The organism is Paraburkholderia sp. AV2, from assembly GCF_054968425.1.
Genome location: NZ_JBANLK010000017.1, coordinates 1 through 113,607, shown reverse-complemented (window position 1 = coordinate 113,607; position 113,607 = coordinate 1). Strand labels below are relative to the sequence as shown.

General features: G+C 66.1%; 103 protein-coding genes and 1 pseudogene. 51 read left to right on the top strand and 53 right to left on the bottom strand.

The window, feature by feature from the left end; genetic code table 11:
- Positions 1-148: 148 nt before the first annotated feature.
- On the bottom strand, positions 149-817 hold the full coding sequence (locus V8683_RS14645) for a DUF3455 domain-containing protein (RefSeq protein WP_411191590.1): 669 nt from the start codon (positions 815-817) through the stop codon (positions 149-151).
- Between the two features lie 279 nt (positions 818-1,096).
- On the opposite strand from V8683_RS14645, the gene V8683_RS14640 reads away from it, so the two are divergent.
- Together V8683_RS14640 and V8683_RS14635 are read left to right on the top strand one after the other, a co-directional pair.
- Positions 1,097-2,290 (top strand): cupin-like domain-containing protein, encoded by a 1,194-nt coding sequence (locus V8683_RS14640; RefSeq protein ID WP_411191589.1) that lies wholly within the window; start codon positions 1,097-1,099, stop codon positions 2,288-2,290.
- Positions 2,291-2,294: 4 nt separating this feature from the next.
- Complete coding sequence (locus V8683_RS14635; RefSeq protein WP_411191588.1) at positions 2,295-2,765, top strand: hypothetical protein; 471 nt, start codon at positions 2,295-2,297, stop codon at positions 2,763-2,765.
- 37 nt (positions 2,766-2,802) lie between these two features.
- Here V8683_RS14635 and V8683_RS14630 read toward each other — a convergent pair whose 3' ends face one another.
- Positions 2,803-3,858 (bottom strand): response regulator transcription factor, encoded by a 1,056-nt coding sequence (locus tag V8683_RS14630; protein ID WP_411191587.1) that lies wholly within the window; start codon positions 3,856-3,858, stop codon positions 2,803-2,805.
- Positions 3,859-4,444: 586 nt separating this feature from the next.
- Here V8683_RS14630 and V8683_RS14625 point away from each other — a divergent pair.
- From V8683_RS14625 to V8683_RS14615, 3 genes are read left to right on the top strand one after another with little or no spacing between them, the layout of a single operon-like run.
- On the top strand, positions 4,445-5,524 hold the full coding sequence (locus V8683_RS14625) for an aromatic ring-hydroxylating dioxygenase subunit alpha (RefSeq protein WP_411191586.1): 1,080 nt from the start codon (positions 4,445-4,447) through the stop codon (positions 5,522-5,524).
- Complete coding sequence (locus tag V8683_RS14620; RefSeq protein ID WP_411191585.1) at positions 5,521-7,518, top strand: thiamine pyrophosphate-binding protein; 1,998 nt, start codon at positions 5,521-5,523, stop codon at positions 7,516-7,518. Before V8683_RS14625 ends, V8683_RS14620 begins: the two co-directional genes overlap by 4 nt.
- An 11-nt stretch (positions 7,519-7,529) precedes the next feature.
- Positions 7,530-8,897 (top strand): polysaccharide pyruvyl transferase family protein, encoded by a 1,368-nt coding sequence (locus V8683_RS14615; protein WP_411191584.1) that lies wholly within the window; start codon positions 7,530-7,532, stop codon positions 8,895-8,897.
- 50 nt (positions 8,898-8,947) lie between these two features.
- On the opposite strand, the gene V8683_RS14610 is transcribed toward V8683_RS14615, so the two are convergent.
- Positions 8,948-9,613 (bottom strand): DUF3455 domain-containing protein, encoded by a 666-nt coding sequence (locus tag V8683_RS14610; protein ID WP_411191583.1) that lies wholly within the window; start codon positions 9,611-9,613, stop codon positions 8,948-8,950.
- A gap of 216 nt (positions 9,614-9,829) precedes the next feature.
- Positions 9,830-10,792, bottom strand: a complete 963-nt coding sequence (locus V8683_RS14605; protein ID WP_411191582.1) for a LysR substrate-binding domain-containing protein — start codon at positions 10,790-10,792, stop codon at positions 9,830-9,832.
- A gap of 416 nt (positions 10,793-11,208) precedes the next feature.
- Between V8683_RS14605 and V8683_RS14600 the strand changes: the two genes are divergently transcribed.
- The 14 genes from V8683_RS14600 (at position 11,209) to V8683_RS14535 (ending at position 29,234) form a co-directional block, all read left to right on the top strand.
- Positions 11,209-12,144, top strand: a complete 936-nt coding sequence (locus tag V8683_RS14600) for an ABC transporter substrate-binding protein (RefSeq protein WP_411192520.1) — start codon at positions 11,209-11,211, stop codon at positions 12,142-12,144.
- Between the two features lie 120 nt (positions 12,145-12,264).
- Positions 12,265-13,779 (top strand): sugar ABC transporter ATP-binding protein, encoded by a 1,515-nt coding sequence (locus tag V8683_RS14595; protein WP_411191581.1) that lies wholly within the window; start codon positions 12,265-12,267, stop codon positions 13,777-13,779.
- A complete protein-coding gene (locus V8683_RS14590; RefSeq protein ID WP_411191580.1) occupies positions 13,776-14,816 on the top strand; it encodes an ABC transporter permease in 1,041 nt (346 codons plus the stop codon). Before V8683_RS14595 ends, V8683_RS14590 begins: the two co-directional genes overlap by 4 nt.
- On the top strand, positions 14,813-15,892 hold the full coding sequence (gene yjfF, locus V8683_RS14585) for a galactofuranose ABC transporter, permease protein YjfF (protein ID WP_411191579.1): 1,080 nt from the start codon (positions 14,813-14,815) through the stop codon (positions 15,890-15,892). The genes V8683_RS14590 and yjfF overlap by 4 nt, the downstream gene beginning before the upstream one ends.
- A gap of 47 nt (positions 15,893-15,939) precedes the next feature.
- The gene (locus tag V8683_RS14580; RefSeq protein ID WP_411191578.1) at positions 15,940-16,932 is read left to right on the top strand and encodes an aldose epimerase family protein; all 993 of its coding nucleotides are present in this window, start codon (positions 15,940-15,942) and stop codon (positions 16,930-16,932) included.
- A gap of 48 nt (positions 16,933-16,980) precedes the next feature.
- Positions 16,981-18,054 carry an aldose epimerase family protein gene (locus V8683_RS14575; protein WP_411191577.1) on the top strand — a complete coding sequence of 358 codons (1,074 nt, stop codon included), beginning with the start codon at positions 16,981-16,983 and terminating at the stop codon, positions 18,052-18,054.
- Between the two features lie 46 nt (positions 18,055-18,100).
- Positions 18,101-19,033 (top strand): SMP-30/gluconolactonase/LRE family protein, encoded by a 933-nt coding sequence (locus tag V8683_RS14570; protein WP_411192519.1) that lies wholly within the window; start codon positions 18,101-18,103, stop codon positions 19,031-19,033.
- Positions 19,034-19,084: 51 nt separating this feature from the next.
- Positions 19,085-20,659: a methyl-accepting chemotaxis protein gene (locus V8683_RS14565; RefSeq protein ID WP_411191576.1), complete on the top strand. Its 1,575-nt coding sequence runs from the start codon at positions 19,085-19,087 to the stop codon at positions 20,657-20,659.
- A gap of 404 nt (positions 20,660-21,063) precedes the next feature.
- A complete protein-coding gene (locus V8683_RS14560) occupies positions 21,064-23,463 on the top strand; it encodes a Tar ligand binding domain-containing protein (protein WP_411191575.1) in 2,400 nt (799 codons plus the stop codon).
- An 18-nt stretch (positions 23,464-23,481) separates the two neighbouring features.
- Positions 23,482-24,216: a methyl-accepting chemotaxis protein gene (locus V8683_RS14555; protein ID WP_411191574.1), complete on the top strand. Its 735-nt coding sequence runs from the start codon at positions 23,482-23,484 to the stop codon at positions 24,214-24,216.
- The gene (locus tag V8683_RS14550) at positions 24,213-24,752 is read left to right on the top strand and encodes a hypothetical protein (protein WP_411191573.1); all 540 of its coding nucleotides are present in this window, start codon (positions 24,213-24,215) and stop codon (positions 24,750-24,752) included. Before V8683_RS14555 ends, V8683_RS14550 begins: the two co-directional genes overlap by 4 nt.
- 28 nt (positions 24,753-24,780) lie before the next feature.
- The gene (locus V8683_RS14545) at positions 24,781-25,146 is read left to right on the top strand and encodes a response regulator (protein ID WP_411192518.1); all 366 of its coding nucleotides are present in this window, start codon (positions 24,781-24,783) and stop codon (positions 25,144-25,146) included.
- Between the two features lie 112 nt (positions 25,147-25,258).
- Complete coding sequence (locus V8683_RS14540) at positions 25,259-27,598, top strand: putative bifunctional diguanylate cyclase/phosphodiesterase (RefSeq protein ID WP_411191572.1); 2,340 nt, start codon at positions 25,259-25,261, stop codon at positions 27,596-27,598.
- Positions 27,599-27,704: 106 nt separating this feature from the next.
- Positions 27,705-29,234 carry a diguanylate cyclase domain-containing protein gene (locus V8683_RS14535; protein ID WP_411192517.1) on the top strand — a complete coding sequence of 510 codons (1,530 nt, stop codon included), beginning with the start codon at positions 27,705-27,707 and terminating at the stop codon, positions 29,232-29,234.
- A 132-nt stretch (positions 29,235-29,366) separates the two neighbouring features.
- Here the strand turns inward: V8683_RS14535 and V8683_RS14530 are convergent, their stop codons facing one another.
- Positions 29,367-31,271 (bottom strand): putative bifunctional diguanylate cyclase/phosphodiesterase, encoded by a 1,905-nt coding sequence (locus V8683_RS14530; protein WP_411191571.1) that lies wholly within the window; start codon positions 31,269-31,271, stop codon positions 29,367-29,369.
- Positions 31,272-31,481: 210 nt separating this feature from the next.
- Here V8683_RS14530 and V8683_RS14525 point away from each other — a divergent pair, with 210 nt between their 5' ends.
- From V8683_RS14525 to V8683_RS14490, 8 genes and pseudogenes are all read left to right on the top strand, one after another.
- A complete protein-coding gene (locus V8683_RS14525; protein WP_411191570.1) occupies positions 31,482-32,486 on the top strand; it encodes an ABC transporter ATP-binding protein in 1,005 nt (334 codons plus the stop codon).
- The gene (locus V8683_RS14520; RefSeq protein WP_411191568.1) at positions 32,483-33,244 is read left to right on the top strand and encodes an ABC transporter permease; all 762 of its coding nucleotides are present in this window, start codon (positions 32,483-32,485) and stop codon (positions 33,242-33,244) included. Before V8683_RS14525 ends, V8683_RS14520 begins: the two co-directional genes overlap by 4 nt.
- A 27-nt stretch (positions 33,245-33,271) precedes the next feature.
- Positions 33,272-33,394: pseudogene (locus tag V8683_RS14515) on the top strand (hypothetical protein); the annotation flags it as partial.
- A gap of 82 nt (positions 33,395-33,476) precedes the next feature.
- Positions 33,477-34,226, top strand: coding sequence for an FkbM family methyltransferase (locus tag V8683_RS14510; RefSeq protein WP_411191567.1), 750 nt, complete (start codon positions 33,477-33,479; stop codon positions 34,224-34,226).
- Positions 34,227-35,237: a phosphotransferase enzyme family protein gene (locus V8683_RS14505; RefSeq protein ID WP_411191565.1), complete on the top strand. Its 1,011-nt coding sequence runs from the start codon at positions 34,227-34,229 to the stop codon at positions 35,235-35,237.
- Positions 35,227-36,111, top strand: coding sequence for a radical SAM protein (locus V8683_RS14500; RefSeq protein WP_411191563.1), 885 nt, complete (start codon positions 35,227-35,229; stop codon positions 36,109-36,111). Before V8683_RS14505 ends, V8683_RS14500 begins: the two co-directional genes overlap by 11 nt.
- Positions 36,108-37,160, top strand: a complete 1,053-nt coding sequence (locus V8683_RS14495; protein ID WP_411191562.1) for an asparagine synthase-related protein — start codon at positions 36,108-36,110, stop codon at positions 37,158-37,160. Before V8683_RS14500 ends, V8683_RS14495 begins: the two co-directional genes overlap by 4 nt.
- A gap of 7 nt (positions 37,161-37,167) precedes the next feature.
- Complete coding sequence (locus tag V8683_RS14490; protein ID WP_411191560.1) at positions 37,168-38,373, top strand: glycosyltransferase; 1,206 nt, start codon at positions 37,168-37,170, stop codon at positions 38,371-38,373.
- Here V8683_RS14490 and V8683_RS14485 read toward each other — a convergent pair.
- On the bottom strand, positions 38,330-39,019 hold the full coding sequence (locus V8683_RS14485; protein WP_411191559.1) for a cephalosporin hydroxylase family protein: 690 nt from the start codon (positions 39,017-39,019) through the stop codon (positions 38,330-38,332). The genes V8683_RS14490 and V8683_RS14485 overlap by 44 nt on opposite strands.
- A gap of 10 nt (positions 39,020-39,029) precedes the next feature.
- Here V8683_RS14485 and V8683_RS14480 point away from each other — a divergent pair, with 10 nt between their 5' ends.
- A complete protein-coding gene (locus V8683_RS14480; RefSeq protein WP_411191557.1) occupies positions 39,030-40,010 on the top strand; it encodes a phosphotransferase enzyme family protein in 981 nt (326 codons plus the stop codon).
- On the opposite strand, the gene V8683_RS14475 is transcribed toward V8683_RS14480, so the two are convergent.
- Together V8683_RS14475 and V8683_RS14470 are read right to left on the bottom strand one after the other, a co-directional pair.
- Positions 39,981-40,637: a polysaccharide deacetylase family protein gene (locus V8683_RS14475; protein WP_411191556.1), complete on the bottom strand. Its 657-nt coding sequence runs from the start codon at positions 40,635-40,637 to the stop codon at positions 39,981-39,983. The genes V8683_RS14480 and V8683_RS14475 overlap by 30 nt on opposite strands.
- A gap of 242 nt (positions 40,638-40,879) precedes the next feature.
- Positions 40,880-41,062, bottom strand: a complete 183-nt coding sequence (locus V8683_RS14470; RefSeq protein ID WP_411191555.1) for a hypothetical protein — start codon at positions 41,060-41,062, stop codon at positions 40,880-40,882.
- Between the two features lie 190 nt (positions 41,063-41,252).
- Here V8683_RS14470 and V8683_RS14465 point away from each other — a divergent pair, with 190 nt between their 5' ends.
- From V8683_RS14465 to V8683_RS14450, 4 genes are all read left to right on the top strand, one after another.
- Positions 41,253-42,011 carry a hypothetical protein gene (locus V8683_RS14465; RefSeq protein WP_411191554.1) on the top strand — a complete coding sequence of 253 codons (759 nt, stop codon included), beginning with the start codon at positions 41,253-41,255 and terminating at the stop codon, positions 42,009-42,011.
- 31 nt (positions 42,012-42,042) lie between these two features.
- Complete coding sequence (locus V8683_RS14460; protein ID WP_411191552.1) at positions 42,043-43,188, top strand: transporter substrate-binding and LysM peptidoglycan-binding domain-containing protein; 1,146 nt, start codon at positions 42,043-42,045, stop codon at positions 43,186-43,188.
- A 27-nt stretch (positions 43,189-43,215) separates the two neighbouring features.
- Entirely contained in the window at positions 43,216-44,412 is a 1,197-nt protein-coding gene (locus V8683_RS14455) for a hypothetical protein (protein WP_411191551.1), read from the top strand.
- A gap of 427 nt (positions 44,413-44,839) precedes the next feature.
- A complete protein-coding gene (locus V8683_RS14450) occupies positions 44,840-46,357 on the top strand; it encodes an SH3 domain-containing protein (protein WP_411191549.1) in 1,518 nt (505 codons plus the stop codon).
- A gap of 41 nt (positions 46,358-46,398) precedes the next feature.
- Here V8683_RS14450 and V8683_RS14445 read toward each other — a convergent pair whose 3' ends face one another.
- The 5 genes from V8683_RS14445 to V8683_RS14425 all read right to left on the bottom strand — a co-directional run bounded on the left by V8683_RS14445 (position 46,399) and on the right by V8683_RS14425 (position 51,648).
- Positions 46,399-47,355, bottom strand: coding sequence for a substrate-binding domain-containing protein (locus V8683_RS14445; protein WP_411191547.1), 957 nt, complete (start codon positions 47,353-47,355; stop codon positions 46,399-46,401).
- 126 nt (positions 47,356-47,481) lie between these two features.
- A complete protein-coding gene (locus V8683_RS14440) occupies positions 47,482-48,243 on the bottom strand; it encodes an energy transducer TonB (protein WP_411191546.1) in 762 nt (253 codons plus the stop codon).
- A complete protein-coding gene (locus tag V8683_RS14435) occupies positions 48,236-48,634 on the bottom strand; it encodes an ExbD/TolR family protein (protein WP_411191545.1) in 399 nt (132 codons plus the stop codon). The genes V8683_RS14440 and V8683_RS14435 overlap by 8 nt, the downstream gene beginning before the upstream one ends.
- Entirely contained in the window at positions 48,631-49,278 is a 648-nt protein-coding gene (locus V8683_RS14430) for a MotA/TolQ/ExbB proton channel family protein (RefSeq protein ID WP_411191544.1), read from the bottom strand. Before V8683_RS14430 ends, V8683_RS14435 begins: the two co-directional genes overlap by 4 nt.
- Before the next feature lie 24 nt (positions 49,279-49,302).
- Positions 49,303-51,648, bottom strand: a complete 2,346-nt coding sequence (locus V8683_RS14425) for a TonB-dependent receptor (RefSeq protein WP_411191543.1) — start codon at positions 51,646-51,648, stop codon at positions 49,303-49,305.
- A gap of 407 nt (positions 51,649-52,055) precedes the next feature.
- On the opposite strand from V8683_RS14425, the gene V8683_RS14420 reads away from it, so the two are divergent.
- The 4 genes from V8683_RS14420 (at position 52,056) to V8683_RS14405 (ending at position 55,259) form a co-directional block, all read left to right on the top strand.
- Positions 52,056-53,183: a TIGR03364 family FAD-dependent oxidoreductase gene (locus tag V8683_RS14420; RefSeq protein WP_411191541.1), complete on the top strand. Its 1,128-nt coding sequence runs from the start codon at positions 52,056-52,058 to the stop codon at positions 53,181-53,183.
- 284 nt (positions 53,184-53,467) lie between these two features.
- On the top strand, positions 53,468-53,800 hold the full coding sequence (locus tag V8683_RS14415) for a hypothetical protein (protein ID WP_411191539.1): 333 nt from the start codon (positions 53,468-53,470) through the stop codon (positions 53,798-53,800).
- 418 nt (positions 53,801-54,218) lie between these two features.
- Positions 54,219-54,542 (top strand): hypothetical protein, encoded by a 324-nt coding sequence (locus V8683_RS14410; RefSeq protein ID WP_411191537.1) that lies wholly within the window; start codon positions 54,219-54,221, stop codon positions 54,540-54,542.
- A 114-nt stretch (positions 54,543-54,656) separates the two neighbouring features.
- Positions 54,657-55,259, top strand: a complete 603-nt coding sequence (locus tag V8683_RS14405) for an alpha-ketoglutarate-dependent dioxygenase AlkB family protein (protein WP_411191535.1) — start codon at positions 54,657-54,659, stop codon at positions 55,257-55,259.
- A 135-nt stretch (positions 55,260-55,394) separates the two neighbouring features.
- On the opposite strand, the gene mdcH is transcribed toward V8683_RS14405, so the two are convergent.
- From mdcH to V8683_RS14365, 8 genes are read right to left on the bottom strand one after another with little or no spacing between them, the layout of a single operon-like run.
- A complete protein-coding gene (gene mdcH / locus V8683_RS14400) occupies positions 55,395-56,333 on the bottom strand; it encodes a malonate decarboxylase subunit epsilon (RefSeq protein ID WP_411191533.1) in 939 nt (312 codons plus the stop codon).
- Positions 56,330-57,007, bottom strand: a complete 678-nt coding sequence (locus V8683_RS14395) for a malonate decarboxylase holo-ACP synthase (protein ID WP_411191531.1) — start codon at positions 57,005-57,007, stop codon at positions 56,330-56,332. Before V8683_RS14395 ends, mdcH begins: the two co-directional genes overlap by 4 nt.
- A complete protein-coding gene (gene mdcE / locus V8683_RS14390) occupies positions 57,007-57,831 on the bottom strand; it encodes a biotin-independent malonate decarboxylase subunit gamma (RefSeq protein ID WP_411191530.1) in 825 nt (274 codons plus the stop codon). Before mdcE ends, V8683_RS14395 begins: the two co-directional genes overlap by 1 nt.
- Entirely contained in the window at positions 57,828-58,709 is an 882-nt protein-coding gene (locus V8683_RS14385; protein WP_411191528.1) for a biotin-independent malonate decarboxylase subunit beta, read from the bottom strand. The genes mdcE and V8683_RS14385 overlap by 4 nt, the downstream gene beginning before the upstream one ends.
- The gene (locus V8683_RS14380) at positions 58,706-59,020 is read right to left on the bottom strand and encodes a malonate decarboxylase subunit delta (RefSeq protein WP_027796194.1); all 315 of its coding nucleotides are present in this window, start codon (positions 59,018-59,020) and stop codon (positions 58,706-58,708) included. The genes V8683_RS14385 and V8683_RS14380 overlap by 4 nt, the downstream gene beginning before the upstream one ends.
- Positions 59,008-59,994: a triphosphoribosyl-dephospho-CoA synthase gene (locus V8683_RS14375; protein ID WP_411191526.1), complete on the bottom strand. Its 987-nt coding sequence runs from the start codon at positions 59,992-59,994 to the stop codon at positions 59,008-59,010. The genes V8683_RS14380 and V8683_RS14375 overlap by 13 nt, the downstream gene beginning before the upstream one ends.
- A 5-nt stretch (positions 59,995-59,999) precedes the next feature.
- Entirely contained in the window at positions 60,000-61,679 is a 1,680-nt protein-coding gene (gene mdcA / locus V8683_RS14370) for a malonate decarboxylase subunit alpha (protein ID WP_411191524.1), read from the bottom strand.
- Positions 61,680-61,686: 7 nt separating this feature from the next.
- Entirely contained in the window at positions 61,687-62,448 is a 762-nt protein-coding gene (locus V8683_RS14365) for a GntR family transcriptional regulator (RefSeq protein ID WP_411191522.1), read from the bottom strand.
- Between the two features lie 151 nt (positions 62,449-62,599).
- Here V8683_RS14365 and V8683_RS14360 point away from each other — a divergent pair, with 151 nt between their 5' ends.
- From V8683_RS14360 to V8683_RS14350, 3 genes are all read left to right on the top strand, one after another.
- The gene (locus V8683_RS14360) at positions 62,600-63,901 is read left to right on the top strand and encodes an MFS transporter (protein ID WP_411191521.1); all 1,302 of its coding nucleotides are present in this window, start codon (positions 62,600-62,602) and stop codon (positions 63,899-63,901) included.
- Positions 63,902-63,978: 77 nt separating this feature from the next.
- Positions 63,979-64,227 (top strand): AbrB/MazE/SpoVT family DNA-binding domain-containing protein, encoded by a 249-nt coding sequence (locus tag V8683_RS14355; RefSeq protein ID WP_411191520.1) that lies wholly within the window; start codon positions 63,979-63,981, stop codon positions 64,225-64,227.
- Complete coding sequence (locus V8683_RS14350) at positions 64,221-64,541, top strand: type II toxin-antitoxin system PemK/MazF family toxin (RefSeq protein ID WP_411191519.1); 321 nt, start codon at positions 64,221-64,223, stop codon at positions 64,539-64,541. Before V8683_RS14355 ends, V8683_RS14350 begins: the two co-directional genes overlap by 7 nt.
- 47 nt (positions 64,542-64,588) lie before the next feature.
- Here V8683_RS14350 and V8683_RS14345 read toward each other — a convergent pair whose 3' ends face one another.
- Positions 64,589-65,515 (bottom strand): DMT family transporter, encoded by a 927-nt coding sequence (locus tag V8683_RS14345; RefSeq protein ID WP_411191517.1) that lies wholly within the window; start codon positions 65,513-65,515, stop codon positions 64,589-64,591.
- 107 nt (positions 65,516-65,622) lie between these two features.
- Between V8683_RS14345 and V8683_RS14340 the strand changes: the two genes are divergently transcribed.
- Positions 65,623-66,492, top strand: a complete 870-nt coding sequence (locus tag V8683_RS14340) for a LysR family transcriptional regulator (protein ID WP_411191515.1) — start codon at positions 65,623-65,625, stop codon at positions 66,490-66,492.
- Here V8683_RS14340 and V8683_RS14335 read toward each other — a convergent pair.
- The 6 genes from V8683_RS14335 to V8683_RS14310 form a co-directional block, all read right to left on the bottom strand.
- Positions 66,480-67,529 (bottom strand): ABC transporter ATP-binding protein, encoded by a 1,050-nt coding sequence (locus tag V8683_RS14335; protein ID WP_411191513.1) that lies wholly within the window; start codon positions 67,527-67,529, stop codon positions 66,480-66,482. The two genes, V8683_RS14340 and V8683_RS14335, sit on opposite strands and share 13 nt — an antisense overlap.
- 20 nt (positions 67,530-67,549) lie before the next feature.
- Positions 67,550-69,181: an ABC transporter permease gene (locus V8683_RS14330; protein ID WP_411191512.1), complete on the bottom strand. Its 1,632-nt coding sequence runs from the start codon at positions 69,179-69,181 to the stop codon at positions 67,550-67,552.
- A 25-nt stretch (positions 69,182-69,206) separates the two neighbouring features.
- Complete coding sequence (locus tag V8683_RS14325) at positions 69,207-70,232, bottom strand: iron ABC transporter substrate-binding protein (protein WP_411191511.1); 1,026 nt, start codon at positions 70,230-70,232, stop codon at positions 69,207-69,209.
- 73 nt (positions 70,233-70,305) lie between these two features.
- Positions 70,306-71,625, bottom strand: a complete 1,320-nt coding sequence (gene efeB / locus V8683_RS14320) for an iron uptake transporter deferrochelatase/peroxidase subunit (RefSeq protein WP_411191510.1) — start codon at positions 71,623-71,625, stop codon at positions 70,306-70,308.
- 2 nt (positions 71,626-71,627) lie between these two features.
- Entirely contained in the window at positions 71,628-72,788 is a 1,161-nt protein-coding gene (locus tag V8683_RS14315) for an NHL repeat-containing protein (RefSeq protein ID WP_411191508.1), read from the bottom strand.
- Between the two features lie 124 nt (positions 72,789-72,912).
- Positions 72,913-74,349 carry a carbohydrate porin gene (locus V8683_RS14310; protein WP_411191507.1) on the bottom strand — a complete coding sequence of 479 codons (1,437 nt, stop codon included), beginning with the start codon at positions 74,347-74,349 and terminating at the stop codon, positions 72,913-72,915.
- Between the two features lie 321 nt (positions 74,350-74,670).
- Between V8683_RS14310 and V8683_RS14305 the strand changes: the two genes are divergently transcribed.
- Both V8683_RS14305 and V8683_RS14300 read left to right on the top strand, forming a co-directional pair.
- Positions 74,671-75,549, top strand: a complete 879-nt coding sequence (locus V8683_RS14305) for an arylamine N-acetyltransferase family protein (protein WP_411191506.1) — start codon at positions 74,671-74,673, stop codon at positions 75,547-75,549.
- A 40-nt stretch (positions 75,550-75,589) separates the two neighbouring features.
- Positions 75,590-76,267, top strand: coding sequence for a methyltransferase family protein (locus V8683_RS14300; RefSeq protein ID WP_411191505.1), 678 nt, complete (start codon positions 75,590-75,592; stop codon positions 76,265-76,267).
- A 64-nt stretch (positions 76,268-76,331) separates the two neighbouring features.
- Here the strand turns inward: V8683_RS14300 and V8683_RS14295 are convergent, their stop codons facing one another.
- The 11 genes from V8683_RS14295 to V8683_RS14245 form a co-directional block, all read right to left on the bottom strand.
- On the bottom strand, positions 76,332-77,093 hold the full coding sequence (locus V8683_RS14295) for a hypothetical protein (RefSeq protein WP_411191504.1): 762 nt from the start codon (positions 77,091-77,093) through the stop codon (positions 76,332-76,334).
- A 73-nt stretch (positions 77,094-77,166) separates the two neighbouring features.
- The gene (locus tag V8683_RS14290) at positions 77,167-77,316 is read right to left on the bottom strand and encodes a hypothetical protein (protein WP_411191502.1); all 150 of its coding nucleotides are present in this window, start codon (positions 77,314-77,316) and stop codon (positions 77,167-77,169) included.
- Entirely contained in the window at positions 77,291-78,295 is a 1,005-nt protein-coding gene (gene cydB / locus V8683_RS14285) for a cytochrome d ubiquinol oxidase subunit II (RefSeq protein WP_411191501.1), read from the bottom strand. Before cydB ends, V8683_RS14290 begins: the two co-directional genes overlap by 26 nt.
- Positions 78,296-78,345: 50 nt before the next feature.
- On the bottom strand, positions 78,346-79,788 hold the full coding sequence (locus V8683_RS14280; RefSeq protein ID WP_411191500.1) for a cytochrome ubiquinol oxidase subunit I: 1,443 nt from the start codon (positions 79,786-79,788) through the stop codon (positions 78,346-78,348).
- Positions 79,789-80,210: 422 nt separating this feature from the next.
- On the bottom strand, positions 80,211-80,399 hold the full coding sequence (locus tag V8683_RS14275) for a 4-oxalocrotonate tautomerase (RefSeq protein WP_411191499.1): 189 nt from the start codon (positions 80,397-80,399) through the stop codon (positions 80,211-80,213).
- Between the two features lie 33 nt (positions 80,400-80,432).
- On the bottom strand, positions 80,433-81,209 hold the full coding sequence (locus V8683_RS14270; RefSeq protein ID WP_411191497.1) for a class II aldolase/adducin family protein: 777 nt from the start codon (positions 81,207-81,209) through the stop codon (positions 80,433-80,435).
- Between the two features lie 29 nt (positions 81,210-81,238).
- Positions 81,239-82,156 (bottom strand): urea transporter, encoded by a 918-nt coding sequence (locus tag V8683_RS14265; RefSeq protein ID WP_411191496.1) that lies wholly within the window; start codon positions 82,154-82,156, stop codon positions 81,239-81,241.
- A 133-nt stretch (positions 82,157-82,289) separates the two neighbouring features.
- Positions 82,290-83,492, bottom strand: coding sequence for a voltage-gated potassium channel protein (gene kch / locus V8683_RS14260; protein WP_411191494.1), 1,203 nt, complete (start codon positions 83,490-83,492; stop codon positions 82,290-82,292).
- Positions 83,492-84,382 (bottom strand): mechanosensitive ion channel family protein, encoded by an 891-nt coding sequence (locus V8683_RS14255; protein WP_411191492.1) that lies wholly within the window; start codon positions 84,380-84,382, stop codon positions 83,492-83,494. Before V8683_RS14255 ends, kch begins: the two co-directional genes overlap by 1 nt.
- A 156-nt stretch (positions 84,383-84,538) precedes the next feature.
- Complete coding sequence (locus V8683_RS14250) at positions 84,539-85,081, bottom strand: GNAT family N-acetyltransferase (RefSeq protein WP_411191490.1); 543 nt, start codon at positions 85,079-85,081, stop codon at positions 84,539-84,541.
- Positions 85,082-85,219: 138 nt separating this feature from the next.
- Positions 85,220-86,137 carry a DMT family transporter gene (locus tag V8683_RS14245; RefSeq protein ID WP_411191488.1) on the bottom strand — a complete coding sequence of 306 codons (918 nt, stop codon included), beginning with the start codon at positions 86,135-86,137 and terminating at the stop codon, positions 85,220-85,222.
- A gap of 155 nt (positions 86,138-86,292) precedes the next feature.
- Here V8683_RS14245 and V8683_RS14240 point away from each other — a divergent pair, with 155 nt between their 5' ends.
- The gene (locus tag V8683_RS14240) at positions 86,293-87,744 is read left to right on the top strand and encodes an aminotransferase-like domain-containing protein (RefSeq protein WP_411191487.1); all 1,452 of its coding nucleotides are present in this window, start codon (positions 86,293-86,295) and stop codon (positions 87,742-87,744) included.
- A gap of 23 nt (positions 87,745-87,767) precedes the next feature.
- Here V8683_RS14240 and V8683_RS14235 read toward each other — a convergent pair whose 3' ends face one another.
- On the bottom strand, positions 87,768-89,291 hold the full coding sequence (locus V8683_RS14235; RefSeq protein WP_411191486.1) for an MDR family MFS transporter: 1,524 nt from the start codon (positions 89,289-89,291) through the stop codon (positions 87,768-87,770).
- Between the two features lie 101 nt (positions 89,292-89,392).
- Here V8683_RS14235 and V8683_RS14230 point away from each other — a divergent pair, with 101 nt between their 5' ends.
- Together V8683_RS14230 and V8683_RS14225 are read left to right on the top strand one after the other, a co-directional pair.
- A complete protein-coding gene (locus V8683_RS14230; protein ID WP_411191485.1) occupies positions 89,393-90,094 on the top strand; it encodes a TetR/AcrR family transcriptional regulator in 702 nt (233 codons plus the stop codon).
- Between the two features lie 410 nt (positions 90,095-90,504).
- Positions 90,505-90,915, top strand: coding sequence for a response regulator (locus V8683_RS14225; RefSeq protein WP_411191484.1), 411 nt, complete (start codon positions 90,505-90,507; stop codon positions 90,913-90,915).
- 18 nt (positions 90,916-90,933) lie between these two features.
- Here V8683_RS14225 and V8683_RS14220 read toward each other — a convergent pair whose 3' ends face one another.
- Both V8683_RS14220 and V8683_RS14215 read right to left on the bottom strand, forming a co-directional pair.
- The gene (locus V8683_RS14220; protein WP_411191482.1) at positions 90,934-91,527 is read right to left on the bottom strand and encodes a Fur family transcriptional regulator; all 594 of its coding nucleotides are present in this window, start codon (positions 91,525-91,527) and stop codon (positions 90,934-90,936) included.
- Between the two features lie 67 nt (positions 91,528-91,594).
- Positions 91,595-92,221, bottom strand: a complete 627-nt coding sequence (locus V8683_RS14215; protein ID WP_411191481.1) for a glutathione S-transferase family protein — start codon at positions 92,219-92,221, stop codon at positions 91,595-91,597.
- Positions 92,222-92,388: 167 nt separating this feature from the next.
- Here V8683_RS14215 and V8683_RS14210 point away from each other — a divergent pair, with 167 nt between their 5' ends.
- Positions 92,389-94,074 carry an ATP-binding domain-containing protein gene (locus tag V8683_RS14210; RefSeq protein ID WP_411191480.1) on the top strand — a complete coding sequence of 562 codons (1,686 nt, stop codon included), beginning with the start codon at positions 92,389-92,391 and terminating at the stop codon, positions 94,072-94,074.
- A gap of 23 nt (positions 94,075-94,097) precedes the next feature.
- Here V8683_RS14210 and V8683_RS14205 read toward each other — a convergent pair whose 3' ends face one another.
- The gene (locus tag V8683_RS14205; RefSeq protein WP_411191479.1) at positions 94,098-95,045 is read right to left on the bottom strand and encodes a phosphoribosyltransferase; all 948 of its coding nucleotides are present in this window, start codon (positions 95,043-95,045) and stop codon (positions 94,098-94,100) included.
- 180 nt (positions 95,046-95,225) lie between these two features.
- Here V8683_RS14205 and V8683_RS14200 point away from each other — a divergent pair, with 180 nt between their 5' ends.
- Together V8683_RS14200 and V8683_RS14195 are read left to right on the top strand one after the other, a co-directional pair.
- Positions 95,226-95,738 carry a putative pterin-binding protein gene (locus V8683_RS14200; protein ID WP_411191478.1) on the top strand — a complete coding sequence of 171 codons (513 nt, stop codon included), beginning with the start codon at positions 95,226-95,228 and terminating at the stop codon, positions 95,736-95,738.
- 34 nt (positions 95,739-95,772) lie between these two features.
- A complete protein-coding gene (locus V8683_RS14195; RefSeq protein ID WP_411191476.1) occupies positions 95,773-97,557 on the top strand; it encodes an ATP-binding response regulator in 1,785 nt (594 codons plus the stop codon).
- Here V8683_RS14195 and V8683_RS14190 read toward each other — a convergent pair.
- The gene (locus V8683_RS14190) at positions 97,554-98,408 is read right to left on the bottom strand and encodes a helix-turn-helix domain-containing protein (RefSeq protein ID WP_411191474.1); all 855 of its coding nucleotides are present in this window, start codon (positions 98,406-98,408) and stop codon (positions 97,554-97,556) included. The two genes, V8683_RS14195 and V8683_RS14190, sit on opposite strands and share 4 nt — an antisense overlap.
- Before the next feature lie 296 nt (positions 98,409-98,704).
- Between V8683_RS14190 and V8683_RS14185 the strand changes: the two genes are divergently transcribed.
- Positions 98,705-99,319, top strand: a complete 615-nt coding sequence (locus tag V8683_RS14185; RefSeq protein ID WP_411191473.1) for a C39 family peptidase — start codon at positions 98,705-98,707, stop codon at positions 99,317-99,319.
- 53 nt (positions 99,320-99,372) lie between these two features.
- On the opposite strand, the gene V8683_RS14180 is transcribed toward V8683_RS14185, so the two are convergent.
- Positions 99,373-100,329 (bottom strand): LysR family transcriptional regulator, encoded by a 957-nt coding sequence (locus V8683_RS14180; protein ID WP_411191472.1) that lies wholly within the window; start codon positions 100,327-100,329, stop codon positions 99,373-99,375.
- Between the two features lie 230 nt (positions 100,330-100,559).
- Complete coding sequence (locus V8683_RS14175) at positions 100,560-101,621, bottom strand: NAD(P)-dependent alcohol dehydrogenase (RefSeq protein ID WP_411191471.1); 1,062 nt, start codon at positions 101,619-101,621, stop codon at positions 100,560-100,562.
- A gap of 198 nt (positions 101,622-101,819) precedes the next feature.
- Between V8683_RS14175 and V8683_RS14170 the strand changes: the two genes are divergently transcribed.
- On the top strand, positions 101,820-102,827 hold the full coding sequence (locus tag V8683_RS14170; RefSeq protein ID WP_411191470.1) for an AraC family transcriptional regulator: 1,008 nt from the start codon (positions 101,820-101,822) through the stop codon (positions 102,825-102,827).
- Between the two features lie 72 nt (positions 102,828-102,899).
- On the opposite strand, the gene V8683_RS14165 is transcribed toward V8683_RS14170, so the two are convergent.
- Both V8683_RS14165 and V8683_RS14160 read right to left on the bottom strand, forming a co-directional pair.
- Positions 102,900-104,831: an alkyl/aryl-sulfatase gene (locus V8683_RS14165; RefSeq protein WP_411191469.1), complete on the bottom strand. Its 1,932-nt coding sequence runs from the start codon at positions 104,829-104,831 to the stop codon at positions 102,900-102,902.
- A 49-nt stretch (positions 104,832-104,880) separates the two neighbouring features.
- Positions 104,881-106,548: a GMC family oxidoreductase gene (locus V8683_RS14160; protein WP_462848305.1), complete on the bottom strand. Its 1,668-nt coding sequence runs from the start codon at positions 106,546-106,548 to the stop codon at positions 104,881-104,883.
- Positions 106,549-107,002: 454 nt separating this feature from the next.
- Between V8683_RS14160 and V8683_RS14155 the strand changes: the two genes are divergently transcribed.
- Positions 107,003-109,027 (top strand): EAL domain-containing protein, encoded by a 2,025-nt coding sequence (locus V8683_RS14155; protein ID WP_411191465.1) that lies wholly within the window; start codon positions 107,003-107,005, stop codon positions 109,025-109,027.
- A 209-nt stretch (positions 109,028-109,236) separates the two neighbouring features.
- Here V8683_RS14155 and tssG read toward each other — a convergent pair whose 3' ends face one another.
- The 5 genes from tssG to V8683_RS14130 form a co-directional block, all read right to left on the bottom strand.
- The gene (gene tssG, locus V8683_RS14150) at positions 109,237-110,310 is read right to left on the bottom strand and encodes a type VI secretion system baseplate subunit TssG (RefSeq protein WP_411191464.1); all 1,074 of its coding nucleotides are present in this window, start codon (positions 110,308-110,310) and stop codon (positions 109,237-109,239) included.
- 45 nt (positions 110,311-110,355) lie between these two features.
- Complete coding sequence (locus V8683_RS14145) at positions 110,356-110,607, bottom strand: PAAR domain-containing protein (RefSeq protein WP_411191463.1); 252 nt, start codon at positions 110,605-110,607, stop codon at positions 110,356-110,358.
- 11 nt (positions 110,608-110,618) lie between these two features.
- On the bottom strand, positions 110,619-111,302 hold the full coding sequence (locus tag V8683_RS14140; RefSeq protein WP_411191462.1) for a hypothetical protein: 684 nt from the start codon (positions 111,300-111,302) through the stop codon (positions 110,619-110,621).
- Positions 111,289-112,635, bottom strand: coding sequence for an N-acetylmuramidase family protein (locus tag V8683_RS14135; RefSeq protein WP_411191461.1), 1,347 nt, complete (start codon positions 112,633-112,635; stop codon positions 111,289-111,291). Before V8683_RS14135 ends, V8683_RS14140 begins: the two co-directional genes overlap by 14 nt.
- Before the next feature lie 40 nt (positions 112,636-112,675).
- A partial coding sequence (locus V8683_RS14130; protein WP_462880651.1) for a DUF2345 domain-containing protein occupies positions 112,676-113,607 on the bottom strand: 932 nt, incomplete at its 5' end.

The following is a 113,607-nucleotide window of genomic DNA, read 5'->3' as shown; positions in this document are numbered from 1 at the left end:
AAAGTAGGTGCCGCCCCGCACAGGGGCAACCCTGGCATACCACCACGAACACAAGGAAAGGCCAACTAACTAAACCCACGAAAAAAAACCCAGCAATCGAATTTCAAAACACTCCCAGAGAGTGTCCCGGATAGGCCAGCGCCCGCTTTTATTTGGCGGCTGCCTGCACCGCGCCCGCCGCCGCCGCGGCGCTCTCTGTTGCATCGGGCGACGCCAGCCGCTCCCCCGCCGAGCTCGTACGGTACAACAGATAAGTCGCGCTATAGGGCACGAGAAGACGCAGTCCTTCGTGGCGGCAATAGGGTTCCGGCGGCAAGCCGCCCACCGTATCGATACGCTCGATCGACGAGATCCGCGCAAAACGTCCGGAACCAGGCGAGCTCCCGTCGCGCCGCGCGTCGTACCGTGCCCAGGTCAGCGTATTCGCGTCGACTTGGCTTTGGCGCTCCACCTGTACTTTCACGAAGCTGCCGTCGTACGCGACGAAGTAGCCGCCCGGCAGCACGGTGCCGACGTTCTGCCGAGCGCGATCGACGAGCGTGCCCGCCGAGCCTTCCTGGGTCCATCGCAGTCCACCACCGGTTGCCGTCGCGCTGCCCGGTGCGTCGGTGTCGTCGCGTTCGCAGCGCCAGGTCTCGTCGCCGCGGGTGACGAGAACCTGATCGAGCGTCTGGTCCGGATCCGTTCGCAGTTCGCCGGGCAAGGTCGCGTTGGTCAACGCAGGGGTGTGCGCGCTCGTCGCGCAGCCGCCCAGACTGCCCACGCCCAGGACGAAGGCGAGCGGCGCTGCATACACGTAAAAAGGGAGTCGCTTCATCGGAGCGGGGTCGGTCGGGGTGGCGTCGCTCGGGGTGGAGTTGGCTTGTTGGGCACTCCGCATTAAACCGCATCGGTCAGGCAGCGGCGGCGGCGAATGCGAAACGTCGAACGGGCCGGCGCATCGATCGGACCGCGCGTGGCTCCGGTTCGGGGGCGGGTTCCGCTCCTGATACCGGCAACGGCTTCGGGTTCGCGTGCCGCGTTTCGCTAACGCGCCGGTCCGTTCGACATCGGCGCGTCATACTGGCCACTCATTGCGTCGTCTGCCCGAACTCTCATGCGTCACGCTTTAGCCCCGTCCCGCGGCGCTCGATTCCCGACCGTCGCCCCGTTGAGCGGCGCCTCGCCGGAAGGACTCGTCGCGCTTCTCGCCGAACACTACGTGCCCGTCGCGAGACCAGTCTGCGTCGATCTGTGCATTGCCGACCGGCCCGCGGCACGCTGGCGCTTCACGTTGAGCGATACCATCGGCTGCACGCATCCGGATGCCTCCGGCGACGCACCGGCCGCGCGCATCACGATGACGTCCGCTGCGCTGGACAGCATGCTGGCCAATCCGACCCGCTTCGACCCGCGCAGTGCGGAGATCGCGGCGCTCGGCGGCGTGCGCATGGGCGGTTCGCCGCGGCTCGCGGCCTACTGGCTGCAGTTGCTGAAGCGCCCCACGTCCGAAGGTGTGGCGGCGCTTGAGCGGGCGCGTGCGAGAACGCTACCGTCGCTGCACGGTGTGAGTAGCGTGAACGCGCGCGAGACCCGCGAATGGCCGCAACGGATCGTCGCATCGATTCTTGCCGGATTGCCGCTGCGGGTGCGCGCCGCGCTCGACTGGCCGGAAGTGAACTGGACACTCGCGCAATGGCGCGAGCGCGACGGCGCGGTGGTGCTGCGGGACGACCCGCGCACGGGACGCGCGCAAACGCTCCGCGACTTCATGACGGCGCTCGGCGAGACCGGTGCGGCGACGTCGGTCGAGGCGACCTATACCGGCGGCAGTCCGACGCCGCGCGCGTGGGACGCGCGCTTCCGCGTGCCGCGGCTGCCCGCTACGCTGTTCGGCCCGGCGCAGTTGTGGTTCGGCCAGCACGGCGAGGACACGCTCGTCACCCATCTGCATTGCGATCTGGAGAACTCGTTTCTCGCGCAGGTGCATGGCGGCAAGCGCGTGCGGCTCTTTGCGCCGCACGAGGAGCATAACGTGTACGCGCTCGACGCGTTCAACACCTACCGGCCGTGCCGTGTCGACGCCGGCGCCCCCGACCTGAGCCGCTTTCCCCGCTTCGCCAAGGCACGCTTCGTCGAAGTCGTGATCGAGCCGGGCGACCTGCTGGTGATTCCGACCGGCTGGTTCCATTGCGTATGGGCGAAGGGCGCGACACTGTCGATCAGCCGCTTCGCCGGCGATGCGGCGATCGAAAGCCATGCGCACACGGTCGGACTGCCGCATCCGTCCGCCGTTGCGGTCACGGCCTGACGCGATGAACCGGTTCGTCAACCCGCCCCCCGGCGGCCGCTTCCCGCGGCGCAGCGGCTGGTTGCGCCGGCGCTCCGTTTTCGGCGGCCTCCTGATCGCAGCATCGCTGGCTGCCTTCGCCGTTCGACATCACGGCTATCGCGCGGGTATCGATGCCGCCACTCCCACGGCCGCCGATACCAGCGGGCAAGTGACACACCAGGCACCCCATGCGGACGACTGCGCCGCCCGTGCCGCGCGGGCACGGTCCGTCGCGGAGGATCGCGATGCGGGCGTCTCGCGGCAACAGGAACTGACGAGGCTCGAGGAACCCGGGTCCCGGTCGACGGCGGAGCGCGACCGGGCCATATGGTCGGCGACCTTGCTGGTCGACGGCATCTACGGCACGTATGCAACGGTCCCGGCTCAAACGATCTATGCGAAATATATTCAATACTGCGAAACGCACGGATTCGACTACGCCATCGGGCGGTGAAGCTGCCTGCGAGCGCCGCGCCGATGACGGCTGCGCGTCAGTTGCGCTGACGCGAATGGATCAACAACGCCGCAGACACCGGGAACGACGGCACGGCGTTCGTGTCGGCGGACTTGCCGGATGTGGCACAGGTCGCGCCGGCCGGATGCGGGGTGCCGTTGTGCCACAACGTTGCGTAATGCGACCACGGCAACGCGTTGCAGGCCGCTTCGCTGTCTTCGGCGTGCACGCCGCGCGCCCGGCCCGCACGAGGCGCGGGTGCGAGCGTGCTGCCACCCGTCTGATGCGGTTGCGTGTCACGGCCCTTCGCATCGCGCGCCGCGGCGAGCGGACCGCTCGTGAGGTGCAGCGGTACGGCGCGCGGCTGCGCCTGCAGCGAAGGCTCCGCCTGCGTCGGCTGCTCCGCTTCCTGCCGGCCGTCATACTGCTCGATCCGGTAGCCGTGCGCGTACATCGTGCGCAGCTGCACGCCGTTCGCGCCGTTCAGGTTCAGCTTCTTGCGCAGCTTGTAGATGTGCTGTTCGAGCGTGCGGCCGACAATGTCCTCGCTGCTGCTCCAGATCGCGCCCGCGATCGTGCGCCGGCTCACATACTCGCCGGCATGCGAGAACAGCAGCCATGCGATCGCGAACTCGCGCACGGTCAGGCGGATCTCGCGATCGTCGAGCAGCACCGAGCCGGCCCGGCGGTCGAGCCGGTAGGGACCGTACTCGACCCAGTCGTCGGAGCGCGGCGGCGTGGGCAAATGGAAGTGCCGCAGCGCGCGATGGATGCGCACCGCAAGCTCGTTGCGGTCGACGGGCGCGCGCACGACGTCGTCGGCACCCGCGTTGAAGGCCTGCTCGATACCGTCGCGTCCGTCGAACGCGCCGACGACGATCAGCGGCGCGCGCCGGTCGCCATAGCATTCGCGGCGTGCGAACACGGCGCAGTTGGCGTCGATGCCGCTCGCCGCATCGACGATGATCGCGTGATACTCCTCGCGGTAGATTGCGCGTGACAGCGCCACGTCGTCATTGAAGCGGAAGCACTCGATCGTCTCGTCGCTGAAGCACAGGCAAATCAGATTGAACAGGCTGCTGTTGGTAGTCATCACGGCGAATTTCAATTCGTTCTCCAAGGACAACGCCAAAGGTTGCGCGTTAGTTTGCCCAGTGCGGTTGCCAGCCGCGCAATCGAACGCTACGGATGTTCATAAATCAGGGTTGTAACGAATTGTTTCGATGGAAGCGCTGCCAGTCGGCGTCATGGCGACAGGGTGCATCGTTAAAGCGGCATTTTAAAAGCGATACGCGCTGAAATGGCCGCCGTACGGGCGCAAGCGATTATGGGCGCGCAAGTCGGTATTAATTTCGGTGTCATTGAGCATAGACGGTAAGCTTGACTCGCATTCGTCGTAATCACCTGTCTTGCAAGGCATTTCCCGACCTTACGGATCTGCAAGCCAGTTTCAGATTTTTTGAGCATTGCCCGTGCGCTTCAATGGGCGCTTTTTCGCACCGGCATGAGCTTAATTGAAACTCCGTGACGTAGGTCTATTTAGACTCGCTTCAAACGGCGTTCGTCATTCGCGCTTTAACCCCGCTTTAAATACTGGCTCACCGTTGCGAACGGCCGCGCCGATCGGGTGCATTGCCGCGGCTTTCGGCTTTCAATCCGTCCATTGTCCGGGTGTATCGATGTCATTCCTGCTGAACACGTGGTATGTCGCCGCGTTCGCGCATGAGGTCACCGGCGCCGAGCCGCTTGCGCGTACGCTGCTCGGGCGGCCGGTCGTGCTGTACCGCGACGGCGAGGGCCGCGCGCGCGTGCTCGACGACCGCTGTGCGCATCGCTTCGCGCCGCTGTCGCGGGGATGCGTCGTCGACGGCGCGCTCGAATGTCCGTATCACGGCTTGCGTTTTGACGGCGACGGTCGTTGCGTGCACAACCCGCATGGCGACGGGCGCGTGCCGTCGCAGGCGCAGGTGCGCGCGTATCCGGCGCTCGAACGCTTCGGCGCGATCTGGTTCTGGCCGGGCGACCCGGGGCGCGCCGATGCGGCGCTGCTGCCCGCGTTCCCCTTCGTCGAGCCGCGGACGAATCTCACGCATCACGGCTATCTGAAGACCTGTGCCCACTATCAGCTAAGCGCCGACAACCTGCTCGATCTGAGTCACTTCCAGTTCCTGCATCCGGACACGCTCGGCAGCGAAGCGATTGCGCGCGGCGATGTCGAGACGAGCAGTGCCGCCACGACGGTCTGGGTGCGTCGCTCGACGTTCGATGAAACGCTGCAGCCATTCGTTGCCGAAGGCTTCGGCGTGCCGCAGGGCATGCGCGTCGATCGCTGGATGGATGTGCAGTGGGTGCCGCCCGGGCTGCTCACGATCGTGGTTGGCGTGACCGGAGCGGGGATGCCGCGCGAGGCGGGCCGCATCGCACCGTCCGCGCACTGGCTCACGCCCGAGACCGGGCGCACGACGCACTACTTCTTCGCGTTCGGCCTGCCGGACGAGATGGGCGACGCCGGCCGCGAGCTGGTGCGTTACGCGGTGGACGGACTGATGAAGCCGTTCGAGCTCGAAGATCTGCCGATGCTCGAAGCGCAGCAGCGCAATCTGGGCGAACTGGATTTCTGGGCCGCGCAGCCCGCGCTGCTGCCCATCGACCAGGGCGCGATCCGCGCGCGCCGCATCATGGAAAGGCTGCTTGCGCGCGAGCGCGACGCGCGGGAGGCGCGCGCGATCCGGCTGGGGTCCGCCGTCGCGGCGGCATGATGGCGACGCCGCTCGAAGCGCCGGAGGTGCGCGATTCGGCCGCTGCGTCGTTGAACGCGGTGTGGGTGGCGTGCGTCGTCGAGATGCTGGTTGCGGCCGGCGTGCGGCACGCGGTGCTGTGTCCGGGCGGCCGTGCGAGCGCGATGTGTCTCGCGCTCGACGCGCATCCGGGCATTAGCGTCGAGATGGTCAGCACCGACGAGCGCAGCGGCGCGTTCGTCGCGCTCGGTCTGGCGAAGGCGGGCGGCACGCCGGCCGCGGTCGTCACGACGTCGGGCTCCGCGATCGCCAACGTTTTGCCCGCGCTGACCGAAGCCGATGCGAGCGATATCCCGCTCGTCGCGATCAGTTGCGACCGGCCGCGCGTGCTGCGGGGCGCGAGCTTCGGGCAGATGGCCGATCATCTCGGCGCGACCCGCGCGTTCGTGCGCGCGCAGGCGGACCTCGACGATCCGTGCGATTCGGCCGGCGCGGTGCTCGCGATGCGCGCTCAGGTCACGCAGGCGCTCGCGGCGATGCTGGGTCGGGTGCCGGGCGATGCGTTGCCGTTGCCGCGCATCGACGCGTTGCCGTCGCCGCGTCGTGCAACGCGCGGGCCCGTGCATGTGAACGTGCCGCTTACGGGCGTGTACGACGCGGTGGAGACGCACGCCGTGTCGGCCGATACCGTGCGCGCCGCACGCACCTGCGCGGCGCTGCCGGCCGCGCAAGGGGCGTCGTACTCATCGTGCTCGTCGTCTGATACGTCGCGGTGCGATGCCGGCTCAGATCCTGTGCCCGGGATCGTCGCTCGCGTGATGGCGCGGGTGAAGGCCGCGCGCGCCGAGCAGTCACCGCGTGCGGGCATCGACGGTGTCATCGTCGTCGGTCCGGAACCGGCGGTGCCGTTGCGGGCGATATGTGCGCTCGCCCGGCGCACCGGCTTTCCGGTGCTCGCGGACGTGGCGAGCGGCCTGCGCGCGGGACACGATGCGCTGTCGCCCGACGCGGCATTGCGCGGCGAAGCGGGGGCGTTGATCGTCAGTGCGTTCGACGTGCTCGGCGCCGGCCGACTCGCGCGCGCGCATCCCGAGCTTGTGATCCGCTTTGGCCTGGCGCCGGTGCTGCCGACGCTGCACACATGGTTCGAAACGCACGGCGACGCGCCGACGATCCGCATCTCCCCGCAACGCATCGCTTACGACTATCTGCATCGCGGGCTCGATCCGCGCGATGTGCTGGTGGCGCCGGCGGCCGACGCGCTCGGCGTTCTGGCGGACGGCCTTTGCCGCGCCGCGGCCGTCGATGCCGACGCTGACGCCGACGCCGATGTTGCCGCTCACCTTCGCGCCGCGGTGCGCACCGCGTGGCGCGAGCGCTGGGCGAACGTCGCCGCGCAGGCGGCGCGCGAGCGGCGCGCGTGCGTCGCCGCGCTCGGCTGGGGCGAAGTGGTTGCGGTGCATCGCGTGCTCGCGGCGCGCGGCTTTGCGTTCGTGCACATCGGCAACTCGATGCCGATGCGCCACGCGGACATCGGCTACGACCTGCGCGCCGGGCCGCAGGACGTCTACGCGAGCCGCGGCGTGAGCGGCATCGACGGCACGCTGTCGACGTTCGTCGGCGAGGCGCTCGCGCGCCGCGAGCCGGGCCTGCTGGTGCTCGGCGATCAGGCGTTCGTGCACGATCTGTCCGCGCTCGCGGCAGCTCAGCGGGTGACGACGCCCGCGTGCGTCTGCGTGATCGACAACGGCGGCGGCGCGATTTTCGACTTTTTGCCGGTGGCGCGCGAAGCCGGTTTCCGGCGCGCGATCCGCAATCCGTATGCGATGCATCTTGCGGCGCTCGCGCAGGGCTTCGGTCTCGCGCATCGCCGCGCCGACAGCCGCGCGACGCTGGATGCGGCGCTCGACGATGCGCGCCGTCACGCGGGCGTGACGATCGTCGAGATCGTGGTCGACGCCCATTCCGGCATCGCGCAGATCGCGCAGCTCGCTCGCGCGGTCGGAGCCGCATGATGGACCGGCCGATGGATGACGACGACCCGGTGCGCCGCTCGTATCGCGCGCTGCATCGTTATGCGAGCGCCGCGCAGCCGGACGAAGTGTTTCTCGACGACATGCAGGCGCGCATCGACGCCGCGCATCGCGGACGGGCCGGGCACGACGAAGCGCGGCGCGCGAGCGATGGACGCGCGCTGCGTGTGCTGCTGCTCGGCTATACCGGCGCCGGCAACACCGGCGCCGATCTGCGCACGATTGAAACCATCGCGCAGCTGCGCCGCCTGTTCGCGCCGCGCGAGGTCGCGCTGACGCTGTTCGCGCTCGGCAACTGCTTCGACCATCCGCTGCTCGCCGCTACGCCGAAGTTCGTGCCGTCGCTGCCGTATCTGCCCGATGCGCTCGATGCGGCGATTCGCGACGCCGATGTGGTGCTCAACGTCGAAGGGTCCACCTACACGTCGAAGTTCTCGGACTCGCTCGCCGGGGTGCTGGTCGGCGGCATCGCGCTCGCGCGCGCACATGGGCGTCCGGCGCTTGCCTACGGCGTCGACAGTGGAGCGATGAGCGAAGCGCTGACGCGCTTCGTACGGCGCAATGCCTCGCACGGCGCCCGGGTGATCTGCCGCAACGACGCGGCGTGCACGCAGCTCGACGCGCTGGGCGTGAGCACGACACGCGGCAGCGATACCGCGTGGACCTGGCGCGCGCCCGCGCCGCCGCGCGCGGACGGGGCCGCACGCATCGCCGTGCTGTGTCCGAACAACCCGTGCTGGTGGCCGGTGCGAGCCGACGCGGCGCGCGCCCGCGCGCTCGACGCGAGCGGCGGAACGTCGCCGCATCGATACGGGCCGCTGCATTTCCAGAGCTGGGATGCGCAGCGTGCAACGGCGTACGACGCGTATCTCGATCGTTATGCGGCGATCGCGGCTGGCTTGCGGCAGCGTGGCTACACGCCGGTGCTGGTTGGCATGGAGCGACTCGACAGCGCGGCGTGCGCCGACGTTGCCGCACGCGTGCCGTTCGCGATCGATCGGGTCGTGCGCGGCGCACACGCGCTCGACGCGGTGGCCGCGACAGTCGCGCACGCGCACTGCGTCGTCACGACGCGCTATCACGCCGCGGTGCTCGCGATGTCGCACGGCGTGCCGGTATTCGGGCTGTCGATGGATGCGCGCATCGACCGCCTCCTCGATGAGGCCGGCTGCGGCGAATGGCATGCGCGGTGCGATGCGGACGATGCGGTGCGGCGCTGTCTCGCGCGCATCGAAATGCTGGAGCAGGGGACGCTGCGGACGGCGCTGGCCGATGCGCTTGACCGGTACGCACGGGCAGAGCGTATGCGCTTCGACGAGATGGGTGCGCAGGTGGTGGAGGCGGTGTCGGATCTGGCCTGACCGGTTCCATACCACCTTGCCTTGCCGTAGGCGTGCTACGCGACGGCGGCTCAGTGCGTGGGCAGCACGGCGACGGACGAGGGCTGCGGCATCGGGACCGGCTGTACGGCCGCGGCCGGTGCCTGCCCTTTCGTGCGGTAGATCATGTAGGTCGCCTGGTACGGCACGTACAGATGCTCGCCTTCCTGTGTGCATTCGGGCTGCGACGGCAGCCCGCCCGTCGTGTCGATGCGCTGGATCGAGCTCACGTTCGCGAAGCGTCCGTCGCCGCGGCGCGGCGTTGCGACGAACTTCACCGTATAGCGTGTCCAGTTCAACGTGTCCGGCTTCACCTGGCTTTGCGCGAACGGCGTGCCGACCACGTAACTGCCGTCGTACGCGAGGAAGTGGCAGGCGGGCGCCACCGTGCCGATGCCTTCGCCGTCGGCGTCGACTAGCTTTGCCTCGGAGCCGTCTTCCTCCCAGAACAACTGCGTGCCGTCGGCGGCGGCGCCGGGCGGGAGCGGTACCGCGAAACTGGCCGGAGACGGCGGCGTGCGGCGGCAGATGTACCTTTCGTCGCCTTGCGATGTCGTCGCGACTTCCTGCAGCACTTCGTCAGGGCTGGCCTGAAGGTTCGCGGGCAGCGATGCGTTCGCGGTCGGCGGGACGGGCGGCGTGCAGCCGCCGAGCGCGAGCAATGCGCCGAGACTCGACAGCAGTACGCCGGACAACACGGCGGATCGACGGCGGCGGGCGTGTTCGCGAAGGGCTTTCATCGGGCGAGGGACCGGACAGGCGGATCAGGAGTGCCAACAGGCGATGCTGCTATCAGACCCGATCCGGCGCTCCCGCGCCCGCGGTGACACGAAGCGCCGGATAGCGGTGCGCAGGGATCGCGTCCAGAGGCTGCTTTAATCCGCTATGCTCCGGGGCTTCGAGAAGACGCTATTTCACACATGATCGCGGCCGGGAGAGTCATAGGTCTCGCGGCTTGCCTCCCGCAGTGCGTCGATCATCAACACGGCGGCAGGCGAAAGCAACTTGTCCGCGTGGGTGATCAGTCCAAAGTCGTCCATGCTGCACTCCATCCGCAAAGGCAGGATTTCCGCCATGCCGTGATGGGCGTAGTAATGCGCAACGTCTTCCGCGAGCAGCGCGATCATGTCAGTCTTCTCGATCGTGCGCGTAATGAAGAGGAGTGCGGACGTTTCCACAACGTTGGATGGGGGGGCCAGGCTTTCGCGCTGGAACATGAGTTCGAAGCGATGCCGCAGGACACTGCCGGGCGGCGGTACGATCCACGCGCTGCGCTGGACGTCGGGCAGCCCAACCGGTGCCGCGCCCAGCAGTGGATGGCCCCGCCGAACCATCGCGCGAACGGGTTCGCCGGCCAGGGGTTCGTAGCGAAGCTGAAGCTTGTCGTGTTCTGCCGACAGGCGTCCGATCACGATATCGAGTTTGTCTTGCGCCAATCGTTCGAGCAGCGCGTTGCTGGTGTCGATCTCGACCGAGATGCGTACCTTCGCGTGCATACGCTTGACCGCGGCGACGGCATCCGGTAGCAAACGCACGCCGGGCGACGTGATCGCACCCACGGCGACGTGGCCGAGCCGGCCGGCCCTTAACGCACTCAACTCTTCCTGCGCCTGGTCGAGGCTGCCCAGCACCACGCGCGCGTGGCGGATCAGCGCCTCGCCGTATAGCGTGGGCCGCATGCCGCGCGGCAGCCGCTCGAAGAGCACCGCATCGAGCATCTCCTCCAGCTCGCGCAGCAGCTTCGACGCGGCAGGCTGCGTCATGTTCAGCGCAACCGCGGCGCGGTGAACATTGCCTTCGTCAGCCAGGGCGACGACAAGGAGCAATTGCCGCGTTTTCAGCCGGGTCCGAACGTACCAGGGGCTCGTATCTAGCATGTCTTTTCCTGACTCCCGCAACGGTTTCTTAGTATTTACACCAATGCCTGACTTGATATCAGAGGCGGCCGTATTTTCATTGGAAGGGTATCAGAAACCTTCGTAGACTGTCCCGAATCCTGAATCTGATTACCTGACGATGCCGGCATTCAGCGGTTGCTTACCAGCGGATTCGGGAAGGACAAGATCTTCGGTTTGCCGCACAAGACCACGGACGATGAAGGCGGCTTCAACGCGCTGCCGCCGGTGCGAAATACATAGGTATACAAACTATTTTACAGAAAAACCGATAACTGGTAAGGAGGTCGAACGAAAGTAACTCCCGTACGTTCAGGTGATCACGAGAAATAGCAGCTACAAAGTCAAGGCACAGGAGACAGAAATTGAAGCTTGTCAGGAAAATCGCACTCGGCACGATGGTTGGCGCGGCACTCGCACTGGCTGCGGGAACCAGCGCATTTGCGCAGGAAAAACAGATCACGCTCGGGTTCTCCCAGGTGGGAGCCGAAAGTGCATGGCGCACTGCCAACACGGTCTCGGTAAAGACGGCGGCGAAGGACGCCGGCATCAATCTGAAATTCTCGGACGCGCAGCAGAAACAGGAGAATCAGATCAGGGCAATTCGCTCGTTCATCGCGCAGAAGGTGGACGTCATCGCTTTTTCGCCCGTTGTCGAGTCCGGCTGGGAGCCGGTGCTCGAAGAAGCGAAGCGCGCGAAGATTCCTGTGATTCTCACGGATCGCGCCATCGACGTGAAGGATCCTTCGCTGTACACGACGATGATCGGTTCGGACTTCATGGAGGAGGGCCGGCGCGCGGGCCACTGGCTTGAGGACCACTACAAGAACGATCCGGGCCCCGTCAACATTGCCGAACTGCAGGGCACGGTGGGCTCGGCGCCGGCCAACGATCGCCATGCCGGCCTGATGGAAGTGATCAAGAACGATCCGAAGTTCAAGATCATCGCGTCGCAAAGCGGCGACTTTACGCTTGCCGGCGGCAAGCAGGTGATGGAGGCGTTTGCGAAGACGTACGGCAAGCAGATCAACGTGGTTTATGCCCATAACGACGATATGGCGCTTGGCGCGATCCAGGCCATGGAGGAAGCGGGCATCAAGCCGGGCAAGGACGTCACGGTGGTTTCCTTCGACGCGACGAAGGGCGGTTTCCAGGCCATGGTGGACGGAAAGATCAATGTGGATGTCGAATGCAGCCCGCTGCTCGGCCCGCAGTTGATGGCCGCGGTCAAGGATATCGTGGCGGGCAAGCAGGTGCCGCGGCGCATCGTGACCGACGAGGGCATCTTCCCGATGAACGTCGCAGCGGAAGTCATGCCGACCCGCAAGTATTGATCGATTGATCGGCAATTCATACGGTGCCGCCGACCGTCGCGGTCCGGAGCCTCGTTCCGGACCGCGGCGTCGCCGTCCCTGACCATTTTGGCGAGGCTGTCCGATGGCCTCGCGAAGACCATGACCCACGTACCCATTCTCGAAATGACCGGCATCGACAAGACGTTCCCGGGCGTCAAGGCGTTGCAGAAGGTCGATTTTCGGCTGTTTCCCGGCGAGATTCATACGCTGATGGGCCAGAACGGCGCAGGTAAATCCACGCTCATCAACGTGCTCACCGGCGTGTTCGGGCACGATCGCGGCGAGATCAGCCTGGCGGGGCAGGCGGTGCGGTTTGCCGCGCCCCTGGAAGCCGAGGCCGCCGGAATCCAGACGCTTTATCAGGAAGTGAACCTGTGCCCGAACCTCTCCGTGGCCGAAAACATCTTCGCCGGCCGGCAGCCGAAAAAGCGCGGCGTGATCGACTGGGCGGCGATCAACGAACGCGCCCGGGAGGCATTGGCGAGTCTCGATCTCGTCATCGACGTGACGCGTTCGCTCGATTCGTATCCGATCGCAGTCCAGCAAATGGTGGCGATTGCGCGCGCCGTGTCGGTCGATGCGAGGGTTCTCGTTCTCGACGAGCCCACGTCGAGTCTCGATGACGGCGAGGTCGCGCGGCTCTTTGCGGTGCTGCGCAGGCTGAAGGAGTCGGGCATGGCGATTCTGTTCGTCACGCACTTTCTCGAGCAGACCTATGCCGTATCCGATCGCATCACCGTCATGCGCAACGGAGAGCGCGAAGGCGAGTATCTGGCGAAGGACTTGCCCGTCGAGCTGCTGGTCGCGAAGATGACCGGCCGCGAGGGCATGGGCGAAGCCATGAAGGCCGGGCCATCGGGCGCTCCACCCGAAGACGCGGCGGCCATGCCGTTCCTTTCCATGCAGGGTGTGGGCCGCCGGGGGCTGATGAGCCCCGTCGACCTCGACGTGCGCGCCGGGCAGATCGTGGGTCTTGCCGGGCTGCTCGGGTCCGGCCGCACCGAAATCGCACGGCTGGTGTTCGGCGCCGAACGCGCGGATACCGGCGCGATGATCATCAACGGGCGCAGTGCGAAGCTCGCTTCCCCGCGCGACGCGGTTCGCCACGGGATTGCCTATTGTCCGGAGGATCGCAAGAAGGAAGGCATCGTCGCGGCGTTGTCGATTCGCGAAAACATCATTCTTGCGCTGCAGGCCCGACGCGGATGGTGGCGCATGCTCAGCCGCGCCCGTCAACGCGAAATGGCCGAGCACTACATCGCCCAGCTCGGTATCAAGGCGCGCGACGCCGAACAGCCAATCGGGCTGCTCTCGGGGGGCAACCAGCAAAAGGTGCTGCTCGCGCGCTGGCTGGCGACCGATCCGAAACTGCTGATCATGGACGAGCCGACGCGAGGCATCGACGTCGCCGCGAAGTTCGAGATCATGGATCGCGTGCGCGCGCTGTGCGCGAAAGGCCTCTCGATCCTCTTCATCTCGTCGGAGATGAGCGAGGTCGTTCGTATCAGTCACCGGGTCGCCGTCTTGCGCGACCGGCGCAAGGTGGCGGAAATTTCCGGAGAAGCTCTCTCGGAGGATCAGGTGTACCAACTCATTGCCGGAGGCCAGTCATGAAGCGAATCCGCGCCGCGTTCCGGCATCCGCTGATCTGGCCGGTCCTCACGCTCGTCATGCTGATTCTGCTCGATCTCGCCCATCGCGCAAGCTTTCTTTCCATCACGGTACTGGACGGTCATTTGTTCGGCGCGCCCATCGATATCCTGAATCGCGCCGCGCCGCTCGTGATCGTCTCCCTGGGCATGACGCTCGTCATTGCGACATGCGGGATCGACATCTCGGTCGGGGCAACGGTGGCCATCGCCGGCGCGGCCGCCGCGATCATTCTCGCGGCGGCTCCGTCGCACGTCGGCATCGCGCTGGCTGCCGCCCTTGCCGTGGGCTTGCTGGCCGGCATGTGGAATGGCCTGCTCGTCGCGTTCGTGGGCATGCAGCCGATCATCGCAACGCTGATCCTGATGGTCGCCGGCCGCGGCGTCGCCCAATTGCTCACCGGCGGCCAGATCATCCCCATTGGCGCACCGGGCTATCTCCGGCTGGGCGACGGCTATCTGGCCATGGTTCCCTGCTCGGTCTGGATTGCCGTCGTCGTGACGCTCGCGCTCGCGCTTCTGGTCAACCGCACGGCTCTGGGACTCTTCGTTCGTTCGATCGGCATCAATCCCGTCGCTTCGCGCCTGGTCGGGCTGCGTTCGAGTGCGATCGTATTCAGCGTCTATGTGATTTGCGGACTGATGGCCGCGATTGCCGGGATCATCACGAGCTCGAACGTACGGAGTGCAGACGGAAACAACGCCGGGCTGCTGCTGGAACTCGACGCGATTCTCGCGGTGACGCTGGGCGGCACATCGCTGCTGGGCGGCCGTTTCAGTCTCGCCGGCACGGTACTCGGCGCATTGATCATCCAGACGCTGACCTATACGACCTATTCGATCGGCGTGCCGCCGGAGGCCACGCTTGTCGTCAAGGCGGTCGTGGTGATCGTCGTCAGCGTGATCCAGTCGGAGGCTGCGCGCGCCGTGTTGTTCAAACACATGAAACACCTTCTTTCTTCGGCGCCTGCACGCGCATCCTCCGGAACGACCCCATCATGAAGAAGCTGACCGGCCGGCTGGCCGACCCAAGAACCTTGCCCATCGTCGCGACGATCGTGCTGTTTGCCGCGCTGTTCGGATTCGGCTCCGTGATGTATACCGGCTTCTTTTCGATGCAGGTACTCACGGGCCTGTTCGTGGACAACGCCTTCCTGCTGATCGTGGCGATTGGCATGACGTTCGTGATCCTGGCCGGCGGTATCGACCTGTCGGTCGGCGCCGTTGTTGCGCTGACCACGATACTGTGCGCCGTCGGCGCGGAATGGCTGCATTGGCCTATCTGGATCATCGTACCGATCGTGCTGGCGTTCGGCGCGCTTTACGGCGCGGCGATGGGGGCGCTGATCCATTATTTCCGGCTGCAACCGTTCATCATCACGCTCGCCGGGATGTTTCTGGCCCGTGGCGCGTGCTTTCTGATTACGACCGAGTCCATCACGATCAACGAGCCGACCTTCCACGCCGTAGCGGCGTTGAGCATCCCGGTCGGCGGCGGTTCGCTCAATGCGGGTGCGCTTGTCGGCATCGCAGCACTCGTTGCCGCGATTTTCATCGCCCACTTCACCCGCTTCGGACGCAACGTCTATGCCATCGGCGGCAACGAGCGCTCGGCGTTGCTGATGGGTTTGCCCGTCGCGCGCACGAAGGTCGGCGTTTACGCATTGAGCGGTTTTTGTTCGGCGCTGGGAGGGGTCGTGTTTACGTTGTATGTGCTCTCCGGGTACGGGCTGCAGGCGCAGGGGATGGAACTGGACGCCATCGCGGCGACGGTGATCGGGGGAACGCTGTTGACCGGCGGAGTCGGCTACGTAATCGGTTCGCTGTTCGGCGTCGGGATTCTCGGCACCATCCAGACGCTGATCACGTTCGACGGTACGCTGAGCTCGTGGTGGACGCGTATCGTGATTGGAGGGCTGCTCTGCGTGTTTTGCCTCCTGCAGCGAGTTATCGAGCGGCATGCGGGGCGGCGTCGCGCGGGTGGCGCCGGTCTCGACTCGAAGCCGAATGCGCCATCGGCCGGCGGGCAGCGCAGGCCCGATACGGGTGAGCGCGGCGACCTTGCCAGAGCTACGTGACGACGCGCGGTTGAGATGCCATCTGTCTGATCGGGGAGGGAAACGACATGTTCGATACCCGGAAGGCTGATCTGCTACGAGGCAGATCGGCGCAGGTCGAGCGAGTTGCCGGACGTGAGCGCGGTGCGGCGGAAAGAGGGCTTCACCGGCAGACGTTTTCCAACGCGTATCTGAACGTCGAGATCGTGTCGGGGAAGCGCGGCGGGGTGGCACGATTTGACTGGAACGACCGGGGCAGATGGGCGTCCGTGTTCCGGCGGGCGCATGGGCAGGGTGATCGCCCGGGATTCGGCCCATTGTCGTGTTATCCCCTCATCCAGATCGCGGATCCGGGCAACGCGATACGGACCTCGGCGTTGCCCCGCGGCGTCGCATTGCCGGACCGGATGACGAATCCGGTCGAGGGGGCCTGTGCGCTTCCCGGAGAGGACTGGACGGTCGACGTCGTGGAAGAAAAGATGGTCCGTCTGAAAGCGGCATGCACCGATCTTTACCGGGCCAGTCAGACCTACTGGATTGACGGACCCACACTGGAAATGACCGTCGAAGTCGAGAACATGAGTCCCGGTTCGCTGGCGTGCGGAATCGGTATTCATCCGGTCATCGTGCGCGATCCGGATACCTGGCTCAGTGCGCCGGCAAGCGGGCTGTGGATCGAGGGAAGAGCGGGGCAGAGCGCGGGATTCATCCCGACGCCATCCCCATGGCAATTCGGGGTGACCTACCCGTTACCCGCGACGAAGATCGACCACGCATTTACCGGTTGGGGAGGGAAGACGCTGGTCGAATGGCCCGCGCGCCAGTTCTCCCTGGTGATCGAGGCCAATACCGATAGTTATCGCCTGCATGCCGTTCCGGGAGAGGACTCGTTCTCCTTCGAGGTGGCCAATGACCGGGCAGAAAGCTGCCGCGTTCAGGATGCCGGGGATCTGTGCGGGCTGACGGTGCTGGCGGCCCGGGAAACGCTGATGCGCCGGACCCGTTTTGCCGTCGAGCGTCTTGGATCGCTGACCAGAACGGCGCGCAAGCCTTCGAAATAATCCGCGGTCCGGACAAGGGAAAAGAATGATCAAGGTTGCCTTCTGGGAATGCTTCCTGACGGAAGAAGCGTGCGTACCTGGTTCCTCACGAATTCGCAAGGCGGTTGCGTACGCATCAGCGACCTCGGCGCAACACTGGTGTCGTGGATTGCACCGGATAAGCATGGCATGGGTGGGGACATCCTGCTGGGACACGACACGCCGGAGGAGTACCTCAAATCGGGCGCCTATATGGGCGCGCTTGTCGGGCGTTGGGCCAACCGGATTGCCGGTGCGCATTTCACGCTGGATGGCGTCGGATATGCCCTGACGCCGAACGAAGGGGCAAATCTGCTGCACGGCGGACCCGGCGGATTTCACCAGCGGCTATGGAAAGCAGAACAGGACCGCGATTCCGTGGTTATGCGGCTGGAGTCTCCCGATGGAGACGGCGGCTTTCCGGGAAACCTGCAGGTGGAGGTGCGCTATACGCTGAGCGACGATCATGCGCTAACCATTGAATACGCAGCGCAGACCGACCGCCCGACCCCGGTGAACCTGACCAGTCACCCCTATTTCAATTTGTCGGGACAACCGGGTCGCGACATCCTGCAGCATCGCTTGATGATCGATTCCGGCGCGTATTTCGAAATCGACGATGAACTGATTCCGCAGCGGCGCGAGTCGGTGAGCGGCAGTCCGTTCGATTTTCGCGAGGACGCCGTCATCGGTTCCAGGCTTCGCGTTCCGCATCCTCAGTTCGAACTGGCCCAAGGCTTCGACCACTGTTACGTGCTGGATGGCGAGGCGAGCGGGGCCGAAAAGGCGGGAGCGAACGGCACGCCGAAAGTGCGTGGTGTAGCGACGGTCGTAGAGCCCGAAAGCGGGCGTGTGCTGTCTGTCGAGACGGACCAGCGCGGGCTGCAATTCTATAGCGGAAACCGGCTGGAAGGGCTGCGGGGGCGAGGTGGCCTGGCGTACCGGCGGCATTCGGGACTGTGTCTCGAGGCAGGCGGCTTTCCCGACCAGATCAATATGCCGGACAGTCCTGCAACGATTGTGACGGGCGGGAAGCCATACCGGCAGGTGACGGTGTATCGCGCAGGCGTGGCGAAGCCGGGCAGCGAAGCGGGGGGCCAATGAGATGGCGCGCGGCGTTACTGCAGAAGCGACCCGGAAAATCGGCTTGTTGACCTCTTCGCGGTCCCTGGCCGGGTCAAGCGAGGCAGGCGACCCGGCGCGCGTCGAGCTGAAGATCAACAGCCGATGCAGTCTCGGCGAAGCCGCTACCTGGTGCGCCCGAAGCGGACGGTTGTTCTGGGCCGATATCGATGGCGCGGTGCTCTGGATCTACGACTCCAGAAAGGCGTGGAGCACTTCGTTGCAGATGCCCGAGCGCCTTGCCTGCCTGGCCCTATGCAAGGACCCGCGATACCTGCTGCTCGGGCTCGAAACACGTCTTGCCTTGTTCGACATGATTGCAGGGAGCATCACGAGCCTCGTGGAGGTCGAGCCGGATCTGCCCACGCGCCTCAATGACGGTCGCTGCGACCGCCAGGGGCGATTCGTGTTTGGGACGAAGCACGACGTGGATTGTCCCGAGGCCATAGGTGGCTTCTACCGGTTGAATCGCGATTTATCGCTGGAGCGATTACCGTTGCCGGCGTGCGCCATCGCCAACGGCATCGCGTTCAGTCCGGACGGACTCGCCATGTACTACTGCGACTCGCCTTCGCGGGAGATCCGGATTTGCGACTATCCCTCATGTCGGAACGACCGCCTGTTTATCCGGTTGGGGCGCGAAGAAGGGGTTCCGGACGGGGCCGCGGTGGACAGCGAAGGCGGACTCTGGAGTGCGCGATGGGGCGGCTCCTGTGTTGTGCGTCATGCGCCGGACGGCCGCGAAACAAAGCGTATTCATTTGCCCGTCACTCAGCCGACATGCGTCGCATTTGGAGGGCTGGCGCTGAATACGTTGTACGTGACCAGCGCGCACTGCGGCCTTGACGAGGATGACGCCAGCCGCTCGGCCGGTGCCGGCGGCGTGTTCGTTGCTGAGCCGGGTATCTCGGGCATCGCGGAGCCATTGTTCGAATTCCATAAAGATGCTGCCGGAAAATAGTTGGGTTGTACGTATCGAGTCAATTTCAAAAGATAATGTTGCGGGGGTAGTATGCTCAAAGGTCTTACGATCCGAAGCGGGCTGACGGGGGTGATTCTCGTATTTGTCGCGATCCTTGCCGTGGTGAGTGCCGCGGGAATTGTCGCGCTGAAGCTGAACAACGATGCGCTGCGTGCGATGTATGAGGTCGACACCCATGCGCTGGTCGCGCTGAAGACCAGCGACGCCCTCCTTCAGCGTGCCCGCGTTTCGCTCGACAGCTACCTCTCGCTTTACGGGCTGGGCGACCCGGAGCCCGCCTTGCTCGACGGCGCCCGTCGAGATCTGCAGGATTCCGAAACGGAGTTCTCGTCCTATCTTTCGTTGCAGCCGCAGAACGCCGATTCGGCTGCCGTCCGGCAACTGGCCGCGCGCCGCCGGATAGTTCTCGACAAGTCGGTGCTTCCGGCCGCGGTTGCGCTCGGCCATATGGACTTCGGCCGCTTCAAGGAGCTTCAGGGGAAGGCCACGCAGGAAGCGGTGGCGTCTTATCAGAGTTCGATGAAGGAACGCGAGAGCGCCGTTATCGACTCGCAGCGGAAGCGCTATGCCGAAGCACAGTCCCGCTTTCATTCGATGGTGATCGTGCTGGCGGGAATGTCGATAGTCGCGCTTGCCGTGGGGGTGATTGCGAGGCTGATCCTGGTGGGGATCATTGTGCGCCCGATCGTCGAAATCAAGACGCACCTCGCCCGCATTGCCTCGGGCAATCTGCAAGGCGAGGTGCTGGTCGGGTACCGGAACGAAATGGGACTGCTCCTTGCCGACGTGCGGACAATGCAGGAGGCGCTGGTGCGAACGGTTCGCAGCGTTCGCAGCGGTACGGAGACCATCAATCTCGGAGCGCAGGAGATTGCCTCGGGGAGCGCGGATCTGTCCCGGCGAACCGAGCATCAGGCGGCATCGCTCGAATTTGCGGCAGCAAACATGGCGCAACTGACGCGGGTGGTCAAGGAGAACGCGGAGGCAGCCGATACCGCGAGCCGACAAGCGCTGATGGCCTCTCAAACCGCTTCTGCCGGAGGGGATGCGGTTCAGGAGGTCGTCAGGACCATGCAAGGGATCTCTATCCATTCCAGCAAGGTGGCGGAGATCGTGAGCCTGATTGAAAGTATTGCCTTTCAGACCAACATACTCGCGCTGAATGCGGCCGTCGAAGCCGCTCGCGCAGGAGAGCTCGGGCGCGGATTTGCCGTCGTGGCCAGTGAGGTCAGAAGTCTCGCCCAACGAAGCGCTCAGGCCGCAAAGGAGATCAAGCATTTGATCGACGCCACGGTCGGAAAAATGACAGAGGGTTCTTTGCTCGCGGAGAGGGCGGGTAGCATCATGACCGAGGTGGTATCGTCCGTTACCGCGGTAAGCGGCTTGATGGCCGATGTCCATCGGGCCACCGAGGAGCAGAGCCACGAGATCAGGCAGGTGAGCGACGCGGTCGTGCAAATGGACAGAACGACGCAACAAAATGCGGCCCTTGTCGAACAGGCCGCCGCCGCGGCCCAATCGCTCAAGGAGCAGGCAGCACTGCTGGACGACGTCGTTTCGGAATTCAAGATTGCAACGGATCCGGCTATTCCTCATTCATGGTAAGGATTCCGGATGCCGACTGTCATTCGTAACGACCGCTGTACTGCCATTGCTGTCCCCTCCGCCGTCCGTAGAGCACAACGTAGGTGACTCTCGCAGGCGCCTCCATCAGGACCGGCGGAGAGTTCCCTGAGGAACTGCGGGTTTACATGTAAGGATTTCCTTAAATTCGCCGCTCGCACCCGGGGCTTGGGTAGAAACCCTGATCTATACATAGGAAGCCATACCATATCGATGGGGGTAGGGAATACCGTTGTGGCCGGTCGCTAAAGGTTTGCCAAACCAAACCGATATCGTAGAAATGGACAAAAAATTCCGGCAGAGAATCGTCCATGCGCGTATCACCACACCACAACGGAGGGTAGCGAGCCCTGTTCGCACCAATGCGAACTCGCGCGCGCGACGATATGTTCAAACGCTTAACGATACAGAATGGGCTCACGCTCACGATTGCGGGCTATACGCTCGCGTTGATCGCCACGATGCTAGTCGCCGTGCTGGGTCTCAAGCAGAGCAACGATGCACTCAAGCAGTCGTACGCGACCGATACGGTAGCGCTCACCCACCTGAAGACGAGTTCCGAGCTGATGCTGCAAGTGCAGTTGGCGCTCGGCAACTACGAGACACTGTTTTCCATGGGGCGCGCGAGCGACGACCTGCTGCCGAAGGCGCGCGCGGTGCTCAAGGCGAGCGACGACAACTGGGCGGCGTATCTGGCCAAGCCGCGCAACGCCGAGGAGTCCCGCGCCGCCGACGCGGTGCAGGTGGCCCGGGCGGCCCTCATCAAGCAGGCGCTCGAGCCGGAGTTCGCGCAGCTTTCGCAAAACGACTACTACAAATTCCACAACACCCGGGGCGAGGCCGATTCGCTCAACACCCGATATGAGCGGGCGATGAGCGCGCTTGAAGCGTTGCAGGTGGATCACCAGCAGGCGCGCTTCGACAGCGCGCAGGCGCAGTTTCATCGGCTCATGATCGCGGCGGCCGTGATCGCGCTGGCGGCGCTCGGCATTGGTCTCGGCGCGCGCGCCGCGCTGGCGGCGGTGATCGGGCGGCCGCTGGCCCGCATGCAGTCGATGATGAGCGAGATCGCATCGAGCCAGGACTTCACGCGCCGCGTTCCGGTGGGGCGGATGGACGAAATCGGGCGCTCGATCGTCGCGTTCAACGAGATGATCGAGAAGATCCAGCAAAGCTCCGCGCTGCTCAAGCAGAAGACCGCCGACATCCAGGCGATGCTGCAGAACATTCAGCAGGGCATGCTGACGGTGGTCGACGGCGCGCTCGTGCACGCCGAATACTCGGCCTATCTGGAGGCGATCTTCGAGACGAAGGAGATCGCCGGGCGCCCGGTCATGGAGCTCGTGTTCGACCACACGAATCTGAACTCCGACCTGCGCGCGCAGATCGATGCCGCGATTCATGCCTGCATCGGCGAGGACGCGATCAACTTTACGTTCAACCAGCACCTGCTCGTGAACGAGATTGCCCGGACGATGCCCGACGGCCGCGTGAAGACGCTCGACCTGAGCTGGTCGGCGATCAGCGACGAGAACGACACGGTGATGCGCCTCATGCTCTGCGTGCGCGACGTGACCGAGCTGCGGCAGCTTGCCGCCGAGGCGGGCGAGCAGAAGAGCCGGCTGGAGATGATCGGCGAGATTCTCGCGGTCAGCGAAGAGAAGTTCCACCATTTCGTCGACAGCGCAACAGGCTTCGTCAACGAGAATGAGCGGATCATTCGCCAGCACGCGCAGGCCGACAGCGCGGCGATTGCCGAACTGTTCCGCAACGCGCACACCATCAAGGGGAATGCGCGAACCTATAGCCTGCAGCATCTCACGAGCATCGTGCACGAGACCGAGCGGCGCTACGACGCCCTGCGCCGCAACGATGTCAGCGAAGAGTGGAATCAGGAAGTGCTGATTGCGGACCTCGAACGCGTGAAGGCCGCAATCGAGCGCTACAGGACGATCAACGACGTGAGCCTGGGCCGCAAGGAAGCGGGAAGCCACGGCAGCGCCGAACGCTACCTGATGGTCGACCGCGGGCATATCCAGGAGAGCCTGCGCATGCTGGAAGCGGTGGACCCGGTCGACGTTCGCGGCCTGCTGACGATGCGCGACTCGCTGTACCGGAGCTTGCGCATCCTCGGCACCGAAACGATCGAGGACGCCTTGTCGGGCGTGCTCGGGTCGTTGCCGTCGCTGGCGCGGGAGCTGGGCAAGGAGCCGCCCGTCGTGCGCATCGACGACGACGGCTACCGCGTGGACAAGCAGGTGAGCAGCACCCTGAAGAACGTCTTCATGCACCTGATTCGCAACTCGGTCGATCACGGCATCGAGACCGCGGCTGTGCGAGTCGCGCAAGGCAAGCCGGCGGCCGGCACGATCGCCGTTCGGGCCGGCCTCGACAGGGGCGCACTGCAGATCACCCTGAGCGACGACGGTCGCGGCCTCGCGCTCGGGCGTATCCGCAGCATCGCGAGTGCGCGCGGTTGGCTCGATGACGACACGCCATTGAGCGACGAACTGGTCGCCGACTTCATTTTCCACGCCGGCTTCTCGACTGCTGAAAAGGTCACGGAAGTGTCCGGGCGCGGCGTCGGCATGGATGCGGTTCGGGATTTCCTGAAGCGCGAGGACGGCAGCATCCAGTTGCGCTTCACCGACGACCGGCGCGGCGCCGACTACCGTCTGTTCCAGATCGTGGTCTGCCTGCCGGCGCGGTGCGCGGTGCACAGCATGGGCGGCGCGGCGCAGGCGCAGGAAGCGATGCCGTTGCAGGTCGACGCGCTGTCCGATTGAGTCACCGGGAGAAGGGTAGTGGCAGAACGATATGGAATCCTGATTGTGGTGCTTGCGCTCGGCCTTCTGGCTGCGTTCGCGGCGGCGTGGTTCGAGCGGCGCCGCGGCGCGCAGGCGCTCGCGCAGCAGCGCGCCGATGCCGAGGTGCGCCATGGCGCCGCGCTAGCGCAAGCCGATGCCCGGCATCGGGAGCAGATCGAGCAGGAAAGGCGCGAACTCGATTCGCTCGTCGCGAGCCTGCGCGACGACCTGGCCCAGCGCTCGGCGAGCGAGGGCGAAGCCCACGCGGAGCACGCCGCCGTGCTTGAGCTCAAGAGGGAATGCGGGCGGCAGGCGGCATCCATCGCGGACGAAGCGGCCCGGCTCAAGACACTCGCCGTAACGTTCGAGCGCTGGCATGAGCAGATGATCTCGCTGATGGCGCAGAACCAGGAGATGCACAGCAAGAACCAGGAGCTGTCGTCGATTGTCGCGCACGTGCTGATCGTGTCCTTGAACGCGTCGATCGAAGCGGCGCGCGCGGGCGCCGCCGGACGCGGCTTCTCGGTCGTGGCGAGCGAGGTGCGTACGCTCGCGTCGCGCTCGCAGGAACTGTCGAAGAGCTATCGGGACAGCCTGCATCGCAACGACCTGATCACGACTGCGACCTTCCAGGACATTCAGGCAGGCGGCAAGATGATCGTCGCGTCGCTTGGCGGCGTCGCCGCGCTCGCGAACCAGCTTCAATTCAGGCTCGAACAGGCGGCGACGTGATCAGCGAGCCAGCGAAAGACAGCATCGAGCGGATCTTCCGCCAGGCCGCGCGCCTGCGCCTGACGGCCAGCGCAGGCGATTCGTGCGAAGTCGTGCAGGGCGCGCGACATGAGGGCACGTCGGGCGACGAGTTGATCGTGCTGACGATTTCCTCGATCGCTTTCAGGTTGCTGCTGGTCCTGCGTTTCGACAACGACGAGGCCACACGCGCCTACTACCTCGGCAGCGGGGAGGCGACGCTGGAGGAAAGGCTGCTCGAAATCTGCAACCTGTGCTGTGGCGCGATGAACCACCAGCTTGTCGAGTACTTTCCGGATCTCGGGATGTCGACGCCCTACGTGCTCAGCGGCCACTGCGCGTCGTATCTGGCTCAACTGAAGCCCGATTTCCTCGCCTCGTATTGCGTGACGGTTAACGGTACCGTGCAGCTTGGCGCGACGGTATGCGTTTGTGCCGATGCGCCGCTCGATTTCGTGGCGCGCGTCGCCGAGGTCGCCGACGTTGCCGAGGGCGTCGGCGAGCTCGAACTTTTCTGACAACCCGGTAACCCGAGAGGAATGCATGATGGCGAAGATTCTGGTGGTGGACGATTCGAGCACCGTACGCGACGAGGTAGCGGGCTTCCTGAGAAAGAACGGCCTCGACGTGGACACGGCGATCGACGGCAAGGACGGTCTCGCGAAGCTGCGCACGAGCCCGGGCACCCGGCTCGTGATCAGCGACGTGAACATGCCGAACATGGACGGGCTGACCATGGTCGAGAAGATCCGCGGCGAACTTGCGAACCTGAGCGTCAACGTGATCATGCTGACGACGGAAAGCAGCCCGGCGATGAAGGAGCGCGGCAAGGCCGCCGGCGTGAAGGGCTGGATCGTCAAGCCGTTCAAGGGCGAAGCGGTGCTCGAGACGTTCCGCAAGCTCGCGGGCTGAACGGGCGGCGGGGAAACGGCCGGGGCAATCGACAAGAAAACCGGAGGAGACGCGTACTGGAGCCAATCGGACAACGCAACCTGAACAGACGGTTTTCACCGAGTACTGCACCATGACACCGAAACAACGATTGGCGAGCCTGATCCGGCTGATTGCCGTGCCGCCGGAGAATCCGGAGCTGCTCAAGGCGCAACACCAGGCCTTCGCGCGGCAGCTTCCCGTGATGTACGTCATCCTCGTTTCCAGTACCTGGAGCGTGGCCGTCACGCACATGGGGCACGCACCCGGCTGGCTGACCGTCGTCGTACCGGCCCTGCTCACGCTGACGTGCGCGATACGCATCCTCTACTGGTGGAAATCGCGTCATGCGGACACGACCGCACAAGCCGCCGCGCGGGCGCTCATGCGCACGAACCGCCTTGCCGTCGTCATCGCCGTCGCTTTCACCACGTGGGCGCTCCTGCTGTATCCGTACGGGGATGCGTTTGAGAAGGCCCAGGTGGCCTTCTACATGGCGATTACGGTGATCGGGATCATCCTGAGCCTCATGTTCCTGCGCTCCGCCGCCCTCATCGTGACGGTGATCGTGAACGTGCCGTTCATGCTCTTCTTTGTTTCGACGGGGGAACCGACGCTGGTCGCGACCGCCATCAACATGGTCTTCGTGTCGGGCGGGCTGATCGCCATGGTTTTCGTCAATCACGAAGCCTTCGCACGCATGATCGAAGCCCGGAGCGAGTCGCGCAACCGGGAGCAGGCCCAGCAGCGCCTGCTGGACATGATCGACGACATGCCGGTGGCCGTGATGACCGTCGACCTGGACACCTTCAGGATCAACTACGTCAACGAAACGTCGAAGCATACGCTGCACGTCATCGAACATCTGCTGCCGATCCGGGTGGCCGACATCGTGGGTACCTCGATCGACGTGTTTCACCCGCATCCGGAACACCAGCGCCGGCTGCTGTCCGATCCCGCCAATCTCCCGCACCGGACCCGCATCCAGCTTGGACCGGAGGTGCTCGACCTCCAGGTGTCGGCCGTCAACAACGCGAACGGTCACTATATCGGCCCGATGCTCTCCTGGTCGATCGTGACGCAGCAGGCGGAGGCCGAGGAACGGATCCACCGGCTCGCGCACGAGGACTCGCTCACCGGCCTTCCGAACCGGGCCACCTTCCTCGACGAACTGGAGGCGAACCTTGCGCGGCCGGACACGGCCATCGGTCTGCTGTACATCGATCTGGACGGGTTCAAGATCATCAACGACGCGCGCGGACATCGCGCCGGCGACGAACTCCTGAGGCAGGTCGCCAACCGGCTGCGCAGCGAATGTCTGCACGCGCCGAACAGGAAGCTCGGACGCATCGGCGGCGACGAGTTTGCGGTGCTCGTACGCGGTACCTGCGCGGATGCGGTCGCTTCGATTGCCGCGAGGCTGGTGGAGGTACTCATCGCTCCTTATGCCCTCGAGCCCGACCGGCAGGTGCGGATCGGCGCCTCCATTGGATGCGTGCTGGCTCCGCATCGCGACGAGAGCGCGGAGGCGCTGCTCTCGCGTGCAGACATGGCGCTTTACGCAGCCAAGGCCGCCGGCAAGGGAACCTACCGCATGTTCTCGCCGGAGATGGAGGCGCGGGCACAGGAGCGGCTGCAGCTCGAGGCGAAGCTGCGCGTGGCGCTCGAGGAGAATCAGGGCCTCTTCGTGTTTTACCAGCCGATCGTCGACGTTGCGACGACCCGGGTAACGGCGAGAGAGGCGTTGGTGCGTTGGCACAGCCCGAAGCGGGGCTGGATTCCTCCCTCGGAGTTCATCCCCGTGGCCGAAGACAGCGGCCTGATCGACCGGCTCGGGCGCTTCGTGCTGAACCGCGCATGCCGCGACGCGGCGCACTGGCGCGACGGCGCACGCGTGGCCGTGAACGTTTCCGCGGCCCAACTGGGCCGCGCAACGATCGGCCCCGCCATCGCGGCCGCGCTCGCCGATTCCGGACTGCCTCCCGACCGGCTCGAAATCGAAGTGACGGAAACGGCGTTGCTGCATGACGAGGGCGAAGTCGTCGCCGACCTGCGCGCACTCCGCGACATGGGCGTGCGCGTGGCGCTCGACGACTTCGGAACGGGCTTCTCGTCGCTGGTACACGTGCGGGCATTCCCGTTCGACAAGATCAAGATCGACGGTTCGTTCGTCCGTGACGCGGTCACGCGGCCCGACTGCGCGGCCGTGGTCAGGGCCATCGCGGATCTGGGCAAGCGCCTTGGGGTCACGACCGTGGCGGAGGGCGTCGAAACCCGGGAGCAGTTGGCCCGCATCACGGAAGAAGGGTGCACCGAGGTGCAGGGCTATCTCTTTGGCCGCCCTCTGCCTGGCGAAAGCGATGCGCCCCTGGTAGAACAGATCAACCGGCATGCCCCGTCGATAACGCCACTCAGGGACCTGGCGCCGTCTTGACCGGACGTGTTTACACCAATCAACACAACGCCTGCGCGGCCGTTAAACCGGGATCATCGTCTGTCCGCACAATTCAGGAATGCCGAGCCTCGACCACGGCCGCATCATGTTCACGAAATATTCCGCCTTCGACCTGACTCTCTCGACGCCGGCGCTGGAGCGGGAAACGGTTGGCGCATCCATCCGCTCGTCGCTGCTGTCGACGCTGTTCGACAACTTCCGTCCGCTGCTCATGGCGGGCATCGCCAGCGCGTTCGTGGCGGCGACGGCGTTCGTGCGGTTGCACCAATGGTGGGCCGCGCTATGGTTTGCCGCCGATCTGGGCATGACGTCGGCCCGGCTCGGCATGGTGTACGTCTACACGTCCCGCCACCCCGCGGCCGGGGTCGATCCGCACCGGTGGGCTATCTCCTACGTGCCTTTCGCGCTTGCCTCATCGCTGTTGCTGGGTACCGGCACGATGGCGTGCGTGATGTCGGCGGATCCGGAGGTGGCCGCCCTCGCCATCATGGTGACGGCCGGGGTTCTGGGGGGCATCGCGTCACGCAACGCCGCGCTGCCTTACCTCGCGATCGCGCAGATTCTTCTGGGCGCGCTGCCGATCGGCCTGGGTGCGCTGCTCGCGGCACGGAGCGGATTCTGGATTCTCGTGCCTCCCCTGGCGGCTTACGTCACCGCCATGGTCTCGGTTGTCCGTCGCCACTACGAGGGGCTTGTCGCGTTGATGAGCGCGGAACAGAAACATGCGGAAATTGCGGCCCGGTTCGACGCGGCATTGGCCAACATGCCGCACGGCCTGTGTACGACTGACGTTGCGGGAAGGGTCATCATTGCCAACCGCCGGACGGCGGAGCTGTTCGGCGCCGCGGTCGAAATGCTGAAACTCAATGTGCCGCTGCCCGAGTTCATCGGCCACGTCGCGCTCGCGCAGTTCGGCGAGACGCTGCGCTCGCAGATCACGGAGCGATGCGCTGCGTGGCTCCTCGAAGGACGCAGTCCGCTGGACCTCGAACTCCGCGATGGTCGCCAGCTCGAGATGACCTGCAACCCGCTGCCCGACGGCACCGCCGTGATCATCATCGAAGACGTAACGGAACGCCGCCAGAACGAGGCGAGCATTCTTTACCTCGCGAGACACGATTCACTCACCGGTCTTGCCAACCATCGCGAATTCGGCGACCAGCTCGACACGATCCTTGCCCATGCAACGATCACACGCGAAAACGCGCCAGCCGTCATGTATCTGGACCTCGACGGATTCAAGCAGGTCAACGACAAACTCGGCCATGGCGCCGGAGATGAGGTACTGAAGGAAGTCGCGGCGCGCCTGAACCGGGCGCTTCGGCATGACGAACTCGCGGCACGCCTTGGCGGCGACGAATTCGCCATCGTTGTCCAGTACACGGATCTGACCTCTGCCACGGCAACCGCACAACGCCTCATTCGCGAACTGGAGCGCCCCTATCGCCTGTCGGCCGGCAAGACGGTCGCGATCGGCACCAGCATCGGCATTGCCTTCGCTGCCGGGAATGAAGCTTCGGACCAGATCATTCGTCGTGCAGACGAAGCGTTGTACCGCGCCAAACAGGCGGGTAAGGGCACTTATCGCGTTTCCAGGGGCGCAGCTATGCTGTAAAAGCAGCGGACGCGTGCATGCGCGCGCGTCCGCGCGAAACCGCAGCGATAATTGATGCGGCGGACCTGCGCGGCCATCATAAGAATCCGACTCGGCCGCCATTCCTGCCGTCTGCCGCCTGCCGCCTGCCGCTCAGACCACGACCTTGTCGCCGTGTGCCGCGAGCGACGGTTGCGGCAGCGGGCCGCCGTCGGCGAGCACGCGCGTAATGCTCTCGGCGTCGAGCGGCCTGCTGAAACGGTACCCCTGCGCTTCCACGCAACCCAGAGCCAGCAGAAACTCCTGCTGCGCGAGCGTCTCGACGCCTTCCGCGATGACGGACAAGCCCAGCGCTCCGGCAAGCGTGATGATCGCCCTCACGATCGCACCGGTGTCGCTTTCCCCGACGCTATACACGGCGGCGCCCGGCATGAACGCCCGGTCGATCTTGATGCGGTCGACCGGCAGCGTGCGCAATTGACCGAGGCTCGAGTAGCCCATGCCGAAATCGTCGATCGCCACGCTGATACCGGCGCGCCGAAACTCGTGCAGGCGGCGCACGGCGATCTCGGGTTGCTGCATCAGCGCCGTTTCGGTGACTTCGAGTTCGAGGCGGTTCGGATCGACGCCCGTCTCCCGCAAGATGCTCTGGAACGTCTCGACAATATCCGCTCGCTGCAATTGCAGCGGCGACAGATTGATCGAGATGCGCACGGGCGGAATCCCCATGCGCCGCCACAGGGCCGATTGGCGGCAAGCCTCGCGTAGCACCCACTCGCCGAGTCTCGCGACGAATCCCGACGTTTCCGCAATCGGGACGAATTCCGCCGGGGCGATCTCGCCGTAAATCTCGTCGTACCAGCGCACCAGCGCTTCGACGCCAAGCACGCGACCGTTGCGCATGTCGACCTGCGGCTGGTAATGCAGTCGCAGCGCACCGGCGTCGATCGCTTTTCGCAGACGTGCCGACAGGATGAGCTTCGCGTCGGCGTCCGCGCGCATCTCGGGCCGGTAGCGTTCCCAGCAGTTGCGGCCGCGATTCTTGGCCGCGTACATGGCCATGTCGGCGCACGGGATCAGCGTTCCCGCGTCGTTGCCGTCCACGGGATACACGCTGACGCCAACGCTCGCGCTGACGACGAGCTCGTGCCCGCCGACGAGTGCCGGCGTCGCCATCGTCGCAAGCACGGCGTCGGGCAAGTCGAAGCGCACCGTGTCGTCGGGTCCTCCCGCCGCGACGATGACGAATTCGTCGCCGCCGTAGCGGCCGACAAGGTCGCCCGGACGGGCGCAGGCCCGCAGACGCGCGGCGACTTCGACGAGCAGCAGATCGCCGACGCCGTGCCCGAGCGCATCGTTGACGGTCTTGAAGGCATCGAGGTCGAGGAAAACGACATGGACGGATCCGCCTTTCCGGTTAGGGTCGGCGAGCAGCGCCTGCAGTCTCGTGCGGACCGCCGTACGGTTCAGGAGCCCGGTCAGGCTGTCGCATTCGCTCAGTTCGCGCAGGCGGCGCGAGCGATCGAGAAGCTTGACGGAGAAGTCGTGGGTCGTTTTGGCGAACAGGAGCGGATAGACGAAGATGATGGGCAGCCATGCCGGGGCGATCCGTCCATCCAGCGGATATAAGGCGACACCGAAAATGGCGGTCCCGGCCAGCAGACCGGCGGCGCTCGCGCCGATCCCGGCAACGAACAGGGGCCACCCGCCGATCGCCATGGTGTCGAGCGCAAACATCAGCAGGATGACGACCGCCGCGACGGGCTCGAAATGAACGGCCGCGACGAGCCAGCCGCCGAATGCCGAATCGAAGAGCAGGTTCCACCGTTCCCTGCCGGGCGCATGGGCGACGACCGGGTGCACGTGCACATAGGCGACATGCGGCCAGATCAGGCAGACGGCCAGAACGCCGACGAGAAGCAGCGTCGAGGCGTGCTGCAGATGCAGCAGGGACAGTACGGGCACGGAGCCTATCGCGTAGCCGAGGGCTCTGAGCACGTAAATGCGTCGGACAAGGCCGGTGGCCCAGACCTTGTCGCCCCTGACGGACGTGAGCACGGGGTCCCCTCGATCTATTCGTATGATTGAACGAGAGTAGACCAGAACGGTTAATCGTGCGAGTCCAATCCAAAAAAATTAGGGCGTGGTCTGGAAACCTGCCGCGACGCGGCAGGCGGGGGAGGGTACTGGCGGCGCGGCGGGCTTCTGCGCCAGGGTCGGCGGGTCGCGCTGGCACGCGATGGGCCCGCTTTTGGTAATGTCGCATCTATGCAAACGATACTTTCCATCGAGAATCTCTCGAAAGTCTATGCGTCGGGATTCCGCGCACTCGCGAGCGTCAGCCTGGACATCCAGCGCGGCGAGATTTTCGCGCTGCTGGGACCGAACGGCGCCGGCAAGACCACGCTGATCAGCATCGTCTGCGGCATCGTCAAGGCGAGCGACGGCCGCGTACGCGTTGCCGGTCACGATATCGTCACAGACTACCGCCATACGCGCTCCCTGATCGGCCTCGTGCCTCAGGAGCTCACGACAGACGCGTTCGAAACGGTCTGGGGCACCGTATCGTTTAGCCGCGGCCTGTTCGGCAAGCCGCCCAACCCCGCGTATATCGAGCGCGTGCTGCGCGACCTCTCGCTGTGGGAGAAGCGAAACAACAAGATCCTCACGCTGTCGGGCGGTATGAAACGCCGCGTGCTGATCGCGAAGGCGCTTGCGCACGAGCCCCAGGTCCTGTTTCTGGACGAGCCGACCGCGGGCGTGGACGTCGAACTCCGCCGCGACATGTGGGAACTCATGCGCGGGCTCAAGGCAAACGGCGTAACGATTATCCTGACGACCCATTACATCGACGAGGCGGAACAGATGGCCGACCGGATCGGCGTGATCAACGCCGGCGAGATCATGCTGGTCGAACGCAAGGACGTCCTGATGCGCAAGCTGGGCCGCAAACAACTGACGCTGCAGCTCGACGCGCCGTTGACCGACATTCCGGCCGCGCTGGCCAACTGGCGCCTGGAACTGGCCGGCGGCGGCACCGAGCTCATCTATACCTACGACGCAGAAAGCGAACGCAACGACGTTATCGCGCTGCTCAAGAGCCTGAGCGAAGCCGGCATTGGCTTCACGGACCTGAAAACGAGGCAGAGTTCGCTGGAGGACATTTTCGTGAGTCTCGTCAGCAAGGATCCGAAGGCCGCTTTGCTGCCCGCCGCGCTGCCCGCCACATCGTCGGCCGCGGACAACGGCAAAGGGCAGGTGACTTCCCTATGAATCTCTACGCGATTCGCGCCATCTACCGCTTCGAAATGGCACGCACGAGGCGCACGCTGATGCAGAGCATCATCGCGCCGGTGATCTCGACCTCGCTCTACTTCATCGTATTCGGTTCCGCGATCGGTTCGCGCGTGCGCGAGGTGAACGGCATCAGCTACGGCGCGTTCATCGTGCCGGGCCTGATCATGCTGTCGCTGCTTTCCCAGAGCATTTCGAACGCGTCGTTCGGCATCTACTTCCCGCGCTTCACGGGCACGATCTACGAGCTGTTGTCTGCGCCCGTGTCGTATTTCGAAATCGTGATTGGCTATGTCGGCGCGGCGGTGACCAAGTCGACGCTGCTCGGGCTCATCATCCTCGCAACCGCTACGCTCTTCGTGCCGGTCCAGATCCAGCACCCCCTGTGGATGGTGCTGTTCCTGCTGCTGACGGCGGTAACGTTCAGCTTGCTCGGCTTCATCATCGGCATCTGGGCGGACAACTTCGAGAAGCTGCAACTCGTGCCGCTTTTGATCATCACGCCGCTGACTTTCCTCGGCGGCAGTTTCTACTCCGTCGACATGCTGCCGCCGGTGTGGAGGGTGATCACGCTATTCAACCCGATCGTCTATCTCATCAGCGGCTTTCGCTGGAGTTTCTACGGGCTCGCGGACGTCGATGTCGGCGTGAGTCTCGCCATGACGGCGGCCTTTCTCGCGGCGTTTGTCGGGATCACCGCGTGGGTCTTCAAAACCGGCTACCGGCTGAAAAACTGAGTGAAAGGTTGGTCGGGATAGCGAAGAATGATCTTCGTGCCGTGCGTGGAGGGGCCGAGCCACAACGAGGCCGAAGCGATCACGCCCGAATGGGCCGAGGCCGGCGCCAACGCGCGGCTGCACGCGATGCTGGCGAGCGCGCGACAGTGATGCGTGCATTGGCAGGATTTCAGGTAAATTACCGTCCGATGACGCTCCTCCGGCGTCCCTTCGACCTGAATCGCAAACGGCCATGCAGGACACCCCCTCACCGATCGACCTGTCCGGCCTCGCACAAAGCCTGTACGCGCAGGGAAGCGAAGAAGGCATCCTGTCGCGCGTGATGGAGCGCATCGCGCCCGCCCACCGCTTCTGTGTCGACATCGGCGCGAGCGATGGCCTGCGCAACAGCAATACCGCGCTGCTGCTGCGCGAGCGCGGCTGGCAGGGCCTGCTGGTCGAGGCCAGCCGCTACCGCTACGAAAAGCTCGAGGCGAACTACGGCGGCGCGCAATGCGTGCGCCTGCGCCACGAGCGCGTGCAGCCCGATACGGTGGACCAACTGCTCGCCACCGCCGGCGTTCCGCAAGAGCCCGATTTGCTTTCCATCGATATCGACGGGAACGACTACTGGGTCTGGCGCGGCCTGCAAGCCTTCCAGCCCCGGATCGTGGTCATCGAATACAACCCGTACTACACGCCGCCCGAGCGCTGGGTCATGTGTTTCAATCCGGATCACGAATGGGACGGTTCGACCTATTACGGCGCCAGCTTGGCGTCGCTTCATCGTCTCGGCCAGAGCAAGGGTTACGAACTGGTGTGCTGCGACGACATGGGCAACAACGCATTCTTCGTGAGACGGGATCTGTATCCGCTTCTCGGCATCGCGAACAATGACCCTTCCGTCCTGTTCCGTCCGGCGATGTACAAGCTGCGCTACGTGGGCCACAACACGTTCGTGAGCGGACATCCCTATCGCCACGGGCCTGCCGAGCATATCTGAATGGACCACCGGGACGGCACCCTTGCCGCGATCCGCGACGCCTACGCACTCACGCAAAACGGGCCGCCGCGCCAGGTCAGCGAGCGCGTATGGCACCTGCCGACCGATTGCGGCGGCATGGCCGTCAAGCTCTACACGAGCGAACAGCATGAGCGGGCGAACAAGGAAGCCGCCGTGCTCGCGCATCTGCAAGCGCACGGCGATGCGCGCTTTCGCGTCCAGGCGTTGCGGCGGACGGCCGCCGGCGAACTTCTGTGGACGGGCGACGGTGTCTGCGCGATGGCGACCCGCTGGGAAGCCGGACGATGCAGGACCTACGACACCTTTGCTCCGGCCGAATGGGACGCGCTCGGCGCGAGCCTCGCGGCTTTGCATCTGAGCCTGGACGGGCTCCGCATACCGGCCTTCGACACGCTCCGGGCGCGGCTCGCCCTCGTGGACGCGGACCGCGTGCGCCGCAGTCTGATCGAAGCGCCCGGCCGCGCGCCGTCGGCAAGCGACACGTCGTGCCTGCGCGCCTATGTCGATGCCTGCCTGCGCCTGATCGACGAATACTATCCCGGCAGCGTCGAAGCGTTTCCCTCCGACGATCCGCAGCGGCCGATCCACAACGACTACAACCAGTTCAACTACCTGTTCGACGGCAGGCTGCCGCCGCTCATCCTGGATTGGGAGGCGGCGATCGGCGCGCCGCGGGAGTTCGAACTCGTTCGTTGTCTCAATCATCTGCCGCTGGAAGCGCCGGGCCTCGCCGAGGTTTTCGTGCTCGCGTATCTGCGGGTCCGGCCGCTTCGAGCCGGACACATCGCATGGGCGGTCGATGCGGCCTGCCTGCAGCACGCGCTCAAGCTCTGGGTCGTGCAGGGCTGGCTGGACGACCCGCAGCGCTTTGCGTCGCATCTGCATGGGGCGGCGAAGATGGCGTCGACGATGGTCGGGGCGCGTCGGCGCATGATCGACTTTTTTTCCCGCTGCATGGAAGCGGCTGGCCGAGGTGCCTGTGAATCGTGATCCGAACCTGGACGTTCCCTCGAACGCCGCGCCGGCCGGCGAGCGGCGGCATGTGTTCCCGCCGCCGATGGAGCGCAGCTACCGCGTCCATGCCGGACGCGTGCAGACCCGTTCGCTGGAGGCGCATATCGTCGACCACTGCAATCTGACGTGCGCCGAATGCTGTTCGCTGTCGCCGTTGCTGCCCGCGTGGCACGCCAGTCCCGATGCGCTGGCCGCCGATCTGAGCAAGGCCGTCAAGGTCCTGGAACCGCGTATCTTCAAGCTGGTGGGCGGGGAGCCCCTGCTGCATCCCGAACTCGTCGACATCATCGGGTGCGTGCGCGACACCGGCATCGCTCCCATCATCTCCGTCACGACGAACGGACTGAAGCTCGGCGAAATGCCGGACGCGTTCTGGCAAGCCGTCGACGCGCTGACGATTTCGCTCTACCCGAAGCCGCGCCTCGCGCCCGACCTGATCGCCTACGTCGACACGCAGGCGGCGCGCTTCTCGGTGCGCGTGAACTGGAAGGCGCAGGACACGTTCACGGTCATGAACCGCGCGCAGCCCTGTACCGACCTCGACGAGGCGCGGCGGATCTATCAGGACTGCTGGATTCGCGAGCGATGCCACATGATCCGCGACGGCATGTTCTACACTTGCACGCGTCCGGCGCACTTTCATACCTTGTACGGCGGCGACGGGAATTTCCATTCCGACGGACTGCCGCTGCGCGACGACGGCGGCATGCTCGACGCGCTGCTCGCCTACCTGCAGCGGGAAACGCCGCTCGAGGCTTGCCTGCATTGTCACGGCGGCAGCGCGCCGCAGGCGCCGCACCGGATCATGAGGCGCATCGAAGTCGATACCTTGAAGGCACGCTATCCATGATCGTAGGCACACGAGATCTCTTCGGCTTCGAGCGTCTGCACTATCACCCGCGCAGCGGCGCGTGGGCAACCAGCATCCTGTCCGTGCTGAGGGCCGCCGGCCAGGCCGCGGGCGAGGCCGATGCGCAGGCTATCGCCGGCTACCTGAGCGGTGAGCGTCTTGTTGGCCGCACGGTGTTGCGGGAGGTCCGGGCCGTGCCTCCCGGCCATGCGTTGTTCCGCTCGCCGCAGGGCCTGGAGGTCCGGCCCGCGCGCGATCCGCTTGCGGGCAGCGATCTGGAGACCGCGCTGCGCGATGCGCTGCAACGCGCACTCGACAGCGGCAAGCGCGTCGCGCTCGCGCTGAGCGGCGGACTGGATTCCGCACTCCTGCTTGCGCTGTTGCGCGAGCTCGGGGCGCAGCAGCACGTGACCTCGTACATCCTCGCAACCGGAATGCCCGATTACTGCGAGGAGGACGCCGCACTCGAACTGGCGAACCGGATGCAGGCTCGCGTGAAAGTCGTACGCGCGTGCGAAGCCGACTTCGTGGCCGCGCTGCCGAGGACCACGCATGCGGTCGAGGAACCGATGTTCAACCTGCACCCGGTCGCCAAGCTGCTGCTTGCCGAAGCGATGGCCGGGGACGGCATCGAGCTGGCGATCTCGGGGGATGGCGCGGATCAGGTGCTACGCCGCGACCAGTCGGCCAACTACCTGCCGCTGTGCCATGCGTTGTTCGACGCCGCTTCGGTGCGTCTCCATCCGCCGTTCGTCGACGCGGCCGTCGTCGCGCACCTGACGCAGATCGCGCCGGACCCCGACAAGCAGTGCCTGCGGGACCTGGGCGCCCGCCTGAACCTGCCCGACCGGCTCGTGCACGGCCCCAAGCGCGGCCGGCTGGCTCCGGCGATGGACCTCGGCCCGCTGCTGGACCCCGACCGCATCCGCGCGCTGGCCGGCGCGCTGAACCTTCCCGCTCCCGCACTGCAAGCCGACACCGAGCGCGTGCTGTGGACGACCCTGACGCTGATCCTCGACTACCTGGGCGCAACACCTTGCCCGGCATGACCCGACCATGAAACGTATCCTGTTCTGCGTGGTGCCCGAGAAGGGACACGTCAACCCCTGCATCGGCGCCGCGCAGCACCTGCGGGCCGCGGGCTTCGAGATCGCTTTCTACGCGCCCGCCGACATCAGCGCGCAGCTCGACGTAGCCGGCGCTTTCGCATTCGTCGGGCCGCGGGGCACGCCCGAACGCCACGATCTGTCGCGCGGCGCGGCCTTTGCCTCGAACATTCGCGATGCCGCGTGGCTGCGGCGCTGGATCCGCACGCTGCTGATCGACGAGACGCCCGCGCAGGTGGACGGCATTCGCGCCGTGCTGCGCGACTGGCAACCCGCCGTAGTGGTGATCGATCCGCTGCTCTACGCATCGGCCATCGCGGCGGAACTGGAGCAACTGCCGTGGGTCGCGATGTCGAACTCGCTGAATCCGGTGTTGCCGGACGATCTCGACTCGGAACTGCTGCGCACCGTGCGGTGGCTGGCGCCCGAACGCGACCGGCTGTTCGCGCGCTACGGACTCGAGGCGCGCTTTCGCGGCTGTGACATCCTGTCTCCGCATCTGACGCTCGCTTTCGCCACCGAGGATCTCGTCGGCCCGCCGCCGCCGGGCGTCGAGCTGGTCGGTCCCGCGCTGCCGGCAGGCCCTCGCGGCGACGAGACGCCGTTCCCGTGGGAGCGTATCGACGCGGACCGTCCGCTCGTTTACATGTCGCTCGGCAGTCAGCTTTACTACCATCCGGATCTGTTCGCCAAGGTCATCGAGGCCACGCGCGCCACGTCCGCGCAACTGGTGCTCTCGGTGGGCGAACTGGTCGATACGGACCTGCTGCCGGCGACGGACGAGCGTGTCGTCGCGGTGCGCTACGCGCCGCAACTGGCGCTGCTGCGCCGCACGCACGCGTTCATCAGCCACGGCGGAGCGAACTCGGTGATGGAGGCGCTGGCATGCGGCGTGCCGATGCTGCTGTCGCCGTTCTGCAACGACCAGTTTCATTCCGCCCACTTCGTCGAGCGGGCCGGCGCGGGCTATTGCCTGGATCTGCAGCGCGCGTCCGTGCGGGAGATTGCCGATGCGGTGGAGGGATTGCTGCGGCCGGGGCCGCTGCGCGAGCGCGTCGCGCGGATTCGCACGAGCTACGCGCGCGACGGGTCCGCGCAGGCCGCGCGCCGGATCAGCGAGCTCGCTTCAGGAAGCCGCCCGGCGAGAGCGTCATGAGCACGCGGTCCTCGATGTCGCCGTCGACCTCGAAACGGTCGTCGTGAGCGAGGAAAGCCTGCACGGCGGTCGCGGGGTTGTTGCCCCTTCCATAGGGCTTGCCCTCGAACATCCGCGCGGGCAGGTATTCCATGATGGTGTCCATGACGATCACGTAGCTGCCCGGCGTCGCCAGACCGGCATAGCATTCCAGCTCGCGCAGGACGTGGTCGTGGGTATGCGTGAGGTCGAGGATCACCATCACGGGAGCGCGGCCGCGGATTCGCTCCCGGACTGCGGCGAGGGTCGTGTCCGAGCACGAGTCGCCTTCGATCAGCGTCATGCGGTGGCCGAGGCGGTGCGCTTGCAGACGCTGCCGGACCTCGTCGCGCAGACGCGGTTCGATGGCGACGACGCGGCCTTCGCCGCCCGCCAGTTCCAGCATCGACGCACAGAACACGGCGCCGCCGCCTGCCGCGACGCCCGTCTGCACGATACATTCGGGACGCACCCGCCAGACCAGTTCCTGGATCGCGAGCATGTCGCCCGGCAGATGGAAGAACCGCTCGCCCAGCCAGCGCGTTTGAAACAGGTGATCGAATTCGGCCGCGCGGGTCAGCCATTCGATATTGACATCCCGCATGCGGGCTGCGATGCGCTCGGACATGATCGATGCAATGAACAGGAGTAACGTGGAAACGCTCGAACCTCTGCTTCACGAGCACTGGGGCATCCGGCCGACGCGAATCGAGGCGTTGTCGTCGGGCCATACTAACAAAACGTACCTCGTCGAGGACGCTGCGCGCCGCGCGGTGCTGCGCGTATCGTGGCCCGGCAAATCCACCGCGCAAGTTTGGCGCGAGGCCTGGGTGCTGGATGGCCTCGGCGCCACGCCGAACCTTCCCGCGCTGCCGCGACTGCGGCCGACCCTGGCCGCGCAGCCATTCGTTAATACTCCTGAAGGGCGCTGGCTGCATCTGTTCGAGCACATCGACGGCAGCCCCGGCCTGCCTCGCGACGCGGAGTCGGGCGCCGTCGACGCCATGCGCACGCTCGCGTGCCTGCACGCGGCGCTGGCGGTGCTGGCGACGATACCCGCCAGTGCATCCGGCCCGCTCGCCTGGATCGAGCAGCGCTACGCGCGGGTTGCTGCCCGCCCGGCTCCGCCGTTGTCCGCAGGTTTGCGCGAGTGCTACGAACCGCTGCTGCGGCGTATCGGCGAACAGCTCGCGGCGGCCCGTGCGTGGATGACCGGGTCCGCGCGATGGCTGCACGGCGACTACCACGCCGGCAACCTGCTGTTCGTCGGCCGGACGGTGAGCGGCGTGCTGGATTTCGACGACGTCGGGCAGGGCTCGCATGAACTCGAAGCGGCCTTTGCGCTGTTCGCGCTTTCGCGCGACACGACCGTCGAAGATCATTTTGCTTTCGATGTCCGGCTGTGGGACGCGGGGCTGTCCGCGTACGCCGCGCCGGGAACGGGCGACGTGCCCCGATGGATGAGCGCGAACCGCGACGCGTTGAGGGACCTGTTCTGCGCCGAGCAGACGCTGATTCATCTCGAAGCCGCGCAGCGCGGCCTGTGGACGCCAGGCCCGGGGATGGGATTCCTTGCGTGCCTGCGCCAGCTACGGGCGGGCGTTTCGTCCGGCCGCTAGCAGACCGACGCGGCAGTCCGGATCGTTCAGCAGCCGCTGCACCGCGTCGACCGTCGCCGGGTGCGCTTCGGCATGACGCGAACTGTCGTGCAGGCACAGCAGCACGGGTTGTCCTTGCGCGGCCCCGGCGGCCACATGCTTGCGCATGGCCTCGAACAGCGCCTGCGGCGACGGGGCGGGTCGGCGCCAGTCGTCGAACAGGGCAGTCCACCCCGTATGGCGGCGCCCGAGGCGCGCGAGGACGCGCTCGCGGTTATCGTAAGCGCCCAGTCCATACGGAAGGCGCAGGGGAATGGTATCCGGCTCCGGGAAACCGGCGAGCCGGCAGGCGTTGCGGATCAACGCGTCCGTCGCCTCGATTTCGTCGATCAGTTCCTCGCCCGACAACGCGCCCGGCCGTGCGTGCGAGTAGGTGTGATTGCCGAGCACGTGGCCCTCGCGCACCATCCTCGCGGCCATCTCCATCGCCCGTTCCAGATTCTTGCCGAGCAGAAAGAACGTTGCCCGGCACGAGGCGGTATGCAATACGTCCAGCAAGGCCGGCGTCGAGGGGCCGGGGCCGTCGTCGAAAGACAGGCTCGCGGGGGGAATCCGGCTCGCGGTGGAAGGGAAAGGGGCGGGATGCATTTTTTGCGGGTGATTTAAGGGGGATCCGGAGAAACGCGGTTATGCGCCGTTGTCTCTCTCGACTTTCGGTGCGCATGATCCCAGGAGGCCGGTGGCGATCCGATCCAGCATGGAATGACCGATACTAACCATTTTTAATAATTCGAAGGGCAAAGCGATTGCGCTAATGTGCTTATTCCAGGGGGTAATGCGACGCACGAGGTGAGCGGTTTCGTTGTCTTTGCGATTATGTCTGTCGTGTATTACATTTGCGCGGATTCCGCTTCGTTTGCCTCGCGAAGCCTGCCGACATAACACTGCCGCCCGATCCGGACCGGCTCGTCGGCAATCACTTCCCGGATGTAGCCGGCCGCGCCGAAGCTGCTGTAGTCGTGGCGATCGTCGCCTGTCACGCCGGCGGACCAGTTTACCCGACGCCTCGGCATGATATCCTTGGCGGGTTTTCGGGCATGCCCGGATTGGCATAAATAAAATCGTAAAACGGGCTGACAGAATGAGCATTCGCCTGATTCGGCCTGGTCCGATTTTAAGAGACACCGGGCTTCGCATGTTTCGCCGATAATCGCTCCCGTACGAGAGGGGCGAAGTGCAGAATCCACACGGACGAGGTAACAGATGACCTTCCAGAATACCGTTACTCCCAGCGTAAGTCCCGAAACTATTCGAAAAGCGAAGATTGCGAAGTGGCTCGTCATCGCGGCCGGCGTGGCGGTGGCGGCCCCGGCGGCGCTGTTGTTGCTGAAGGGGCTGGTGGCCCTGATCGTGGCGGGCGTGGTCGGCCTCTCCGCCATCTACCTCGGCCCCGTCGTCGAAATGAAGCTGCGCAATGCGAAGGTCAAGCTGATCGTTGCCGAAGCCCAGTCCAACCCCATCGAAACGCTGCTCAATCAACTGGCGGACAAGCGCCGCGCCGCCGCCGATTTTGCCGATCGGATCACGGAGTTCCGCACGGAGGTCAAGAACTTCCAGGATAAGGTTTCGCTGTTCGAGAAGCAATATCCGGACGACGCGCCTCGCTTCCGTTCCCAACTCCAGACCATGCAGCAACTGCTGCATTTCCGCGAGGACCGATACAAGCAGGTGAACGCGGAACTCGAAAATTTCGCGCATGCGATCGATCGCGCGAAGGCGATGTGGGACATGTCGCAAGCCGCGCAGCGCATGAACAAGGTGGCGGGGCAGCAATCGGGAGACACGTTCGAGCAGATCAAGACCGATGCGTCGATCGACTCCGTCATGAAATCGGTGAATATGGCTTTCAGCCAGATGGAAACGGCGCTGCTCGACAACCCCGAGGTCAAGCAGGCGCAGCAGGCCGCCATCGCAGCGGACCCGCGAGTCGGCCTGCCGTCGTCGCCGCGTCAACAGCAGTGAGCCGGTGTCCGGCGAAATAGAGAGGAAAAAATTGAATAACATCGGAAAGCTTCTCGGCGCAGTCGTATTCGTTCTGATCATTGCCGCTGCCTGGGTCTGGCAGCAGGGCGGTTTTTCGAAACTGGGCGGCAACCCGCAAACGGCTGCCGCTTCGGCCGCGAGCGGCTCCACCGGCGTCGATGCGGTGGCGCCGGCTCAGACTCCAACTCCGGCGGTTGCGAGCGATCGCAAGCCCGATGCGGACACGCTCAAGGCGATGCTGGACAACGGCGTCGTGCGGGTGTCGGTCGAAAATCCGAGTGCTCCGTTCTACAGCGACGAGAACGGCGCCCCGCCGCACGGCTTCAACGTCGAGTTCACGAAGCTCCTGTTCGCCGATCCGTCCTTCAACAAGGGCGGCAGGCCGATGACGGTCGACATGCATCACGAGGTCGACACCTACGCGGGCGTACCGAAGCAACTGCTCGCGACGGATTCGGGCGGCAACCCGGTCGTCGACATTGCGATGGATGGGCTCACGTTCCCGGACAACACGCCGTCCGGCGTCGTCTACTCGATTCCCTACGTGGATGATTTCGGCTATGCACTGATCGTGCGAACGGGGTCTCCCATCCGCACCACGGCCGATCTCGCTGGCAAGCGCGTGGGGATTCTCAAGGGCGATCCGGACGTGCGCGCCTTCGTGACGAGCCAGTACCCGAATGCAACCTTCGTGGAAGAGGACGATTCCGATTCGGCCTTTATCCAGAAGAGCATCGATAGCGGCGCGGTGGATGCGTTCATCTACGACTATCCGTTCGCGGTGGACTCGATCAAGGGCACGGATCTGAAGTTTGCCGTCACGAAGCTCGATGGCTCGAACATTGCCTACAAGATCGGCGTACGGGCACAGGATCAAAGCCTGCTGATTTACCTGAACGCAGCTATCGCGAAGGTCAAGGAGTCGCCGGCGTATCTTGATCTGCTGCGCAAGTATTTCATCAGCAATCAGGCCGTGACCCTCACGGCGACCGCCGGCGAGCATACCTACGTCGTGCGTTCGGGGGACACGCTGAATCTGATTGCCGCAAAGCAGCTTGGCAATGGCCAGTTGTTTCGCGAAATCCAGAAGCGAAACAACATTCCGAATCCGAATTTGATACTCGTTGGCCAGACCCTGGTTCTGCCGGTTCATTGATGGATGGTTTGCAGTACTGCACTTACCATGCTTCTCGCCAGCGCGCTTTTCCCCCGCCTGAGGATGACGGTCGGCATCGCCCTGCTGGCCCTGATGCTGCCGCTGTCGGTGCGCGCGGAGGGCGGCGCGGCACCGACACACGTCTACACCGGCACCATCGGCAAGCAGCCGGTCGTCATGAAGCTCACGCACGATGGCGACGCGCCCACGCTGCAGGGACAGTACTTCTATGCGAAGTTTCGGTTCGATCTGCCGCTAAGCGGCCGCGAGGAAAAAAACGGTCACGTGTCGCTCACGGAAGACGACAATCAGGACGGCACGCACCAATCGCAGATCGATCTTGACCGTCAGGGGGACGGCAGCCTGCGCGGTCAATGGACGAGCGGCAACGGCAAGGTCCTGCCCGTCGTGCTGACGCCGGCCACGTTGCCGGGCACCGCGCCCGCCGACGATTATCTCGTGATGCTCGAGCACAAGGATCTCTACGAATACCTGCGCCTTGCCGGCTTGAAGTTGCAGGACGGCAAGCGCGTCGTGTTCATGGGGCACACGCTGCAATGGCGGGTCGAGCCCGTGTCCCATATCACCTTTCCCGTCGTCGAGGACGGCTATCCCGACGCGCAGCGCGAGACGATCAACCGGGTGCTGCGCGCGCGACTCTGGCAGGAGGTCAGCGGCTATTTCGACTGCATGTCGGGGGGCAAGCTCAGCTCCGGTGGCAGCGTCGAGCAAACCGTCACGCCGAGCCTCATGAACGATCGCGTCATCAGCCTCGACATCACGACCGACAGTTTTTGTGGTGGCGCGCATCCGGACGTCGACAGCGCACCGCTTACGCTCGACGTTCGCGACGGTCGTGCGCTGACGCTGGAGGACGTGTTGTGGGTGGGCGCGGGAAAGCCGATGCGCTTCCACTCTGCTGAACCGGGTGGCGACCCGGGCTCGGATTTCGATGCGCTCGACGCCTATCGCCAGCACTATCTCGCGCCGTGGTTGTTGCAGCAATTGACCGCGCTCGATCCCGCCACCTTCAAAAAGACCGACGATGACTGTCCGCTCGCCGAAGCGGATACCTGGACGTTCCCGGTCTGGTTGCTGACGCCCAAAGGAATGAGCGTTACGCCCACGCTGCCGCATGCGATCGAGTCATGCACGAATACGTGGATACTGCCGTGGTCGGTGCTGCGCGCCCACCCCGGCGTGGTGGCGGGGATCGTGCCGTGAATTCGCCGGCTCGCCCGCGGCTACGCATGGTTTTCTGAAGCCCTCGCTGGCCATCCCATATCAAAGAGGGGAGACGTGTCTCGTGCGTTGCCAGTGGGGATGCTGCTTCTGGTTATCGGCGCAGGAATGAGTTCAGTTGCGTTCGGCGAACCGATAGCAGGCGACAGTTCAAACGTCACGAATGCTCGTTGAGCGGACTACAAGAACGAGTATCCGGTCAGCCCGCTTTGCGCATCGGATGAGATCACTTCACGGATACTTTGACTACCCCATCGGAACGGCCGACCGGAGCCTCCTGAAACACCGTACACGATCTCCCACTTAAACTAGCGGTCAGGCACCTCGTCGATACATCCTGTCATTCATGCACGCCGTTTTTCGTTCCTCTGATCGTTCTTCCGGAAATGCCGCGCGCCGCATCTCCTCCTTGCACGCGGGAATCTGGGCACTCGCCGCGGCGCTGGTCATTTTCAGCGCGCTGACCGGCTGCGCCGGAGGTCCCGCTGCCGCGCCGCAAGCGTCGGCGACCCCGCCCGTCGATCCGATCACGCTTTTCCCGCTGGAAAACTACGACCAGAACGTCGACCACTGGATCGATCCGTCGAGCCCCGGTTACGACACGCCGTTCCTGTCGTCCGACGAGCAGCGCGCCCAGTTCGACGCGCTTTACGCCCGCTACTTCGGCAACGGCCCGGACGATCCTTCGCCGTGGAATCCGGCCTATATCCGGAATCGCGTGTACAGCGAGGGAGGCAGCGACATCGCCGCGTTGCAGACACGCCGGCTCGATGCCTACGACAACACCGGCCAGTCGCCACGCCGCATCGGCTACGGCATGAATTTCCGGCCGCATACGAAGGCATGGATCGACGCCATCGCGCAGCAGATCGATCTGGCGCAGTTCGAGCGCGCGGCGGCATACGATGCGTCGAAGCGCGCCATTGCGACGAGCGCGCTGCTCGTGCGCGAGCTGCCGACGCTCGATCCGTCGTTCTATAGCCGTCACCTGGCCGGCGAGGGTTATCCCTTCGACAACCTGCAGGTGAGCGCTACGCGCCCCGGCACACCGCTCTACGTGCTCGGCACGAGCGCGGACGGCAGTTGGTCCTACGTACAGACGCCCGACGTGCAGGGCTGGGTGAAGAGCGACGGCCTCGCTGTTGTCGACGATGCATTCGTCGCACGCTGGCGCGCCATGACGCGGCAGACGCCCGGTGTCGTCATCGCAGCGCTCGCAGGCGTGCGGGATACGGGTGGCGTGTTTCGCTTCGACGCGCCCGCGGGTACGCTGCTGCCGCTGCAAGGCTCGCCCCCGGCCGGCACGCGCATTGCCGCGGTGCCGGTGCGCGATACGGACGGCCGTGCCGCCGTGCGCCTGGCGGCGCTGGCGGATACGGCGATCGCGCCGGCGCCGCTTGCCGCAACACCGCGCCATCTCGCGTGGCTCATCAAGGCGCTGATCGGGCGTCCGTACGGCTGGGGCAACACGAACTTCGACAACGACTGCTCGGCGGAACTGCAAAGCCTCTTCGCGGCCTTCGGCGTGTGGCTGCCGCGCCATTCGTCGACGCAGATGAGCGCCGGCAACATGACGGACCTCTCGTCGCTCACGCCCGCGGCGCGGCTCGACTACCTGGCCCGGCACGGCAAGCCGATGCGCACGCTCATCTACATCGGCGGCCACGTCATGCTCTATGTCGGCAACACGCAGCGCGACGGCCATACCGTACCGCTTGTCTACCAGGACGTCTGGGGGCTGCGCCCTGCGGACAACAGCCGCCGCGCCGTGATCGGCGGGTCGGTGTTCCTGCCGCTGCTGCTTCGGTATCCTGAAGACACGAGCCTCGAATCGCTCGCGGCCACATCGACGTTCCAGATCAGCATTATCGGCATGCCCGCCGGAGGCGCGGCACCGCATCTGGAAGAGGAGAATCCCGCAGGCTGAGAGACCGGTGCTCGCGATGCCTGCGCAGGAAGGCTGTACCGCTATTTCCCGTTGCGCGTGACGAGCGCGGTTGGCGTTTCGAAGAATTCCGGCAGGTCTGCCTGCGTATGCTGTTCTTCGAGCGCCTGCAATACCACGTCTATTCCGTATACGGCCTGCTTTTCCTCGAACTGGTTGACGGTGGCGAGGACGCGTCCGTCGGCGAGCATCGGCTTGATCGCGGCGCTGTCGTTATAGCCGACGACCAGCACGCGGCCTTTCAGATGGGCTGCACGGATCGCGTCGACCGCGCCGCGCGCCATGTTGTCGTTGCCGCAGAGCAGGGCGCGCAGGCGCGGGTATTTCGCGAGGATCGCTGCCGCCGCAAGCCGCCCGGCGCCGTACTCCCAGTCTCCCGGTTCGACCGCCACGATTCGCGCGGAGGCGCTCTGCATGGCGTCGCGAAAGCCCGCGTTGCGTTGCAGCGCATTGCCGTCCGTCGAGACGCCGCCGATGATGGCGACCTCGTCGCCCGGATGCAGGAGGCGGGCGAGATAGTTGCCGGCAAGTCGCGCGCCGCGGCGGTTGTCGGGGCCGATGAACGGCACGATTACGCCGGCGGTGCGTTGCGCATCCGTATCCAGCGGGTTGTCGATCGTCACGACGAGAATGCCGCGCCTGATACACTGGCTGGCCGCGGGCACGAGGGCTCGCGAATCGGTCGGCGCGAGCACGATGGCGTTCACGGCTGCTTTGGCCAGCGCGCCGACGAGCGCGATCTGCCGGTCGACATCGGTTTGTCCTGCGGTCCCGCGCACGACCAGCGTGAACGGGTAGGGCGAGTGAGCCTGAAAGACGTTGGCCGCCGTAATCATCGCGGTCGTGTAGGGGTCGTCGAGCCCCTTGAGCACGAGGCCGATCTTGTAGGTTCGCTCGTCGCCGCGCGCCGCCGGACACGCGGCGGCGACCGCCGCCAGGGCGCTGGCGATCATGAGACGGCGGCGCGTGGGCTGAGGCATGGCGGGGTCGCCCGAAGGGCGCGCGGGGAGAGTCAGGAGAACCAAAAGTGTAAGCGATTACTCCCCGGCACGCGATACCTGCTTGCCCGCTGGCAGACATCGCCGCCAGGGAGGCCATTACGCCGCTCAGCTCACCACGAAGTGCACCCGCACGTCTTGTTCGCTCTCGACCGGATGCCCGTTCTCCATGGCCGGGAAGAAGCGCCAACGGTGCAGGGTTTCGAGCAGGATCTGGTTGAGCCGCGGATTTTGCGTGGGCTTCGCGAGCTCGACGTCGAAGCTGCCGTCCGGATGGATCCTGAAGTGGGCGACGGCCGTGAGCGCATAGCCCTGCTCGCGCAGATCGTCGGGCAGGACCGGCATGGGCTGCGCCAGCACGCGGGCCCGCGCGCTGCCGGCCGGTCCCGGCGACGCGTTGCCGGATACGGTGGCGTTCGACGAAGCCGCGGTGGCCGCTATGGCCGGTGCAGTTTGCGCCGCCGGGGTTGTTGGCGTTGTGCTGGGGGTTGCGGGCGTTTCTTGCGCAGCGGGTGCGTTGGCCGCACGGGTTGCTTCGCGCGCGGTCATGACGGGCGGCGGATTGCCGTGCGGTGCAGCCGCATGCGTTGGTGGGGTTGGTGTAGGGACAGGGATATGCTTCGCCACTACGGCCGCGGGCGGCTCTGCCGCAGGACGCGCTACTGGTGCAGGAGCCGGCGCTGGCGGCGCGATTTCCACGAGGCGCATCTCTATCGCCGGACTCGGCGCGACCCGTTCGCGCACGCTGAGCCAGCCCGCCACATGAGCCAGCAGCGCGAGACACAGCGCTGCGGCAAGCACGACGGCCGCGGCAAGGCGCGCAGCGTCGCGGTCGGCCAGCGCGAACAGCTTGCGGGCACCGCTACTCACGATGCACGGCGACGAGGAAGTGCACGGCGCCCGCCTGGCGCGCGGCCAGCATGGCCTCTATCACGATGCCGTGCGAGGCGTGATCGTCGGCGGCGACGATCACGTTGCCGTCGGGATGCAAACGGCGCGCAATGGCGGGCGCGACTTCGTCGAGCCGTACCGGCTGCCGGTCGACGAAGACCTGGTTGGACCGGTCGACCGAGAGCGTGAGCGGCTCGTCCTGCGTGAGCGCTTCGGCGTGGCCTTGCGGAAGGTCGAGACGTACGGCGTCGAGCCGCTGCATCGCGAGCGAAGCCAGCATGAAGGTGGCCAGCAGAAAGAACATCACGTCGATCATCGGAATGATCTCGATGCGGCCACGCTTCGAGCGGCGCGAACGGCGCAGCTTCATGACGGCAGTCCGGCGCGTTCGGTGGCGAGGCGCAGGTCGCTGAGCGCTTCGTTGGCGAACGACTCGATCTCGTCCATGAGCTGGTCGATGCGCCGCGAGAAGAAGTTGAACGCGAACAGCGCAACGAGTGCGATGACGAGGCCGATCGCCGTGGCGATCAGCGCCTGGGCTACGCCGCCCGTGACGCCCGAGGGATTCACGAGACCGTTGCCGCCAAATAGCCTGAACGAGTGCATCATGCCGGCGATCGTGCCGAGCAGCCCGAGTAACGGCGCCGCGGTGACGATGGTTTCGAGCAGCCACAGGCCGCGGCTCATGTCTCGCTCGATCTGTGCCGCGGCCGCTTCGACGCGCGTTTCGATGCGCCAGAGCGGCCCTTGCGCGTCGGTCAGCAGGCGGCCGATGCGGCCCAGCGCGTGACGGGGCGGCAGCGCGGAGACGAGCTGGGCGACGCGGTTGGTGCGGTCCACGCCTGCCGGCGCTGCGGACGCGTCGTCGGCCCAGCGCGGCATGCGGCCGAAACGCCAGAACGCGTAGGCGCGATCGAGTGTGATGGCGAGAGCCGCGATCGCCAATACGGTGAGCGGGTAGATGGCCCAGCCGCCAAGGCGCGCGGAGTCGGAGAGGGCGGTCCAGTCGTTCATGTCCGGATTCCTTGAGGATCACTATCAAAACAGCTTCGTGATGCCCGCGTAGACCGCGCGTTGCGGCCCGTACTGCGGCGCTTCCACGCCGATGCCCGAACCGTCGCGCAGTTCGTACACGCTGTTGAAGGCGTTGATCAATACGACGCGCGCATCGAACTTGCCGACGATCGGCTCGTTGAAGTGGCGGATGAGCGCCAGGTTGAGCTGGCCGTACCAGGGCAGCTTGTCGGTGTTCGCGAAGCCGCTGCGCAGGCCGCTGCCGACAATCGCATCGGCGGTGACGGTGTTTTGGCCGAAGTCGTAGGCGCCGCCCATCGAGACCGTCACGCGCTGATCGTGGTCCAGATATACCCAGTGGTTCGAAATATAGGCAAGCTCGTCAGCGCCGAAGTTGAACTGCGCGGACGTGACATCTTCGCCCTGGGCCCGGCTCAGCGCGACGTTCAGGTAACCGCTGATGTTGCCCGCCTTGTAGTTGCCGGTGAATTCGATGCCGTAGACGCGGCCGCGTGCGTAGTTGAACGGTGTATAGATCAGCGCCGTGCCGAACTGGCCGAGGTCGAGCAGGTTCGAGGCGATCTTGTAGTAGGCGTCGACGCCCACGGTGAGCGCGGGCGTGAGGCGCTGCGAGATGCCCACGTCGAAGTAGTGGTCGCGCTCGGGCTGGACCGGGCTGTCCGTCGTGACCTCGCTCTGGTTGGTCGTGCCGTTGAAGCGCGTGATCGTGGAGGCGGAGACGAGCTCGAAGTCGGGCGGCGTGAAGTAGCGCGCGTAGCCGGCATGCAGCGTGGTCGCGTTGGTCGGCTGGTACACGAGGCCGACGCGCGGGCTCAACTGGTGGGCGGTCACATACTCGTTCATGCCGTCATAGCGCACGCCGTAGTTCAGCGTGAGCTTCGGCGTGAGCTTCCATTCGTCCTGCACATAGGCGCTGTACAGATAGCCGGTCTGCGACCCCGAGTCGTTGATGGTGAAGGGGACATCGGAAGTCTGGTTGCCGTTCGCGTCCGCCGGGAACACGGCAACGCTGTCGTTGAACACCGCGTGTTCCTGCTGCGCCATCAGGCCGGCGCGCAGCGTGTGCGCGTCGTTGAGCCGCCAGGTCGTATCGACCTGCACGCCTTCCGCCTGGTTGCTGCGGAAGTCGTCCGACGCCACGCCGTTGAACATCAGGTCGCCGACTTCGTCGGGGTTGAACTGCGTTCGCGTATAGCGCGTGAAGAAGGCGACCTGATAGTCGAGCGCGCCGCCGTTCGTGCCCTGCAGCGCGACCACGCCGAAGTTGTTCAGCTCCGACTGCGTTTCGTTCAGGCTCGCGGAATTGAAGGTGGTGTGGCCGGCGAGCGCGTAATTGGTCGGCAGGCCCGGGGTGTCCGGCAGTTCGAACTGGTTCGCCGCCGTGCCGAACATCACGCTCAGGCGCGTGAGCGGATTGATGAGGTACGACAGGTAGCCGAAACCGTTGCCCTGGCGCGTGTGATCGTGCAGCGGATCCGGGTCCGAGGTCGGCGCTTCGATGCCGAGGTTGTTCACGCCGAGCGTACCGGTGAAGAAGTAGCTGAGCGCCCCTTGGGAACCGTAAACGTCGGCGCTCGTCTGCAGCGTCTGGTGACTGCCGCCATAGACGTCGATCGAGCCGCCGTTGCCCAGGTCGCCGGTTTTGGTCGTGATGTCGACGATCCCGGCGGTGCGATAGCCGTACTGGGCCGGCAGTGCGCCCGTGATCAGGCTCACCTGGTCGATGATGCGCGTGTCGAGCGACTGCCCGAAGCCGCTGATCGGCTCGGGGATGATGATGCCGTTGATCCGGTACTGCAGGTCGGCGTGGTCGCCGCGCACGTGCAACTGGCCATACGAGTCGTTGGCCACGCCGGGCGCCTGCAGCAGCACCTGATTGAGTGGTGTATTTTCTCCTTGCGGCAGGTTCTGGATGTCCTCCTGCGTGAAGCGGTAGACGCTTGCCCCGATGTCGGGCTGCAACCCGTTGCGGGCTTCGTTCAGCCGCTGCGCCTGAACGCTCACGTCCATTGTGCTGCCCTTTTCGAGCGTCACCTTCATGGGCGGCGGCACGCTCTTGTCGACGGTGGCGATGCTCGTGTGCGTGCCGAAGCCATTCGCGTCGACCGTGACGGCATAGGTGCCAGGCTGGACATTTTGCACAACGAAGCTACCGTCGTGGCCGGTATGGGTTTGCGCGAGCGTGTGGCCGTCCGCGTCCTGGACCGAAATGGTCGCGTTGTCGAGCGCGTGGCCTTGTGCGTCGGTGACGGTGCCCGTCAGGGAGGAACTCGCAGCCATGGCGGAGAGCGAGAACGCCTCTGCAAACAGCAGCAACGTAGCGCCTGAAATGAGAGTGTGGCGTTTCATGTTCTTGTAATCGGTTGAGAGAGCGTCTTGCCGCCGCCGGTCGAACATCCGCCGTCAAACATGGGAGGCGACTGGCAACCGTCGGTGCTGGGAGAGGTATGTTATAACATAACATTAATATTGCGCAATCTCGTGTAATCGTCTCGTCCATCCCGATCTTCGTTGCCGAGGCAGCGGCCCGACCGGTGTTACGCAGAGGAGCAGGCGCTGGCTCATCGACGGGTTGCCGTGTCTGTCACATGGATGTCTTCTGAATCGGGTAGATTCGCGCGCCCGTTCTTCACGTCCCATCCCGCAACCATGCTCATGTCGATTTCCCGCCGGGTCCTGTGTGTCCCGTTCCGCGGCCCTGCGCGCAGCGGCGCATCCCATCCTGCTTTTTCCGGTCGTCCGGTGGGGAGGCTCGCATGAACGGTCATTTCGACGTCGCCGTGGTCGGCGGCGGCATTGTTGGGCTGGCAGTCGCGCTGGCGGCGGTACGCAAGGGCAAACGCGTCGCGGTGCTCGACCGGAGTGCGCGGGCCACCGGAGCCTCCATTCGCAATTTCGGTTTTGTTACCGTGACGGGCCAGGAAGCCGGCGATCACTGGGCGCGCGCGATGCGCAGCCGCGACGTGTGGATGCAGGTGGCCGAAGAGGCGGGCATAGCCGTCCAGCATCGCGGCGCGGTGATTCCCGCGCGGCGGAAAGAGGCGGCCGACGTGCTGCATGCCTTCCTGGAAACGGAGATGGCGGCCGGCTGCAAACTGATCTCGCGCGACGAGGCGGCAGCCATCGTGCCGGCTCTGCGGCTCGATGCGGTCAGTGAGCTTCTCTACAGCCCGCACGAACTGCGCGTCGAATCATCGGAAGCACTGCCAAAGATTGCCGCGTGGCTCGCGCAACAGCACGGCGTCGTGTTTCACTGGAATACGGCTGTGCTCGCGGTGGACGGCAAGCGCGTCGAAACGAGCCGCGGTTCCATTCATGCGGATGCCGTGGTCGTTTGTCCCGGCGACGATCTCTCCACGCTCTTTCCCGAACGCATTGCGCCATACGGTCTGCGCATCTGCACGCTCCAGATGTTGCGGCTCGTAACCGGCGATGCGCGGACAGCGTTTGGCGCGGCGGTAATGTCCGATCAGAGCCTCGCGCGCTACGAGGGGTTCGCGGCGCTGCCCGAGGCGCAAGCACTGATTCGCAGGCTCGACGAGGAAGAGAGCGAATACCGCGCCGCGGGCATTCACCTGATCGCGGTGCAGTCTGCCGATGGGTCGCTCGTCGTGGGCGACAGCCACGTGTACGGCGACGCGCCGGCACCGTTCGCGCAGGCGCGTTTCGACGAGTTGATCCTCGGCGAGTTCGATCGCGTGTTCGATCTGCCGGCTCGTACGGTGGCGAATCGCTGGACCGGCTGCTATGTGTCGTCGAGCGAACGCCGCGTGCTGGTGGACCGGCCCGACGATCACATTCGCCTCGTCATGGTGACGGGCGGAACAGGGGCCTCCACCGGGTTTGCGCTCGGCGAGCAGGTGATCGACGACCTGGGGCTTTGAGCATCGATGCGCCATCGGCCTGTCGCTGTCGAGCGACAGGCACTCTGTTGACAAAGCAACCCAAGCCGTTGAAACTCGATCCCATGTTGACCTTCAACCTTCTCACTTTCGTCAATCGAGGCCATATGGGCGCCTGCTCGGGCGTGCCAGCGGAGGCCTGTTTGCGTTAGATCCAGGAAGTGAAGCTCAACAGGCCTCGCCGGTGATACGGATGAGGCCTTTTCTTTTTGTGGCGTCTCCGTTTGCCGGCATCCACTACCCGGCATCCCTCAACGGAGACGAACATGAACGCGAAGAAGCCATCGCTTGACCGCCGCGACACCCAGGACGCGGCGCTTTATCCAACCCGGCGCGCGGGCCGGCCCCGAACCGAAACTTCGACGCTGCACGATACGCGCGGGACGTTCTCCGCGCCCCTGTCGCTCGTGCGGATCTTGCATCCTTACGAGTATTGGGCGTATGCGACCCCGGACGACAGCGGGGACGTCGGCTCCGCGCCGCCCCGCGCGGAGCCGGAACCGCCGAAAAGCGGCTGGCCGGCCGCGCCGCCGCTGGCGGTCGCCGGCTGGTGGCGGCGCTGGACGGCGCGCGCACTTTTCCGTTCCGGTGCGCCTTGATGTTCTGATGGCACGGGATTGAACGCCATGGCAAAGCTTCTGCGTGCCGGTGTGTGGCCGGCACGCGGGGGCTCTTGGCCATGCGTGGGATGGGAGAGGGGGCGAGATTGATGTATCGGACTACTTATTATTGATTGCCTGATAAAACCCTTGGCTAATCCGCACATTGGGTTTGTAATTAACGCAACTAACGGTCAATCTCCGCGCCGTCCACGCACTCAAAAGCAGAGTGCAAAGCAGTCATCAAGCCGGTGCGGGTGCGTCCCCTCATTTCAGCGCGGCACAATCTTGTCTCGGTCATTCCCGGCGGCTCGCGCGGGCCCGGTACTGTTAAACGTCCATTGAACACGACCAGCCGGTGGACTATGCTCAAATCAGATCCCGCGCAGTATGTGGGACGCCAAGGGGGAGACAGGTCATGAAAGCCATCAAGCCTGCAGGCCAGGAGCATCATGGCCGCCATGTCGGTTACGAGGGCAGTCACGTCATGCTGCCGCTCGTCGTGCTATCGGTCATGGCGCTGGCACTCTACCTGTTCGTCAGGCACGTCGATATCTCGGAGCTTGGCCGTACCGCGTTGTTCTATGTCGTGATGGTGTTCGTCACGCTGGGCATCGCGGGGCTGTTCGGTGCCGTTGGCGGCTGGCTGCGCTCGCGCACGACCGACGCCGCGTCTGAAGGCTTCTGCTTCATCGGCGCGCTTGTCGGCGCGATCGTTTTCTATATCGCACTCTTTACCTGAGTGCTGCATCCCGAAAGCAGGTAGCGCGTGCGCATGCTTGCGGGTGGCGTCGCACGCGGGCATTCCGTGCAACACTGCACCTATTCGTCTGATTTCGCCCACGCAATCTCTTTCATGTTCGACCTTTTCGACGACGCGCCGCAACCCGATGTGGCGTGGCATCCCGGTTGGCTCGCCCCCGAGCAGGCCACGATCCTGTTCGCGCGCATCGTGGCCGAAACGGACTGGCGTCAGGAACGCATCCGTACGCCGGGCGGCTGGGTGGATCAGCCGCGCCTGACGGCCTGGCTTGGCGAGCCCGACGCCGTCTATATCTATTCGGGCATACGCAACGTGCCCCAGCCCTGGACCCCGGCCGTGGCGGAATTGCGCGACGCCGTATCGGCCTTGTGCGGCGCTCGCTTCAATAGCGTGCTGCTCAACCGTTACCGCAGCGGCGCCGACAGCATGGGCTGGCATGCCGACCATGAGCCGGAACTGGGTCCGGAGCCTGTCATTGCGTCGGTGAGTCTCGGCGCGACGCGACGCTTCGATCTGCGGCACAACGCGACAGGGGTGACGCGCTCGTTCCGCCTGACGGGCGGCAGCCTGCTCGTGATGCGCGGCAAGACCCAGGCACAGTGGCGGCACCGCGTGCCGAAGGAGCCGGCGGTAAGCGGCGAGCGGCTGAACCTCACGTTCCGGGTCGTGATGCCGGAGTTGCGGGGGAGGCGGTAATTGCGCGCAAATGACGGCGGAATGCCTGCCGTATTGGCGAAAATTAACCGGTATGACTTGCTGTGCCTGGCTTCGGCTCCCGGTTGAAGGAAATCGAATACCACTTTATGCGCATAAACAACGTATTCGTCCGATTCACGCGTCCTCGCCCAGACGTCGCCGTACGATCGGGATCAGCCGTTCGAGCGGCAGCGTCGAAGCGCTCAACGCGGTCACGTCCGGGAATTGCTCGCGGGCAATGTCGGTGAGCACCTGCGCCGGCGGCACCTCTACCAGCACTGTTGCGCCCGACTCGACCATCACGGTGAGGGCGTCGAACCAGCGCACGGTGTGGCGCATGTTGGTGGCGAGATCCGCGCGGATCGCGTCGCCAGTGTGGAGCGGGCGGCCGCCCCGGTTGTCGATGTAGACGCTCTGCGGCGCGCGAAAGGGAATGCCGTGCGCCCATGCCGCAAGCTGCTCTGCCGCGTCCGATAATAGTTCGCAGTGCGAAGGAACGGATACCGCGAGGCGCTGCGCCTTCCTCGCGCCTTGGGCGAGCGCGCGAGCGGCGAACGCATCCAGGGCGCTATCGGCGCCGGCCACGACGATCTGGCGCGGCGCGTTCACGTTGCCGACGTACACGGGTTCGCCGCCTGCCTGAAGCTGGGCGCGCGCCAGCGTTTCGACCTGCGTTTCGGTGAGGCCCGAGATGGCGGTCAGGCCATAGCCGCTTGGCCAGGCTGTTTCCATCAGTTCGGCGCGTTTGCGGACCATCCGCAGTGCGTCGCCGAACGAGACCGCGCCGCAGGAGACCGCGGCAGGAAAGGCGCCGACCGAAAGGCCGGCGCTGAACTGCGGCGTGAGCCCTTCGTGCGCGAGCGCGCGGGCACAGGCGACGCCGGCCACCGTGAGGCCGATCTGCACGGCCACGGTGGAGCGCAGGGCATCGGCGCTGTCGAGCGTGAGCACGTCGAGGCCCAGCACCGCCGATGCTTCGTCCAGCGTCGCCGCCACGGCTTCGTGCCACGGCAGCCGGTGAAGAAAGCCGGGGCTTTGCGCGCCTTGGCCGGGGAACATTAGCGCGAGTGTCATGACGCAAACCAGGGATCGGCGACGAAGCGCGGGCCGTCGCTCGCGCGCACGAGCACGCGTGGCTTGCCCGCGGCGAGTTCGGTCAGCGCCACGCCGCCCAGGGGTGTTTCCACCTGCGCATCGACACGCGTACCGGCGCGCGCCGAGGCGTGGGCGAGCACGTCGGCAAGCGTGCGGAGCAGGGCGGCCTCGCTGCGCTCGGGCAACCGGATCAGCAGGTCCAGGTCGCTCGAGGACGATAGCGTGGGTAGGCCGGAGGCCAGCTCGAACCCGGTGCTGCCAGTCGGGCCCCAGGCCAGCGAGTGTAGCGGCGACACCCTTTCGCGCAGCAGCGCCAGGGCCACGAACGCGGGCAGGGTGCTGCGTCCGGCCTGCGGTTCCCTCTGCAACAGGTCTTCCGGCGAGCAAACCGCTTCGATGTCCTGATGATGCAGCCACGTTCCGAATCGTTGGTCGCGCGCCGCCCCGCGCACACCCGCCGCAACGAAGCCCGCCGGCGCTTCTGCGCGTCTGACGACTGCCCACGGCGCGCGTTCCAGCGCCGTATGCACCCATTCGGGCTCGTCATGCGCGCGAGGGATGCGCAACACGCGCAGCAGATCGTGCGCACGCCAGCGCGCATCCGCGACGCGCGGGGCGTCGGCGGCGAACGGTGGCGCGGCGCAGACGCGCATCAGCTCGCATCCCACTGATGCGCGAGGCGCTTGCGCACCTCGATCGACGCCGCGCGCGTGCGCTGCGCGGCATCGCCTTGCAGGCGGTGCGAGAGATCGCGCCGGTCTGCGCGGGCCTCGCCCACCATGCGCGCGAGCACGTCGCGCACGCGGGCAGTCTGCTCCGCGCTCGGTGCGTCCGCATCCACGCCTTCGATCAGTTCGTCGAGCAGCCCGAGCTTGCCGAACGACGCCATCGAGTACGACATCGGCACGATCGTTTCGCCTAGCGCGTCGAGTTCCTCCACGCTGCGCCGCGTGACGCGCGCGGCCGCTTCCTTGCCCATCGCGTGGACCATCGTGCCCTCCGCGTCGAGCGCGACAATGCGATTGGCCTGGTAGCCGTGCGCGAGGAACGCGCCCGACATGGCCGGCCCGACGATGAGTGCGACCACGGGATGGCCCGCGAGCCGCGCGCTCGCGTAGGCGTCGACGGCGGCGGCGCACGCCAGATGAATGCCGAGCATTTCCTCGCGATAGCCATAGGCCTGGCTCTTTACGTCGACCACCGCGACGATGGGCCGGCGGGTCGGGCCGGCGGCATCGGCGGCGATCGCTTCGCGCACGGTCTGCGCGAGGCGCCAGCCTTGTTCGAGGCCCACGACGTTATCGCGCGCGCGCGGAAAGCGGTTGTCGGGATCGGGCACGACCGCGATGAAGCGAGCGGTTTCGTCGCCGAGCGGGGCATCGGCGTAGTGCACCGCGCCGCCGTTGGCCCGGGCGGCACTGTCGCCTGCGAGGGCGCGCAGCCACTGCGCGCCGCGGCTCGAAATCGTATCGCTCATGCCGTTTCTCCACCGGAGCTGAGGGGTGTCGCGCCGAACACGGCGCGCATCGTTTCGGGCGCCACCGTAGTGGGGTCGATCGCCGCGAGCTTCGCGAGGTACGTGTCGACCTGCTCGCTGCGCGCGGCAGCAGGCACGCCGCGCGCGAAGGCCGCCTGCACGGCGGCGCGCACGTCGTCCACGGCGTCTTCCACCAGCGCATCCGCGTAGCCGGTCCGCGCGCGCTGCTCGCCGCCGATCAGTTGCCACACGCGGCGGCGATCGCTCGCGTCGAGTTCCTCGATGCCCGCTTCCTGCTCGATCACCTCGGGGCCGTTCATGCCGAGCCGTCCCTGCTTCGTCATCACGAGATACGAGCACAGCGCCGCGGCGAGCGACATGCCGCCGAAGCAGCCGACCATGCCCGCGATCACGCCCACGACCGGCACGTAGCGCCGCAGCGCGACGATGGCGGCCTGGATTTCGGAAATCACGGCGAGACCGAGGTTCGCTTCCTGCAGACGCACGCCGCCCGTTTCGAACAGCACGACGGGGCGCACGATCTTGCCGCGCTCGCAGTCGGCCAGCGCGAGTTCCAGCGCCGCGGCGATCTTGCTGCCCGACACTTCGCCGATGCTGCCGCCCTGGAACGCCGATTCGATGGCCGCCACGACGGCGGGCTCGCCGTCGATGGTGCCGCGCGCGATGACCGCGCCGTCGTCGGCCTGGCAGACGATGCCCTGCAGCGGCAGCCACGGCGATTCGAGGCGATCGAACGGGCCGAGCAGTTCGCGGAACGAGCCCGCGTCGAGCAGCGCGCGCGCGCGTTCGCGCGCCGTGAGTTCGATGAAACTCTCGCGCAGCAGCGCGCGCGGCGTGCTTTCCGGTACGGCGTTCATGATTGCGCTCCTTGTGCCGCGTCCTCGGCCGCTTCCACGGCTTCCGCAAGCCGCAGCGCCACGATGCCGGGCGTCGCGCCGAAGTCGTTGATCTCGATTTCGGCGGCGCCGTCGTAGCGCGTGAAGAAGCGGTCGAGCACGCTCTTCCAGATGTGGCCGTAGCCGTCCACGCTCGTATGCACGGTCACGCGCGCGCGCAGGTCGCCGGCGGGCTGCAGCAGCACTTCGAGATCGCCCGAGCCGACGACGCCCACGTGCGCGCGCGTCGTGACGGCGCGCTGCGCCGGATAGTCGAAAGTCAGTTGTTCCATGTTGTTCCTCCGCCAATGCGGTGCTGAACGAGTCTGTCGATGAAGAGCGTGGCGGCGAGCAGGTCGGCCGCGCCGCCCGGCGATGCGTTGAGCGCAAGCAGCGAGCGTTCGAGCGAATCGAACGCGGCCCGGCCCGCGGGGGTGGCGATGCCGCCGGCCTCGCGCACGCGCCGCGCGCCGGCTTGCGCGGCTTCGCGGCCGGCGTGGCCCGCACGATGCAGCACGCAGGTATCGTCGAGCGAGGCCATGATCGCGAGCAGCGCATCGACGCGTGCGGTGCCTTCGTCCTGTCCTCGCGCGCGCGCTTCGAGCAGGGCGGGCAGGCCTGCATGCGTCACGTGCGGGAAGCCGTCCTGCGCTTCGCTGCGCGCGCCGCCTACGTTGTATTGCCGGCGCACGCGCTCGCCGTTGCTGAGTGTGGGGCGCGCGTGGGGATCGTAGAAGCGGTCGTCGTAGCGGGCGATCTGCGCGCCGGTTTCGCAGATGCGCGAGGCGTGGGCGCAGGCCGATTCATCGCTGTCCGGCGGCGCATGCACGATGGCCGCGCCCGCCACGAGCAAACCGATGATCCAGATCGCGCCGCGATGCGTATTGCTGCCGTTCGTCGCGCGCATCATCGCGGCTTCGCCGGCACGGCCGATGCGTGCGAGATCGGTGCGCAGGGCGACGCCGGGCGTCGCGCCGCGCGAGGCGCGCGCGAGCGCGCGGAACGTCGGTTCGAGCGCATGCGCGGAGCGCAGCATGGTCGCGAGATCGAGGTCGCTGTGCGCACCGTTGCCGCGCGCGTCGACGAGACCGGGCTTCGGCGTGAGCCGTGCCTCGTCGATCAGCGCGTCGCGCGCGAAGCGCGCCAGTTGAGCGTCGGGGCAGGCGGCTTCGTCGCGTGCCGCGAAGGCGGCATGCGGATCGCGCGCAAGCGGTGCCCCGTTGCTCTCGGCCAGGGTGGCCTGGGTATCGAACGCAAGCGTGCGCATCGCGCTCACCAGCTACGAAAACGCGCGGGCGGCGTGTAGAGCCCGCCCGACCACGTCACGAGATCGTCGATGCTGCGCGCCGCGAGCAGCGAGCGCTTCGCCTCGCCACGGCGGATGCCGAGATCTTCGGGGAACTGAACGATGCCGCGGCGGCGCAATTCGCCGGTCTTCTCCGGCTTCGCGCGCTGGCCGATGGGCGTCACGCCCGCCACGGCGGCCAGCGCCGCGCGCCGCTCTTCCACGCCTTCCGCGCGATGCAGATGCGCGATGCCTTCCTCGGTGACGACGTGGCTCACGTCGTCGCCGTAGATCATGACGGGCGCGACGGGCATGCCGCTCTTCTCGCCCACGGCGATGGCGTCGAGTTCGTCGACGAAGGTCGACTCGCCGCCTTTCTTCCAGGTCTCGGCCAGTTGCACGACGAGTTTGTGGCCGCGCGAGACCGGGCCCGTATTTTTAAGCAGCTTGAGCCAGGCCTCGCTCGCATGGCGGCGGCCGCGCGGATCGTGGCCCATGTTCGGCGCACCGCCGAAGCCGGCGAGGCGCCCGCGCGTGACCGTGGAAGAGTTCGCGTCGGCATCGATCTGCAGCGTCGAGCCGATGAAGAGATCGACCGCGTACTGCCCCGCGAGCTGGCACAGCACGCGGTTCGAACGCAGGCTGCCGTCGCTGCCCGTGAAGAACACGTCGGGGCGCGCGGCGATGTACGCCTCCATCCCCACTTCGCTGCCGAAGCAATGCACGCTCTCCACCCAGCCTGACTCGATGGCGGGAATCAGCGTGGGATGCGGATTGAGCGTCCAGTTGCGGCAGATCTTGCCCTTGAGGCCCAGCGACTCGCCGTAGGTGGGCAGCAGCAGCTCGATCGCAGCGGTGTCGAAGCCGATGCCGTGATTGAGCGCCGTGATGCCGTACGGCGCATAGATGCCCTTGATGACCATCATCGCGGTGAGCACCTGCAGATCGCCGATATGGCGCGGGTCGCGCGTGAAGAGCGGCTCGACCGCAAAGGGGCGGTCGGCCTGTACGACCACGTCGACCCACGAGCCGGGGATATCGACGCGCGGCAGCTCGTCGACGATCTCGTTGACCTGCACGATCACGATACCCTGGCTGAAGGCGGCGGCTTCGGCAATGGTGGGGGTGTCCTCGGTGTTCGGACCCGTGTAGAGGTTGCCGTGGCGATCGGCTTTCTCGGCGCACAGCAGTGCGACCTGAGGAATCAGGTCCACGAACATGCGCGCATATAGTTCGACGTACGTATGAATCGCGCCGACTTCGAGCTGCCCGTCTTCAAGCAACTGCGCCACGCGCAGGCTCTGCGGCCCAGCGAACGCGAAGTCGACGCGCCGGGCGATGCCGCGCTCGAAGAGCGTGAGGTGCTCGGGGCGGCTGATGCTCGAAATGAGCAGATGAATGTTGTTGAGCTTGCCGGGATCGGCCTTTGCGAGCGAGCGCGAGAGAAAGTCGGCCTGCTTCTGGTTGTCGCCCTCCAGGGCGACGCGGTCGCCCGGGCGGATCAGCAGTTCGAGGGCGTCGGTCATGCGCGCGGCGGGCAGGACACCGTCTTCGAGCCAGCCGGCAACGGCGGCGAGGCGACGGGTTTTTTCGTCGCGGCGCGTGGTCCACGAGCGCGGCGCCAGGGCGGGAGGATGTGATTCGGGTGCGGCGGCGAGAGGCTTCATCGGCAGATCAGCTCCGTGAGCGGGAAGACGAAGAGCGCGCTTTTTTGGCGGCGGGCAGTGCCGCGGCGCGCTCGGTGAGAAAACGATAGATCAATTCACCCGTGCCGAGCAGATGCGCGGCCACGAGCGCCTGGGCGGCGGGAATGTCGCCGCGCTGGACGGCCGCGAGGATCTCGGCATGCTCGGCGTCGGACTCGCCCTTGTACTCGGGAAAGCCGAATTTCAGGCGCAGATAGCGCTCGCCGCGCCGGTGCAGCGAGGCGAGCGTCTCCATCAGGTGGGGCCGGCCGGCGGGCGCATAGAGGCTCGTGTGGAACGCTTCATTGCGCGCCACGTAGAGCGACGGATCGCGCTCGCGTTTTGCAGCGTCGGCGAGCGCGCGCGCCTCGCGCAGCGACTGCGCGGTGTGCTTCGGGATGGCGAGGCCGAGCGCGAGGCTCTCCAGCGCGGAGCGCATCTCGTAGATCTCGCGCGCTTCGTCCGCACAGAGCGGCGCGACGCTTGCCCCCCGGTTGAGCTCGATACGCGCCCAGCCTTCGCTGGCGAGCTGGCGCAGCGCTTCGCGCACGGGAATGGCGCTCACCGAGAAGTGGCGCGCAATGGCGTCCTGGCGCAGCGGCGCGCCGGGCGCGAGCGTGCCCGTCACGATGGCGTCGCGCAGGGCGTTTGCGATCACGTGGGAAGTGCTGGGGCGCGGTGCCGCCGCGGCCGGCAGGCCGGTCGCCGTCGTGTCGCCTTCCAGGGGAAAACCAGCCGTTACGTCGCTCATGAGATCAAATATTATATATAAAACAGCGAGGGTGGAAGCCCCATCAAGCTGAACGAGAAGGTGCCGTAAACGGGGAAGTAGCAGCGTTTTCTTCAGACGAATCGTCGCGATACGAACCGCGCCGATTGCTTTGCATGGGACGAGGAGCATCATGAATTCGATTACCGGTGCGGCGCGGCGAGCGCGGCCCAAAACACCGCTGAACCGTTCGCAGATCGCAGGCTTCTGGGGCGCCTGGGCCGGCTGGACGCTCGACGGCATGGACTCGTTCATCTACGCGCTCGTGCTCACGCCCGCGCTCACCGAGTTGCTGCCGCACTCGGGCTATGCGGCCACTCCATCGAACATCGGGCTCGCGGGCTCGATTCTTTTTGCGCTGTTCCTGGTCGGCTGGGGGCTCTCGTTCATCTGGGGCCCGCTTGCCGACCGCTTCGGCCGCACGCGCGTGCTAGCGGGCACCATTTTCATGTTCGCCATCTTCACGGGCCTTTCGGCCACGGCGCAGAGCGTGTGGGCGCTCGCCATCTACCGCTTCCTCGCGGGCGTCGGCATAGGCGGCGAGTGGGCGCTGGCCGGCACCTACGTGGCCGAGTCCTGGCCGGAGGACCGCCGCAAGATGGGTGCGGGCTATCTGCAGACCGGCTACTACGCGGGCTTCTTCATCGCCGCGGCGCTGAACTACACCATTGGCGTGCACTTCGGCTGGCGCGCGATGTTCCTCACCGGCGCGATTCCGGTGGTGGTGGCCATTCTCGTGCTGCTGCGCGTGGAAGAGCCGGACAAGTGGCAGAAGTCGGAGGCGAGCCACGAGCATCAAGGCCGCCCGCTGCGCGAGATCTTCGGGACCGCTTATCGCCGGCGCACCATCGTGGCGTGCGCGTTGCTCACCATCGCGATCATCGGCCTGTGGGCGGGCGCGGTGTACGAGCCTTCCGCCGTGATCCAGCTCGCGACGCGTGCGGGTGCGAGCAAGGCCCAGGCGATCCGCACGGCCTCGATTGCGACAGGACTCCTCTCCATCGGTACGATCCTCGGCTGTCTCGTGCTGCCGCCGATGGCGGAGCGTGTGGGGCGCAAGTGGACGCTCGCGATCTATTTTGCGGGGATGGCGATAGCGATTGCAGCGAGTTTCGGCTGGGCTTATTACCTCGAGAACGGGCTCGTGCCGTTCATCGTGCTGCTCTTCGTGCTCGGTTTCTTCGGCGGCAACTTCGCGCTGTTCAGTCTCTGGCTGCCGGAGCAGTTCGGCACGCGCGTGCGCGCCACGGCGTTCGCGTTCTGCACGTCGTTCGGGCGTTTCGTGGGGGCGGGGGTGAACTTCCTGCTCGGCGCGGCGGTGCTGCATATGCACACGCTGGGTGTACCAGTGGCGCTCACGGCGTTGGCGTTCATAGCCGGGTTGTTCATTATTCCGTTCGCGCCGGAGACGAAGGGCGAGGCATTGCCGGGGTGACGCGAGCGCAGCAATGTAATAACATTGTGTTGACGTCTCATGAGGGCGTGGAATAACATTGTGATTACGGTGAGGTCATGAAAACGACAATCCGCAGGATGGGCAATTCGCAGGGCGTGCTGATCCCGAAGCCCGTTCTGGCACAGTTGGGATTGGAGAACGAAGTGGAAATGGAAATCGAAAACGACGCAATCGTGCTGAGGCGGCCGCGGCAACCGGCTCGTGAAGGCTGGGCGGAGGCGAGCAAAGCGCTCGCCCAGAGTGGCGATGATGCGCTTGTGATGGGTGAGTTTCCGAATGCCGACGATGCGGAGCTTGAATGGTAGTGCGAGGGGAAGTGTGGCTGGTCGCGCTCGACCCGACACTGGGCAGCGAGATTCAAAAGACGCGCCCCTGTGTCGTGATTTCCCCGTCTGAAATGCACGATCATTTACGGACAGTCATCGTTGCTCCGATGACTTCGAAGGGCCGTCCGGCACCGTTTCGAATTCCGGTTACGTTCAAGCGGAAGCAGGGTCTCGTCCTTCTCGATCAGGTTCGTGCAGTGGACAAGGTGCGATTGGTCAAGAAGGAGGGTTCGGTCCCCGAAGAAACGCTTCGGCACACTCTGCGGACGTTGCAGGAGGTCTTCGCCGAATAGGGAGGAAGTCAGCGGGAATGCAGGCTTCTTCCATGAACCCGTCGACCCTACCGCCGCATCCGCGCCATCACCGGCGGAAACAGCCGCCACCCGAGATTGACGCCCAGACTGGCCACCACGATCAGCGCCATGCCGCCCAGTTGCGGCACGCTGAGCGCGCGTCCGTACACCAGCGCGTCGACGGCGATTGCCGTGAGCGGGTAGACGAACAGCAGCACGGCGATCACCGGTGTCGTGAGCTGCGGCAGCGCGCCGTAGATCAGCACATACGAAAGCCCCGTGTGCAGCACCCCCATGCCGATTACCCAGCCCCATTGCGCGGCCGAGATATGCGCCAGTTCGAGCGGCGCGAAGAACGGGGCGATCAGCGGCAGGCATACGGCGCCCACGGCGCATTGCGTGAGCGTCAGCAGATGCGGACGCAGTCCGCCCAGGCTCTTCGCCATCAGTGTGACGCTCGCATAGAGCACCGATCCCCCCAGCGCTTCGGCCACGCCGATCAGATAGCGCTGATGCCCTTGCAACGCGCCCTCGGCCAGCACGCCCGACGCGAGCACGAGCCCCGCGAACGCGATGCCGATCCAGCCCAGCCGGTCCGCGCCGAGGCGTTCGTGAAAGAGCGCGGCGCCGATCAGCACGACCCAGAACGGCTGCACATGGAACACCACCGTCGCGACGGCAATGCTCGTGCGGTGAATTGCATCGAAAAATGCGACCCACTGCGTAACCATCAGCACTCCCGATAAAACCGCGAGTGCCAGCGTGCGGCGCGTGAACTGGCGCGGCGAGAGCCAGCCCTTGTACAGGCAGTACGCCGCGAGCGCCAGCATGCCGAAGAAGCAGCGGAAAAACACGAGCGTCATGGCGCCCAGCCGCGCTTCTTCGACGAAGACGCCGATCGTGCCCATCAGCAGCCCGCCGCTCGCGAGCATGAGGGCGCCTTGCTGGCGGTGGGTCGGGCTCGCGGTTTGCATAGGTTCGTGACGCGAAAGAGGGAAGAAAACCGCCCCAGTATTCGTCAGTTGCAGACCGCAGGCAAACGAATTAAATTGAACAATTCCATCAATACCGCTGATGAATCATGACCCCGGAATTCGACCTCGACCTCATGCGCACCTTCGTAGCCGTGGCCGACGCGGGCAGCTTCACGCGAGCCGCGGTCGCGGTGCACCGTTCGCAGGCGGCCGTGAGCATGCAGATCAAGCGGCTCGAGCAGATGCTCGGCACCACGCTCTTCACGCGCGATACGCGCAATCTCGCGCTCACGCGGCCGGGCAGCACGCTGCTCGAATACGCGCGGCGCGCGCTCGAACTGCAGGAGGAGGCTTGGTCGGCGCTCGTGCGGCCGGAGGTGACGGGGCGCGTCGTGCTGGGCGCCCCCGACGATTACATGGCGGCGTTGCTGTCGCCCGTGCTGCGGCGCTTCTCGACGCTCTATCCGCATGTGGAGATCGAGATCGTCTGCGCGCAAAGCGTGGCGCTAGGGCCGATGCTGGCGGACAACAAGATCGATCTCGCCTTCGTCACGCGCGACCGCAAGCTGCGCGGCGAGTTCGTGCGCAGCGAGGACATGGTGTGGGTGGGCTCGGCCGAGGACCCCGCGCCGCTCGCCATGTCGCCGCTGCCGGTGGGGCTCTACGAGCATGGCAGCGTGGCGCGCGCGCATACGGTGGCGGCGCTCGATGCGGCGCAGATCCGCTATCGCGCCGCCTATAGCAGCGCGAGCCTGATGGGGCTGATGGCGACGGTCGAGGCGGGTATCGCCGTCGTCGCGCTTACGCGCTGCAGCGTGCCGTCGCGCTTCGCGATTCTGGGCGAGGACGAGGGCTTGCCGAAGATCGAGCCGCTCGACATCATCGTCGCGCGCAGCGTGAAGTCGAACCGGCCTACCTGCGATTACCTGGCACAGCAGATGGTGCAGGATCTTTCGGTGCGGCGTCAGCGCGGGTAGACGTTGACTTCGCCGCCTACCGCGAGGCGCACGCGCTCGCCGGGGCGCGGCGTGCGGTAGCCCGGCACGCGCGCGCGCACCGTGGTCGGCGAATCGAGCAATTGCAGCGTGAGCGCCGCGTCCTGCCCTTCGAAGCTGATGTCGCGCACAAGGGCGTCGAGCGCGCCGCTGCGCTGCGCGTCTTCGGGCAGCACGTCGATCTGCTCGGGGCGCAGCATCACGTCGACGTCGCCGTCGGCGGCCATCGAGCCTTCCACCACGGGCAGCGTGCCGAGCACGCATCGCGCGCGGCCGTCCGCCACCGTGCCCGGCAGCAGCACGGCCTCGCCGATGAACGCTGCCAGCTCGCGCGTGACGGGGCGCCGATAGAGCGCCTGCGGCGCGGCGGTCTGGAGCAATCGCCCGCGCCACAGCACCGCGACCTCGTGGCCCAGCGAGAGGGCTTCGGCCTGATCGTGCGTGACGAGTACGGCGGTCGCGCCCGCCGCGGCGAGCGCGCGCGCGACGGCTTCGCGCGTTTCGATGCGCAGCGCGGCGTCGAGCGACGAGAACGGCTCGTCGAGCATCACGAGACCCGGCGACGGCGCGAGCGCGCGCGCGAGCGCCACGCGCTGCTGCTGGCCGCCCGAAAGCTGCTGCGGTGCGCGCTTCGCATAGGACTCCGGAAGGCCGACGAGTTCGAGCAGCTCGGCCACGCGATGCTGCGCGCGGCGTTGCGTGCGCGGCAGGCCGAACACGATGTTCTCGGCCACGGTGAGGTGGGGGAAGAGCGCGCCTTCCTGCGGCACATAGCCGATCTGGCGTTTCTCGGCGGGCAGATGCTGGCCCTCGCCGGCCACCCGCCGGCCGTCGATTTCGATCGTGCCCGCGTCGGCGCGCTCGAAGCCGCACAGCACGCGCAGGAGCGTAGTCTTGCCGCTGCCCGAAGGCCCGAGCAGCGCGAGCAGCGAGCCCGATTTCACGGAAAGATCGATGCCGTGCAGCACCGGGTGGCCGTCGAACGCCTTTTGCAGGCCGGAAATGCGAAGAGTGCTCATGGGCGATACGGTGGAGGCGGTCAGGAGGTCACTTCGGGCGGCGTGACCGAATGCGCGGCGAGCGCGCTCTTGCCCGCGAATGCGAACAGCAGTCCCGATGCGGCGAGCGAAAGCGCCGTGAGCAGCGCGGCATAGGGCGCGGCGGCGGCGAACGCGAGCGTGGCGGTGTCGCTCCAGACTTGGGTGGCGAGCGTGTGCGTGCCGATGGGCGAGAGCAGCAGCGTCGCGTTGAGTTCGGTGACGACGGAGATGAACACCATCGAAGCCGCGGCGCCGAGCCCGGGGCCAGCAAGCGGCAGCACCACGCGGCGCAGCGTTTCGAACCAGCCGAGACCGAGCGAGCGCGCCGTGTCTTCGAGCCGCTGCTGCGCCTGCAGCAGCGCGGCGCGTACGCTCACGAGCGCGAGCGGCAGGAAAAGCATGGCGTAGGCGACGATCAGGAGCGTCGTGCTCTGATAGAGCGGCGTGAGCACGCGCACGGCAAGCGAGACGATCGCGAGCGCGATGACGATGCTCGGCACGCCTTGCGCCACGAACGTCGTGCGTTCGAGGAACGTGGCGAGGCGCCCCGGATAGCGCGCGAGCAGGTACGCGAGCGGTAGCGCGAGCAGCGTCGTCACGACGGCGGCCGTGAGGCCGAGGCGCAGCGAAGCGAACGTGGTCTCGAAGAGCAGTTCGGGCGAGACGTCGGCCGGCGTGATCGCGGCCGCGCCGGGCTGCGTGAGCCAGTAGCCGATCATGCCGAGCGGCACGCCCAGCGTGGCGATGTTGAGCCCGAGGAAGGCTGTTGCGACGGGCCAGCGCCAGCGCCCGAGCGCATGGCGCGTGACGGCGCGGCGCGTGCCGCGATCCACGCGCTCGTAGCGTGCGCGGCCGCGCACGCGGAATTCGAGCGCGAGCACGACGAGGCACAGCAGGATCAGCACGCAGGCGAGCAGCGACGCGCCGCCGCCGTCGAAGCTCGTGCGGTACTCGGCGTAGATCTCGGTCGTGAAAGTGCGAAAGCGCAGCAACTGGAACGAGCCGAACTCGGCCAGCACGCCGAGCGCGACGAGCAGCATGGAGCCGAGAAGGGCGGGGCGCAATTGCGGCAGCACCACGCGCACGAAGGTGTTCCAGCGATTGCAGCCGAGCGCGCGCGCGGTTTCTTCGAGCGCGGGGTCGAGCCCGCGCAGCGCGGCGGCCACGGGCAGATAGACGAGCGGGAAATAGGCCGTCGTGATGACGATGAAGGCGCCGAGAAAGTCCTGCAGATCGAGGCTCAGCGAAATCCAGGCGAAGCTCGTGATGAACGCGGGCATCGCGAGCGGCGCGGCGGCGAGCAAGGCCCAGACGCGACGTCCGGGCACGTCGGTGCGCTCGACGAACCAGGCGACGGCGGTGCCGAGCACGGCCGAGGCCAGCGTCGCGGAGACCGTGATGGAGAGCGTGTTGACCAGCAGTTCGCCGACGAGCGGCCTGAAGATCAGGTCGGCGGCGTCGGCGAATCCAAACGAAAGCGCGCGCCAGAACGTCAGCGCGAGCGGGAGCAGCACCAGCAGGGGGCCGAGGAGCGCGGCGGCGACCAGCGCGCGCGGCACACGTCGCCGCGCGGGCGGCGCGTGGCCGCCCGACTCCTCGATGGCTGGCGCCGTGGTGACAGCTTCACTCACGATAGTGCCGGTATTGCAGTTACGGTTACAGAAGACCCGCCTGGCGCAGCAGCTTGCCGGCCTGGCTGTCGTCGCCCAGTTGCTCGATCGTCAGTTGCGGCGGATGGAGCTGGTCGAACGGCTTGTTGATCGGGTCGGCGGCCACGCCGGGGCGCAGCGGGTACTCGAAGCTGATGTGGTCCTGCGCCATCAGCTTCTGGGCGCGATCGCTCACGAGGTATGCGAGGAACTTCTGCGCGCCGTCGGCGTTGTGCGCCGACTTCAGCACGGCGGCGCCCGAGACGTTCACGAGCGCGCCGATGTCGCCGTTCGCGAAGTGCGCCACGGCACTGCGCGTCTTGGCGTCGCCCACTTCGGCGTGCAGACGATCCCAGTAGTAGTTGTTGATGATGCCCGTGGCAACCGCGCCGCGGTTCACGGCGGCGACCACGCCTTCGTCGTCGTCGAAGATCTGCGAGTTGGCCTTCAGGCCCTTGAGCCATTCGAGCGTCGCGGCTTCGCCCTTGGCGGCGATCATGGCGTCCACGAGCGGCAGGAAGTCGGCGTCGGACGGCGCGATGCCGACCTTGCCCTTCCATTCGGGCTTCGCGAGATCCATGAGCGACTGCGGCAACTGCGCCGGCTGGACCTTCGCCGTGTTGTACGCGAGCACGTTTTCGCGCGCGGTCACGCCCACCCACTGGCCGGCCGGCGAGCTGAAGCGAGCGGGCACGGCGGAAAGCGTGGCGGACTGCACGGGTGCGAGCAGGCTCTTCTCTTCGAGCAGCATCAGCTCGGGCGAGTTTTCCGTGAAGTAGACGTCGGCGGGCGACTTGTCGCCTTCCGCGACGATCTGCGCGGCAAGCGCGGGGCCTTCATCGGTGCGGACCTTCACGCTGATGCCGCTCTGTTGTTCGAAGTCCTTGGCAAGCTGGTTCATGACCTGCTCGTGCTGGGCGTTGTACACCGTGATCGAATCGGCGCGAGCGGCGAGCGGCAGCGTGCCGGCCACGGCCAGCGCGACGCTCAGGGCGGCGGCGCGCAGCGGCGCGCCGGGGAACGAAAGCTTCATGATGTGTCGTTATCCGTTGATGAAGAAAGGCGCCTGGGTCATCCATTCCCCAGGCGATCCTCAGGGCATTCACTCAGGCCGAGAACAGCTCCGCGCCGATGTACGAACCGGGTTTCGCGCCCGGCGGGCACGCGAAGATCGCGCTGCCGATGTGGGTCGTGAACTGGTTCATCATGTCGAACTTCGAGAGCTTTTCGTTGATCGGAATGAAGCCCGCGCGCGGGTCGCCCTGGTGAGCGATGAAAATCAGGCCCGCGTCGTACTCGGTTTCCTGGCGCCACGGCGGCCAGCGCTCGATATAGAAGTTCGCGCTGTCGTTGTAGGAGTACGAACGGCGCAGGACGCGCGCCCCGTTGTTCGTCGAGCGATGCGACAGCCTCACGTGCGAGTTTTCCGGGATCAGCGGATTGCCATCCTTGTCCTGCGCGGCGAGATCGACCGGGTCGAACTCCTTCTCCTTGCCGATGGGCGCACCACTGTACTTCTGTCGTCCGAACACCTGCTCCTGGAAGCCGAGTTCCATCTGGTCCCAGTGTTCGAGCGTGATGCGGATGCGGCGCACGACCGTGTACGTGCCGCCCTGCATCCAGGGCGCGTCGGCATCGTTCGCCCATACGAATTCGTTCAGCTCCTTCGGATTCCCGATCGCCGGATTGTCCGTGCCGTCCTTGAAGCCCATCAGATTGCGCGGCGTCTGGCCCTTCGGGCCCGAGAGGAAGCCGGCCTGGCCCCAGCGCATGCGCAGGACGCCGTAGCCCTGGCGCGCGAGTTGGCGCACCGCGTGGAACGCCACCTGGGCGTCGTTCGCGCAGGCCTGCACGTAGAGGTCGCCGCCGGTCTTTTCGGCCACGAGCTGGTCGCCGTTGAAGCGCGGCAGATCCACGAGCGCGGCGGGCCGCTTGCTCGCGAGACCGTAGCGGTCCTTGCCTTCGGACGTGAAGAGGCCGGGGCCGAAGCCGAACGTCACCGTGAGGCCGGCCGGCCCGAGACCCAGCACGTCGCCGGAGTCGGGCGCGGGGTGATCGTCGCCGGTGCCTTCCAGCGCCGCGGCCGGCTGGCCCTGCGTCATGCGCGCGGCCGATTCTGTCCACTGCTTGAGCAGGTTGATCACGTCCTCGCGCGAGGTGGTCGTGAGGTCGAATGCGGCCAGATAGGTGTGCGCCTGCTGCGCCGTGGCGATGCCGCCCTGGTGCTCGCCGTAGAACGGCTCGACGGCGAGCAGCGGGTCCATGCTTGCCGCGTGCTTCTTCGCTTCCATGGCCGCGTGCGCGACACCGGGCGCGGACAAGCCGGCGCCTAGCGTCGCGCTCGCCGCGACCGCGGCGCCGCCGGCCTTCAGGAAGCCCCGGCGCGTGGGGCGCTCGGGTGTGTTTGTGGGGTCTTCGGAGGACATGATTATTTTGCCAGTACGAGAGTATTGACGTCGTCTTCCACGTAGTAGAAGCCGTCGCCCGCCGGCGTCAGCGCGATGCCGAACAGGTCGCCGTTGCCCGGAGGCGTCTGCGCCTTGTCCGTATCGATCCAGCGTGCGTAGAGCTGCTTCGCCGCGGCCGGGTCGATCTCCACGACCTGACCGTTGAGCGCATTCGTGACGAGCAGGTGACCTTGCGGCGTCATGATCATCGCGAGCGGGCGGTGGAGCATACCATCCGCCGTGAGCTGACGGCCAACGCCGGCGCTCGTGTCGCGCGTGAGCGGATCCTCGATCACGTTGACGCGGTTGCCGATTGCGTCCGAGACGTAGAGCAGCTTGTTGTCGGCGGAGAGCGCGAGGCCCGTCGGTCCGACGAGGAACACGCCCTTGTCGGCCTGCGCGCCGAAGCCGCTCGCCACCACGGTCTCGCTCTTCACGACCGGCACCTGGCCGCTCGGGATGTCGAGGTCGAGGCGCAGCACGGTGGCTTGCTTGAACACGGGCGGGTTGCCGTCCGCGCCGCCCACGCCGAAGCCGGCGTTGCTCAAGAACAGCGTGGCATGGTCGCCGTTGTCCACCACGGCCATGTTGCCCCACGGGTCGTTGATGTTCGGGCTGCTGATGGTTTTCGCGATCTTGCCGCTGGAATCGAGCACGATCAGGCAGCCGGCGCCCTTGGTGCCGGTCGTGCCGTCGTTGGAGGGCGTGCTGCCCACGATCACCCAGCCCGACTTGAGCATCGTCATCGCCGTGGAGAGGCCGACGCCGCCCGGGCATTCCTTCAGGTCGCGCGGGATCGTCGCGAAGAGCGACATCTGCTTCGTGTCGGGGTGGTAATCGACGATCGTCGAGCCCGTGCCCTGCAGGTTGGCCGCGTTGTTGAAGTTGTCCACGAGCACGTCGCCTGTCTTGACCGTGCCGGCGCTGACCGGTGCGACGACGATCGCGTACGGGTTCTGGTCGCCGTTGTCGGGGACGGTGTTGATGAGCGTGGTGTCCTTGTGGACGGACGGCAGCAGGCCTTCGGAATCGGCGTGAGCGGCGAGCGGGGCGCCGGTGAGCGTGGCCGCCGCGGCGAGCGCCAGCGCGGCGCGCGTGAAGTGGGCCGTGCGTTGCAGGAGCGTGCGCGTAGCATGTTTCATCGTGAATCTCCGTGCCCCGCAAGCAAACCGTGCGCCGCGTGGGGCGCTCATGACGGCAAGGACTCGCGAGGACTTGGTGTTGGCCATGGGATCAGGTTTCGATCGGTTGTGACAGGGCGTCGGGTCAGAACGTGATGTTGGTGCGCAGACCCACCACGAACGTGTTGCGCAGCGCCTCTGTCGGGTTGTCCGGGTTCTGGCCCGCACCGGCGTTGAACGTGTACTGCGCGTCGGCCTGGATCTGCCACCAGGGATTGACCTGATACTGGTAGGTCGCCTCGAGGGCCGTCTCGCTGCCGCGCGGAACGTTTCCGGCAGCCAGGTCGGCCGCGGCCGCGTCGTTGCTCACCTTGATATAGGCGAGAGCCAGACCCACGCTGTCGTTGTCGCGGCCGGCGAACGGCGCTTTCATCACGATCCCGAGGTTGGCGCTCACGCTGACCTCGTTGCGGTCACTGGGCGCGCCCATCACGCGTGCGAACACGCCAATGCTGCGCGGCTCGTCGGGATCGGGGCGCCAGATCATCTGGTCGGCGACGGCGTAGAAGCTGTAGTCGCCCTTGTGCTGGATCGACGAATTCTGCTGGTCGGCGAACGAGTCGCTGTTGTACCAGAAGCCCAGCTTGTACGTGCCCGGCAGCTTCTTGCTGGCGTCGGCGCTCACGAGATCGCCTTCGGCCGGCTGGTTGATCGCGTACTGCAGCTCGCCGATCACCATCGCACCGTTGTGCAGATTGAAGTTCGTGCCGCTCAGGTTGTTCGGGTCGTTGCCGAGCGGGTCGGCGTCGAACACGCCGATCAGGCCGGTGAGCGAACCGTTGATCTGGCCGCGCAGGCGCACGCCGAGGTCGGAGAGCGGGTAGGCGGGGCCGCCGTTGGGCAGGTCGTACGAAGGCAGGCCCGGCCAGCCGAACATCGTGTTCACGAAGAGCGACGCGTACTGGCTCACCATGAATTCCTGGTCGAGACTTTGCTGACCGATCTTCACGTCCACGCGCTTGTTGAGGAACGACTGCTGGTACCACATCTCCCACAGGCGCGTGGTGTCCTGCGCTTCGATGCCGCTCGCCGTGTTCAGCGTGCCGAGATTCAGCGCGCTCAGGTTCGAGCCGTGAATGTTGAGCGCGCTGATATTGAAGAGGCCGCCCGGGACGCCAAAGTACTTGCTCGTATCGAGCTGCAGGGTCGCCGTGGTGAGGCCGTCATAGGTGCCGCCGCGGTTCAGGCCGCCGCGCAGGTTCGCGAGATATTCGCTCGTCTCGGTTAGCTGGAACGAGAAGCCGTACTGGCCCATCCACGGGCGCAGGCCGCCCATGTCGCCGAGCAGGTTCTGGCGGCTCCAGATGCCGGTCCAGAAGTTGGACGGTTGCGCCTGGATGGCGAGGTCGGCTTCCGGGGCTTCCGGATTGGCGTCGGGGTTGGCGGTTGCCTGGGCGTGGGCGGCGCCGCTCGCGAGGGTCGCAAACGCAACGGACAGGGCGAGCCTGCGCAGCGCCGGGAAACGGCGCCGGATCCCGTAGCCGCACAGCGCGGCGGGACGAACTGACCGGGAGAACTTCATCGAGATCCTTATTGATTATGTCGATGTCCACGATGTGGACACCGCTGCACATGAATTCTCTTTATCGCCGCCATTGGGAGGCCAGCGAACGGGGCCCATCGTACCCATCAGGAATACAAGAGTCAACACAAATGAGAATGATTCTCATAAGAATTACTTGGGGGATGCAGTGTGTTTACAAATGGCTGTCGAAATGCATTGTTTGGGCTTGCAGCCAGTCAGAAGCGACGTCGATCGGCGGGGAGGCGGAAGTCGCCTATCATCGCTACGTGAATGGCCGTGCGCGCCCGGCGGCGCGCATTTTCATCGGACGAACTGCTCATGACCGCTTCCGGTTTTTCTCGCGACTTTTTCCTTGATTCGCGTCTCGACGGGCGCGCCGGACTCGACCGCTATTTCGCGCGTATCGGCTACGACGGGCCGCGCGCGGCCACGCTCGACGTGCTGCGCGTCTTGCATCGGCTTCATCCGCTCGCGATCCCCTTCGAGAACCTCGACGTTCTCGCCGGCCGGCGCATCTCGATCCGGCTCGAAGACATCGTCGCGAAGCTCGTCGATGCGCGTCGCGGCGGCTATTGCTTCGAACACAACACGCTCTTCGCTCATGCACTCGCGGCGCTCGGTTTTCGCGTGACGCCGCTTGCCGCGCGCGTGCTGTACGGGCGGCCAGCGGGTGCGATCACGGCGCGCACGCACATGCTCCTGCGTGTGGAGATGGACGATGCGGCATGGCTCGCCGACGTCGGGTTCGGCGGCACGACGCTTTGCGCGCCGCTCGCGTTCGCTTCGCAGGCGCCGCAGTCCACCCCGCTCGAATTCGCGCGCCTCGCGGTTCAGCCCGATGGCATGTGGAAGCTCGCCGTGCAGGAAGGCGACACCTGGAGCGATGTGTATCGTTTCGAATCGACGCCGGCCGAATGGGTCGATTACGAAGTCGCGAACTGGTACACGTCGACGTCGCCGGATTCGTTTTTCGCGGGCAATCTCATCGCGTGCGGCGTAAGAGCGGGCGGCCGCATGGCGTTGTTCAACGACCGCTATACCGAGCGCGATGCGAGCGGCCGCCGCACGCTTACGCGCAGGATTGCCGGCGCGGACGACCTGATGGGTTGCCTGCACGCGAGCTTCGGCATCGATGCTTCGGACTTCGATGCAGGTACGCTGTATGCGCGGATTGCGGGTCGCGCGCCGGGTGACTGAGCGCGAATAAACGCGGATAAACCAGGCGAAGGAGTCGGCAATGATCGGTCGCATGATCGCGATTACGGTGACGTGGCTCGCGCTCATGGGCGCGCTGTTGTTCGGCGCGGCGGGGACGCTCGCGTGGCTCGCCGCCTGGTTGTGGCTGGCGGAGTTCGCGGCCACGAGCCTCTGGCTCGGTCTCTGGCTTGCGCGCGTCGATCCCGGGCTGCTGGCCGAGCGCCTCTCGCCTTATGCGCGGCGCGGCCAGAGTACCTGGGACCGGGTGTTCATGCTCATGGTCACGGTGGGCTGGTGCGCGTGGCTCGTGCTGATCGGCGTCGATGCCGTGCGCCGCGGCGGGTCGCACGTGCCGCTCTGGCTGAGCGTGGTGGGCGCCATTGCAATCTTCCTTTGCATCTACCTCACGCGCGGCGTGTTCGCCGCGAACCGCTACGCCGCGCCGGTCGTGGCGATCCAGCGCGAGCGCGGCCATGCGGTGAGCGATACCGGGCCGTATGCCCACATTCGCCATCCGATGTACGCCTACGCCATGCTGCTGCTCGCCGGCACGCCCCTGATGCTGGGTTCGTGGTGGGGGCTCGCGGGCGTGCCCCTCATGATGGTGGCCATCGGCTGGCGAGCGGTCAAAGAAGAGCGCGTGCTGGCCGAGGGGCTGCCCGGCTACCGCGAGTATATGCAGCGCGTGCGTTATCGCTTCGTGCCGGGCATCTGGTGACGCGGTGCGCCGCTGTGGGCGGCGCGCGTCGCGGCGGCTTCGGGCCTTGGCTTAGCCTAAGGCCTCAGACTTCGGGCGGCGCGGGCAAGCGCTCGGCATGGCGCCGGTAAAGCCATGCCTGGGCCGCTGCAGTGAGCAACACGAAGACGATATTCGCGAGACTCTGGCTGGCCGCGAGCACGAGAAGCCGCGCAGGCGAGTCGAGCATGGCGGGCGTGATGCCGACCGCGCCGATGGCGATCAGCGCGAGCGGCAGCACGGCAACGAACGGCACGCCCAGCAGGCTCCAGAAATGGCCGCGGCTGTCGTGCCAGGCGGCGCGCAGTGCGATGGGGTTGCCGAGCGAGAGCGACGGAAAGAGCAGGCTCAGCCGCACGGCGATGTAGATCCAGACGACACCGACGAGGAACCCGAGGAACGCGACGCCGCCCGCATAGTGCGGCCGCAGCACGGCGTAAAGCACGAGCGCGGTGACGATCAGCGCGAAGGTGAGCACGACGCCCACGCCGAACATGCGCATGAGCGGCTTGCCGCCGAGCGGGACGAGCGGCGCCGCGTGCTCGCCCTGCAGCACGAAGCGATGCACCTTGACGACGAACCCGAGATAGACGATCGAGTTCAGCAGCGAAGCGATATCGGCGGCGAGCACGAGCGCGCCCGACGGCATTTCGCCCTCGCCGGGCACGGGCCGCCCGGCGAAGGCGATCCAGCCGAGCACGGTGTAGACCACGAAGGCGCCGAGCATCAGCAGGGGCATCTGCGTCGCGGCTGCGCGCGCGCTGGCCCAGGCGCGCTTCACGCATTCCATGAAAGACATCGGTTGCATGGTCGCTATCGTTCGAGTAACAGATGGCCGACAGTCTAGCGCGGAGTCGGGAAGCGCCGCGCGCCGATGGCGCTTATTTCACCGCGAACAGCGTGAGATTCATCAGAATCTTGAACGCCCAGCCCAACGAAACCGCCCCGGCTACGCCCGCGCACCATAGCAGTACGAACCAGAGCCAGCCCGGCAGCGTGCGCCGCTTAGTGATAGTGATGGGTGTCGCCATGACGCACCTTTCCGCGGAAGACCCAGTAGCCCATCGTCGTGTACGCCAGAATGACGGGGAGTATCACCGCCGCGCCGACGAGCGTGAACATCTGGCTCGAACGCGGCGCGGCTGCTTCCCAGAGCGTGAGGCTCTGCGGAATCGCGTAGGGCCACAGGCTCACGAGCAGCCCGAGATAGCCGAGCGCCACGAGGCCGAGCGCCGCGATGAACGGCGTGTTGTGATGGCGCGCACGCACGGCGCGATGCATCCAGTACGCACAGGCCAGCACGAGCAGCGGCACCGGGGCGAGACGCCAGAAGAGCCGCGCGTCGAACCAGCGCGAAGCGATGCTGGCGTCCTGCAGCGGCGTCCAGACGCTCACGAGTGCGATGAACACGAGCAGGACCATCGTGAGAGGCCACACGAGCCGGTGCAGGCGGCGTTGCAGATCGCCCTCGGTCTTGGCGACGAGCCAGCAACTGCCGAGCAGGGCGTAGGTGGCGACGAGCCCGAACCCCGTGAGCAGGCTGAACGGCGTGAGCCAGCCGAAGGCGTTGCCCGCGAAGCGGCCGCCCTCGACCGGGATGCCCTGCAGGAACGCACCGAGCGCGATGCCCTGGAAGAACGCGGCGCCTGCCGATCCGCCGATGAAGGCGAGATCCCAAAGATGCTTCGTGCGGTTGGCCTTCGCGCGAATCTCGAACGAAACGCCGCGGAAGATCAGGCACGCGAGCATGAACACGAGCGGCAGATAGAGCGCGGAGAGCACGGTGGCATACACCACCGGAAAGACGGCGAAGAGCGCGGCGCCGCCGAGCACGAGCCAGGTTTCGTTGCCGTCCCAGACGGGGGCGACGGTGTCCATCATGAGATCGCGCTCGTGCTCGTCGGGGAAGAGCGGAAACACGATGCCGATGCCCAGATCGAAGCCGTCCAGCACGATATACATGAAGATGCCGAGTGCGATGATCGCAGCCCAGATGACGGTGACATCCATTTTTGCTTGCCTCTTTTGCGTGGCTATCGATACGAAGCGAGGGAAGGGGATCAGGCGTCGATCAGTTGATCGGCGGCCGAGAGCGGACGGCGCGCGGTCTGGCTTCCGGTCGGGGCGGCGGGCCGCCCGCTCTCGGGCCGATGGCCCGCCTGGCCCGTCTCGTCTGTTTGGTCCGGCAGTGTGGGCCCCTTACGGATCAGCTTGAGCATGTAGTAGATGCCGGTGCCGAACACGAGGAAGTACACGACCACGAAGGCCATCAGCGAAACGCTCACCTGCTGCGTCGTGAGCGGCGACACCGCCTGCGACGTGCGCATCACGCCGTAGACGACCCAGGGCTGGCGGCCGGCTTCGGTGGTGATCCAGCCGGCGAGCAGCGTGATGAAGCCCGTGGGGCCCATTGCCAGCGCGAAGCGCTGGAACCCGCGCGACTCGTAGAGCCGGCCGCGCCGGCGCTGAACCCAGCCGGCCACGCCGAGCACGATCATCAGGAGTCCCAGGCCCACCATTATGCGGAAGGTCCAGAAGACGAGCGTCGAGTTGGGGCGCTGATCGGGCGGGAACGACTTCAGGCCGCGAATCTCGCCGTCCCAGCTATGCGTGAGGATCAGGCTGCCGAGGTGCGGGACCGACACGGCGTAGAGCGTGGTTTCGGCCTGCATGTCGGGGATGCCGAAGAGATTGAGCGCGGTACCGCCCTGTTCGGTGTCCCAGAGGCCCTCAATGGCGGCAATCTTGGCGGGCTGATATTCGCGCGTGTTCAGTCCGTGCTGGTCGCCGACGAAAGCCTGCACGGGGGCCAGCACGAGCAGAAGGCCGAGCGCCATCGAGAACATCGTCTTGACGGCGGGGTCGCGCCGTCCCTTGAGCAGATGCCACGCGCCCGTGGCGGCCACGACGAGGGCGGCCACGATGAAAGCCGCGATGGCCATGTGCGCGAGGCGGTACGGGAACGACGGATTGAAGATGATCTTGAACCAGTCGGTGGGCACGACATGCCCGTTCACGACTTCGAAGCCCTGGGGCGTCTGCATCCAGCTGTTGGAGGCGAGGATCCAGAACGTGGAGATGAGCGTGCCGATGGCGACCATGAGCGTCGCGCCGAAGTGCGCGCGCGGGCTCACGCGGTTCCAGCCGAACAGCATGATGCCGAGGAAGCCCGCTTCGAGGAAGAACGCGGTCATGACCTCGTACATGAGAAGCGGGCCGGTGATGGGCCCGGCGAACGACGAGAAACCGGCCCAGTTGGTGCCGAACTCGTAGCTCATGACAACGCCGGAGACCACGCCCATGCCGAAGGCGACCGCGAAGATCTTCGACCAGAACAGGCAAAGATCCTTGTAGTACGTCTTGCCGGTCTTGAGCCAGCAGCCTTCGAGCACGGCGATGAAGCTCGCGAGGCCGATGCTGAGCGCGGGAAAAACGATGTGGAAGGAAACGGTGAAGGCGAATTGCAGCCGGGCCAGGTCGAAGGCCGAGAGCGAGGTGTCCATGTGCGTGCCTGATGCTTGCTTGCCGGAATGGGGCCGCTCGATCGACGCGCCGGAAAGGCCGGCTGCGGCTCGTGCGGATGAACGTAAGCGTAGGGGAACGGAGGCGGTTTTGCTGCGCCGCGATGTGCGCCAGCATGTCGCACATCGCAATCAGCAAATGTCGAGATCGTTCGGTAACGCGTTGATGTAAATCAACAATGATGGAATGGACGGGGCTTGCAGATCAGGCTTGCAGCCCGTGGATCTGCGTCAATACACCGCGCTGCGGAATGGGTGCGTCAACCTGACCAGGTGCGCAGCGCGCGGGGATGAGGTGGGGATGTGGCGAGAACCGTCCCGGACCACGACGGCCGGGACGATGGCAGGGAAGGATAATCAGGAATGCCAGGAAGGCGGTAGCGTCGATGCGTGCGCTTGCCCGCTCAACGCGGATCGCTCCAGAGCTTGCCGCCCGTTGCCCAGTCCTCGTGCTTGACGTCGACGAACAGAATGTCGACGCTCTGCGGGTCGCAGCCCAGCACCTTGCAGGTGGTTTCCGTCAGCGCGGCGGCCAGTTCGCGTTTCTTCTCGACGGTGCGGCCTTCGAACAGTTCGATATGGAAAGTCGGCATGGGTTGTCTCCGTATAAGGCAGGGTGGGGTGGTTCAATTCCGGTACGACGCGTCGAGGCGGTCGAGCTTGCGCAGCAGCGCGGGCCATTCGAGCTCGCCTTCGATCGCGCCGCCGTCGTAGAGCTGCTCGGCCGTGCGCGCGGCCACCTCGGGCGGCGGCAGCACCAGCGGCTCGCCGCCGGCCTGGGCTTGAAGCTGGATCTCGCAGGCCTTGATCAGCGTGGCCATGAGCACATAGGCCTCGGCGATCGTGCGGCCCGTCGTGAGCGTGCCGTGGTTGCGCAGCAGCATCGCGGAACGTTCGCCCAGGCTCGCCGTTAGCCGCGCGCCCTCGGCCGGCGTGAACGCGAGGCCCTCGTAGTCGTGCCACGCGAGCTGGCCGTAGAAGCGCAGCGCGTGTTGCGAGGCGGGCAGCAAGCCGCCGCGCTGGATCGAGACGGCAATGCCCGCCGTGTTGTGCAGATGCATGACGCAGACCGCGTCCGGGCGCGCGAGGTGGACGGCGGCGTGCAGTGCGAAGCCCGTCGCGTTCACGGGATAGTCGCTCGGGCCGACGATGCGGCCTTCCGTGTCGATCTTCACGAGGTTCGACGCGCAGACTTCGTCGAAGGCGAGGCCGAACGGGTTGATCAGGAAACGTCCCGGCTCGCCGGGAATCGCCGCGGAGACATGCGTGTAGATGAGGTCGTCCCAGCCGTTGAGCGCGATGAGCCGGTAGGCAGCGGCCAGATCGATGCGCAACTGCTGCTCGGCGGCGGAGCGCGGGCCGGTTTCGGCGGCCGTGCTCGTGGGGCGGTGGGCGAATGACATGGTGGTTCCTTCCCGGGGGCGGCGAAGATTCAGCGAGCGACGGAGGTGGTGCGGTGGGCGCACCAGCTCGCCAGCACGAACGGCGCGGTCATCGCGGGCAGGCCGCAGCGCACGGCGGCCAGATGCAGCACCGCGGCGAACATCGTCGCACAGAACGCGGTGCGCGTGCCGAGCGTCAGCGTGGCGAGCGCGGCCAGTGCGCCGTTGAAGCCCGCGAGGCCCGCGTCGAAGTCGGCGAGCGGCGTGCCGCATGCCAGTTCGACGGCGCTCGCGAGCGCCGCGCCGGCGAGCGCGAAGCCGGCAGCCCGTCGCGACGAGAGCGCGATGCCGGCCAGCACGAGGAGGCCGGCGGGCGCGCCAGATGCGAATTCGCTTTGCGCGACGCCGCTCAAAACGCCGGCAAGGGCGCGGAGGGCGAGCCCCAGGGAGTGCGGTACGGCGCCGTCCGCCGCGAACGGGGCGTTGAAGGCATGCGCTGGCGAAGGCGGTGCCGATGAGGCGCTCGCGCGCAGCGCGAGCCAGATCCACGTGGCGACGAGACAGGGCGTCGAGTAGACGGAGAGGCCCGCGCGCGCGAGCCGCCGCGCGAGCGGCGCGTCGAGCCAGCCGGCGGCCGCGGCGGCCAGCAGCGCCGTGGCGAGCGCCGTCGGCGCATCGCCGATGAAGGTGAAGGCCGCCAGCCCGGCGAGCGCGCCGTTGAAACCGGCGAGGCCGCCGCGGATCGCGTCGTCGGGGTGGCCCGCCAGCACGGCGCAGACGTTGGCTGTCGTCGCGCCGATGAGTGCGGCGCACGCGAGCCGCGGGTCGCAGAGGGCGAGCGCGGCGAGCAGGCACGCGCCGGTGCCGGCGTGGCGTTGCAGGACGATCTGGCCGACGCTGCGCAACAGGGTGCCTGACAGGGTGCGTAACGCGGCGCCTTCGCCGTGGGCTTGCGCTCGGATGGACATGCGGATGCGAACAGGGCGAAAAATGACCGCGGACGAACGCGGGGCGCGCGGGCGCCGGCACCCGCGCGGATCGGGTCGAGCGTGGAGCATAGGCGATACGGGGCGCGTTGCGCGCGCGTACGCGTGATAGTCGCTATTTGCGTTCAGGCGCCGCGGCCCCGGCGGCATGCTCCTTGCCGAACAGCAAGTGCGAGACCAGGTCGTTGTCGATGGTTTCGTTGTTGAGCGTGCGCGCGAGCAGTTCGCCCGCGAGCAATTGCGGCGAGAACACCATGTCGGGCTGCAGCAGCCGCAGTCGCTGCAGATTGCGGCTGTCGTTCACCAGCGCGACGGTGCGCACCTTCGGCGCCAGTTCCTTGATCGCGAGGATCACGAAGGCGTTCTCGGCGTCGTCGAGGCGCAGGGCCAGCACGGCGAGCGCCGTTTCCGCGCTCGCGTTGTGCAGTGTCGCCGTGTCGCTCGGGTCGCCTACCACGATATCGGCGTTCGCGGGATACGTGTGCGGCGTGTTTGGCGTCACGATCACCGTGACCGCGTAGCCGCGCTTTTTCAGGCCTGCGTACACGCTGTGCGCGAGCGGCGAGGCGCCGACGATCAGGTAATGGTTCTTGCGGGTCACGTTGGAAATCCCTCCCTTCACGATATGTTTCAGCTTGCCGCCTATCACGGGCCCCACCACGGCGCTGATCGACGTCGCGAACACGGTGATGCCCAGCACGATCACCGAGGCCGTGAAGAGCCGCGCCGTATCCGAGTGCGGCACGATATCGCCGTAGCCGACCGTGGACATCGAAACGATTGCGAAGTAGAACGCCGTGATGAGGTTCTGGATGGGCGGATCGAAGTCCGTGCCGAGATAAAGCGCGCCGAACACCGCGTAGATCAGCAACGAGCCAATGCTCAGGATCGCGAACAATGAGCTTGCGGCGAGGCTCGTGCGGTCGAAGCGCCGCCAGTAGTACAGCAGGGCGGCGGCCAGCAGCACGGTGAAGGCGAAGAGCGGCTCGCTGCGATAGTCGCCCCACATGCTGATGAAGCCCGCGGCGGCGAGCAGCAGCAGCGAGAGCACCCAGGCCACGCGCGCGCGCAAGGCGATGCCGATCGCCATGGTCGCGAGGCCCGTTGCAACCACGACTTGCGGCAGCGCGAGCAGGCCGAATGCATCGATCAGCGTGATCCAGTCCTGGAACCAGTTGCCGCGCGCATGCAGTAAGGCCTTTTCGGCGACCGGGCGCAGCAGCATGAGTCCATCGACCACGAGCAGCAAGGCCAGATAGCCGTGCGGCACGATGTGCGTGGCGAAGCCGCGCATGCGGCGCAGGAGCGCGCTCAGCATCACTGGGCCCGCTGTTCGACGTGTTGTTGGGCTTGCTGCGGTGCCTGCTCCTGGCCTTGCGGCGTCTGCACGATATGCAGCTCTCGCGCGCGCAGCGGCAGCGAGCACTGCGCGTCGTTGAGCGCCTGCCGCACCTTGCGCGAGAGATCCCAGCGCAGGTCCCAGAACACGTCGGTGTTGGCCCAGACGCGGATGTTGAGCACCGCCGTGCTGTCGTCGAAGCGGCTCACCATCACCTGCGGCGCGGGTTCGCGCAGCGCGCGCGGGTCGGCGTCGGCGAGCGCGCGCAGCACCTCGATGGCGCGGTTCACGTCGTCGCGCACCGAGACTTCCACTTCGAGGTCGAGACGGCGCGTGGGGTTGCGGCTGTAGTTGCGGATCGAGTTGCTCCAGAGCCCGCTGTTCGGCACGTATTCGCAGATGCCGTCCGGTTTCGTGAGGCGCGTCGTGAAGAGATTGACCTCCTCCACGGTGCCGGCCACGCTCACGCCCGCGCCGCCGTCGATATAGTCGCCCACCTTGAAGGGGCGCAGCAGCAACAGCATGATGCCGGCCGCGATGTTCTGCAGCGTGCCTTGCAGCGCGAGGCCGATGGCGAGGCCCGCGGCGCCGAGCACGGCGACGATGCTCGCGGTCTGGATGCCCAGTTGCGACAGCGCGCCGATCAGCGCGACGATGCGCACGCTCCACTTGGCCGAATCGCGCACGATGGGACGCAGCGTCGCGTCGATGCTGCCCTGCCCGGAAAGCCAGCGGCCGATGCGGCGCGCGAGCCACCAGCCGATCCACAGGATGGCCAGCGCCGCGACGAGGCGCATCGCGAACGAGCTGAGCGCGTCCCACAGGAAGCTCCAGTTGGACGGATGAATGTGTTGTAGCAGCGGTTGCATGGGGTAGTCCTTGGTCGTCGGCGCGCGCTCGCGCGGTTTGGGGCGTGGCTTGCGCGCGCGTGTTCAGGCTCGGCGCGCCGGCGCGCGGCCGGCGCGAGACGAACGGACTATTTTAAGGGCGGGGAGCCGGCCTGTGACCGCGGGCTGCCGGTTTGCTCAGGCGGCGGGCACCGTGCTCGAGCCGGCGCCGAGCGCGCGCTGCATGAGCGTCGTGTCGCGCCATTCGTCGTGCTTGAACCCGACGGCGTGCAGCGTGCCCACCCTCTCGAAGCCGAGGCTCCGATGCAGGGCGATCGAGCCGCCGCGCGCGTCGGCGATCACGGCGATCATCTGCCGCCAGGGGCCGCTTTCGCAGCGCTCGATCAGCGCCTCCAGCAGGGCGCGGCCGAGTCCGAGACCGCGGCACGACTCGTCGATGTAGATCGAGTCTTCGACGGTATAGCGGTAGGCCGCGCGCGGGCGGTAGGGCGTGGCGTAGCTGTAGCCGGCCACCTTGCCGTTCAGCTCGGCGACGATCCAGGGCAGGCCGTGGCCGCGTACGGCGGCATGGCGGCGCTGGAGTTCATCGAGGTCGGGCGGGGTTTCTTCGAAGGAGGCCGCGCCGTGCAGGACGTGATGCGCGTAGATCGCGGCAATCGCGGGGAAGTCGCCTGGCGTGGCGTCGCGCAGGAGCGGCCGGGCGACGGCGGGTGCATTCATGCGTTTCGGGTCGGGGTTGGGAAGGCGCCGGCGCAGTATTCGCGGCGGCGCCTTCCACTATGCCTCGGACGGCAGCGGATTGAAAGTTTGTCAAAAATACCGGCGCGCGGCCTTCGATCCAGGGCACAACGCCTGGGCTCACGCGCGCGGCGCGGCGGCGCCGGCCGGCGGTGGAGGCGCCATCCGGCCGAAGCGCCGCGCGCCGGCCACGCAGGCGATCACGACGGCGGTCACGCCGATCATCGCGGGCGGCACGGCTTCGTGCAGCACGAGCGCGGCGAGCAGGAAGCCGAAGAACGGCTGCAGCAGTTGCAACTGCCCGACGCCGGCGATGCCGCCGAGCGCGAGCCCGCGATACCAGAACACGAAGCCGATCAGCATGCTGAACAGCGACACGTAGGCAAGCCCCCACCAGGCCGCCGTGCCGACGGTGGCGAACGAGGCGGGCCGCAGCCAGAAGGCGAGCGGTGCCATCACGGGCAGCGAGATCACGAGCGCCCAGCAGATCACCTGCCAGCCGCCGAGCCGGCGCGAGAGGCGCGCGCCTTCGGCGTAGCCGAGCCCGCAGACGACGATTGCCGCGAGCATGAGTGCGTCGCCGGCCGGCGAGGCATCGACGCCGTGACGCAGCGCGAAGGCCACCACGGCGGCGCTGCCGAGCCCGGAGAAGATCCAGAAGGCGGGCTGTGGACGTTCGCCGCCGCGCAGCACGCCGAAGATGGCCGTCGCGAGCGGCAAGAGGCCGATAAATACAATGGCGTGCGCGGAGTTCACGTGACGCAGCGCGAGCGCGGTGAGGAGCGGAAAGCCGACCACCACGCCGAGCGCCACCACGACGAGCGGGCCGAGTTCGCGGCGCTCGGGCCGCGCGGCGCGCAGCAGCGCGAGCAGCAGGGCGCCGAGCGCGCCGGCAATGGTCGCGCGCGCGCCGGTGAGGAACAGCGGATCGAGGCCCAGCACGGCGACCCGCGTGGCCGGCAGCGAGCCGCTGAAGATGAGGACGCCGGCGAGGCCGCAGAGCCAGCCGTCGGCGGTGGAGTCGAGAGATTTGCGCATGGTTCGTGGCGGCCGTGAAGTTGGCCGGATGGCATAGGACATCCGGGCGATGATGCGCGCGGGCCGCACAAAGGGTAAGCTACAGATCAGTACAATTTATCAAAACTGTACTGAATACAGGGCAGTACAGATGCCGGACAGACTGGAGAGGGCAGATGGCGGACACCGGCCAGACGCAAAGGCAAACACAACTACAACCGGAAACGCCCACGGGCGGCACGCTCACGCGCGTCGCGCACGTCATGGAGACGCTGCGCGGGCGCATTGCCGGCCGCGCGCTGGCTGCCGGCGCGCGCGTGCCGTCGGTCCGCGCCATGAGCGAGCAGATGGGGGTTTCGAAGTCCACCGTGGTGGAGGCGTACGAGCGGCTGGTCGGCGAGGGCGTGCTGGTCGCGCGGCGCGGTTCGGGATTCTTCGTCGCCGGCCATGCGCCGCCGCTGGCGCTCGCGGCGCTTGGTCCACGTCTGGACCGCGAGATCGATCCGCTCTGGCTTACGCGCCAGTCGCTCGAAGCCGATCCGCACGCGCTGCGCCCCGGCTGCGGCTGGCTGCCGCCTTCGTGGCTGCCGCAGGACGCCGTGCGGCGCGCGTTGCGCTCTCAGGCGCGGGATCCGCACGCGCCGCTGGCCGAATATGCCTCGCCGCTCGGCCTGCCGGCGCTGCGCCAGCAGCTCTCGTGGCGTCTCGCGCAGCACGGCGTGGAGGCCGGCCCCGAGCAGATCGTGCTCACCGACGGCGGCACCCAGGCGCTCGACTTCGTGTGCCGCTTCCTGCTGGAGCCGGGCGATACGGTGCTCGTGGACGACCCCTGCTACTTCAATTTCCAGGCGCTGCTGCGCGCGCATCGCGCGCGCGTGGCGAGCGTACCGTACACGCCCACCGGCCCCGATCTCGCCGCGTTCGAGCGCGCGCTGATCGAGCATCGCCCGCGGCTCTACGTGACCAATTCGGCGATTCACAACCCCACGGGCGCGACGCTCGCCCCGGCAGTCGCGCACCGCTTGCTCAAGCTCGCCGAGGAGCACGATCTCCTGATCGTCGAGGACGATATCTTTGCCGATTTCGAAACCGACCCTGCCCCCCGCCTCGCGGCCTTCGACGGCCTCGCGCGCGTCGTGACGATCGGCAGCTTTTCGAAAACGATGTCGGCGGCCGTGCGCTGCGGCTTCATCGCTGCGCGCGCCGACTGGGTCGAGGCGCTCGTCGATCTGAAGCTCGCGGTGTCGTTCGGCAACGGCGAGGTGGCGGCCGATCTCGTGCATCGCCTGCTCGTGGACGGCACTTATCGCCGTCATCTCGATGCGTTGCGTGCGCGCCTGGCCGACGCGATGGGCGAAACGCTGCGGCGTCTCGCGGCGCTCGGCCTCGCCGCGTGGACGCGGCCGCAGGCGGGTTTGTTCGTCTGGGCGCGTCTGCCGGACGGACTCGACGCCGCACAGGTGGCGCGCGAGGCGCTCGCGCAGGACATGGTGCTCGCGCCCGGCAATGTCTTCAGCTACTCGCGCAGCGCGGGCGACTTCCTGCGCTTCAACGTCTCGCAGTGCGCTCGCCCGAAGGTGTACGAGACGCTGCAGCGCGCGATGGAGCTGAGCGCGCAGGCCGCGTGAGGGGCGTGCTGCAGCGGGCAACGTCAAGGCTGCTTGCGCAGCGGAACGTCCTGCAGCAGCCAGGCCAGCGCGAACGAGAACACCACCACGATCGCCGCCGAGAAATAGACCATGTGCAGCGCGCCGGCGAACGCGTCGAGGTAGCCGGCGTGCAGGGCGGGCGGCAGGTGACGGATCACGTCGGGCGTGAGCGGCTGCGGCAGCTCGACGCCGGGCGTGAGCACTTTTTCGAGCTGCGTTTGCAGACCGTGCGAGAACACGGCGCCGAACGCGGCCACGCCCACCGAACCGCCTATCGAACGGAACAGCGTCGCCCCCGAGGTGGCCACGCCCATATGGCGGAACTCGACGGTGTTCTGCACGGCGAGGATCAGCACCTGCATCACCATGCCGAGCCCGCAGCCGAGAATGCCCATGTAGAGATACATCAGATGGATGGGCGTGGCGATCTGCAGCCGCGCGAGCAGCACCATGGCGATCGCCACGAGCGCGGTGCCCACGATGGGGAAGATGCGGTACTTGCCGATCTTGCTGATGGTGCGGCCCGTGATGACGGACATCACGAGCACGCCGCCCATCATCGGCAGCATCTGCATGCCGGCCTCGGAAGGCGTGGAGCCCTTCACGACCTGCAGATAGAGCGGCAGGAAAGTGACCGAGCCGAACAGCGACACGCCCACGATGAAGCCGATCAGGCTCGACAGCACGAAGGTGCGGTGGCGGAACAGTTCGAGCGGCATGATGGGTTCGACGGCGTGCTTTTCCTCGTGGAGGAAGCCGGCTACCGCGACGGCGCCGAGCAGCAGCGTGAGCCATAGCTGCATCGAGGACCAGGGCAGGATCGAGCCGCCCTGGCTCGTGAAGAGGATCAGGCAGGTAAGCGCGGTGGCGAGCCACGCGGCGCCCATGTAGTCGATCACGTGCCTCACGTGCGCGGCGCGCGGGCGGAACACGGCGCCGATCACGGCGAGCGCGATCGCGCCGAGCGGCAGGTTGATGTAGAAGATCCAGCGCCACGACAGATGCTCGACGAGAAACCCGCCCAGGAGCGGCCCCACGACGGTGGCGAGCCCGAACACGCCGCCGAACATGCCCTGATACTTGCCGCGCTGTGCGGGCGGGATGACGTCGCCGATGGCCGCCATGGTCACGACCATGAGCCCGCCGCCGCCGATACCCTGCACGGCGCGCAGGACGATGAGCTGCATCATGTCCTGCGCGATGCCGCAGAGCGCGGAGCCGACGAGAAAGATCGCGATGGCGGCCTGCAGCACGATCTTGCGCCCGTACAGGTCGCCGAACTTGCCGTAGAGCGGCACGACGATGGTCGACGTAAGCAGGTAGGCCGTGACGACCCACGATAGGCGGTCGAGGCCGCCCAGCTCGCCGACGATGGTGGGCAGCGCCGTCGAAACGATAGTCTGGTCGAGCGCCGCGAGCAGCATGACGAGCAGCAGCGCGGGGAAAAGGAGCCGGATCGGCGGATGGTTGGCCGCGGGTGCGGCGTCGGGCTGGACCGGCAGGGTGCGTTCCATAGGGGATTCCATCGCAGTGGGGCTGTCTTGAAATTAATTAACTTGGAGATTAATATTAGGAGAATTCCCGGATTCAGTCAAAGACTGAAACGTAACCAGAGATGAGCGCAGCGATGAGCGAACCCGATACCCTCGCGTCCACCCCCCCCGAATCCGTCGACGGCCGTCCCGCCCGTCGGCCGGGCCGGCCGAGCGGCGGCGCGGGCGGAGCGGAGCAGCGCGCGCGGTTGATCGAGGCGGCGCTCGCGCTCTTTGCGCGCCAGGGCATCGTCGACACCACGCTCGCGGCGATCGCCCGCGAGGCCGGCGTGACGTCCGCGATGGTCCACTACTACTTCAAGACCCGCGATCAGTTGATCGACGTGCTGATCGACGAGCGCTTCGTGCCGCTGCGCGCGACGATGGGCGGCATCTTCGAGGCGCATCCCGACGATCCCGTCGCGGCGCTCACGCTGGTGACCGAGCGTTTCGTCGAGGTGGGGTCGCGCTATCCGTGGTTTGCGCCGCTGTGGGTGCGCGAGGTGATCAGCGAAGGCGGCCTGTTGCGCCAGCGCATGCACGAGCGGTTCGGCCATTCGCACCAGAGTGCGGCGCAGGTGGCGATCGCGCGCTGGCAGCGCGAAGGGCGCTTGAACCCGGCGCTCGAACCGTCGCTGCTGTTTCAGTCGCTGCTCGGTCTCACGCTGCTGCCGCTTGCCACCTCGCGCCAGTGGCGCAACGATCCCGACAAGCGCCAGATCGGCGCGCGCGAGATTGCGCAGCATGCGGTGGCGCTGATTACACAGGGGATCGGGCCGGTGCCGGGCGGCCGCTGATCCGCCTCGATATTCCACGATCCGAAGCGGCTTTTTTTCAATATTTTTTCAATGGATACCGGCAGCGCGGGTTCGACCGGTGTGCGTTTCGGGAACGACTATCCCCAACCTGTCGTCGAATACGAACTCGCTCGCCAGCGGCCCCTCGAAGCGTTCGCTTGCGTCAGTGAAGGGACGGAGCAAAAAAACGGGCGGCATGCGCGAGTCTCGGCGAGTAAGGTAATGAAAGCCGCGATGCAAGCCGGTTTCATCGACGTGACTTGCGCCCGGGCTATCGTGCGCGGCGCGCCGTGCACGAGACATGCGCCGCCGCGCGCGACGGCATTAAACTTGCGCTGGAAGGGCGGCCCGCGACGGCGTTCGCGCATGGCGCGGCAAGCCAGACGAACAGGAAGTTTCAAGCAAACACGATGAATGCAGTACACAAACTCGACCGGACGACCATCGTCCTGGTCGAAGACGATCCGCAAAGCCGGGCGTCGCTGGCCTCGCTGCTGGAGTCGGAAGGAGCGCGCGTGGTGGCGGTGGGAGATGCCGAAACCGGCGTCGAAGCGGTTCTCGAATTGCTGCCCGACGCCGTGGTTTGCGATCTGGACCTGCCGGCCATGGACGGCTTCTATCTGATCCAGCGCCTGCGCGATCATGAAATACGCGGCGATCATGCCCCCACGGTCGCTGTCGCGTTAACCGGGCACACCGACGAAATCTGGCGCCTGCGTAGTATCGGCGAAGGATTTCAGCACTTCATGACGAAGCCGGCCGAGCCGGAAGCCCTCGTGGCGCTGCTGAGCGACGCGATCGAGGCGAGACAGTCGCTGTAGGTTCCCGGAGCGGGGTTCTCAGGAGGACTGCGCCGCGGCCCGGGTTTCGCCCCCCGCAGCGGCGGCGGCCTGAGCGGGTTCGGCCGCGCGGCATTGCGCGCACACGCCTTTTAGCTCGATGCCGTCGCCTTCGAGGCGATATCCCGCCGCCTCGATCTGCGCGACGAGCGCCTGGCGCAGGCGTGGCTCGTGCAGTTCGGTGACGTTGCCGCATTGCTGGCAGACCACGAGGATGCCGTGCTGGCATTGCGTGAGGTCGTGGCAGACGGCGAAGGCGTTGATCGATTCGATCCGGTGCACGAGCCCGGCCGAAAGCAGGAAATCGAGGGCGCGATAGACCGTGGGCGGCGCCGATCCGGGATGGATCTGGCGCATTTCGTCCAGCAGCGAGTAAGCCTTGGTGGCCCGGCCCGAGGCCAGCAGCAGTTCCAGCACCTTGCGGCGGATCGGCGTGAGCTTCTCGCCGCGCTCGCGGCAGTAGGCCTCGGCCATTTCGAGCGCGGCGCCGATGGACGCGGGCGCTACGCCGTCGTGAGCGTGGGCGTGATCGTCGCCGCCGTGCTCGTGGTGAGGATGGCCGTGATCGTGCGGGGCCGGTTTTGCTGTCTTCATGCGGCAATTATACGGGGCGGGCGGCGGCTGCGCCCGCCCTCGCTGTAGCTCGTGCCGCCGACGCGTTTCAGGTGAGCGGCTGGGCGAGGTACTTGCGAAAGCCTTCGCGCTGCGCGATGCGCTGATACCAGCGCTCGAGGTTCGGCAGCGTGGGGCGCTCGATGCCTTCGAGCCCGAACCAGCGCCGCGCGAATCCGCCGATCACGATGTCCGCCAGCGAGAAGCGTTCGTTTTCCAGGAAGAAACGCCCTTGCAGATGGCGATCGAGCAGCTTCCACAACGCGGCGACCTGGTCGAGGTCGTCGGCGACCTTCGCCATGTCGCGCTTTTCCGGCGGCGTGCGCACGAGCGCCTGGAAGAGCGGCCGCTCGGCCGGCGCGAGCGTGCCGATCGACCAGTCGAGCCAGCGTTCGATCAGCGCGCGCACTTTCGGCTCGGCGGGATAGAGCAGGCTGGACTGGCCGTACTCCATCGCGAGGTAGCGCAGGATCGAATTCGATTCCCACAGCACGAAATTGCCGTCTACGAGCGTCGGCACCTTGGCGTTCGGATTCAGCGCGACGTATTCCGGCTCGTTGACGCGGCCGAACTGCAGGCCCGCATCGATACGCTGGAACGGCAGCACGAGTTCATCGCAGCACCACAGGACTTTCTGGACGTTCACCGAATTGGCGCGTCCCCAGATCGTAAGCATCGGGCGCACTCTCCTTGAGGTCATAAGCGCAGGGCGAAACGATACACGATCCGGCAGGGTCTTTGCCGGATCGCATCCCTTACGGTTTTTTTACGGGCGCTTCACGACCACTTCCAACGGATGACAGGCCCTAGAATACCCCCAGCAAACTGCCGCGAGGATCGTCCATGGCCCGCATCGTCCCCGACAACTGGCAACACCTCGAAGCCGCCGGCGCCGCCGCGCGCGAACGCGAAACGCTCGCGCTCCTCGAACGCGGCCTGCCGGGCGGCTATACGGTTTATCACGGCGTGCACTGGACCCGGCTGGCCGAAGGTTTTTCCGTCTTCGGCGAAGTCGACTTCGTGATCGTGAGCCCGGCGGGCCGCGTGATGATCGTCGAACAGAAGACGGGTTTTCTGCGCGAGACGCCGAACGGGCTCGTGAAGGCGCATCTGCAGACCGAGCGCAATGTGGCCGTCGCGCTCGCGCGCACCGTCGAAGGGCTGCACCGCCGCTTCACCGCCGCATTCGGGGCGGGCACGTACTGCCTCGAAGAGCTTCTGTATTGCCCCGATCATGTCGTGCGCGATCCGGCCATCGCGGGCGTGAATCCGGCGCGCATCGTCGATGCGGCACGCAAGTCGCAGCTCGTTTCGATCGTGCTCGGGGCGCTGCCCGCCGACGAACCGCGCTTGCCGTGCGCGGCGAAAATCCACCATTTCCTCGCCGACGAACTTTCGCTCGCGCCCGACGCCAGCGCGCTGGTCGGCGCGGCAGGCACGCTCGTCACGCGGCTTGCGGGCGGGCTCGCCACCTGGGCGCGGCGGCTCGAATTCGCGCCGTTCCGGCTGCGCGTGATCGGCACGGCGGGTTCGGGCAAGACGCAGCTCGCGGTGCAGGTCATGAAAGACGCGGTGGCGCGCGGCCAGCGCACGCTCTATGTGTGCTTCAACCGGCCGCTCGCGGACCATATCGCGAAGGTCGCGCCGCCCGGGGCGAAAGTGGCGAACTATCACCAGCTTTGCGACTGGGTGGCGCGCGACGGCGGCCACGTGCCGGATTTCGAAGGCGGCAACGTATTCGAGGAACTGGAGCGTCGCTTCACGCAGGCGCCCATCGACGAACGCTGGCGGTTCGACGTCTTGATCGTCGACGAGGGACAGGACTTCCAGCAGGCCTGGGTCGCAGCGCTGGAACGATTGCTGGCCCTCGCCGCGTCGTGGTGGTGGCTCGAGGATCCGTTGCAGAACCTCTATTTGCGCGAACCGGTGGCATTGCCGGGCTGGACCGTGCTGCGCGAGAGCACGAATTACCGCAGCCCGCGCGATATCCTGGCCTTCCTGCGCGATGCCGCCGGCCCGGCCGCGCCCGCGCTGGCGGAACTCGCGGCGGGCAGCCCGTTCGACGGCTCCGAGGTCGCACTCGCCGCCTGGGACGAGACCGCCGGGGCCGACGCCGCCGGCGAGCCGCCCGTAGCCGCGGCCACCAAGCGCGCAATCACCCAGGCGCTTGCGCTTGGGTTTCGCAAGCAGGACATCGTGGTGCTGTCGTTTCGCGGGCGCGAGCATTCGCAGCTCACGGCGCTCGACCATCTGGGGCCGCATCGTCTGCGCAGCTTCACGGGGCAGTACGACCTGTTCGGCAACCCGCAGTATCGCGAGGGCGACGTGCTGCTCGACTCCGTCTATCGCTTCAAGGGGCAATCCGCGCCCTGCGTGATCCTGACCGAGGTGGATTTCGACGCGTTCGACGAGCGCGCCGCGCGCAAGCTCTTTGTCGGCGCGACGCGCGCGACGATGAAGCTCATCGTCGTGGCGTCGCAGCGCGCGGCGCGGGCATTGGAAGAAGGGCGGGGGCAGGCCGAGGGCTGAACGGAAGGAACGCCCGCGGTCGCTCAGCTCCAGGCCGAGGCGCCGATGAGCGTGCCCGTGCGCGTGTGCGCGTTCCACCAGATCACGCGCAGGAGCGGCGCGCGCTGGGCGATGAAGATGGCCTGGACCGGGTCGCTTTCGATGAAATGCGTGACGCCGCAGCGGATCGCCGCGGCCGCCTTGTGCTCGGCCGCGCCCGAGGGCGTGTCGTCGTGCTCGTCGGGCGCGCGCATCACGAGCTCCAGATGCCCGAAGCCAAAACGCTCCAGCCAGTCCTGCGTGCGCATGCGGTCCATTTCGGGCCGCCCGGTGATGATCGCGCGCGTGCGCTTCATGTCGACGCCGGGAATGCGCTCGAAGGGCAGCAGCGCGTCGCGTTCGGCGAGCGCGGCGTCGAGGTTCTCGTCGTAGCGTTCGAGCGGCAGGTCGGGCAGCAGCACGCCGTCCAGGTCGATCGCGTAGACCGCGTATTCGTGGTCGTCGGCCATCAGCGTGCCTTCCTTCGCGCCGTCGCGGGTCCAGTCGGCGCGGTAGCGGTCGGTGTACGCCTGGCGCTCCCACGGAAACAGCGCGAAGTAGCCGCTCGCGTCGATCGAGTAGTCCGGGCGCAGGCGCGAAAGGTCGTCGTAGGCGCCCGTGAGCGTGCGCACGACGAGGCCGTGCTCGCTCAGAAAAGCGATGCAGTCCACGAGCGTGTTGCCGCGCCCCGCGATGTCCTCGCACAGCAGCACTTTCGAGCCCGGCTCGGGCAGCGGCAGGGTCGAGTCCCAGCGCACTTCGCGCGTCTCGCGGTCGTAGCGCAGGAAGGCGACGTTCGCGCCCGTGGCGTGCGAGACCATCAGCGCGAGCGGCGCACCGCCGCGCAGGATGCCGATCACGGCGGCGAAATCTTCTGCCACCAGCAGCGGCTGGAGCGATTCGACCCAGTGATCGAGTTGTTCGTAGGTGAGCGGCACGACAGGTTTGTTCATCTCTTCGGAAGCGGAAATAGCGGCGCAAACCGGTGGGCCGTACCCGTGGCGCGGCCGCGACGGCTATTGTCGGTTCAAAGTTTGACGATATTATGCCTATGCTCGGGCGCGCCTGCTGGCACGCCGGGGGGCGCCAGGAATCGGCCAGACGAAGAACGATGCAACAAGGGGTTTGAAAGGATGTGGGGACCTGCAGGCTGGCGGCGCTGGACCGCCGCAATGGCGCTGGCGGCCGGAAGTGCGGCGGCGCATGCCGCGCCGCTCGTGCCGCTTTCGCTCGACATCGACGGCGAAGTGCACGTGACGAACAACGCGGCGCACACGGCCTATCACTTCACCGAGGCGCAATTGCTCAAGCTGCCGATGCACGCGATCGCCACCTCGACCACCTGGACGCCGCGCTCCACCTTCACGGGACCGCTGCTCTCCGACGTGCTCAAGGCCGTGGGCGCTTACGGCAGCGAGATCGAGATCCATACCATCGACGACTACACCTGCACCGTGCCGGTGGCCGACGCCGCGCACTATGGCGTGGTGCTCGCCTATGCGATGAACGGCAAGCGCCTCGAGGTGAGCGATTTCGGCCCGCTGTTCCTGATCTATCCGCGCGACCAGTATCCGCAGGAACTGGACGGTTCCGCGGGCGACGCCAAGTTCGCCTGGCAGATCAAGTCGATGACAATCAAGCAATGAGCGGGGTGTGATGCATCGGCGGTTGCGGCGCTTTATGCATTTACTGGTCTGGATCGTCGCGCTCGCGCCGCCAGTGGCGGCGGTCGGCTATGTGATGTACGCGAACCTGCTCAATCCGCGCGTGGTTCAGCGCATCACCGGCAACTACGACGGCCTCTACTGGGATGCGGCCCAGCTTCAGATCGCCTACGCGCGCCTCGAAAGCCAGCTGCTGCTCTACGCGAACGGCACGGACCTCGATCTCGAAACGCTGCGGCTGCGCTACGCCGTGCTGCAGTCAAAGCTGAACGTCATGAAGGGCTCGACGCGTTCGCTCGTCGGCATGCCCGCGCTCATGCAGCGTCAGCAGGCCGACCTCGCCTCGCTCGACGCGGCAATCGCGTCGTTCGACGCGCAGCTCGCCGCGCTCGATAGCGAGCCCGCGCGCATCATGCCGATGGTCGAGGTGCTGCGCGAGCACTGGTCCGAGGTCACGGATCTCTCGCTGAACCGCCGTTACGCCGACATCATGGAGCGCGAGGACATCCGCCGCGACTTCATCACGAGGCGCCGCGAGCTTTTCGCAGCGGGGTTCATGCTGCTCGTGCTTTCCGCCGCGGCGGCCGTTTTGCTCGTGATGAACGGCTACCGGCGCACGCGCCTCTTGCGCCAGCAGCACGCGGCGCTCGAGGCCGAGCACCAGGCGAGCCGCGCCGCGCGCGAGGCGAGCACGGCGAAGGACGCGTTCCTCGGGATGATCAGCCACGAACTGCGCACGCCGCTGCATGCGATCGTCTCGTCGATCGAGCTGCTCGGTTTCAATTCGCATTCCGAAGCGGACCACAAGGTGATCCAGCGGCTCGACACCGCCGCGCGCCAGCTCGAAGCGCAGATGAAGGATCTCACCGACTACGCGCGGCTGGGCGCGGGCAAGCTCGAACTGCGCGAGGAGCCGTTCGATCCGCGCGAGCTTCTGCAGTCGATCGTCGATCAGAACGAGGCCGCCGCCCTGGGCCGGGGGCTCGCGTTCGAGCACGCGTGGCGCGGGGCGGCGCAGCAGATCGTGTCCGATCCGCATCGCATTCGCCAGATCGCCAACAATCTCGTGACGAATGCGATCCGCTATACCGAGCGCGGCAAGGTGTGCATCGAGTTCGTGCTGGAGGGGCGCACGCTGGCGATCGTCGTGAGCGACACCGGGCCGGGCGTGCTGCCCGAGCAGATCCCGCTCATCTTCAAGGAGTTCACGCAGCTCGACAGTTCGCGCTCGCGCCGCTACGAAGGCGCGGGCATGGGGCTCGCGATCGTGAGCGGCCTCGTGGCCCTGTTCGGCGGCACGATCGGAACCGACAGCCGCGTGGGCGAAGGCACGACTTTCACCGTGACGCTGCCGGTTGCTCCCGTGGAGGCGCTGGCCGACGCCGGCACCGGACGCGTGGCGGACGACGCACCGCGCCGCCCGCGCGTGCTCGTGGTGGACGACAATCCGCTCGTGCGCGAGTCGCTCTGCGAGATGGCGGCGCACATGGGTTACGCGCCGCTCGCGACCGCCAACGCCGACAGTGCGCTCGCGCTGGTGTCGACGCAGTCATGCGACGTCGTGCTGCTCGATCTGCACATGCCGGGCCGCGACGGCTATGCGTTCGTCGCGGGGCTCGACGCCGGCGCGACCACGGGCTTGCGGCCGCCGGTGATCGTGGTGAGCGCGGATGTCGCGGCGCTTACCGCAGGAGGCAACGTCAGCCCGTTCTTCGATTATCTGACGAAGCCCGTTCACTACGAGGAACTGCGCCGCGCCTTGCAGCGCGCGCTGGCCGTGCCGCGGCTCAACCGCGACTAACCGCGATTGAGACGTTTCGAAAGATCGGCGACAAGGATCGCCATGCGCGCGGGCTTTTCGTAGCACGCCACGTTGTAGTGGCGCACCACCAGGCTGATGTCCGACTCGCTCGCCTTGCCGGTGAGCAGCTCGCCGGTCAGCACGAAGATCGGTGCTTCGGGATTCTCGGACGCGCGGATCCGGCGGATCGCATCGGCGGCGGTCTGGCAGCCGAACAGCCAGTCGATCACCACGCCGTCGAACACCTGGTTCTCCAGTGCTTCCTCGAAGGCCGCGAGGCCGTAGATCGCCTGGGCCGCATAGCCGGTGTGTTCGAGATAATCGCGCAGGTTGTCGGCGGAGGCGCGGTCGTCGTCGACCACGGCGATCGTCGGTTTGTCGGCTTCGGCGCGGCGCGGATAGATCTCGATTTTGTGGACTTCACGCGCGTTCTGATAGAGCGCGCCGTCCGGACGCACCACGCGCCACTGGCCCTGCTTCTCGTACGCGACGAACTCGGGACGGCTGCCCGCCTCGACCGGTATGCCGATCCACGCGGTGCACGGCAGTTCGGCCGCGCTCACGCAAAGCAGGGCTTCCTGGGCGGTCGCGCCCACCACGCCCGGATCGAGCAACTGGGCGCCGAAGAGCTGGCCTGCCGGTTCGCCGAATGCTTCGGCGACCTTCTTGATTTGCGCGAGCGTCCACGGGCTGTTGCCGCGCAGCTTGCGGTGCCCTTGCGAAAAGCTGAGATCGAGGATCCGGCAAAGCTCGGTTGTCTGCTGGCGCTTGCCGATGCCATGACGGCTCATCAGCTCGCGCACGCGCTCCGCAACCGTGGCCGAGTCGGGTGAATGTCCAACGTTCGACATGCCTTGGGGGGGAAATCGTGGATTCAGTTTTTGAGTAGTAGTGGCGTGCGGCGGTGTGCTTGCCGCGACCGCGATGCCGGCTGCCGGCATCGCGGAGACAATATTCTAAACGCATAATTTGCCGCCGTCGCGGCTTTTTGTAAGACTCCTTTTGGTAAGTGAAACATTTGCTGTCTGCAGGATAATTGCACTTGGGTGTTGCGGCGAGGCAGACTCGCTGAGACTATGCGTGTTTCCGACTTTCCTGCGCCTTCGGGCGTGCCAACCGCGTGAATCCTGTTCAAGACGAAACGACCGTGCGAAATCACGGCGTGCCCTACTTCAGTCAGTGGGGCAGCCCCGGGTGGGTTGCACGCATCGCCGAGGATGGCGTCGATCCGTGCGGCGACCCGCAATGGCGCCGCAGCGGCTTTGACGAACCCAATGCCTACCGTTTCTGGGCGCAGCGTCTGTGCGGGCTCGCCTGCCTCGAATCGGCGCTCGACTACTGGGGCATCGCGCACGGCACGCGTGCCGATCTGCTCGAAGCCGCTTTACGGCACGGCGTTTATCGGATGCGGGAGGACGGCGGTGTGGACGGACTGATCTATCGTCCGTTTGCCGATTGGGTGGAGGCAGAATTCGGCGTGTGCGTCGAGGTGATGACCGACGAGGCGATCGAGGACACGGCCGCGCGCGTTTCGGCCGATACGCTGGCCATCGTTTCGGTTAGTGCCGAAATCCGCCGGCCCGAGCGTCCCAACCAGGAGCGCGGCGGCCATCTGATCCTGCTGCATGGCCGCGGCGATGGCGGGGTCTGGTTTCACAATCCGTCGGGCGTGGCGCCCTACCAGGCGGATGCGTGGCTTCCCTACGAGACCGTCGCGCGCTTTCACGCGCGACGGGGCATGGCGCTCACGCGGCCCGCCTGACGCGCGCCGTTTGCATGAGCCCGCGAGGCGGCTACGCGGGCCATGGCCATCTGTCACGCGTACTGCAATCCACCCAGCAACTGGCGCACCCGCGAGAGATCGCGGTTCATCGGCCCCGCACCTTCGAACAGCTCGGCGAGCCAGTCGACGAACACGCGCACGCGCGGCGACACCTGGCGCGTCTTCACGTAGGCGACCGAAACCGGGGTGGGCAGCGGTTTCCATTGCGGCAGCACCTCGACGAGCGAGCCGCTGTCCAGATACGGTTGTGCCGCGAGGCGCGGCGGCTGCACGAGGCCGAGCCCCTGCAGCCCGCAGGTGAGGTACGCGAGGTCGTCGCTCACGTGCACGAAGCCGTCCACCTTCACCTTCGTCGCGCTGCCGTCCACCTCGAAGTCGAATTCGAGCGGGCGGCCCGAGAGCGGCGAGAGGAAGTTCACCACCTGATGCGCCGCAAGTTCGTCGAGCGAGCCGGGCGAGCCGCGCCGTTCGAGGTACGCGAGGCTCGCGCAGGTCACGTGCTCGAGCACGCCGAGCCGGCGCGCCGCGAGCCCCGAGTCGGGCAGGCGCCCAAGCTGGATGCTGCAATCCACGCCTTCGCCGACGAGGTCGACGTTGCGCAGACTCACGCCGATCACGAGGTCGATCTGCGGATAGCGCGCGTGGAAATCGTCGAGCGCGGGCAGCACGATCGCGTTGGCGATCAGGCCCGGCATTTCCACGCGCAGGCGTCCGGTGATGCCGCCGGGCGACTGGCGCACGCTCGCCTCGGCCTCGTCGATGTCGGCGAGGATCTGCGCGCAGCGTTCGTAATAGGCGGCGCCTTCGGGCGTGAGCGAGAGACGCCGCGTGGTGCGCACGAGCAACTGGGTGCCGAGCAGCGCCTCGAGGTTTTGCAGAATCGTGGTCGCGCTCGCGCGCGGCATGTCGAGCGACTGTGCGGCTTTCGTGAAACTGTTGGTGTCGACGATGCGAACGAAGGTACGCATCGCCTGGATACGGTCGATCACGGGCAAGCTCCTGGTTACTGACTTGAGAGATCCGCAGTGCTGCGAGAAAGCGCTGAGCCGCGAAGCGAATGGAGCGGGTCGCGGTGCCGGCGTCTGCGGAGAAGGGCGCGCGGCGGTTGAGGGGGCGGGCGCCGGCGCTACGCGGGATCGCGCGGCGCCGGGCGGAGTGCGGGAGGCGGGCGGGCCGTCAGGAACCGACGGCCCGGCAGGTCGGGCGGTGTCGGTCTTGCTTAACGGGCAGCAGCGCGCAGGGTGTCGAGGTCGATCACGAAGCGGTACTTCACATCGCTCTTGAGCATGCGCTCGTAAGCGGCGTTGATGTCCTGCATCGCAATCATTTCGATGTCCGACGTAATGCCGTGCTGCCCGCAGAAGTCCAGCATCTCCTGCGTTTCCTGGATCCCGCCGATCAGCGAGCCCGCGAGGCGCCGCCGCTTGAAAATCAGGTTGAACACCTGCGGCGACGGGTGATCGTGCTCGGGCGCGCCAACCAGCACCATCGTGCCGTCGCGGCGCAAGAGCTCGATGAACGGGTTCAGGTCGTGCTGCGCGGCCACGGTGTTGACGATCAGGTCGAAGCTGTTCGCGTGCGCCTGCATCTGCTCCGGGTCCTTCGAGATCACGACTTCGTCGGCGCCGAGGCGCTTGCCGTCTTCGATCTTCGAAGGCGACGTGGTGAACAGCACCACGTGCGCACCCATGGCGTGCGCGAGCTTCACGCCCATGTGGCCGAGACCGCCCAGGCCAACGACGCCGACCTTCTTGCCGGGCCCCGCGCCCCACGTGCGCAGCGGCGAGTACGTCGTGATCCCGGCGCAGAGCAGCGGTGCGGCAGCCGCGGCGTCGAGGTTCTCGGGCACGCGCAGCACGAAGGCTTCGTCGACCACGAGCTGCGTCGAGTAGCCGCCGTAGGTGGTTTCGCCGTTCACGCGGTCGATACCGTTATAGGTGCCGACAAAACCGTTTTCGCAATACTGTTCCAGGCCTTCGGCGCAGCTTGCACAGGTGCGGCACGAATCGACGAGGCAGCCTACGCCCACGAGCTGGCCGACCTTGAAACGCTGGACGCCCGGCCCCACTTCGGCCACGCGGCCGACGATCTCGTGGCCCGGCACGACCGGATAGATCGAGTTGCGCCATTCGTTGCGCGCCTGGTGCAGGTCGGAGTGGCATACGCCGCAGAACTGCACGTCGATGCGCACGTCCTGCTCGCGCAGGTCGCGGCGCTGGAATTCGAACGGCGCGAGTGGCGTGCTGGCGTTGCTGGCGGCATAACCGTAAGTCGGATACATGTAGGTGCGCTCCTGTTGGTGCATGTGCGCCGGGGGTGGCGGCAGGGTTCCCATCCTAAGGACCGGGACCCACCCAGGGAATACCTGAATCTATCGAAGACTTGCCTGATTCTCCTGGCGGTCGGCGTAAGCGCGAGATTGGTGATAGATTTCGAGCCTGTTCCTCTGCTACGCCTTTGCATTAGGGGCACATACGATATGGCACAGATCCAGGCTTTGATTGCGCCGTCCGGCGACCCCGCCCACGACGAACCCGTCGACCCGACGGGCGACACCACGCACCGCCGCACGGTCGAGCTGCTCGCGCGGCTCACGCACCGCGACGGCCCCAATCCCTCCGCGCTCGAAGGCGTGACCCTCATGCGCGCGAGCGTGGCGCGTCCGCGCACGCCGGTCATGTACGAGCCGAGCATCTTCATCGTCTGCCAGGGACGCAAGCGCGGTTTTCTGGGCGAGCAGGTGTTCGTGTACGACGCGCAGCAGTACCTCGTGCTTTCGGTGCCGCTGCCGTTCGAATGCGAGACCGAGGCGAGCCCGGACAAGCCGCTGCTCGGCATTTCGATCCGCGTGGATCTCACGATGGTCGCGGAGCTGCTGATGGCGCTGAACGAATCGCGCGGCAACGCGGTTTCGGAGCCGCGCGGCATCTACGCCACCGAACTCGATGCGCCGCTCTCCAACGCCGTGCTGCGTCTCGTCGAAGCGCTCGCCGCGCCGTGCGACGCGCGCATTCTCGGGCCCTCGATCGTGCGCGAGATCATCTATCGCGTGCTGACGGGCGTGCAGGGCGATGCCATCCGCGCGGCGCTGGCTCACCAGCACCACTTCGGGCGCATTGCGAAGGCGCTGAGGCGTATTCACGCGGACTACTGCGGCACGCTCGACGTCGACACGCTCGCGAGCGAGGCGGGCATGAGCCTCGCGGTCTTTCACGCGCACTTCAAGGCCGTGACATCGACGTCGCCGATGCAGTACGTCAAGACGACGCGCCTGCATCACGCGCGCCTCCTGATTGCGCACGACGGCCTCAATGTGAGCGCGGCGGCGACGCGCGTGGGCTATGAGAGCGCCTCGCAGTTCAGCCGCGAGTTCAAGCGCCTGTTCGGCCTGAGTCCGGCCGACGAGATGCGCCGGGCGCGCGGCGAGGCCGTGGGGCCCGCGCCGCGCGTGACGCCGCCCGCGCCGCGTTATGTGACGGCGGTGTGAGGGCTGTCGGCGGCGAGGGACGTAAAAGGACGGCGCGGCGGGAGCCAGGCTTTTTGCGGCCGCCTCATCGCCTCATGGCTCGACGACGTTGAAGCCGCCGTCGAACTGGTCGAGCGCCCCGAAGAGGGCGCCGAACACGCCCGCATCGCCTTCGAGCACGATCGCGCGCGCCTTCACCGCTTCCTGGAAGCCCGTTTCGCCGCAGAGAATGGCGTTCAGGGTCTCGCGCGTCATGGTGACGACAAGCTCCGGGTGCCCGCCCGGCGGCACGGCCGAGCAGCTCAGGACACCGTGCTTGAGGCTCAGCGTCCAGGTTTCGTCGACGTCGGTGAAGCGCCACACGATACATGCCTTCAGATGTTGCGCCTTGAGCCCGTCCAGCCGCACGGCCAGGTAATCGAAGAACATCGGCGCCGTCATCGCGCAGATCATGTCGCGGCTGCGGGCGCCGAACTGGGTCGACGTATCGTGACGCTCGCGCAGTTCGCGCGCACCCAGCAGGAACGCATTGCGCCAGGTGGCCGATTCGGCCTGGTAGCCCATTTGCTCCAGCGCCGCCGCGCCCAGCTCGCGGGCCTCGCGCAACTGGGGTTGCGCGAACACCAGATGGTTCATGACCTGTGCGACCCAGCGGTATGCGCCGCGTTCGAAGTCGCGCCGCGCGCGCTCCAGCATGGCGCTCGCGCCGCCCATGTATTCCACGTAGCGCACGGCCGAGGCCTCGGGCGGCAAGGCGTGCAGATTGGCCGGGTTCCCGTCGTACCAGCTCAGGTAATGCTGGTAGATCGCCTTCACGTTGTGCGAGAGCGTGCCGTAATAACCGCGTGTATGCCATTTCGCGTGCAGTGCGTCGGGCAGGCGGAGCTGTTCGGCGATTTCCGCCGCATTGAGGCCGTGATTCATCATCCGCACGGTCTGATCGTGCAGGAACTTGTAGAGATCGCGCTGCGCTTCGAGATAGTCGACGATGCGCGCGTTGCCCCAGGTCGGCCAGTTGTGCTGGGCGAACACCACTTCGGCCTGACGTCCGTAGCGATCGAGCGAGGCGCCCAGATAGCGCGACCAGAGTTGCGCGTTGCGCACCTGGGTACCGCGCAGCGGACACAGATTGTGCAGCGAGCGCGTGCCGTTTTCGGCCAGATTGAGCGCCCGTTCCTGCGGGAAGTAGAAGTGCATTTCCGCCGGCGCTTCGCTTTCCGGCGTGAGCTGGAACACGATCTCGACGCCGTCGATCACGTGGATTTCCGTCTCTTCGCGGATGAGATGCGTGGGCGCGAGCAGCGTGATGGTTCCGCGCGGAATGTTCTTGCCCATGCCCGCGTCGATCTGGCAGCACGCATTGCGCGCCAGCGTGTGGCCGAACTGGAACTGGGCGCGGCGCGCCATCGCCGTGCCCGCCGTCACGTTCTCGGCAATGGCGGCCTCCATGAAGCCGGACGGCGCGAAGATCTTCACCCGGCCAGCCAGCACGTCCGCTTCGTCGACCACGCCGCGCACGCCGCCGAAGTGGTCGGCATGGCTGTGGCTGTAGAGCACGGCGACGACCGGGCGCTTCGGACGGTGTGCGTAGTAGAGCGCGAGCGCGGCGGCGGCGGTCTCCGTGCAGGTCAGCGGGTCGATGACGATGAGCCCGCTCTCGCCTTCGATGAACGTGATGTTGGAAACATCGAAGCCGCGCACCTGGTAGATGCGTTCCGTCACGCGAAAGAGCCCGTGCAGCGTGTTGAGGCGGGCGTGACGCCAGAGCGCCGGGTGGGCCGTGTCGGGCGCCTGCGGCGTATCCAGGAAGGCGTAGTCCGCGAGGCTCCAGACCAGATTGCCATAGGCGCCGCGAATTTCCGCATCCGGGATCGTGCCGATGAAGCCCCGCGACGCGTCGGCCTCTTCGAGCGGGTCGTCGGGCGGCAGTTCGCGCAAGGCGCGCTCGTGGGCCGCGATGGTGGCGGCGGTGGCGGGCAGCGGATCGACGCCTGGGCGAAACGTTTCGTCATGCAGAGTAGTCATGCGGATTGTCCTGGTTCTCGTGCCGTGTGGGCAATGCAGGGTTGGGGGTTCAGCGTGCCGACTTGCGGATCATGTCGGCGGCTTTTTCGCCGATCATCATCGCCGGAGCATTCGTGTTGCCGCCGATCAGGCTCGGCATGATGGAACAGTCGACCACGCGCAGCCCTTCGCAGCCGTGCACGCGCAACTGGGGATCGACGACAGCAAGCGGATCGTTCCCGCTGCCCATGCGGCAGGTGCCCACCGGGTGATAGAGGCAGTCGGCGTGCTCGCGAACGAACGCGCGCAGGCTGGTTTCGTCGGCGAAACTTTCGCTCTTCATCTCGCGCCCGCCCAGGTCCTTGAGCGCGGGCTGGCTGAAGACGTTGCGCATCATGTGGATGCCGGCGATGAGCGTTTCCATGTCGCTCTGCGCGCTGAGAAGACGCGTATCGATGAGCGGCGCCTCGCGCATGTCGCGCGAGCGCAGGCGCACATGGCCGCGGCTTGCGGGGCGCAGCACGCAGACGTGGCCGGAATAGCCGTGGCCGAGCTTGCGGCGGCTGCCCATGTTGCGGTTGCCGATCAGCGCGACCGTGAAGACCAGGTTGAGGTCCGGCCGGTCGAGTTCGGGGCGGCTCTTCACGAAGGCGCCCGCTTCCACGAAGTTCGAGGTGAGCATGCCGGTGCGCTCGCGCCGGTAGCGGCGGATCTCCCTGAGGAGGCGCAGGCCGCCGCCCAGCGTCGCGCCGAAGAGGTCCTTGCTGTCGAGCTGCATGTTGATGACGATGTCGAGATGATCCTGCAGGTTTTCGCCGACCCCAGGCAGGTCGTGGCGCACTTCGATGCCGAACGATTGCAGGTGCGCGGCGGGGCCAATGCCGGAGGCCATCAGCAGTTGCGGCGAGTTGAAGACGCCGCCGCTCACGATCACTTCGCGGCGAGCGCGCAGGGTCGTCTCGACGCCGTCGCGCACGACGACCACGCCCACGGCGCGGCGTCCCTCGAATACGAGCCGCAGCGCCTGGGTGCCCGTCAGGACGTGCAGGTTGCCGCGCCCGCCGTTGTAGCGCCCGCCGGCGGTTTCGCCGCGATGCAGGTAGGCGCGCGACGCGTTCCAGCGTTCGCCGTTGTGCTGCGTCACCTGGTAGAAGCCGAAGCCTTCCTGCTCGGCGCCGTTGAAGTCGTCGTTCAGCGTGTGGCCTGCCTGCTGGGCGGCAAGCAGGAACTGCCGGCTGAACGGATTGGGCGAGCGCAGATCGTTGACGTAGAGCGGGCCTTCGGTGCCGTGCCAGGGGTTGTCGGTGCCCGCGAAGCGCCGGTTGTTCTCGCTGCGTCTGAAGTAGGGCAGAACCTCGTCGAAGCCCCAGCCCGCGCAGCCGTTCGCCGCCCAGTCGTCGTAGTCCTTGCGATGGCCGCGGATGTACACCATCCCGTTCAGCGACGACGATCCGCCGAGGACGCGCCCGCGCGGCTGGTAGCTGCTGCGGCCGTTCAGGCCCGGCTGAGGTTCGGTGTAATAGCCGTAGTTGTATGGGCCCGGCTTGACGACCGTTTTGGCGAGGCCGATGGGCGTCCAGATCAGATAGTGATCGTCAGGGCCGCCGTTTTCGAGCACGGCGACGCGCACCGTGGGATCCTCGCTGAGGCGGCCCGCCACGGCGCAACCGGCCGAGCCGGCCCCGATCACCAGATAGTCGAATTCGCCTGCCACGGGAAGTGCGGTTTGTGCATGCATGATGTGGGCCTTGTCATGGAGAGGCTTGCGCATGCCCGCGCTCGCCTGTCCTGCTTCTGTTGTTTTCAAGGAACCCGGTGCCATGAAGCGGTCCGACTCGCGTTTGTCTCCCGAAGGCGCAAGTCTGACCCGCGCGCAGCGGACGGTAGTCTCGTGCGCGCCCCGGGCTGCGTCGATGCAGGGTAAGGGCGGGGCGCGAGGGGGCGGCCCACCCGGATCAGGGAGGTAGCGCACTCCTGGCGCATGCAGATCATGCGGAGGCAGGATTCATTTGCCCATGGGCTGCCGTCCCGCTACGTCGGGCAGCCCACGCTTCGCCCCCAAAACCCGCCGGTCCGACCGGGGCCATGCCTTATCATTTCGTCTGCGTCGCCCAGATCCGGCAAGGAACCCGCACCAGCGTGGTGCCCGTCCGCCACCCAGGACTTAGTCAGGACCCGTCAAGGTTCGAAGAATGCAAACGTTGATCGAGGCTTTGCATCGCTATGCAGCCCTCGTGGTGAACCAGTTCTACGAGGAGCTGGCCCGCCTCCCCAAGTCCCGGCGCATCCTCGAAATGCTGTCGGCGGACGAGCTCGACCATCTCAAGTCGAAGCAGATCCAGAATCTCCTCGCGTTGGCGAACCCCGGCCTCACCACGCACGACCATGCCGACATGGCGCTGCGCATCGGCCGCATCCATGCGATCGTGGGGCTCGACAAGGAGGAGCTCGCGCGCAGCCGCGGCATTCTGCAGGAGCTGCTGTACAAGCTGATCGGCACCCAGGTGAGCGGGCACGCGCTTTCGTTCTACGCGCGCCGTCTCACTTCCGATCTCGCCTGGCAGCTCAAGGCTTATCAGGAGGTGCAGGATTCGCAGCAGGAGGTGCTGTTGCGCGTCACGCGCATCGTGTGGGAAGCGGATGGCTACACGGACTTCATCGACCATCTCGTCAAGGCGTTTTCCGGTCACGAGGAAACCGCGGCGTGCACCATCGGCAGGCCCGATGGTCTGGGCATCTTCCACTTTGAGGCGGGCACGGGCGCCGGGGTGCCCAAAGGGCTGATCGAGCTGCTGACCGAATCGGGCCGCGCCGTCAGCGTGCGCGCCGATCATGCGCAGGGGCAGGGGGCGATCGGGCGGGCATGGCGCAGCGGCAAGCCCGAGCGCGTGGTCAACTATCAGACCGATCCGCTCGTGGCGCAGTGGCGCAACGTGGCGAAGGACCTGGGGCTGCGCTCTTCCGTGGCGATTCCGCTTGCCGCGCCCGGCCAGCCGCCGATCGCGATTCTCATGCTGTATAGCGCGTTTCCCGGCGGATTCATCGGGCCTCACCAGGTGGCGTTCATCGATCTGCTGCAGACGCTGCTGGGCTGCGCGGCATTGCGCATCCAGACCCACGACGGCATCAGCGAGGCCGTGCCGGTGAGCCTGCGCCAGCATTGGGCGGCGCTCGTGCGCACCGGGGCGCTGGAAATGCATTATCAGCCGCTCCTGAACCTGCGCACCTGGGACGTCGTCAAGGTCGAGGCATTGGCGCGGCTGCGCGACGGCGAACGCCTGCTTCAGCCCGACGAGTTCCTTCGCGCGCTCGCCTCCGACGACCTGCTTGCGCTTTACGCGCGCGGCGTCGACGAAGCGCTGGCCGACCGTGGCCGCTGGCTGCGCGATGGCCTCGACCTGGAAATCTCGATCAACCTTCCGCCCTCGGCGCTCAACGACATCCGCTATTTCGAGGCTACGCGGGCGGCGCTCGAAGCGCATGCCTGCCCCCCCGTTCGCCTCACGCTGGAAGTTCTGGAGAACGAATCGCTATCGCTCGGCGAGGGGCAACGGGCGATTCTCACGCGCTTTCGCGAGCTTGGCGTGCTGCTGGCGCAGGACGATCTGGGTTCCGGCCACAGCGGGCTTGCACGGCTGCGCGAGCTGCCGTTCGACTCGATCAAGATCGACCGCGAGATCGCGCGGGTCGACCGCGACGACGCGCTCGACGTGCTGCGCTTCATTTATCAGTTGACGCGGCTGGGCCACGCGCTGGGCAAGCTCGTGCTGGCGGAGGGCATCGATTCGCCTGATCTGTTGCGCGCGCTGACCGTGCTGGACGTCGACGGTGCCCAGGGCTACGCGATCGCGCGGCCGATGGAGGCGGCTCGTCTGCTCGAGTGGATGGCGCGGCGGCCACCCTGCCCGTATGCTCCGCCGGGCGAGAGTCTGCTTGCACGTCTCGCGCGCTTCGTGATCTGGGAGGAGCGCGTCGCGTTGATCGCCGCCGTTCCCGGCGTTGCGCCATGGCTGGCGGGAGAGTCCCCTCCGGCACAGGCGCCGGCGTTCGTGACCTCGCTCGCCGGGTTCGACGGCATCCTGCCGCCTGGCGAGGTGCGCACGGCTTTGCAGCGCAGGCTGCTGGACGCGCTGTTGAGTGGCGGGCGCAATAGCGATGTGTACCGCGGTGCGGTGCGGGCGTTGACGAACACGATGATGTTGGAAGGGGAGGGGTAGGGCATCCCGTCGTTACGATTTACGTTATCAGCACTTGTTTCTCGCTAAAGAGATGTCTTGTAAAACGTTCGAGCAAGTGGCCTCCGGCTAGCCATTTTGGCCAGGCACCTGTTGGAGAATTACGTCGACAGGTGGATTGGGGATGCTGCATCACACACGTCAAGGCAAAGGGAACACCGAACGGGTTTTCCACGCCATTGATGTCAGGGCTATCGCTTTGCGCCCCCAACGCTGCCCGACCGGTTTGCAGCATTTTCCCGCAACTGCGGCACATAGCTTTCGGGTTCGAACAGCATGCCCTGCACGGGCTGATCTCCGAGGGACGCGCCCAGCCAGGTGGACCAGCCAAGCTGGTGCGAGTCGCCCATCACCGCAGGCGTGGCGCTCTGCGGCTTGATCTTCAGGTCCAGCTGCCAGCTGAATTCCCGGCCCACGAATACCCGCACGCACTCGATGAGCTTGAGCAGATCGTTACCCCGGGGTGTGAAACGGTGGTAGTCCGCCATGTCGAGCGGTCCGATCACGATGCGGAAGCGCTGTCGCCGGTCGGGCACCATATCCCCGAGCATCGCCCCCATCGCCAGGCATGACGACATCCGCTTCCCGCCCATGCGACTGCGACACTCCGGTTCGATCGGCATCCAGTGCGGGTCGCATTCCACGATCTCCACCGGCACGCCGAAATAGCGGGCCAGGGTGCTGCGCAGCCCGTCCGGGTTGCGGCTCTGGCGCACCAGGTGCGGCGCAGCCGACAGGCGCGCATGCACGGGCAGCGGGGCAGGCCGCTCGCGCCACAGCACATGGCCTGCCAGTGCCGACACGTACCGCGAGAACCGGTCGTCGTCGGGCCGATCGAGGCTGGCGGCGGACTGCGTTGACGCCCAGGCGCGGTAGAACAGCGTGAGCGAGCGGTGGTGGAAGATGTCGAGGAAGTTACTGAGCGTCGGGTCGCCCCGCAGTTCTTCGCGCTCGCGGGCAATTTCCGTGACGTGAATCGGCAGCGGGCCGTTCGGGCCCAGCATGCCCAGGCTGTAGAGGCGGATGCGCAGCTTGCCGTTGACGACCTTCGCGTCCGCGATCTCGCTGGGCGCGAAAATCAGGCTCGGCTTCTGGCCGACCCTGAAGGGTTCCGTAGCAGGCAGGCTGGCCGTGCCGGCCGGATCGATGGCCGGGTTCGCATTGATCCGGCGCATCAGCGCAAGGAACCCGTAATTCCAGGGCGTGGCCTGCAACCAGTCAATCAGTTCGACTGGGAGGGCAACGGTGAGTTTGGTCCGGTCCATCAATTTCCCTTGGTGGAATCAGGCCGCGTCAGCGGCCCGGACAAGTCATTTAAGGCTCGATATCAGACTGCATCCACATGTGGCGTGATGCCCCTGCCGCGCAACCGGTACACCCTTGTCGCGTATCTTCGGATCGCCTTCGAGAATCACGTTCGGGCTTACGTCGGGATGCTGCGGGCACTTCACCTCATCGCCTTTGCGGGCAACGCGGACGCCCTTGTAGCGCATGGTTCTGGAGGCGGTGACGACTTCGCCGCCATGGTCGGTGGTGTCACCGAGCCGGATGAGATCGATCATGCAAGTTCTCCTTAGTGTTCGGCTGCGGGTGGGAACGGATCTACGAGGTCGGCGGTATGAACCCAGCCGGTTGTAACTTTGCCGACAGACTCACTGAAATAATCGGGATCGAAATAACGAACATAGGAAAAGCCATCCCGCGTCTCCACGAGCGCAACAATGTCATCTTGAGTCAAATAACCACTTCGTTTGATATATCGGCCATCAATTTCATTATGCAAAATTGTCTTTTTTCTAACAACTCGAATCCCAGTCGCTTGGATTTTTTTATTTTCAAAATATCGGTAATCAGGAATTTTTCCACTCCTAGAAAAAACACCAACTCCCCCCCCACATCCCGGAGGCTCCACGTTTGTTCTCATAGTCCATTCATCTTGATTTTTATTTATTTTGCCGCGAGTATCATATATCGAATTCCGCTGCTCATATTGAAATTGCCCAATCTCCAAAGAGAATGTATTTACCTCAATGGAACGTCCATCACCCCCAATATCTTTCCAAGCACTGCCCGGTGCCTGAAATATGAAAAAATCACACGTCTTTCCCTTTTCAGTTGCCACATAGTAGCCCTGAATCCCATGCTCAGACTCGAAAATCACGAGCCCCGGATCACTAAAGGTAATTAACGTCCCGGCACTTGCAATCTGCGCCAATAAAATGCAAATCAATCCCGCAAATAATCTACTTGAGCTCATTATAAAATTCCTCCAAATCGGCAGCGTAATTCGGATTATGAATCTTCCACTTAGTGCCATTGTAGGAAGACGCCACCTCCTCCCATTTCTTATTCGCCAATCCATGAATCGCCAATGCCTTCTCTTTTTTCATGAATTTTTCAAACATAAGAACATGAGCATCAACTCCTTTCATGTACTCATTTACCAATTCAATTGGTGAGTCGCATCCACATGATTCATAGTACTCACCCAAAACCTGAAATCCCCCCCAAGAACACGACATAATCGCCGCATCCAAGTCTAGATTTGTCGCTCTAACAAATCGTTCATATTGGTGAAGACCCTCTGCGCCAAATTCTCCGCTTTTAGGATTGCATATATCCGGATACTTCAAGGCGTAAGGGTGTGGTGGGCGTTTTTTAGTTTTTTTATCAATTGGAGGGGCCGTAAAATCATAAAAATGATGCCGCTCAAACAGAATTCTCGGTAGACCATTGGAATCAAATCCATGATCCAATACCCATTTACCCTTTCCAATCGTCTCTTGTTTTGTCAACGCCTTTACTGCTGCTGCCTCACATCCAAAAGATGTCGCCAAATAGTTGAAATGATCCTCAGTGAACGCGGCAGGATTCGGATAATTTAATCGTGACCCCAGCACATTCAGCACGACGGTTCGTGGCTTTCCGTTATCCACGACCTTGTAGTGGTGCTCAATGGTGGTGGTCGTTTTCTTCTTCCCGGTCTTGTCATCCGTCGTCGTCTCCCTATGCTTCTCCGGGAAATCCTTCTTGACCTTCCCCTGCTCGGTCACCTTCTGCGACCACCCGATGTACGGCCCGAAGTCGTGGACCAGGCGCTCGATGGTCATGACCTCGCCATCCTTGACCACCGGAAGATCGAGGTTCTGCTCCAGTTCCTCCTTCGGCGTCAGCTTCGTCGTCGCTTCGATGTGGTACTCGGGGCTGACGATGGTGAACGCGCTGATATCCTTTTTGGGTGTCACCGTCGCTTTCCAGACATACTCGCCGCGCCGGTTCTTCACCAGAACGTCAATCGGCTGGTTGCGCGCGGCGTTCTGGATGGTCATGGCGTAACCGTCCGCGTCCGTGGCAACTTCGGTCTTGTTGTCCACCAGGGGCACGGAAGGGTCCGGTGCCGGTGAGCCGTCAGTGGCCTGACCGAATGTCCATGCAGGCGCGGCGGGTGTCCCCGTGCCGCCCTTGATCTGCACCGACAGCCCTTCAATCGGCTTTTGCAGGGTGTCCCTGAATACGAACGTCACCTGCACATAGGGCGATGGTGGGGTTTGGGGCGCGGCGGGTTGCTGCGGGTGATGCGGATGAGCCATGTGTTACCTTTGACAAGTCACTTTAAAAAAACGGCAGATATCAGGCGAAGCCGTCGGCAAGCTCTTCATGGTCGTAGGCGTCCTCCACGACGCCCCAGTCTCCGGCCCCGACCTCGCACTTCACCTTCACCGGTTCCGCCGTGCTGACTGTCAGCGTTGCCCCATCGGTCAGCATGCCCTGCTGCCCGAGCGTGCCGTCCGGCAGGTAGATGCGGTAGGGCTGGTTGGCGAGCGTCAGACCGTCTCCCCGGTTTGCGGCAACCGTACTCACATCGAACGTCTGCGAATACAGTTCTTCCGCGTTCTGTGTCATCGGTGTCACGGGCATCGCGGGTAGCGGCAGGCGCATGGACGACGCGGCAGGCGCGTCCCAGTCCGGGGTTTTTTCGAGGATCGGTCCCGGCGAGCCGTTGATGATCCCGTCGCCGTTGATCTGGATGTACGAGCCTCCCGCTCCGATCCATACCTCGGTCTTCGCGTTGATAATGACCGTTCCGCTGGAACTGCTGATCGTGAAGTCCCCGAACGACGCCAGCGATATCGGCCCGGATTGCGCCTGCATCTGGAGCGCGCCCTTCGCCGCGTAGAATTTCATGCCGTCCTGGTAGGCGAACAGCGAGATCGAACCGCGCGTCGAGATGTGGTATGAACGCCCAACCGAGGCGCTGTAGTCTCGCCCCGCCGTCACCGCGTGGTCGTTCACGCTCGCCATGTGCGTGCTGTCCGTCGCCGTCGTCGCAATGCCCGCCGCACTGGCCACTACCACATCCGGGCGCGTCAGTTCCGGCGAGGGATTGTCCGCCGTCTTCTGCCCGCCCCTGATCGCCTCGTTCTGCGCCTTGATGGTGCGGGCGGCCTCGGCCTGACCGGAAGTCACCGTCTGCGCACCATGCTTCTGTGCGAGTTGTGACAGTTCCTCATGCTGCTGTCGCGCCTGGGTGAGCCGCGCCACCGTCTCGCCCATGTCCATCA

What these genes read in the sequence shown, in the direction of transcription:
- V8683_RS14340 (WP_411191515.1), top strand. Translation starts at nt 65,623, where the DNA reads ATGACCCCGGAATTCGACCTCGACCTCATGCGCACCTTCGTAGCCGTG.
- mdcE (WP_411191530.1), bottom strand. Translation starts at nt 57,831, where the DNA reads ATGAGCGATACGATTTCGAGCCGCGGCGCGCAGTGGCTGCGCGCCCTC.
- V8683_RS14420 (WP_411191541.1), top strand. Translation starts at nt 52,056, where the DNA reads ATGAACGGTCATTTCGACGTCGCCGTGGTCGGCGGCGGCATTGTTGGG.
- V8683_RS14620 (WP_411191585.1), top strand. Translation starts at nt 5,521, where the DNA reads ATGATGGCGACGCCGCTCGAAGCGCCGGAGGTGCGCGATTCGGCCGCT.
- V8683_RS14490 (WP_411191560.1), top strand. Translation starts at nt 37,168, where the DNA reads ATGAAACGTATCCTGTTCTGCGTGGTGCCCGAGAAGGGACACGTCAAC.
- V8683_RS14480 (WP_411191557.1), top strand. Translation starts at nt 39,030, where the DNA reads ATGAACAGGAGTAACGTGGAAACGCTCGAACCTCTGCTTCACGAGCAC.
- V8683_RS14505 (WP_411191565.1), top strand. Translation starts at nt 34,227, where the DNA reads ATGGACCACCGGGACGGCACCCTTGCCGCGATCCGCGACGCCTACGCA.
- V8683_RS14200 (WP_411191478.1), top strand. Translation starts at nt 95,226, where the DNA reads ATGTGGGGACCTGCAGGCTGGCGGCGCTGGACCGCCGCAATGGCGCTG.
- V8683_RS14210 (WP_411191480.1), top strand. Translation starts at nt 92,389, where the DNA reads ATGGCCCGCATCGTCCCCGACAACTGGCAACACCTCGAAGCCGCCGGC.
- V8683_RS14230 (WP_411191485.1), top strand. Translation starts at nt 89,393, where the DNA reads ATGAGCGAACCCGATACCCTCGCGTCCACCCCCCCCGAATCCGTCGAC.
- V8683_RS14600 (WP_411192520.1), top strand. Translation starts at nt 11,209, where the DNA reads ATGGTTGGCGCGGCACTCGCACTGGCTGCGGGAACCAGCGCATTTGCG.
- V8683_RS14290 (WP_411191502.1), bottom strand. Translation starts at nt 77,316, where the DNA reads ATGGCGACACCCATCACTATCACTAAGCGGCGCACGCTGCCGGGCTGG.
- V8683_RS14580 (WP_411191578.1), top strand. Translation starts at nt 15,940, where the DNA reads ATGTTCGATACCCGGAAGGCTGATCTGCTACGAGGCAGATCGGCGCAG.
- efeB (WP_411191510.1), bottom strand. Translation starts at nt 71,625, where the DNA reads ATGTCCTCCGAAGACCCCACAAACACACCCGAGCGCCCCACGCGCCGG.
- V8683_RS14445 (WP_411191547.1), bottom strand. Translation starts at nt 47,355, where the DNA reads ATGCCTCAGCCCACGCGCCGCCGTCTCATGATCGCCAGCGCCCTGGCG.
- V8683_RS14380 (WP_027796194.1), bottom strand. Translation starts at nt 59,020, where the DNA reads ATGGAACAACTGACTTTCGACTATCCGGCGCAGCGCGCCGTCACGACG.
- V8683_RS14265 (WP_411191496.1), bottom strand. Translation starts at nt 82,156, where the DNA reads ATGTCCATCCGAGCGCAAGCCCACGGCGAAGGCGCCGCGTTACGCACC.
- V8683_RS14525 (WP_411191570.1), top strand. Translation starts at nt 31,482, where the DNA reads ATGCAAACGATACTTTCCATCGAGAATCTCTCGAAAGTCTATGCGTCG.
- V8683_RS14465 (WP_411191554.1), top strand. Translation starts at nt 41,253, where the DNA reads ATGACCTTCCAGAATACCGTTACTCCCAGCGTAAGTCCCGAAACTATT.
- V8683_RS14520 (WP_411191568.1), top strand. Translation starts at nt 32,483, where the DNA reads ATGAATCTCTACGCGATTCGCGCCATCTACCGCTTCGAAATGGCACGC.
- V8683_RS14565 (WP_411191576.1), top strand. Translation starts at nt 19,085, where the DNA reads ATGCTCAAAGGTCTTACGATCCGAAGCGGGCTGACGGGGGTGATTCTC.
- V8683_RS14280 (WP_411191500.1), bottom strand. Translation starts at nt 79,788, where the DNA reads ATGGACACCTCGCTCTCGGCCTTCGACCTGGCCCGGCTGCAATTCGCC.
- V8683_RS14195 (WP_411191476.1), top strand. Translation starts at nt 95,773, where the DNA reads ATGCATTTACTGGTCTGGATCGTCGCGCTCGCGCCGCCAGTGGCGGCG.
- V8683_RS14240 (WP_411191487.1), top strand. Translation starts at nt 86,293, where the DNA reads ATGGCGGACACCGGCCAGACGCAAAGGCAAACACAACTACAACCGGAA.
- V8683_RS14430 (WP_411191544.1), bottom strand. Translation starts at nt 49,278, where the DNA reads ATGAACGACTGGACCGCCCTCTCCGACTCCGCGCGCCTTGGCGGCTGG.
- V8683_RS14590 (WP_411191580.1), top strand. Translation starts at nt 13,776, where the DNA reads ATGAAGCGAATCCGCGCCGCGTTCCGGCATCCGCTGATCTGGCCGGTC.
- V8683_RS14545 (WP_411192518.1), top strand. Translation starts at nt 24,781, where the DNA reads ATGGCGAAGATTCTGGTGGTGGACGATTCGAGCACCGTACGCGACGAG.
- V8683_RS14385 (WP_411191528.1), bottom strand. Translation starts at nt 58,709, where the DNA reads ATGAACGCCGTACCGGAAAGCACGCCGCGCGCGCTGCTGCGCGAGAGT.
- mdcH (WP_411191533.1), bottom strand. Translation starts at nt 56,333, where the DNA reads ATGACACTCGCGCTAATGTTCCCCGGCCAAGGCGCGCAAAGCCCCGGC.
- V8683_RS14325 (WP_411191511.1), bottom strand. Translation starts at nt 70,232, where the DNA reads ATGAAGCTTTCGTTCCCCGGCGCGCCGCTGCGCGCCGCCGCCCTGAGC.
- V8683_RS14155 (WP_411191465.1), top strand. Translation starts at nt 107,003, where the DNA reads ATGCAAACGTTGATCGAGGCTTTGCATCGCTATGCAGCCCTCGTGGTG.
- V8683_RS14250 (WP_411191490.1), bottom strand. Translation starts at nt 85,081, where the DNA reads ATGAATGCACCCGCCGTCGCCCGGCCGCTCCTGCGCGACGCCACGCCA.
- V8683_RS14640 (WP_411191589.1), top strand. Translation starts at nt 1,097, where the DNA reads ATGCGTCACGCTTTAGCCCCGTCCCGCGGCGCTCGATTCCCGACCGTC.
- V8683_RS14635 (WP_411191588.1), top strand. Translation starts at nt 2,295, where the DNA reads ATGAACCGGTTCGTCAACCCGCCCCCCGGCGGCCGCTTCCCGCGGCGC.
- V8683_RS14615 (WP_411191584.1), top strand. Translation starts at nt 7,530, where the DNA reads ATGGATGACGACGACCCGGTGCGCCGCTCGTATCGCGCGCTGCATCGT.
- V8683_RS14360 (WP_411191521.1), top strand. Translation starts at nt 62,600, where the DNA reads ATGAATTCGATTACCGGTGCGGCGCGGCGAGCGCGGCCCAAAACACCG.
- V8683_RS14215 (WP_411191481.1), bottom strand. Translation starts at nt 92,221, where the DNA reads ATGCTTACGATCTGGGGACGCGCCAATTCGGTGAACGTCCAGAAAGTC.
- V8683_RS14605 (WP_411191582.1), bottom strand. Translation starts at nt 10,792, where the DNA reads ATGCTAGATACGAGCCCCTGGTACGTTCGGACCCGGCTGAAAACGCGG.
- V8683_RS14395 (WP_411191531.1), bottom strand. Translation starts at nt 57,007, where the DNA reads ATGCGCGTCTGCGCCGCGCCACCGTTCGCCGCCGACGCCCCGCGCGTC.
- V8683_RS14495 (WP_411191562.1), top strand. Translation starts at nt 36,108, where the DNA reads ATGATCGTAGGCACACGAGATCTCTTCGGCTTCGAGCGTCTGCACTAT.
- V8683_RS14625 (WP_411191586.1), top strand. Translation starts at nt 4,445, where the DNA reads ATGTCATTCCTGCTGAACACGTGGTATGTCGCCGCGTTCGCGCATGAG.
- V8683_RS14470 (WP_411191555.1), bottom strand. Translation starts at nt 41,062, where the DNA reads ATGCCGAGGCGTCGGGTAAACTGGTCCGCCGGCGTGACAGGCGACGAT.
- V8683_RS14160 (WP_462848305.1), bottom strand. Translation starts at nt 106,548, where the DNA reads ATGCATGCACAAACCGCACTTCCCGTGGCAGGCGAATTCGACTATCTG.
- V8683_RS14335 (WP_411191513.1), bottom strand. Translation starts at nt 67,529, where the DNA reads ATGAGCACTCTTCGCATTTCCGGCCTGCAAAAGGCGTTCGACGGCCAC.
- V8683_RS14245 (WP_411191488.1), bottom strand. Translation starts at nt 86,137, where the DNA reads ATGCGCAAATCTCTCGACTCCACCGCCGACGGCTGGCTCTGCGGCCTC.
- V8683_RS14645 (WP_411191590.1), bottom strand. Translation starts at nt 817, where the DNA reads ATGAAGCGACTCCCTTTTTACGTGTATGCAGCGCCGCTCGCCTTCGTC.
- V8683_RS14235 (WP_411191486.1), bottom strand. Translation starts at nt 89,291, where the DNA reads ATGGAATCCCCTATGGAACGCACCCTGCCGGTCCAGCCCGACGCCGCA.
- V8683_RS14275 (WP_411191499.1), bottom strand. Translation starts at nt 80,399, where the DNA reads ATGCCGACTTTCCATATCGAACTGTTCGAAGGCCGCACCGTCGAGAAG.
- V8683_RS14455 (WP_411191551.1), top strand. Translation starts at nt 43,216, where the DNA reads ATGCTTCTCGCCAGCGCGCTTTTCCCCCGCCTGAGGATGACGGTCGGC.
- V8683_RS14310 (WP_411191507.1), bottom strand. Translation starts at nt 74,349, where the DNA reads ATGAAGTTCTCCCGGTCAGTTCGTCCCGCCGCGCTGTGCGGCTACGGG.
- V8683_RS14300 (WP_411191505.1), top strand. Translation starts at nt 75,590, where the DNA reads ATGATCGGTCGCATGATCGCGATTACGGTGACGTGGCTCGCGCTCATG.
- V8683_RS14145 (WP_411191463.1), bottom strand. Translation starts at nt 110,607, where the DNA reads ATGATCGATCTCATCCGGCTCGGTGACACCACCGACCATGGCGGCGAA.
- tssG (WP_411191464.1), bottom strand. Translation starts at nt 110,310, where the DNA reads ATGGACCGGACCAAACTCACCGTTGCCCTCCCAGTCGAACTGATTGAC.
- V8683_RS14305 (WP_411191506.1), top strand. Translation starts at nt 74,671, where the DNA reads ATGACCGCTTCCGGTTTTTCTCGCGACTTTTTCCTTGATTCGCGTCTC.
- kch (WP_411191494.1), bottom strand. Translation starts at nt 83,492, where the DNA reads ATGCTGAGCGCGCTCCTGCGCCGCATGCGCGGCTTCGCCACGCACATC.
- V8683_RS14540 (WP_411191572.1), top strand. Translation starts at nt 25,259, where the DNA reads ATGACACCGAAACAACGATTGGCGAGCCTGATCCGGCTGATTGCCGTG.
- V8683_RS14255 (WP_411191492.1), bottom strand. Translation starts at nt 84,382, where the DNA reads ATGCAACCGCTGCTACAACACATTCATCCGTCCAACTGGAGCTTCCTG.
- V8683_RS14190 (WP_411191474.1), bottom strand. Translation starts at nt 98,408, where the DNA reads ATGTCGAACGTTGGACATTCACCCGACTCGGCCACGGTTGCGGAGCGC.
- V8683_RS14345 (WP_411191517.1), bottom strand. Translation starts at nt 65,515, where the DNA reads ATGCAAACCGCGAGCCCGACCCACCGCCAGCAAGGCGCCCTCATGCTC.
- mdcA (WP_411191524.1), bottom strand. Translation starts at nt 61,679, where the DNA reads ATGAAGCCTCTCGCCGCCGCACCCGAATCACATCCTCCCGCCCTGGCG.
- V8683_RS14270 (WP_411191497.1), bottom strand. Translation starts at nt 81,209, where the DNA reads ATGTCATTCGCCCACCGCCCCACGAGCACGGCCGCCGAAACCGGCCCG.
- V8683_RS14560 (WP_411191575.1), top strand. Translation starts at nt 21,064, where the DNA reads ATGTTCAAACGCTTAACGATACAGAATGGGCTCACGCTCACGATTGCG.
- V8683_RS14165 (WP_411191469.1), bottom strand. Translation starts at nt 104,831, where the DNA reads ATGACTACTCTGCATGACGAAACGTTTCGCCCAGGCGTCGATCCGCTG.
- yjfF (WP_411191579.1), top strand. Translation starts at nt 14,813, where the DNA reads ATGAAGAAGCTGACCGGCCGGCTGGCCGACCCAAGAACCTTGCCCATC.
- V8683_RS14135 (WP_411191461.1), bottom strand. Translation starts at nt 112,635, where the DNA reads ATGGCTCATCCGCATCACCCGCAGCAACCCGCCGCGCCCCAAACCCCA.
- V8683_RS14485 (WP_411191559.1), bottom strand. Translation starts at nt 39,019, where the DNA reads ATGTCCGAGCGCATCGCAGCCCGCATGCGGGATGTCAATATCGAATGG.
- V8683_RS14475 (WP_411191556.1), bottom strand. Translation starts at nt 40,637, where the DNA reads ATGCATCCCGCCCCTTTCCCTTCCACCGCGAGCCGGATTCCCCCCGCG.
- V8683_RS14410 (WP_411191537.1), top strand. Translation starts at nt 54,219, where the DNA reads ATGAAAGCCATCAAGCCTGCAGGCCAGGAGCATCATGGCCGCCATGTC.
- V8683_RS14220 (WP_411191482.1), bottom strand. Translation starts at nt 91,527, where the DNA reads ATGAAGACAGCAAAACCGGCCCCGCACGATCACGGCCATCCTCACCAC.
- V8683_RS14405 (WP_411191535.1), top strand. Translation starts at nt 54,657, where the DNA reads ATGTTCGACCTTTTCGACGACGCGCCGCAACCCGATGTGGCGTGGCAT.
- V8683_RS14140 (WP_411191462.1), bottom strand. Translation starts at nt 111,302, where the DNA reads ATGAGCTCAAGTAGATTATTTGCGGGATTGATTTGCATTTTATTGGCG.
- V8683_RS14355 (WP_411191520.1), top strand. Translation starts at nt 63,979, where the DNA reads ATGAAAACGACAATCCGCAGGATGGGCAATTCGCAGGGCGTGCTGATC.
- V8683_RS14510 (WP_411191567.1), top strand. Translation starts at nt 33,477, where the DNA reads ATGCAGGACACCCCCTCACCGATCGACCTGTCCGGCCTCGCACAAAGC.
- V8683_RS14435 (WP_411191545.1), bottom strand. Translation starts at nt 48,634, where the DNA reads ATGAAGCTGCGCCGTTCGCGCCGCTCGAAGCGTGGCCGCATCGAGATC.
- V8683_RS14350 (WP_411191519.1), top strand. Translation starts at nt 64,221, where the DNA reads ATGGTAGTGCGAGGGGAAGTGTGGCTGGTCGCGCTCGACCCGACACTG.
- V8683_RS14375 (WP_411191526.1), bottom strand. Translation starts at nt 59,994, where the DNA reads ATGCGCACGCTTGCGTTCGATACCCAGGCCACCCTGGCCGAGAGCAAC.
- V8683_RS14535 (WP_411192517.1), top strand. Translation starts at nt 27,705, where the DNA reads ATGTTCACGAAATATTCCGCCTTCGACCTGACTCTCTCGACGCCGGCG.
- V8683_RS14575 (WP_411191577.1), top strand. Translation starts at nt 16,981, where the DNA reads ATGCTTCCTGACGGAAGAAGCGTGCGTACCTGGTTCCTCACGAATTCG.
- V8683_RS14630 (WP_411191587.1), bottom strand. Translation starts at nt 3,858, where the DNA reads ATGACTACCAACAGCAGCCTGTTCAATCTGATTTGCCTGTGCTTCAGC.
- cydB (WP_411191501.1), bottom strand. Translation starts at nt 78,295, where the DNA reads ATGGATGTCACCGTCATCTGGGCTGCGATCATCGCACTCGGCATCTTC.
- V8683_RS14295 (WP_411191504.1), bottom strand. Translation starts at nt 77,093, where the DNA reads ATGCAACCGATGTCTTTCATGGAATGCGTGAAGCGCGCCTGGGCCAGC.
- V8683_RS14205 (WP_411191479.1), bottom strand. Translation starts at nt 95,045, where the DNA reads ATGAACAAACCTGTCGTGCCGCTCACCTACGAACAACTCGATCACTGG.
- V8683_RS14175 (WP_411191471.1), bottom strand. Translation starts at nt 101,621, where the DNA reads ATGTATCCGACTTACGGTTATGCCGCCAGCAACGCCAGCACGCCACTC.
- V8683_RS14365 (WP_411191522.1), bottom strand. Translation starts at nt 62,448, where the DNA reads ATGAGCGACGTAACGGCTGGTTTTCCCCTGGAAGGCGACACGACGGCG.
- V8683_RS14425 (WP_411191543.1), bottom strand. Translation starts at nt 51,648, where the DNA reads ATGAAACGCCACACTCTCATTTCAGGCGCTACGTTGCTGCTGTTTGCA.
- V8683_RS14170 (WP_411191470.1), top strand. Translation starts at nt 101,820, where the DNA reads ATGGCACAGATCCAGGCTTTGATTGCGCCGTCCGGCGACCCCGCCCAC.
- V8683_RS14415 (WP_411191539.1), top strand. Translation starts at nt 53,468, where the DNA reads ATGAACGCGAAGAAGCCATCGCTTGACCGCCGCGACACCCAGGACGCG.
- V8683_RS14315 (WP_411191508.1), bottom strand. Translation starts at nt 72,788, where the DNA reads ATGAAACATGCTACGCGCACGCTCCTGCAACGCACGGCCCACTTCACG.
- V8683_RS14225 (WP_411191484.1), top strand. Translation starts at nt 90,505, where the DNA reads ATGAATGCAGTACACAAACTCGACCGGACGACCATCGTCCTGGTCGAA.
- V8683_RS14595 (WP_411191581.1), top strand. Translation starts at nt 12,265, where the DNA reads ATGACCCACGTACCCATTCTCGAAATGACCGGCATCGACAAGACGTTC.